The 115,343-nt window shown below is 35.9% G+C and carries 124 protein-coding genes and 5 tRNA genes (2 of these 129 running past the window's edge); 65 read left to right on the forward strand and 64 right to left on the reverse strand.

Going from position 1 to position 115,343, the window contains the following annotated elements:
• From BMY66_RS04915 to BMY66_RS05005, 19 genes are all read right to left on the reverse strand, one after another.
• Positions 1–1,063, reverse strand: the 5' portion of a protein-coding gene (locus tag BMY66_RS04915) for a hypothetical protein (protein WP_090394342.1). 449 nt of this gene lie to the left of the window's left edge; only the first 1,063 of its 1,512 coding nucleotides appear in the window; its start codon is at positions 1,061–1,063; its stop codon lies off the left edge, out of view.
• 8 nt (positions 1,064–1,071) lie between these two features.
• On the reverse strand, positions 1,072–2,583 hold the full coding sequence (locus tag BMY66_RS04920; protein WP_090394343.1) for an AAA family ATPase: 1,512 nt from the start codon (positions 2,581–2,583) through the stop codon (positions 1,072–1,074).
• 3 nt (positions 2,584–2,586) lie between these two features.
• On the reverse strand, positions 2,587–3,537 hold the full coding sequence (locus BMY66_RS04925) for a hypothetical protein (RefSeq protein ID WP_090394344.1): 951 nt from the start codon (positions 3,535–3,537) through the stop codon (positions 2,587–2,589).
• Between the two features lie 25 nt (positions 3,538–3,562).
• Entirely contained in the window at positions 3,563–4,522 is a 960-nt protein-coding gene (locus BMY66_RS04930) for a helix-turn-helix transcriptional regulator (RefSeq protein WP_330387050.1), read from the reverse strand.
• A 521-nt stretch (positions 4,523–5,043) separates the two neighbouring features.
• Positions 5,044–5,340: a hypothetical protein gene (locus BMY66_RS04935; protein WP_090394346.1), complete on the reverse strand. Its 297-nt coding sequence runs from the start codon at positions 5,338–5,340 to the stop codon at positions 5,044–5,046.
• Between the two features lie 378 nt (positions 5,341–5,718).
• On the reverse strand, positions 5,719–6,108 hold the full coding sequence (locus BMY66_RS04940; protein WP_090394347.1) for a hypothetical protein: 390 nt from the start codon (positions 6,106–6,108) through the stop codon (positions 5,719–5,721).
• 103 nt (positions 6,109–6,211) lie between these two features.
• On the reverse strand, positions 6,212–7,522 hold the full coding sequence (locus BMY66_RS04945) for a PcfJ domain-containing protein (RefSeq protein ID WP_090394348.1): 1,311 nt from the start codon (positions 7,520–7,522) through the stop codon (positions 6,212–6,214).
• A gap of 9 nt (positions 7,523–7,531) precedes the next feature.
• Positions 7,532–8,128: a hypothetical protein gene (locus tag BMY66_RS04950; protein WP_090394349.1), complete on the reverse strand. Its 597-nt coding sequence runs from the start codon at positions 8,126–8,128 to the stop codon at positions 7,532–7,534.
• 119 nt (positions 8,129–8,247) lie between these two features.
• On the reverse strand, positions 8,248–9,582 hold the full coding sequence (dnaB, locus tag BMY66_RS04955) for a replicative DNA helicase (RefSeq protein ID WP_090394350.1): 1,335 nt from the start codon (positions 9,580–9,582) through the stop codon (positions 8,248–8,250).
• A gap of 12 nt (positions 9,583–9,594) precedes the next feature.
• Complete coding sequence (locus BMY66_RS04960; RefSeq protein WP_090394351.1) at positions 9,595–11,046, reverse strand: vWA domain-containing protein; 1,452 nt, start codon at positions 11,044–11,046, stop codon at positions 9,595–9,597.
• Complete coding sequence (locus tag BMY66_RS04965; protein WP_090394352.1) at positions 11,033–12,154, reverse strand: ATP-binding protein; 1,122 nt, start codon at positions 12,152–12,154, stop codon at positions 11,033–11,035. The genes BMY66_RS04960 and BMY66_RS04965 overlap by 14 nt, the downstream gene beginning before the upstream one ends.
• Positions 12,155–12,156: 2 nt before the next feature.
• Positions 12,157–15,735 (reverse strand): helicase-related protein, encoded by a 3,579-nt coding sequence (locus BMY66_RS04970; protein ID WP_090394353.1) that lies wholly within the window; start codon positions 15,733–15,735, stop codon positions 12,157–12,159.
• Positions 15,736–15,918: 183 nt separating this feature from the next.
• Positions 15,919–16,878 carry a hypothetical protein gene (locus BMY66_RS04975; protein ID WP_090394354.1) on the reverse strand — a complete coding sequence of 320 codons (960 nt, stop codon included), beginning with the start codon at positions 16,876–16,878 and terminating at the stop codon, positions 15,919–15,921.
• 15 nt (positions 16,879–16,893) lie between these two features.
• Positions 16,894–18,270, reverse strand: a complete 1,377-nt coding sequence (gene dnaA, locus BMY66_RS04980; protein WP_090394355.1) for a chromosomal replication initiator protein DnaA — start codon at positions 18,268–18,270, stop codon at positions 16,894–16,896.
• Between the two features lie 381 nt (positions 18,271–18,651).
• On the reverse strand, positions 18,652–19,506 hold the full coding sequence (locus BMY66_RS04985) for a PGN_0703 family putative restriction endonuclease (protein ID WP_090394356.1): 855 nt from the start codon (positions 19,504–19,506) through the stop codon (positions 18,652–18,654).
• 3 nt (positions 19,507–19,509) lie between these two features.
• Entirely contained in the window at positions 19,510–19,833 is a 324-nt protein-coding gene (locus BMY66_RS04990) for a hypothetical protein (protein ID WP_242942677.1), read from the reverse strand.
• 59 nt (positions 19,834–19,892) lie between these two features.
• Positions 19,893–20,879: a helix-turn-helix transcriptional regulator gene (locus BMY66_RS04995; protein WP_090394357.1), complete on the reverse strand. Its 987-nt coding sequence runs from the start codon at positions 20,877–20,879 to the stop codon at positions 19,893–19,895.
• A 5-nt stretch (positions 20,880–20,884) separates the two neighbouring features.
• Positions 20,885–22,141, reverse strand: coding sequence for a PDDEXK-like family protein (locus BMY66_RS05000; protein WP_090394358.1), 1,257 nt, complete (start codon positions 22,139–22,141; stop codon positions 20,885–20,887).
• Between the two features lie 113 nt (positions 22,142–22,254).
• Positions 22,255–24,306 (reverse strand): AAA family ATPase, encoded by a 2,052-nt coding sequence (locus BMY66_RS05005; protein WP_177175583.1) that lies wholly within the window; start codon positions 24,304–24,306, stop codon positions 22,255–22,257.
• A gap of 914 nt (positions 24,307–25,220) precedes the next feature.
• Here BMY66_RS05005 and BMY66_RS05015 point away from each other — a divergent pair.
• The 5 genes from BMY66_RS05015 to BMY66_RS05035 are packed head-to-tail and all read left to right on the forward strand — an operon-like array spanning position 25,221 to position 28,360.
• Positions 25,221–26,591, forward strand: coding sequence for a Y-family DNA polymerase (locus BMY66_RS05015; RefSeq protein ID WP_242942678.1), 1,371 nt, complete (start codon positions 25,221–25,223; stop codon positions 26,589–26,591).
• A 38-nt stretch (positions 26,592–26,629) separates the two neighbouring features.
• Positions 26,630–26,857, forward strand: a complete 228-nt coding sequence (locus tag BMY66_RS05020; protein WP_090394362.1) for a hypothetical protein — start codon at positions 26,630–26,632, stop codon at positions 26,855–26,857.
• A gap of 10 nt (positions 26,858–26,867) precedes the next feature.
• The gene (locus BMY66_RS05025; protein ID WP_177175584.1) at positions 26,868–27,494 is read left to right on the forward strand and encodes an SOS response-associated peptidase; all 627 of its coding nucleotides are present in this window, start codon (positions 26,868–26,870) and stop codon (positions 27,492–27,494) included.
• A gap of 10 nt (positions 27,495–27,504) precedes the next feature.
• On the forward strand, positions 27,505–27,792 hold the full coding sequence (locus tag BMY66_RS05030) for a hypothetical protein (protein ID WP_143064505.1): 288 nt from the start codon (positions 27,505–27,507) through the stop codon (positions 27,790–27,792).
• Positions 27,793–27,820: 28 nt separating this feature from the next.
• The gene (locus BMY66_RS05035; RefSeq protein ID WP_090394365.1) at positions 27,821–28,360 is read left to right on the forward strand and encodes a 3'-5' exonuclease; all 540 of its coding nucleotides are present in this window, start codon (positions 27,821–27,823) and stop codon (positions 28,358–28,360) included.
• A gap of 16 nt (positions 28,361–28,376) precedes the next feature.
• Here the strand turns inward: BMY66_RS05035 and BMY66_RS05040 are convergent, their stop codons facing one another.
• From BMY66_RS05040 to BMY66_RS05075, 8 genes are all read right to left on the reverse strand, one after another.
• Positions 28,377–28,829, reverse strand: a complete 453-nt coding sequence (locus tag BMY66_RS05040) for an isochorismatase family protein (RefSeq protein ID WP_090394366.1) — start codon at positions 28,827–28,829, stop codon at positions 28,377–28,379.
• A gap of 34 nt (positions 28,830–28,863) precedes the next feature.
• Complete coding sequence (locus BMY66_RS05045) at positions 28,864–29,193, reverse strand: rhodanese-like domain-containing protein (RefSeq protein ID WP_090394367.1); 330 nt, start codon at positions 29,191–29,193, stop codon at positions 28,864–28,866.
• 16 nt (positions 29,194–29,209) lie between these two features.
• Positions 29,210–29,533 (reverse strand): thioredoxin family protein, encoded by a 324-nt coding sequence (locus BMY66_RS05050; protein WP_090394368.1) that lies wholly within the window; start codon positions 29,531–29,533, stop codon positions 29,210–29,212.
• Between the two features lie 2 nt (positions 29,534–29,535).
• Complete coding sequence (locus tag BMY66_RS05055; RefSeq protein ID WP_090394369.1) at positions 29,536–29,745, reverse strand: hypothetical protein; 210 nt, start codon at positions 29,743–29,745, stop codon at positions 29,536–29,538.
• 24 nt (positions 29,746–29,769) lie between these two features.
• Positions 29,770–30,360 carry an HD domain-containing protein gene (locus BMY66_RS05060; RefSeq protein ID WP_090394370.1) on the reverse strand — a complete coding sequence of 197 codons (591 nt, stop codon included), beginning with the start codon at positions 30,358–30,360 and terminating at the stop codon, positions 29,770–29,772.
• A 4-nt stretch (positions 30,361–30,364) separates the two neighbouring features.
• Positions 30,365–31,363, reverse strand: a complete 999-nt coding sequence (locus BMY66_RS05065; RefSeq protein ID WP_090394371.1) for a helix-turn-helix transcriptional regulator — start codon at positions 31,361–31,363, stop codon at positions 30,365–30,367.
• A gap of 80 nt (positions 31,364–31,443) precedes the next feature.
• Positions 31,444–32,292 (reverse strand): hypothetical protein, encoded by an 849-nt coding sequence (locus tag BMY66_RS05070; RefSeq protein ID WP_090394372.1) that lies wholly within the window; start codon positions 32,290–32,292, stop codon positions 31,444–31,446.
• A gap of 225 nt (positions 32,293–32,517) precedes the next feature.
• Positions 32,518–33,351 (reverse strand): DUF5688 family protein, encoded by an 834-nt coding sequence (locus tag BMY66_RS05075; protein ID WP_090394373.1) that lies wholly within the window; start codon positions 33,349–33,351, stop codon positions 32,518–32,520.
• A gap of 709 nt (positions 33,352–34,060) precedes the next feature.
• Between BMY66_RS05075 and BMY66_RS05080 the strand changes: the two genes are divergently transcribed.
• Both BMY66_RS05080 and BMY66_RS05085 read left to right on the forward strand, forming a co-directional pair.
• Complete coding sequence (locus BMY66_RS05080) at positions 34,061–34,714, forward strand: DUF4230 domain-containing protein (RefSeq protein ID WP_090394374.1); 654 nt, start codon at positions 34,061–34,063, stop codon at positions 34,712–34,714.
• A 14-nt stretch (positions 34,715–34,728) separates the two neighbouring features.
• Positions 34,729–35,517, forward strand: a complete 789-nt coding sequence (locus BMY66_RS05085) for a hypothetical protein (RefSeq protein ID WP_090394375.1) — start codon at positions 34,729–34,731, stop codon at positions 35,515–35,517.
• 64 nt (positions 35,518–35,581) lie between these two features.
• Here BMY66_RS05085 and BMY66_RS05090 read toward each other — a convergent pair whose 3' ends face one another.
• From BMY66_RS05090 to BMY66_RS05120, 8 genes are all read right to left on the reverse strand, one after another.
• Positions 35,582–35,788: a hypothetical protein gene (locus BMY66_RS05090; protein ID WP_090394376.1), complete on the reverse strand. Its 207-nt coding sequence runs from the start codon at positions 35,786–35,788 to the stop codon at positions 35,582–35,584.
• Between the two features lie 19 nt (positions 35,789–35,807).
• Entirely contained in the window at positions 35,808–35,975 is a 168-nt protein-coding gene (locus BMY66_RS13720; protein WP_177175585.1) for a hypothetical protein, read from the reverse strand.
• Between the two features lie 11 nt (positions 35,976–35,986).
• Positions 35,987–36,322, reverse strand: coding sequence for a hypothetical protein (locus BMY66_RS05095; protein ID WP_090394377.1), 336 nt, complete (start codon positions 36,320–36,322; stop codon positions 35,987–35,989).
• A 375-nt stretch (positions 36,323–36,697) separates the two neighbouring features.
• Positions 36,698–36,922: a hypothetical protein gene (locus BMY66_RS05100; RefSeq protein WP_090394378.1), complete on the reverse strand. Its 225-nt coding sequence runs from the start codon at positions 36,920–36,922 to the stop codon at positions 36,698–36,700.
• Between the two features lie 31 nt (positions 36,923–36,953).
• The gene (locus tag BMY66_RS05105) at positions 36,954–37,139 is read right to left on the reverse strand and encodes a hypothetical protein (RefSeq protein WP_090394379.1); all 186 of its coding nucleotides are present in this window, start codon (positions 37,137–37,139) and stop codon (positions 36,954–36,956) included.
• Positions 37,140–37,156: 17 nt separating this feature from the next.
• The gene (locus tag BMY66_RS05110; protein WP_090394380.1) at positions 37,157–37,807 is read right to left on the reverse strand and encodes a 3'-5' exonuclease; all 651 of its coding nucleotides are present in this window, start codon (positions 37,805–37,807) and stop codon (positions 37,157–37,159) included.
• Between the two features lie 21 nt (positions 37,808–37,828).
• Positions 37,829–38,047: a hypothetical protein gene (locus BMY66_RS05115; protein ID WP_242942679.1), complete on the reverse strand. Its 219-nt coding sequence runs from the start codon at positions 38,045–38,047 to the stop codon at positions 37,829–37,831.
• Positions 38,048–38,080: 33 nt separating this feature from the next.
• Positions 38,081–38,368 carry a hypothetical protein gene (locus BMY66_RS05120; RefSeq protein WP_090394381.1) on the reverse strand — a complete coding sequence of 96 codons (288 nt, stop codon included), beginning with the start codon at positions 38,366–38,368 and terminating at the stop codon, positions 38,081–38,083.
• A 139-nt stretch (positions 38,369–38,507) separates the two neighbouring features.
• Between BMY66_RS05120 and BMY66_RS05125 the strand changes: the two genes are divergently transcribed.
• Positions 38,508–38,969 (forward strand): helix-turn-helix domain-containing protein, encoded by a 462-nt coding sequence (locus tag BMY66_RS05125; RefSeq protein ID WP_090394382.1) that lies wholly within the window; start codon positions 38,508–38,510, stop codon positions 38,967–38,969.
• Between the two features lie 54 nt (positions 38,970–39,023).
• Here the strand turns inward: BMY66_RS05125 and BMY66_RS13725 are convergent, their stop codons facing one another.
• The 4 genes from BMY66_RS13725 to BMY66_RS05140 form a co-directional block, all read right to left on the reverse strand.
• Complete coding sequence (locus BMY66_RS13725; protein ID WP_177175586.1) at positions 39,024–39,194, reverse strand: hypothetical protein; 171 nt, start codon at positions 39,192–39,194, stop codon at positions 39,024–39,026.
• Entirely contained in the window at positions 39,187–39,570 is a 384-nt protein-coding gene (locus BMY66_RS05130) for a helix-turn-helix domain-containing protein (RefSeq protein ID WP_090394383.1), read from the reverse strand. Before BMY66_RS05130 ends, BMY66_RS13725 begins: the two co-directional genes overlap by 8 nt.
• Before the next feature lie 110 nt (positions 39,571–39,680).
• Positions 39,681–40,133 carry a hypothetical protein gene (locus BMY66_RS05135; RefSeq protein WP_090394384.1) on the reverse strand — a complete coding sequence of 151 codons (453 nt, stop codon included), beginning with the start codon at positions 40,131–40,133 and terminating at the stop codon, positions 39,681–39,683.
• A complete protein-coding gene (locus BMY66_RS05140) occupies positions 40,133–41,251 on the reverse strand; it encodes a serine/threonine protein kinase (RefSeq protein WP_090394385.1) in 1,119 nt (372 codons plus the stop codon). Before BMY66_RS05140 ends, BMY66_RS05135 begins: the two co-directional genes overlap by 1 nt.
• Before the next feature lie 481 nt (positions 41,252–41,732).
• On the opposite strand from BMY66_RS05140, the gene BMY66_RS05145 reads away from it, so the two are divergent.
• Positions 41,733–42,068: a hypothetical protein gene (locus BMY66_RS05145; RefSeq protein ID WP_090394386.1), complete on the forward strand. Its 336-nt coding sequence runs from the start codon at positions 41,733–41,735 to the stop codon at positions 42,066–42,068.
• A gap of 13 nt (positions 42,069–42,081) precedes the next feature.
• On the forward strand, positions 42,082–42,273 hold the full coding sequence (locus tag BMY66_RS05150; RefSeq protein ID WP_090394387.1) for a hypothetical protein: 192 nt from the start codon (positions 42,082–42,084) through the stop codon (positions 42,271–42,273).
• 2,154 nt (positions 42,274–44,427) lie between these two features.
• Here BMY66_RS05150 and BMY66_RS05160 read toward each other — a convergent pair.
• The 10 genes from BMY66_RS05160 to BMY66_RS05205 all read right to left on the reverse strand — a co-directional run bounded on the left by BMY66_RS05160 (position 44,428) and on the right by BMY66_RS05205 (position 50,708).
• On the reverse strand, positions 44,428–45,144 hold the full coding sequence (locus BMY66_RS05160) for a hypothetical protein (RefSeq protein ID WP_090394389.1): 717 nt from the start codon (positions 45,142–45,144) through the stop codon (positions 44,428–44,430).
• Positions 45,145–45,327: 183 nt separating this feature from the next.
• Positions 45,328–45,516 carry a hypothetical protein gene (locus BMY66_RS05165; RefSeq protein ID WP_090394390.1) on the reverse strand — a complete coding sequence of 63 codons (189 nt, stop codon included), beginning with the start codon at positions 45,514–45,516 and terminating at the stop codon, positions 45,328–45,330.
• A 10-nt stretch (positions 45,517–45,526) separates the two neighbouring features.
• The gene (locus BMY66_RS05170) at positions 45,527–45,772 is read right to left on the reverse strand and encodes a hypothetical protein (protein WP_090394391.1); all 246 of its coding nucleotides are present in this window, start codon (positions 45,770–45,772) and stop codon (positions 45,527–45,529) included.
• A 178-nt stretch (positions 45,773–45,950) separates the two neighbouring features.
• The gene (locus BMY66_RS05175) at positions 45,951–46,736 is read right to left on the reverse strand and encodes an ADP-ribosylglycohydrolase family protein (RefSeq protein ID WP_090394392.1); all 786 of its coding nucleotides are present in this window, start codon (positions 46,734–46,736) and stop codon (positions 45,951–45,953) included.
• Between the two features lie 4 nt (positions 46,737–46,740).
• The gene (locus tag BMY66_RS05180; RefSeq protein WP_090394393.1) at positions 46,741–47,427 is read right to left on the reverse strand and encodes a vWA domain-containing protein; all 687 of its coding nucleotides are present in this window, start codon (positions 47,425–47,427) and stop codon (positions 46,741–46,743) included.
• Positions 47,428–47,517: 90 nt separating this feature from the next.
• Positions 47,518–47,940, reverse strand: a complete 423-nt coding sequence (locus BMY66_RS05185; RefSeq protein ID WP_090394394.1) for a hypothetical protein — start codon at positions 47,938–47,940, stop codon at positions 47,518–47,520.
• Positions 47,941–47,946: 6 nt separating this feature from the next.
• The gene (locus BMY66_RS05190) at positions 47,947–48,981 is read right to left on the reverse strand and encodes a macro domain-containing protein (protein WP_090394395.1); all 1,035 of its coding nucleotides are present in this window, start codon (positions 48,979–48,981) and stop codon (positions 47,947–47,949) included.
• Positions 48,982–48,999: 18 nt separating this feature from the next.
• Positions 49,000–50,049 carry a DNA/RNA non-specific endonuclease gene (locus BMY66_RS05195; protein ID WP_090394396.1) on the reverse strand — a complete coding sequence of 350 codons (1,050 nt, stop codon included), beginning with the start codon at positions 50,047–50,049 and terminating at the stop codon, positions 49,000–49,002.
• 66 nt (positions 50,050–50,115) lie between these two features.
• Complete coding sequence (locus BMY66_RS05200) at positions 50,116–50,514, reverse strand: hypothetical protein (protein ID WP_242942680.1); 399 nt, start codon at positions 50,512–50,514, stop codon at positions 50,116–50,118.
• A gap of 8 nt (positions 50,515–50,522) precedes the next feature.
• Entirely contained in the window at positions 50,523–50,708 is a 186-nt protein-coding gene (locus BMY66_RS05205; protein WP_090394397.1) for a hypothetical protein, read from the reverse strand.
• 153 nt (positions 50,709–50,861) lie between these two features.
• On the opposite strand from BMY66_RS05205, the gene BMY66_RS05210 reads away from it, so the two are divergent.
• The 4 genes from BMY66_RS05210 to BMY66_RS05225 all read left to right on the forward strand — a co-directional run bounded on the left by BMY66_RS05210 (position 50,862) and on the right by BMY66_RS05225 (position 54,074).
• Positions 50,862–51,554, forward strand: coding sequence for an alpha/beta hydrolase-fold protein (locus BMY66_RS05210; RefSeq protein WP_090394398.1), 693 nt, complete (start codon positions 50,862–50,864; stop codon positions 51,552–51,554).
• Positions 51,544–52,026 carry a GNAT family N-acetyltransferase gene (locus BMY66_RS05215; protein WP_090394399.1) on the forward strand — a complete coding sequence of 161 codons (483 nt, stop codon included), beginning with the start codon at positions 51,544–51,546 and terminating at the stop codon, positions 52,024–52,026. Before BMY66_RS05210 ends, BMY66_RS05215 begins: the two co-directional genes overlap by 11 nt.
• A complete protein-coding gene (locus BMY66_RS05220; protein WP_090394400.1) occupies positions 52,023–52,601 on the forward strand; it encodes a GDSL-type esterase/lipase family protein in 579 nt (192 codons plus the stop codon). Before BMY66_RS05215 ends, BMY66_RS05220 begins: the two co-directional genes overlap by 4 nt.
• A gap of 630 nt (positions 52,602–53,231) precedes the next feature.
• Complete coding sequence (locus tag BMY66_RS05225; RefSeq protein ID WP_090394401.1) at positions 53,232–54,074, forward strand: DegV family protein; 843 nt, start codon at positions 53,232–53,234, stop codon at positions 54,072–54,074.
• Between the two features lie 37 nt (positions 54,075–54,111).
• Here the strand turns inward: BMY66_RS05225 and BMY66_RS05230 are convergent, their stop codons facing one another.
• Positions 54,112–54,822 (reverse strand): helix-turn-helix domain-containing protein, encoded by a 711-nt coding sequence (locus tag BMY66_RS05230; RefSeq protein ID WP_143064506.1) that lies wholly within the window; start codon positions 54,820–54,822, stop codon positions 54,112–54,114.
• 163 nt (positions 54,823–54,985) lie between these two features.
• Between BMY66_RS05230 and BMY66_RS05235 the strand changes: the two genes are divergently transcribed.
• Positions 54,986–55,405 carry a hypothetical protein gene (locus BMY66_RS05235; protein WP_090394403.1) on the forward strand — a complete coding sequence of 140 codons (420 nt, stop codon included), beginning with the start codon at positions 54,986–54,988 and terminating at the stop codon, positions 55,403–55,405.
• A gap of 33 nt (positions 55,406–55,438) precedes the next feature.
• Here BMY66_RS05235 and BMY66_RS05240 read toward each other — a convergent pair whose 3' ends face one another.
• From BMY66_RS05240 to BMY66_RS05290, 11 genes are all read right to left on the reverse strand, one after another.
• Positions 55,439–56,533, reverse strand: coding sequence for a hypothetical protein (locus BMY66_RS05240; protein WP_090394404.1), 1,095 nt, complete (start codon positions 56,531–56,533; stop codon positions 55,439–55,441).
• Between the two features lie 159 nt (positions 56,534–56,692).
• Entirely contained in the window at positions 56,693–57,076 is a 384-nt protein-coding gene (locus tag BMY66_RS05245; protein ID WP_090394405.1) for a signal peptidase I, read from the reverse strand.
• A gap of 5 nt (positions 57,077–57,081) precedes the next feature.
• The gene (locus BMY66_RS05250) at positions 57,082–59,946 is read right to left on the reverse strand and encodes a C40 family peptidase (RefSeq protein WP_090394406.1); all 2,865 of its coding nucleotides are present in this window, start codon (positions 59,944–59,946) and stop codon (positions 57,082–57,084) included.
• 2 nt (positions 59,947–59,948) lie between these two features.
• Positions 59,949–62,180, reverse strand: a complete 2,232-nt coding sequence (locus BMY66_RS05255; protein WP_090394407.1) for a hypothetical protein — start codon at positions 62,178–62,180, stop codon at positions 59,949–59,951.
• 33 nt (positions 62,181–62,213) lie between these two features.
• Positions 62,214–62,519 carry a single-stranded DNA-binding protein gene (locus tag BMY66_RS05260; RefSeq protein ID WP_090394408.1) on the reverse strand — a complete coding sequence of 102 codons (306 nt, stop codon included), beginning with the start codon at positions 62,517–62,519 and terminating at the stop codon, positions 62,214–62,216.
• Between the two features lie 118 nt (positions 62,520–62,637).
• Positions 62,638–64,089, reverse strand: coding sequence for a replication initiation protein (locus BMY66_RS05265; RefSeq protein ID WP_090394409.1), 1,452 nt, complete (start codon positions 64,087–64,089; stop codon positions 62,638–62,640).
• Between the two features lie 649 nt (positions 64,090–64,738).
• A complete protein-coding gene (locus BMY66_RS05270) occupies positions 64,739–65,326 on the reverse strand; it encodes a hypothetical protein (protein ID WP_090394410.1) in 588 nt (195 codons plus the stop codon).
• 13 nt (positions 65,327–65,339) lie between these two features.
• Complete coding sequence (locus BMY66_RS05275) at positions 65,340–66,134, reverse strand: ParA family protein (RefSeq protein ID WP_090394411.1); 795 nt, start codon at positions 66,132–66,134, stop codon at positions 65,340–65,342.
• A 733-nt stretch (positions 66,135–66,867) separates the two neighbouring features.
• Positions 66,868–69,159, reverse strand: coding sequence for a relaxase/mobilization nuclease domain-containing protein (locus BMY66_RS05280; protein ID WP_090394412.1), 2,292 nt, complete (start codon positions 69,157–69,159; stop codon positions 66,868–66,870).
• The gene (locus tag BMY66_RS05285; protein WP_090394413.1) at positions 69,159–69,758 is read right to left on the reverse strand and encodes a hypothetical protein; all 600 of its coding nucleotides are present in this window, start codon (positions 69,756–69,758) and stop codon (positions 69,159–69,161) included. Before BMY66_RS05285 ends, BMY66_RS05280 begins: the two co-directional genes overlap by 1 nt.
• Positions 69,759–70,129: 371 nt before the next feature.
• Positions 70,130–70,609: a hypothetical protein gene (locus BMY66_RS05290; protein WP_090394414.1), complete on the reverse strand. Its 480-nt coding sequence runs from the start codon at positions 70,607–70,609 to the stop codon at positions 70,130–70,132.
• 153 nt (positions 70,610–70,762) lie between these two features.
• Here BMY66_RS05290 and BMY66_RS05295 point away from each other — a divergent pair, with 153 nt between their 5' ends.
• From BMY66_RS05295 to BMY66_RS05500, 41 genes are all read left to right on the forward strand, one after another.
• Positions 70,763–71,611, forward strand: coding sequence for a toprim domain-containing protein (locus BMY66_RS05295; RefSeq protein WP_177175587.1), 849 nt, complete (start codon positions 70,763–70,765; stop codon positions 71,609–71,611).
• A gap of 4 nt (positions 71,612–71,615) precedes the next feature.
• A complete protein-coding gene (locus BMY66_RS05300) occupies positions 71,616–72,101 on the forward strand; it encodes a hypothetical protein (protein WP_090394416.1) in 486 nt (161 codons plus the stop codon).
• A complete protein-coding gene (locus BMY66_RS05305) occupies positions 72,102–76,319 on the forward strand; it encodes a BspA family leucine-rich repeat surface protein (RefSeq protein WP_090394417.1) in 4,218 nt (1,405 codons plus the stop codon).
• 39 nt (positions 76,320–76,358) lie between these two features.
• Positions 76,359–76,847, forward strand: a complete 489-nt coding sequence (locus BMY66_RS05310; RefSeq protein ID WP_090394418.1) for a TM2 domain-containing protein — start codon at positions 76,359–76,361, stop codon at positions 76,845–76,847.
• Positions 76,848–76,860: 13 nt separating this feature from the next.
• Positions 76,861–78,618: a hypothetical protein gene (locus BMY66_RS05315; protein WP_090394419.1), complete on the forward strand. Its 1,758-nt coding sequence runs from the start codon at positions 76,861–76,863 to the stop codon at positions 78,616–78,618.
• A gap of 16 nt (positions 78,619–78,634) precedes the next feature.
• On the forward strand, positions 78,635–79,861 hold the full coding sequence (locus BMY66_RS05320) for a hypothetical protein (RefSeq protein WP_143064508.1): 1,227 nt from the start codon (positions 78,635–78,637) through the stop codon (positions 79,859–79,861).
• Positions 79,858–82,311, forward strand: coding sequence for a VirD4-like conjugal transfer protein, CD1115 family (locus tag BMY66_RS05325; RefSeq protein ID WP_090394421.1), 2,454 nt, complete (start codon positions 79,858–79,860; stop codon positions 82,309–82,311). Before BMY66_RS05320 ends, BMY66_RS05325 begins: the two co-directional genes overlap by 4 nt.
• 8 nt (positions 82,312–82,319) lie before the next feature.
• Positions 82,320–82,703 carry a hypothetical protein gene (locus BMY66_RS05330; protein ID WP_090394422.1) on the forward strand — a complete coding sequence of 128 codons (384 nt, stop codon included), beginning with the start codon at positions 82,320–82,322 and terminating at the stop codon, positions 82,701–82,703.
• A gap of 133 nt (positions 82,704–82,836) precedes the next feature.
• Positions 82,837–83,178 (forward strand): HTH domain-containing protein, encoded by a 342-nt coding sequence (locus BMY66_RS05335; protein ID WP_090394423.1) that lies wholly within the window; start codon positions 82,837–82,839, stop codon positions 83,176–83,178.
• 47 nt (positions 83,179–83,225) lie between these two features.
• On the forward strand, positions 83,226–83,447 hold the full coding sequence (locus BMY66_RS05340; protein WP_090394424.1) for a hypothetical protein: 222 nt from the start codon (positions 83,226–83,228) through the stop codon (positions 83,445–83,447).
• 132 nt (positions 83,448–83,579) lie between these two features.
• Positions 83,580–84,560 (forward strand): ParM/StbA family protein, encoded by a 981-nt coding sequence (locus tag BMY66_RS05345; protein WP_090394425.1) that lies wholly within the window; start codon positions 83,580–83,582, stop codon positions 84,558–84,560.
• Positions 84,561–84,567: 7 nt separating this feature from the next.
• Positions 84,568–84,861, forward strand: coding sequence for a hypothetical protein (locus BMY66_RS05350; protein ID WP_090394426.1), 294 nt, complete (start codon positions 84,568–84,570; stop codon positions 84,859–84,861).
• Entirely contained in the window at positions 84,862–85,905 is a 1,044-nt protein-coding gene (locus tag BMY66_RS05355) for a hypothetical protein (protein WP_090394427.1), read from the forward strand. It abuts the gene before it with no gap.
• A gap of 23 nt (positions 85,906–85,928) precedes the next feature.
• Positions 85,929–86,345, forward strand: coding sequence for a PrgI family protein (locus BMY66_RS05360; protein ID WP_090394428.1), 417 nt, complete (start codon positions 85,929–85,931; stop codon positions 86,343–86,345).
• Entirely contained in the window at positions 86,342–88,780 is a 2,439-nt protein-coding gene (locus tag BMY66_RS05365; RefSeq protein WP_090394429.1) for a VirB4-like conjugal transfer ATPase, CD1110 family, read from the forward strand. Before BMY66_RS05360 ends, BMY66_RS05365 begins: the two co-directional genes overlap by 4 nt.
• Before the next feature lie 11 nt (positions 88,781–88,791).
• Positions 88,792–89,277 carry a hypothetical protein gene (locus BMY66_RS05370; RefSeq protein WP_090394430.1) on the forward strand — a complete coding sequence of 162 codons (486 nt, stop codon included), beginning with the start codon at positions 88,792–88,794 and terminating at the stop codon, positions 89,275–89,277.
• Complete coding sequence (locus BMY66_RS05375) at positions 89,267–89,680, forward strand: hypothetical protein (protein ID WP_090394431.1); 414 nt, start codon at positions 89,267–89,269, stop codon at positions 89,678–89,680. The genes BMY66_RS05370 and BMY66_RS05375 overlap by 11 nt, the downstream gene beginning before the upstream one ends.
• Entirely contained in the window at positions 89,661–90,593 is a 933-nt protein-coding gene (locus BMY66_RS05380) for a hypothetical protein (RefSeq protein WP_090394432.1), read from the forward strand. Before BMY66_RS05375 ends, BMY66_RS05380 begins: the two co-directional genes overlap by 20 nt.
• A gap of 138 nt (positions 90,594–90,731) precedes the next feature.
• Positions 90,732–91,247 (forward strand): hypothetical protein, encoded by a 516-nt coding sequence (locus tag BMY66_RS05385; RefSeq protein WP_090394433.1) that lies wholly within the window; start codon positions 90,732–90,734, stop codon positions 91,245–91,247.
• Positions 91,248–91,249: 2 nt separating this feature from the next.
• Positions 91,250–91,543 carry a hypothetical protein gene (locus BMY66_RS05390; protein ID WP_090394434.1) on the forward strand — a complete coding sequence of 98 codons (294 nt, stop codon included), beginning with the start codon at positions 91,250–91,252 and terminating at the stop codon, positions 91,541–91,543.
• Between the two features lie 105 nt (positions 91,544–91,648).
• Positions 91,649–92,878: an EAL domain-containing protein gene (locus BMY66_RS05395; protein WP_090394435.1), complete on the forward strand. Its 1,230-nt coding sequence runs from the start codon at positions 91,649–91,651 to the stop codon at positions 92,876–92,878.
• A 465-nt stretch (positions 92,879–93,343) separates the two neighbouring features.
• On the forward strand, positions 93,344–94,042 hold the full coding sequence (locus tag BMY66_RS05400) for a hypothetical protein (protein ID WP_090394436.1): 699 nt from the start codon (positions 93,344–93,346) through the stop codon (positions 94,040–94,042).
• A gap of 46 nt (positions 94,043–94,088) precedes the next feature.
• Positions 94,089–94,161 (forward strand) — tRNA-Pro (locus BMY66_RS05405).
• Between the two features lie 272 nt (positions 94,162–94,433).
• A complete protein-coding gene (locus BMY66_RS05415) occupies positions 94,434–94,907 on the forward strand; it encodes a MazG nucleotide pyrophosphohydrolase domain-containing protein (protein WP_090394438.1) in 474 nt (157 codons plus the stop codon).
• Positions 94,908–94,909: 2 nt separating this feature from the next.
• On the forward strand, positions 94,910–95,353 hold the full coding sequence (locus BMY66_RS05420) for a GNAT family N-acetyltransferase (protein WP_090394439.1): 444 nt from the start codon (positions 94,910–94,912) through the stop codon (positions 95,351–95,353).
• 20 nt (positions 95,354–95,373) lie between these two features.
• On the forward strand, positions 95,374–95,871 hold the full coding sequence (locus tag BMY66_RS05425; protein ID WP_090394440.1) for a GNAT family N-acetyltransferase: 498 nt from the start codon (positions 95,374–95,376) through the stop codon (positions 95,869–95,871).
• Positions 95,872–96,511: 640 nt separating this feature from the next.
• Positions 96,512–96,585, forward strand: a tRNA-Arg gene (locus tag BMY66_RS05430).
• Positions 96,586–96,704: 119 nt separating this feature from the next.
• Positions 96,705–96,778 (forward strand) — tRNA-His (locus BMY66_RS05435).
• 46 nt (positions 96,779–96,824) lie between these two features.
• Positions 96,825–96,896, forward strand: a tRNA-Gln gene (locus BMY66_RS05440).
• Positions 96,897–96,948: 52 nt separating this feature from the next.
• Positions 96,949–97,021, forward strand: a tRNA-Lys gene (locus BMY66_RS05445).
• Positions 97,022–97,209: 188 nt separating this feature from the next.
• Complete coding sequence (locus BMY66_RS05450) at positions 97,210–97,473, forward strand: type II toxin-antitoxin system prevent-host-death family antitoxin (protein ID WP_090394441.1); 264 nt, start codon at positions 97,210–97,212, stop codon at positions 97,471–97,473.
• Complete coding sequence (locus BMY66_RS05455; RefSeq protein ID WP_090394442.1) at positions 97,466–97,768, forward strand: type II toxin-antitoxin system RelE/ParE family toxin; 303 nt, start codon at positions 97,466–97,468, stop codon at positions 97,766–97,768. Before BMY66_RS05450 ends, BMY66_RS05455 begins: the two co-directional genes overlap by 8 nt.
• A gap of 254 nt (positions 97,769–98,022) precedes the next feature.
• On the forward strand, positions 98,023–98,370 hold the full coding sequence (locus BMY66_RS05460; RefSeq protein ID WP_090394443.1) for a type II toxin-antitoxin system RelE/ParE family toxin: 348 nt from the start codon (positions 98,023–98,025) through the stop codon (positions 98,368–98,370).
• Positions 98,367–98,654: a helix-turn-helix domain-containing protein gene (locus BMY66_RS05465; protein ID WP_090394444.1), complete on the forward strand. Its 288-nt coding sequence runs from the start codon at positions 98,367–98,369 to the stop codon at positions 98,652–98,654. Before BMY66_RS05460 ends, BMY66_RS05465 begins: the two co-directional genes overlap by 4 nt.
• 201 nt (positions 98,655–98,855) lie before the next feature.
• A complete protein-coding gene (locus BMY66_RS05470; RefSeq protein WP_090394445.1) occupies positions 98,856–99,998 on the forward strand; it encodes a CdaR family transcriptional regulator in 1,143 nt (380 codons plus the stop codon).
• A gap of 123 nt (positions 99,999–100,121) precedes the next feature.
• Positions 100,122–101,513, forward strand: a complete 1,392-nt coding sequence (locus BMY66_RS05475; RefSeq protein ID WP_090394446.1) for a GntP family permease — start codon at positions 100,122–100,124, stop codon at positions 101,511–101,513.
• Positions 101,514–101,534: 21 nt separating this feature from the next.
• Positions 101,535–102,770, forward strand: coding sequence for a glycerate kinase type-2 family protein (locus BMY66_RS05480; RefSeq protein WP_090394447.1), 1,236 nt, complete (start codon positions 101,535–101,537; stop codon positions 102,768–102,770).
• 283 nt (positions 102,771–103,053) lie between these two features.
• Positions 103,054–103,560, forward strand: coding sequence for a nitroreductase family protein (locus tag BMY66_RS05485; protein WP_044937217.1), 507 nt, complete (start codon positions 103,054–103,056; stop codon positions 103,558–103,560).
• 203 nt (positions 103,561–103,763) lie between these two features.
• On the forward strand, positions 103,764–104,075 hold the full coding sequence (locus tag BMY66_RS05490; protein WP_044937219.1) for a hypothetical protein: 312 nt from the start codon (positions 103,764–103,766) through the stop codon (positions 104,073–104,075).
• A gap of 21 nt (positions 104,076–104,096) precedes the next feature.
• The gene (locus tag BMY66_RS05495; protein ID WP_090394448.1) at positions 104,097–104,306 is read left to right on the forward strand and encodes a hypothetical protein; all 210 of its coding nucleotides are present in this window, start codon (positions 104,097–104,099) and stop codon (positions 104,304–104,306) included.
• Between the two features lie 138 nt (positions 104,307–104,444).
• Positions 104,445–104,777 (forward strand): rhodanese-like domain-containing protein, encoded by a 333-nt coding sequence (locus BMY66_RS05500; protein WP_090394449.1) that lies wholly within the window; start codon positions 104,445–104,447, stop codon positions 104,775–104,777.
• A gap of 14 nt (positions 104,778–104,791) precedes the next feature.
• Here the strand turns inward: BMY66_RS05500 and BMY66_RS05505 are convergent, their stop codons facing one another.
• A complete protein-coding gene (locus BMY66_RS05505) occupies positions 104,792–105,826 on the reverse strand; it encodes a GGDEF domain-containing protein (RefSeq protein WP_090394450.1) in 1,035 nt (344 codons plus the stop codon).
• 635 nt (positions 105,827–106,461) lie between these two features.
• Here BMY66_RS05505 and BMY66_RS05510 point away from each other — a divergent pair.
• Positions 106,462–106,830: a desulfoferrodoxin family protein gene (locus tag BMY66_RS05510; protein WP_090394451.1), complete on the forward strand. Its 369-nt coding sequence runs from the start codon at positions 106,462–106,464 to the stop codon at positions 106,828–106,830.
• Positions 106,831–106,874: 44 nt separating this feature from the next.
• On the opposite strand, the gene BMY66_RS05515 is transcribed toward BMY66_RS05510, so the two are convergent.
• On the reverse strand, positions 106,875–107,432 hold the full coding sequence (locus tag BMY66_RS05515) for an alpha/beta fold hydrolase (protein ID WP_090394452.1): 558 nt from the start codon (positions 107,430–107,432) through the stop codon (positions 106,875–106,877).
• A gap of 182 nt (positions 107,433–107,614) precedes the next feature.
• On the opposite strand from BMY66_RS05515, the gene BMY66_RS05520 reads away from it, so the two are divergent.
• From BMY66_RS05520 to BMY66_RS05535, 4 genes are read left to right on the forward strand one after another with little or no spacing between them, the layout of a single operon-like run.
• The gene (locus tag BMY66_RS05520) at positions 107,615–108,292 is read left to right on the forward strand and encodes a polyphosphate polymerase domain-containing protein (RefSeq protein WP_090394453.1); all 678 of its coding nucleotides are present in this window, start codon (positions 107,615–107,617) and stop codon (positions 108,290–108,292) included.
• Between the two features lie 20 nt (positions 108,293–108,312).
• Complete coding sequence (locus tag BMY66_RS05525; protein WP_044937233.1) at positions 108,313–108,984, forward strand: DUF4956 domain-containing protein; 672 nt, start codon at positions 108,313–108,315, stop codon at positions 108,982–108,984.
• Between the two features lie 12 nt (positions 108,985–108,996).
• Positions 108,997–110,466 (forward strand): carbohydrate-binding domain-containing protein, encoded by a 1,470-nt coding sequence (locus BMY66_RS05530; RefSeq protein WP_090394454.1) that lies wholly within the window; start codon positions 108,997–108,999, stop codon positions 110,464–110,466.
• A gap of 33 nt (positions 110,467–110,499) precedes the next feature.
• Positions 110,500–111,003, forward strand: coding sequence for a shikimate kinase (locus BMY66_RS05535; protein ID WP_090394455.1), 504 nt, complete (start codon positions 110,500–110,502; stop codon positions 111,001–111,003).
• On the opposite strand, the gene BMY66_RS05540 is transcribed toward BMY66_RS05535, so the two are convergent.
• The gene (locus BMY66_RS05540) at positions 111,000–111,704 is read right to left on the reverse strand and encodes a hypothetical protein (protein ID WP_242942681.1); all 705 of its coding nucleotides are present in this window, start codon (positions 111,702–111,704) and stop codon (positions 111,000–111,002) included. The genes BMY66_RS05535 and BMY66_RS05540 overlap by 4 nt on opposite strands.
• 187 nt (positions 111,705–111,891) lie before the next feature.
• On the opposite strand from BMY66_RS05540, the gene BMY66_RS05545 reads away from it, so the two are divergent.
• The 4 genes in view from BMY66_RS05545 to BMY66_RS05560 are tightly spaced (at most 10 nt apart) and all read left to right on the forward strand, a layout consistent with a single transcriptional unit that may run on beyond the window.
• A complete protein-coding gene (locus tag BMY66_RS05545; protein ID WP_090394456.1) occupies positions 111,892–113,145 on the forward strand; it encodes a DUF6273 domain-containing protein in 1,254 nt (417 codons plus the stop codon).
• Positions 113,146–113,155: 10 nt separating this feature from the next.
• Complete coding sequence (locus BMY66_RS05550; protein ID WP_090394457.1) at positions 113,156–113,914, forward strand: GNAT family N-acetyltransferase; 759 nt, start codon at positions 113,156–113,158, stop codon at positions 113,912–113,914.
• 2 nt (positions 113,915–113,916) lie between these two features.
• Positions 113,917–114,747, forward strand: coding sequence for an AraC family transcriptional regulator (locus BMY66_RS05555; RefSeq protein ID WP_033153513.1), 831 nt, complete (start codon positions 113,917–113,919; stop codon positions 114,745–114,747).
• 2 nt (positions 114,748–114,749) lie between these two features.
• Positions 114,750–115,343, forward strand: the 5' portion of a protein-coding gene (locus BMY66_RS05560) for a ribonuclease H family protein (protein ID WP_090394458.1). Its footprint extends 381 nt past the window's final position; 594 of the gene's 975 nt are visible here — the first part of the coding sequence; the start codon lies at positions 114,750–114,752; its stop codon lies beyond the right edge, outside the window.

Below are 115,343 nucleotides of genomic sequence, written 5' to 3' on the forward strand. Positions count from 1 at the left end.
ATGCTGTGTATAGAGAACCTGCTACTGCAACGGTTGAACCTGCTGTAGCCCCTGTTTCGAGAAATACTTTTGCCTCATCTTCAAAACTGATTTCTTCATCACAAATATATTTAACAGCAATATCCATACCAGTTCCAATGGTGGCCGAAATGGCGCCTGCTATTGCAGCTTTTTTTCCGACCTGAATAGCTATATCTCTAACTTTATAATCATTCCAATCTTTTGAAATATCACCATTATTCTGAGCTTGATGCTGTGCATCCTTAGCATCAGCTTTGCTTAAGGGATCACTTTTGGTACCATCTGGTGCACTGATACAGTCTTCTGCATTATTAATCTCACTAGCTTGGTCAGATGGTGCCAATTTATTTTGTCCTTCATAATTTCCTTTGTTAAATGCTTTATCAGTATTTTTTGCAGAATTATAATACTTAGCTTGATATTTTTTTACAACTTCACCTGTACGTAAATCATAGATTTCAATGTCTACACCGTTTTTTTCATAGGCTGAACCATTTGGTTTTACAACCCTAGCCCTATAATTGCTTCCATTTGAAGCAGCATTCATATTAAATGATTGTGCGTGTAAATCTTCTGCTAAAAAACCATCTAGATTAGGATTAAGACTAACCGAACCATCCTTTTTGGTAATCGTGTCTAGTAAAGAATCATTTGCTTGATTAACACTTTCATCTAAAATATTCATATAAGAGGATACTTCCTCAGTTGACATATTTTTAGTAGAAGCGACAATATGATCAGCAAAAACATCCTCCTTGGTGCGTCCTCTGCTACACTCATGCTCCATTTCTTCGCGAACATTTCGGTATGAATCTATCGAAAATATCGTATTCTTAGCAGCAGTAGTTATTTCTTCATCAGACAGAATATTTCCCATATGAGAGTTATATTTCTCGGTTAACCATTCTAAATCTGTTTGTTGTGGCGATTTTTCTTTATAATCTTTTAAAAAATCAACCAAAAGAGAAAGTTGTTCTTTATAATCACTATCGTTCATTAACTGTGTGTGTTCTTCATCAATTAACAGTGTTTTTATTTCCATATACCCTCCTAGTTAGATGCATTTGTAAATTCCATCTTTTCTAAAGCTTTTCTTGTTTCTTCCAGCTTATCACCTAAACTTTCAGTAATACTATGCGTATGTTCTATAACCTCTAAAACACAATCTGTAGTAATTAAAGCTTTCTCAGAGTTTTTTCCATTTTCTAAGACCGCAATAAAACTTTTTTCAATAGATTCCTTAACAACACTTTCGATATCTGCACCATTGAAACCGTTGGTTTGTTTTGCTAATTTTTTTAGATCGATATTTCTAGTAGATTTGTGCCTTATATCAAAATGAATTTTAAAAATATCTTCACGTTCCTTTTCATTAGGCAAATCAACAAAGAACAATTCGTCAAATCTTCCTTTTCTAAGAAATTCCAAAGGCATTCCCGACACATCGTTAGCCGTAGCAACGATAAAAACTGAATTATCCTTTTCCTGCATCCACGTTAAAAATTGCCCAAACAATCTTTTAGTAACATCATTGCTACCTTCATTTCCTGCTCCTGCAAAAGACTTTTCAATTTCATCAATCCAAAGAACGCAAGGACTTATTGCTTCGGAAAGTGATAATGCCTGACGCATGTTTTTTTCAGATTCACCAACATATTTTCCTAACAGTCGTCCAACATCTAGGCGAACAAGTGGAATTTGAAATAGAGATGCAGTAGCTTTTGCAGTTAAACTTTTTCCACATCCAGGCATACCAACAATTAAAATACCTTTTGGTACATCAACGCCATATTTAATTGCTTTATCAAGATTGGCGAAAATTCTATTCTTTCGCTCTAACCATTCCTTTAGGTTGTTTAAACCTCCAATACTAGTCATGTTTTCAGAAGAGCGTATAAGTTCTAGTATTCCAGACTTCTTGATGAATTGCTCTTTTTCTCTCAATACGAGGAGCTTATCCTCTTTATCTAATATTCCCTCATCAAGATATGCTAAATACAGTACTTGTCGAATTTGAAATTCATTTAAGCCCTTAAAGGAACGCGCAAATTCACCTATTAATGATTCTTCTACTCTCTCATTTCCGACAAACTCTCTAATCAATTCTTCAATCTCTTCATATGATGGCAATGGTATATCAAATATCGTGATGTATGATTCAAGCTCTTTAGGTAGATTTAATACACTAGACACGATAAAAATGGTTGCATTGTAACCTTCTGTATAAAGATTTCGCTCAGCTATATCTTTGAGTAGAGCTATTATTTTAGGATTATCTAAATCCCCATGTACATCTTTAAGCACAATAAGAGTATGTTTTTCTTTATACCCATAGTCTTTTACAAATCCCAAAAATTTAGTCAAATCACAATCCAAAAGGCTTGATTTATTGCTAAAATCTACCAAGCCATTTGCATTATTGTATTCGACAATTTTTGCATCTTTATACAATGCACTTATCAACTCATCCACCAAATTAAAATCAAAATGATTTATATATATTATTGGGTGTAATGAATCTACATAACGAGACAGATTGTTAATTATTTTTTTATTAACCATTGTTTAGACCTCAATATAACCAAGTTCCGACTCTACATCATTAGGACAATAACATAGCCCATCATTTGGTATAAAAGACTTTAGATGTTGAGAATCGTATGAATCTTCGGAATCTATACATCCAGCATCACCATATCTATCTCCATACCGTAAATAGATAACTAATACTTTTTGCCCAGCTGGAACAATAGAGTTCATTTTACCTAATTGAAGAGAGGTTGCTTTTACATAAGTCACAGGTAACTGCGATCTGGTAGATAAAGATGCAACAGTTTCAATAAGCCCAGTGGCAGCTTTTCTAGCCTCAGCCTTTCTTTTTTTTACAAGTTTTGTCATTTCAGTTTCATCTTCGTCGATTATGTTTCCATATAAATCCGTATCCCAAAAAAGCTTTCTAATATCTTTATCACATAGCATTAGCGCTATTACTATTGGCGATAATTCTTTAGCGTCCATTATAAAATCACAAACTTCAATAGAGAAAATTGATAGATATTTCTTCTTTATGATTAGGAGTAAATCTTTAATTTCAGGAATATCTGACTTAAAAAAACGAGGTTTCAGTATTTTGCCTCTTACTTCAATATATTCAGAAACATATCCCTCGATAATTTCAGAACATTCCTGTTGTTTCTCAAGAATTTTTTTCGCGTTATTTATTTCTCTTTGAACAAATTCTTCATCCTTGATTACTTGTAAAACTTCCTCAGAATCAGTTCTAAAGATTTCAGCAAGTTTAATTAGCACATTTTCAAAAGTATCCTTTTTATTTATCAATTCAACGTCTTTTAATTCATCTAAGTAACCTCGATTTTTGAGCCATCTTTCTAGTGTTCCGGAGGTAAAATATACATATAACTTTTGGATTTCAAAGTGATCTCTAAGATCGTCTAAGTCACGAATTTGATAGTGATCTAATTCCAAATTGAAAAGTATCGGTTTTTTCTCGCCCATAGTTTCTATTCCTTTCAACGGTTAGCTATATTAAAACAATATCTTTATCTTGTGATTTAATCCATCTATCTATTCCATCTCCATATACCTCGGCAGTAATTGTGTAAATGGTCCTTTCCAAGGATTCATCATATCGTTCACTCTTTATCTCAGCTGTTGGTAATCTATCAAGCACAGCCTCAACAGAATATCCTCTATATTCAAACTTAACTTTCCTTAGCTTGCCAGGAAACATAAATTGAACACGTTTCCGAAATTCACCTTCTTGGAATCGTTCAGAATATGGATTGCTAAATGTTTCATCTAAAATCTTGAAATTCTTCATCCTATCAATTCTGTAGATGGTCGGATTTGCATCACCTAGATTGTAAAAATTCTTTTTTACTTCCTCATCATCAATGAATGCGGCCAAGTAGAAATAGTAATCCGAAAACATTATTGCTACAGGCCTTATCTTTCTAGTATGTCCATGTTTCCCTTTTACACCTTTGTATTGTATTTCTATATAATGACGCTGACTTATCGCTTCTCCTATCTTCCACATCCTGTCCATAAAAACGGTTTTATGATGAGGTTCAATATAGTGAAATTCCTCATTTCTAATTAAGTTTCTAACTACCTCCTGATTCTCTTTAGGAACACAACTGTCCACTAATTTTTCAAGCATTTGCTCCATTTCTTTTTTAGTAAGAGATCTACTAGCAAGCAAGATTTTACAAATTGCTAAAATCTCAGGATTAGTAAATTTCTGTTTGTAGATTTCCTCTAGACGATATCCACCTATTTTTCTATCAAAAACAATCGTGTTAATGTAGCCATCTTCTGGTCCAGAGATATCTAAGTAATCACGAATGTCACTGATATCTCTTGAGATACTTCTCTCATCCACATCATAATTTGCTGCAGCTTCAGCCTTATAGACAGTTCCCCCATTAATTAGCTTTGAATATAATCCAAGTACTCTCTCTATTTTGTCTGCTGCCATTTTCTTCATCCTTTCTATTAAGCAAAAAGCACCATAGTTAACCTATGGCGCTCTCCCAAAACCACATGCGCCATAAGGCTTCTGTAGTCATAACAATATTCCCCCATTTACCACTTATACAATCTCAATTTTACTACCTAAGTGACAGTTTTTGTCCTTTTTCACAGTCTTTTTAGAAAGTGTTTTTACTTAGTTTGTTATATGATTTTTACCCCATCCATAGAACATTCATTGTAATAATTGCAATTCAAACAAAAGCATTTACACTGCTTATATTGCTTGCGCTTAATGAAATGTAACCAATACAGGACTTTACTCACTACTAACCTCATTTTAAAACCCTCTTAAATAAAATGGTCGACAACCAAATCATCTTCAGAAGTCGACCAAAACCAGTGTTAACTATATTATTCTATAGAGGTCTTCGTATCCCTAATAACATCAACTATTGCTAATGCAACTAATTCTGTAGCGACACAAAAGATTACTCTACCTATGAACTTACACATATTCGATTCTCCTTAAACAATGTGAACTATATGGCAAACAACCTTTGCTGCCTTCCACGGTTGACGTACCGCTAAAAAAACTCCTGTACCTGCAACAGCAGCTATGCCAGCTACCGCAGCAACTTTCTTCCAGCCCTCTTTCTTTTCAGCAATATTGATCACTTCATCATCTTCTGTCTTTTCACTCTCTTCCTCATCTTCAAGGTCTAGTTCCTCTTCAAGTTGAGCCTCCTCTAGTTCCTTTATCTTTCTGTCAATCTTCTCCTGTGCAGCCTTAAGCTTTTCAATTCTCAAATTCTTATCTTCCATAAATATGTACCTCCTATGGATTAATGTGATTCAAATACATTGATTCATCTGCCTTTATTTATCTGTAATATAACAAAGAAGAATGACACAACTTGTCATTTAGAATATATTTTACATTTTTAATCTCTTGAATATATCTAGACACTAATCCACTCTATAATCTTATCTACTGTCTTGCTCATAGTGGCAAAAGAATTCCCCATGATAGAGCGCAAAACCATATACTTAAACAATTTTGAAGGTTTAAATCTCACGATATGTTTTTTCTTCTCTGCTTTTTCCATCCTCATGATATCAAACCACGGACATATCAATCTTCTTTTTCTGTCTCACTCTAAACTATACTGCTCTTGTTCATATCTCATATAGCTGGTCTCCTTATAACGAATCATCCGCCATCATTAACCTATCAATGTAATCTTGCATTGTGCTTTGTACAGAACGCTCGTTAACATCAACCACCTCACCGTTCTCAGATTCCTTTGCTTTCTTCTTTCCCTTAGCCTTATCTTTGTCAGACTTATTTCCAATTGCATACTTCTCTGGACGGCTATATTTATCAAGATATTGTTTAATATGCATGCCATTCAAAATATTAATCGCCTCTATCTCAGTGACACCATACTTGTGTTGAAGCTCCATTCGTAACTCTCTCCTGGCTCCAGTATCTTCTGTGCCACTAAGTTGACGTGCTCTTTCTAAATACTCGTTTGCCACCTGAAGCGTTAGAACTGGAGTCTCTTCATTCTTCGGTTTATTTTCTTCCACCAAAAATCTTCCTTCCACTGTTGTTTCTCAAAGGAAGGATATCAAATGGCTATGTCACATCTTGTCAATATAAGGATTATATCGCTAATTTTTTTGACAAATCCTATCTAAAAGGTAAAGCTTCATCAATTTCTTTTAGATTATGGCGTTGGCAATATAATTTGAGCATCTCGCTATCACTCTCGTTTAGATCTCTGTTAAACCGATATCTAGCTTCAACGACAGTATCGTCTTCAATCCTAAAAGCAATATAAGGATATCTGTCACTGTTTCTATAAACAAAGACAATATCACATTCATGATATATATGTGGATATATATATCCAGTAAGGCAATTCTTCATATAGGCTGCAGCCTTACAAAATTCCTCAGCAGAATTAGGATATTTAAATATGAAACATTCATACTGTTCTTCTAATTCAGGGGTACGATTAAGATTCGATTTTCCCAACCTATTATTTATGTTCTCATTCTCAGAAAAGAGATAGTAATTCAGTGAATCATATCTGTATGTGAGAGTCTCAATGTTACTTTCCACTTCTTCCAGATATGGGACAAATATCGGATCAATATTTCCAAATCTTTCGTAGTTAGCTCTTTTTTCAATCAGCTTATTTTCATACTCTATGCGCATCTGATATTGCCCTCGTGTCCATGCATTATTCAGTTTCCTAAGAGTATCTATATATAATTTGTAGTTTTGATGGTAATTCTTCTTTTGTCTTAACCGTAGTAAATATTCGCATTGAAAATTATTCAATCCTGAATCCATAATCCAACTATTATTTTGAATAAAAGACTTGATGAATCTTCTATTCGGTTCACCAGATAATAATTCTGCACCATACTCATTATTCAAAACTCTTAGAATCCTATTATTGATACCGCCAAAAACTTTGCTAGGTGATGTTGCTAACAAATTCAAGTCTTCTATCTCACCTCTATATACTGCAAGCTCATCCATACCCGCCTTGTATAGAAGTTCCTTTACCGAGTTTCGCTTCATACAATGATAAATGTGATCTAACATCTTTACTGGATGCTTATAATATCTCTGAAGATGCCATTCATCGTGAAGCTGTGAATACTTGGCATGTATTTCATCTAAAAATGGACATATAAATATTGATGATTTATCTCTAACAAATTCATCAAATATATTTTCTAGCTTCCAATCCCAGGAATAGCCTTCATGAAACACATATCTTTTCTTATGGGCCATACAGCCATCCCGTTCAAAGATAAACCAATACCCTACAATGTCTGGCTCGTATTTAACCACCACAAAATAGGGTACATCATATATTTTCATCTTATTTAGTGTTGTATGTTTAACTTCTATTAATTTGTAATACTCATCAATCTCTAGTCGCTCAGGCTCCCAGGTATTATTTGTGAAACTAAAATCTAACATCGAATATTATTAATAATATTTTACTTTGATAATACGTCCCATAACTTCATCAAAATCTGCTTGAGGTCCAATTAAAGCCTCCAGGTCTTTGATATTCTGAATAGTACAACCGAAAGATTCTAACCATTCATCCGAGTTATAATCCAAAACCTCCTCACTACAAGTATTAACTTCTTCTAAGGCTTGCTTTTTAGATAATTCGTTTTTCTCCTTAGCCTGACACATAATCTCATCTGCTAATTCTCGTAGTTCCTCACAATTACCAAAGATTTTCACTACTGAAATATGAGCACCTAATAGCTGAAAACAGCGTTTTACTATATCAAGATTAGAATTCACGCTTTCCTTATCAGATGCATTGTCGTCAAATAGAGAATCATTCTCTTCCATAGCAATCTGGATTCGGTTTAAAAGCATCGCACCAAAAGCCATAGACGCACTTTTTATAATCTTGTAAGATGTAGAAACATTTTTTAGCACAGATATATAAGAACCAATAGCGTCAAATAACTGTTGCTTAAAACGCAATTTCTCTTCATCCTCGCAGTTAACTATTTCTTCTGCCAATGCAGTTTCTAAATAATAGATATGTTTTTCCTTAGTCATAGCCACTCCTTTACCAACCCTTGTATTCCCAGGTAATAAAAGCAATATATCAAACAGCAACGACACAATTTGTCATCACAACAAAAAAAGAGACACCGAAGTGTCTCAAAATATTAGATTCACATCCCCTGTGTATAATCCTTATTAGCAAACTTAGTAAATTCTGGAAGCCAAGCAAGCTCAATAGTCGCAAGCTCACCACCTCTATGCTTCCCAATAATAAGCTCTGTCGTATTTTTCTTATCTGTATCATGATTGTAGTACTCATCCCTGTAAAGAAACATAATAATATCAGCGTCCTGTTCAATCGCGCCGGACTCACGAAGATCTGACATCATAGGGCGTTTATCAGTTCTGTCTTCTACATTTCTAGATAGCTGAGATAAAGCGATAATAGGAACATTGAGCTCTTTAGCTATCATCTTGAGACTTCTAGAAATTTGTGAAACCTCGACCTGTCTGTTATCAGCGTGTTTATCTCCATCCATCAACTGCAAATAATCAATAATGATAACTGCTAAATCACCATCCGATGCCAGCTTTCTACATTTACGTCTTAATTTTTGCGGAGTCAAACCGCCAATAGCATCATCAAGAACAATGTTTGAGCAACCTACCTTTGTTGCAGCTTGAATAAGTAACTCCCAATCAGTCTCAGTCAGATTTCCTGATTTCATCTTTTTAGAATCAACATGACCTTCCTGTGCCATCAATCTTCGAACTAATTGACCTTTTGGCATTTCAAGTGAAAATACAGCCACTTTTTTCTTTAATTCAATTCCTATATGAGCTGCTATATTAAGTACAAACGCTGTTTTACCCATGGCAGGTCTTGCAGCAACAATAACTAAATCGCCCTTTTGGAAACCTTGAGTTACGCTATCCAAATCAATAAAGCCAGATGCTACACCTGTAAGCTCGCCTTTATTCTTAGAGGCCATTTCTATAGCAGTTAATTCCTCCAATACTACCTGCTTTATAGAGCTTTCATCAGTATCACCATGCTGTTGGTTCAAAGCAAATATCTCGGCTTCTGAATCAGCAAGAATACTATCGACATTATCCCATTCCTCATAACAGCGCTTTTCAAGTGTTTGCCCAACTCTGATTATGTTTCTTAGTATTGCTTTGTCCTTAACAACTCTCGCATAATCTTTTGCATTAATAGAAGTAGGAACCTCAATTATTAGTTCTTTAATCAGTTCTTCTACATTAATTCCTAAATCTATCTCACCTATAGCAGCCATTATTGTTATCTCATCCACAGCCTGCTGTGAATTATGTAAATCTATTATGATTTGGAATAACATGCCATATAGCTTCTGATAAAAGTCATTCTTTGTTAGTATTTCCGAGCATGCATTTATTGCCTCATCATCTATAATCATCGAACCAATAACAGCTCTTTCTGCCGCCAATGAATGTGGCACACTTCTTTTTAATGAATCATCCATTTTCTATTACCTCTATAAATTCATTGAAAATGAAAATAAACTACTACTATCCATATTGTTAGTACTTGGAATTCTTGCTACTTTTCCCCATGGTGGATCAACTACCTCATTATTAATAATCCATAATGTAGGAATTCCTTTGGTACATTCGACTTCTGGAAATGGTGCACCGCCATCTGTCAAAATGACGATACTCAAAGGGGGCTCATCTTCCATTTCTTTATTAACGTAATCAAAGATGATATCAAACGCTGTTCCTCCACCTCCTTCAGGATGAATTGCTCTAAACTCATCTTCATCAACAAATGGCACAGGTGGAACAATCGCAGCATCAAAAAATCCCAGCCATCCTTCTATTTTTCCGTTAAACTGGTCGATTGCCCCTTTAATTTCTGAATAACATCTTCGAACTTCATCATCAGACATCGAGGCTGACGTATCAATCATAAACAGAATTTTCTCTACCTTATCATCTCTCTCATTAAAGTCTGGTAGGAAGAATGGACTATCGTCAAATCTCCTGTCTGGAGGACAAAAAGAATAATCGTTAATCTCGCTTTGAACAAACTCCTCAAGAACAGTTCGCCAATCTATTGTCGGTTCCTGTAATTCATCAACATGACGTTCTACAAAACCTGGTATACTTCCTGTAAGCTTTACAGTCTCCTCAAATTCCTTAGCTTGTTTTGCAGCCTGATATATTCTAAAATCCCACTCATCAGCTTCAGAGCCACTACCATCGGAACTATCAGTGTCCATATCATGCGAATCCCAGCCTTTTGATTTAGAGCCATTTCCCGAACAACTATCTTCTTGAGAATTTTCTTGTTCATTCCCAAATCCAAATTGCTCGTCTTCGAAGCCACCATTATTTCCACTACCATTAGGCTGCGAATCATCTGAGTCTTCTAAGTCTTCCTGTTCACCATCATCTGATTCACAATCGGTCTCATCTTCACTAGAACCCTCAGAATCTTCATCCCCATCTTGATTATCAGCAGCTTCCTGTTGCGTTAACAACATCAGATATAATTCCTCTAGAGAATGCGTCCATCCCTCTGTTCCATCTGGTGCTTGATGTATCTGCACCCCACCAAATTGTGATAGAGAAATTGATGTATCTCTAAAATTGTTCGCTCTAAGAATATTTGAATTAACAATTATATCTGCTGCCTGATCTACTAGCTCGTTTGATTTATTAAATCTTTCCAAATGCTTCAAAACTATGTGAAGCAATTCATGAGATAAAACATATTCGAGTTCATTGTCAGTAATCGAATTCAAAAAATCAGGATTTAAATATATTCTTTTACCATCGGTACTTGCAGTCTCTATATCCTCACTAAGAGTTATTTTCAAGTACATGAGTAGCAGACCATAAAAAGGATTTTTATGGAGCAATTTCATTCTGGTTTTTAAAATCCTGGCTGTATTTTTCCTAATAAGTTCATTAGAAAGTTCCATTCAATAGTGCTCCCTTTGTCTGCATCCATCTTGAAAACTCAGGTATTCTAAGTAATGTCTGAGTAAAGTTCTTTTCAATCGACATATAATCCTTCATAAGCATTACTGAAAAATCTGGTGGGAAAAGATTTGCATATAAAATAGAATTTCTCAAACCTTCTACATCATCTTTATGCTCGCTGGCATACTTTGTCATAGCTGATGTCAATGCGTAAAGCTCATCTGGTTCTTTAGGAATCTCATAAACTCTACCGCTAAATACGTCTTCCATAGATGGTAACTTTTCGTAGCACTTGCACCAGCTTATGAACTCTATTCCCGCAGACATTCCTATCAATCCATATATAAGAGAACTTATTTTCCATGCATCACTTTCAACGTTATTCAGCAGGTTACTTACCATTTCCCATGATCTAGGAGTTGCAAAAGCAAGTTCTTCCGATGAAGAATCAAAACACATTAATGCGGTTTGTCTAAAACTCAAATAACTAACTACACTTGGATGAACACCTGCACGAATGGCCCAAGATTTCCATGAGTCAAAATTAACTTGAACCTCTAAGTGAAGTAATCTGTTTGCAAGAGCCTTTGGCATTTTAAATGCTACCGACTTATCAGTGGTTCTGTTTCCAGCCGCAATTACAATACAGTTATCTGGCAGCTTATGCTCTCCAACGACTCTGTCCAAAGTAATTTGATAAGCTGCAGCCTGAACAGACTGTGGTGCTGCAGAAATTTCATCTAAGAACAACAGATTAATAACATCATCAGACTCATCCATCTGAAATATCTGAGGTTTGAGCCATACAGCCAAAGTCTTATCTGCGTTTGATGTGGGAATACCTCTTAAGTCTATTGGATTAAAAAGAAGTAATCTAACATCAGTAACTGCTGTCCTTTTGCCGGTGTTTGCTTCTATTTCCTTTGCAATCTGTCTAACGGCCTGAGATTTTCCTACACCAGGAGCGCCCCAAAGCATTACTGAAGGCATTAGCTTCATGGAACACCCATTATTAATCATTGCACAATATGCACTCGAAAGTGATTCAACTAAACTACCAACATCCTTAACCGGAATATTTGATATTTTTACATCTGTATTACTCATAATTACTTTTCCTTATCTACTCCCAATTTAGAGTCAATTTCATCAAGCTTAAGCTCCAATTCGTATATCTTAGAAGAATATGGGTTCTCATTGTCCACCTGACTGCAAGCATACTCATAGAATTCCCTCTTCTCTTTTATTGATTTCTCAAGATCCATACGTCGTTTTGTCAAACCACCTAAACAACGATCAATTGCTAACAAGGCAGATACACGATTGTCTGTAATTTCTACCCTATACTTACCTGCTCTTTGAACGTAAACTACAGGATGAATCTTTGAAACCTTAGCTGGTGCAATAATGTCAAAGCCTTGATACTCCATAATTACAGAGCTTTCTTTCAATGGTTCCTCAACGAGAACATTCTGTTGTATCAAGTCTCTGATATCCTGTCGTTCCTGCTCAGTATACTTTCTTCCAAATCCAGCAAAGTAATACTCATCAGCCATTGCAAGACTTCTGAGTCGATCTAATCTTTCAATCTCTTCTGGATAAGATGTTGCTATGCTAGAAAATCTTTCAGTGTCTTTGACAAACTTGTGGTATAAGAGCTTTTGTTTCATTAACTCGTTGTTTACTTCTATTCTCTTTTTAATCAATGGGTTACCAACAGCCAGGGCTTTTACCTCAGCATAATTTAGAACAGTGTCATCAACATCCTGTCCCTCTCTATCCTCTATCACCCCACCTAGGATATCTGTAATAAATCGTTGTTTAGTCTCAAGTAACTGCCACGAATAGGCATCAAAACTACCTTCTGTGATATATCTATAAATTTCTACAGAATCGTTTTGATTGCCTTGTCTTAAGATACGCCCCTCTCTTTGAACCATATCTGCCGGTCTCCATGGGACATCCAAATGATGTAAAGCTTCCATTCTGTTTTGAACATTGACACCAAGACCAAGCTTAAATGTGGAACCAATGAGGACACGTATTCCTCCGGCTCTTACTTGCGAAAATATGGCTTGTCGCTTAGTCTCCGAAGTAGCATCATGAATAAAAGCTATCTCACTGTCCTGCATTCCCATCCTTACCAACAATGACTTTAATTCATCGTAGATGTTGAACCCTTCCTTAGGTGTCGATGTATCACAGAATACAAGCTGTGTTGTATTCTTCTGGTTTCCTCGCTTATAGATCTGATATACGTTATCAGCACACTTAAATACCTTGGAATCTGTAGTGAAGCTTGCCTGCTCGTCTACTAGTCTCATATCTAAAGCCGCTTTTCGTCCATCAGTTGTTATGAGAAGCATATTATCTTCTGTTCTAGGGACCTGTCCTGTTCTAACTTGCTCCGCTCTTTCAGAAATCTTACTAAGATAAGCTCTAAATGGTGCAGTTTTTGGAATTAGAACATCCTTATATCCATTGAAATCTGGTAAATCGTCATTTCCTGCCATACTATGAAAATCAGCAAAGGCTGCAATCATATTTGTAAGCTCAGGTATGTTATGAAACTTTGCAAATCTGGTAGCCATTCGATAGTTGCTGGTATCCACGTCTACTTCAAATCCAGTATTCTTCTCTGCAAACATACCGACCCAGCTATCAAAGTTTTGTAAACCAAGTAATTCAAGCTGAGACTCTTGTACATACTTTTGCATGATATAAGCATCAGTAATTGAATTTGTAATTGGAGTGCCTGTAGCAAATATTATTCCTCTACCATTGTTCTCTCTTTGGATTACATGGACTTTAGCCATCATGTCTTGGCACTTCTTTGAACCAACTTTATTTATTCCCATTACTCTATCTATCTTTGTATCAATCGGAACATTCTTAAAGTTATGTGCTTCATCTACAAATAGAGAGGTTATTCCTAAATCATTGAAATAGATTTCATCTGGGTCATCTGCAGTGAACAACAACTCAGAACGTAACTCTTTATTCTTGAGAGCTCTTTTTTGGAGCTTAGACGTCGGGCCATGTTCTATTACCTTATCCTGCTTTTTAATTTCATCGTCAAGCATCTCCATATAATAGGCATTTGAAATATTTAATTTTTCAAAGGATGAGTATGTAATAATAATTGCATCATAATCATTATCTCTAATATCTGTAAGAGTCCTTTTTCTATTGGCAGAATTCAAATCCTTAGATTCTACAATTTTTATCAATGCATCTGGATATATTTTCAGAAAAAGCTTTTTCCACTGTCCCAAGATATTATTAGGCACGACATACATATTTTTTTTTGAAACCCCAATACGTTTCAATTCCATTCCTGCAACTACCATTACGAAGGTTTTTCCTGAACCTACATCATGTGCTAACAACGTATTAGGCGAAAACAGTATTCGAGCCACCGCATCTTTTTGATATTGAAATAATTCAATCTTAGGATTTAATCCTGGTAGCTCGAGAAACGAACCATCGAAATGTCTTACCTTAGTACATGCATATCGTTCGTTGTAAATCTTTTCTAATCGTTCCGTACGCGTTGGTTGCGTCCACACCCATTTTTGAAATGCTTTTATCAATAAATTTTGTTTTTCTAATGTGATAGTTGTTTCTGTCTGATTAACTACCCTCTGTTTTCCACTCTTACTATTTGTGGAAGAAACACTATCGTAAACCGCTATAGACTGCATATTTAAAGTCTTAATCAAAACATCATAAGGATTAAGTCTATCTGTTCCAAATCTATTAACAAAATCGTGAGAACACCATTTTTTAGGTCTTCCTCCAGACCATTGCCATGTGCCCGTAATTTCATCATGAATTAATGGATATGATTCAGTTGGGGAATCATAGTTACGCCTTGAATATTTCTTGCAAAATTTACTATATGCATCTTTATCATCGAATCTTCTAGAGAATATTGGTATATATTCCGTATAATCAATACCCTCATTTAAATACATTACAAACTCCGAAATCACATCCGTAGGAACCCAAGGTGAACCTAACGTAATATAAATCTGATCCGAAGAAACAGAATCAGGCAATACCTTTGTTAATGCCTCAACATTAGCATCAAAATAACCGTGATATTCTTCAGTTGCGCGCTTTGCAATCTTTAATTTTTCACCTATATTTCCTGAAAGATATTCATCAGCTGTCATCCAACCCTTAAAGAAACACTCTCCCCATTTATCAGGATCTTGATATATTGACCCTTTCAAATGATTAATAATAGTTTTATATTCTTCGCCTGTAATAGATGCAATATACTCAATATCAACTCTACCAAGGTTATTAAGGCACTTAATATATCCATCGGATATACTTTCTACAAATACCCCCTGTGTAGAAGGCTCAGTATCATAGATATTTGTCCAATCCAAAGGAAGATCCATGGATGTTACTTCCAAAACGTGTGCTTCTTGAGCAGCTTTCCTTGCCTGTTCTTCGGCTATACGCCTCTCTTCTTCTTGTTTTCTCAGAATATTTAATTGCTCAAGTCTCTTTTCAGCTCGCTCTTTTTGCTCGGCTACACGGATTTCTCCTTTTTTGTCTTTGGCTATATCAATAAGATTATCTATAGCTTGAATTGAGCCATTATAATCATTAGATTCTAATTGCCTTAAAACGCTCTCCAAAGCAGCCGAAAGAGATGAAACCGTAGGAATCATTATTACTACCTCTCATTCCTCTAAATACAACAATGACCTAGCAATAATACCAATTAGGTATGACACACATTGTCATTCTTTAAATATTTTTCAAAATCATAGAAATCTAGGCATAAATATAGCACCCTCGATATACAAAAAAACGTACATCAGGGTGCTGAATAAAGCTTCACTATGATTCTACTAGCAATATTTTTCTAGAAAAGACATTCCATGAGCGCGTGGAAACAAATATACAACCTTCGTGCACGATTCAGTAAACCAAACAGGAACATTTGCACTATTCATTGCCTGAATCATTTCAGGTTGCCAACCCCTCTTTCTCACTATTCCTTTTCTTACGTAATCAGCGATTACATAAGCCATTTCTCTGTCCACACCATAATGTAATAACAGTTCAAATACATCTTCTCGATAAGCTATAACATCCTTCAAAGAAACAATTCCCTTTTCAATTAGAATTTCAGCGTTATCTTCCCATACTCCAGTACTGTGAGTTAAACCGTAGCATTTTACATTGTCTTCAAATGTCTCAGGTTTAATCAGTTCAAAGGCAATGCCTTTTTTTAGAGTTACTTGCAACTTTTCTCTATCTACTGGGAAAAAACAAAAGTAAAAAACATCTGTAGGTAGATTCCCAGAACCATTTCCATAATAATCCCTAGTTTGTCCATCACCAATGTATACACCATACTGAAGACCTTCTTCAAAAAATCTTCGCGATACATTCTCTTTGCTTGAATATTCTTCAAAATATGCAACTAGCTTCTTATTTATATCTGAGGTTACATTAGCTTCAAATGACATGAGTCTTTCCTTTTTATCATCAAGCGCAAATTCAGGATAAAGTTTTGGCTGACATGTAAGAGGGTCTATTGCTGTAAAATCAAGTAAAAAAGATACAACAAGTGCTGTTAGTGTTCCCCTAAAACAATAATCTTTCTCTTCAGCTCCAACAGCCTTTAAAGCATCATATACAGTTAACCATGCTGAGGAAGCCTCATACTTTTCAATCAAAGAGAGCTCCCAGTCAAGCCGCTGTCTAGCAGTCTTTAATAGTTCCTCTTCATATTTAACTTCTAATCTATTCTCACATAAATTGCGAAGTTTTGTATCTGCCTCTTTAATATATGGATATTTCATTATTAATTACCTCTTCTAGTTTGGATTTATCTTTTTCTTAATAGCCTCAACCTGACGTTTAAGCTCTTGATCAATTAACATCTCTTCTTCAATTTTCTTGGCGCCATTAGAAATAGTGGCATGATCTTTACCTCCTAGAAGTTTTCCAATAGCTGTCAAAGAGCAACTTGTCATTGTCTTGCATAAATACATAGCAATATGTCTAGGTCTTACTACTGATTGATACCTATTCTTTGAAGTCAACTGGTCCACACTAACATTAAAATGCTCAGATACTACTTCTAAAACTAACTGAGGTGTGATTTCTCTTGGCATATCAGGGGTAATCAGGTTCTGAAGTTCTTCTATCGCTATTTCAATAGTCACAGGCTTACGCTGAAGCTTTGAATATGCAATCAGCTTATTTAATGCACCTTCTATCTTTCTTACATTAGATTTAAAGTTTGCTGCTATGTATTCTTGAATTTCAGGAGCTAATTCATAATCACATTCTTCAAGTTTTCTTGTAATAATAGCCTTACGTGTTTCATAATCTGGAAATCCGATATCTGCCATAAGCCCCATTTCAAATCGTGATATAAAGCGATCATTAAGGTTTTGAAGATCCTTAGGAGGTTTATCCGATGTAATAATAATCTGTTTTCCTGACTGAAATAACTCATTGAAAGTATGAAAGAATTCCTCTTGCGTCGAATGTTTATCAGCAATGAACTGAATGTCATCTATCATAAACACATCAACAGATCTATATTTTTCTCTAAACTTCGCCATAGCCGTTGCATTCTGTGTAGTTCTAAGATTATCAATTAACTCATTTGTGTAGCTTTCTGAGGTAACATACAAAATGTTCAAATCATTTCTAGTTTCATTAATATAATTACCAATAGCCTGCACCAAATGAGTTTTTCCTAATCCAGGCCCACCGTATATATAAAGTGGATTATATGAACTACCTGGCTGTTCTGCTATAGCAAATGCCGCCGTTTGTGCAAAACGATTATTCTTTCCAACTACAAAGTTTTCAAATGTATACTTGGGATTAAGAGATATATTCTTCATAGTAGAACTAGCTAGATTTTTTTGCTGAACAAGCTCTCTTCTCTTACCCGTATACTGTTTTGCCTCGTCTGGAGAAATAATGCTTACCTCATACTCCTTATCCATTGCTTCACTTATAAAAGCAGAAAGAGCTTTTTTGAAACGCTTGCTAATGTATTTAATACCTAAGTCAGCACCTTCATTATCATCATATAGTAACAAGACATTATCCCCGTCAATAGTGAATACTATTAACGGCCTCAACCATTGATTAAAAGATACCTGCGTAATGTTAAATTCGCTTCTGATAGCATCAAGGATTGTATTCCATTTTTCTTTAAGCAATTCTTCCATAAATTAATACCCTTCATAAATCCTTGGCCTAATTATACAAAGTCACTATGTCACGATTTGTCTCTTTGGCTAAAGTTTTTTCTCCCTTTGTTGTGAATGGAATTATAGCAAATCATCCATCCAAATCAAAGGTTTCAAAATCCCCGGAGCACTTGATTTTCTGCGCTTTTTAACCTGTGGATAATGTGAATAAACTTCTATATCTCCTGTAAAATCGATATTATTTATTCACCGTTTTTCGCATTCAATTTTTAATGTCATTTTGTGAATAGTGTGAATAACTAAAAAAGTCCCCTCACAACTCCCGATTATCAATGCTTCGCAATCAAGAGTTATAAAAGGGCCTTGTTGAAAAAGATTTTTTGTATTTTTAGAGAAACACTATCTCAGTACATCAATATATTTCTCCTTAAACTTCGAATAATAATCCATTAATATAGGTTCATCTGCGACTATTTTTAATAGTTCATCTACCAATTCTTCCCAATATATATTTCTAATATTAGGAAACTTTTTAGATATCAAATCAATGTAATCTCTTCCACGCTTTATACCATTTGAATCATTAGCTTTAGGGGTAAGAAACAATACCACATCTCCGTCTCTCGCAAAACATATATTTCTATTAATCTGATAATATTTTTTCATTGGATTGCCATAAAATTCATCTTTACTACAATTAAGAAACGGACACTCATCAACCAAAGAACTATAAATTTCATCCCATTTTCTATCATATTTGGTAGGATCATTTTTATCTGGGTTAAGTCCACCAAAATCGGGCTCTGTAAACTTTATTTCAAATGATATATGTGAACCATCTTCCATTTCCATATAGAAATCAAAATTAGTCCCTTCCTTATGACAAGGTTCAAATTCAAAGGTAGCATTTACTATTTGATCACTCCCCATCTGAACCCCAATCTTTCTAAGTGCTGTAAGTAAATACTCTTCCCATTCAGTCTTTTCAAAAAATTTTTTGAAAAAATTCATACACATTATTTGAGAAGAATTAACATGATTAGCTCCAACATGGTACTTTCCCTTCATATCAGAACCAGAAAGATTTCCTTTTAAATCACACTTAATGGGTCCCTTGCCGTCAATAAAATTATCTTCGATTTTTAGATAAATGTGGGAATATGCTATTCCTTTCCACTTTCCACCTGTTAAATAATTAGGGATTTGATTTCCCATTGCTTCACGGACTCGTTTATCAAATGCTTTCTTTCCCATAATTTAAGCCTCCAACAATTTATAGACACAACTTGATACCGCCCTATCGTCTATATAAAAATCGCAACTTACTTTCCTACTATTACCACCGTATTTTTCAATAACATCCGGCAAATTATCATTCACGGCATCAAACTCCAGTCCTTTATTTTGACACCATTCAACAGCTAAATCTAAATTTTCACCCTCTCGACAAGTCCAAAGAATAATCCTATCGCCAAGTTGTCGTCTTTTATTAAGAAAGTCTATTAATCCTTCATTAGCTGGACCACACTCTGGCCATTTGCCAAAGCTTAATGTTCCATCAAAATCTACTGCAAAAACCATGTACTTTACCTCCACTATCCTAATAGTATCAAAGATCATGTACATTATTTTGCACATTACTAATCCATATACTTATTTACCATTATCTTAACGTCATCCTTCAGTTGCTTTCTTAGTGATTGAGGCTCCAACACCTCTACGTAAGGTCCATATTGCAATGCCCAAAATCTTATTGCCTTTTCATTTGTATAAACTCTTATTTCAAGGGTAGTTTCTTCCTCTTTTAGTATCTGAAAATCTTTACCAAACCAGTCCACTAAATCCGACATCAAAAACTTCTCAACGGACATCTTCACATAAGCTGAATCACCGCTAAACATATATGTATGTTCAGCCATGTGCTTAGGAAGATTAAATCCATTCTCAAGTCCATGTACCATTTTCATAGGCTTCGCTTTAGAATCAAGCATCTTCACGTCTGTAATCATGTCTACTCTAAAGTGAATCACGTTATCATGCTTATCCACGTTGGCAACTAGATAAAACTTTCCATTATTAGCAATCATTTGATAAGGATTTACAATATAGGGCTCTTTTCGTTTAGGATGAAGCTTAAAATCTGTTCCATAAACATTATAAATAAAAGATATTTGACGCTTGGCAGATATAGCATCGTTGATTACATCGAGAGCATACACTGCCTGTTTATTGTCTGTATGCTGCAATTCAGGTAAATTACTTACATGTGTCACCTTAGCATTAAAGTATTTGCTGGACATCCCTCTAAGTTTACCTATCAGATTTTTTGCTTGCTTAGTAGAAATCGACTTAGAAAACAGAACACTATCTATAAGAATCCTTAGTTCAGCATCATCAAATTCTCTTGATACAAGCCTATATCCGTTTTCCATGGATATGTCATATCCCATTTCTTTAAGGGACAAGACATTTGCTTTTACAGAACGACGGTCACACTGAACATCATAGTTTTGCGCAAGCAGTTTTAAGATTTCTTGCTGAGTAAGACCATGGTTCTCATCCGTATACTGCTTTAGGATTTCTAATATAAGCATATTGAGCATTTTCTTGTTTGCTGTAGTGTACATAACCTCTACCTCTCCAATATATGTTTTAGTTTTCCGAAATAACTATCTATATCAGAACATATACCCTCAATATACTTTGCGAAATCTTCTTCATCATACAAAGAATAATATTCATCATTATTGGTGTATCTAAAATTAACAGCGGTTTCTACGTTTAAGTATTTCCACCAATACCAGTTACCATTTTCTTTTTCGTGAGCTCCTGCCAAACTTAAATCGTTGTCGTCAATTATTCTTTGAATAATATCTTCTTTATGAACATCCCAATTATTGCATCCAGACCAAGGCGTAAGTCCCATATATATCTTCCATTCAATTTCAATTCTGAATGAAATGTTTTTATCTATCCCCCACTTAGATAATGGAATAATGTAGTTAAGACTTGGCCAAGACCTCCGGTTATTCTCATAGAATTCATTTGTTTGGTCCTCATATAATGCCACAAGCGTAAGTCCCATATCATTATATCGTTCCATATGTTTTTCTATAGCCCGAAAAACTTCTTTCATCTTCTCTATTTTTACGTATTTTATAGCTTGTTCTATTGTCGATGCAGCATTAAATAAATCTGAAGATTTTGAAATTTCTTTAACTAAATCCTTTTGTTCTTTCTCACTCATTTTATTCCAAGTACCTTCTCGCTTAGACCAACCTTGAATCACATCCAAATACTGTCTTATTATACTTTTAACATCAGAGTTTTCTGTTAAATCAATGCATGATTTTAACCAATTAGAAATATCACTTTTAAAGGATATACAACATAATTGTTCATTAGGCCTCAGTTCGCCCTTACTACTTTCACTCGGCTCATGACCATCGATTGTTAAGTAAAATATTCTAGTGTCTTCATCCTTATCTTTGGCATACACATAATAATCCCAACATTGATTATCTTGATCATCTGCATATATCTTTACCTCAATTGGAATAAATTTTCTTCCTACTATTATGCATAGGTCAATTCTTCTTAATGCATCGATAGGATATTCTGCAACAACACTTGCATTACTATAATCAGAATCACCAATCCCCGAATAGTTAAGTACATTTTCAACAAACAGCTTTAAAAAAGTATCCCCATGCCCATGACTTCCTTTTGGATCTAACAACTCTCGAAGAAAGCGGCACATTAGGACTTCTTTATTATCTATACGTTCGATTCTAAAGATATTAAAATCATTTTTCCCTAGCTCGTTAACAGAATGGTACTCTGTAACATATTTACTAGCCTTTTTAAGCAAATTAGTAAATGTATCCATAGCTGCTCTCCTACCTATACCTAATTATGAATAATTTGTACATGCATCAATTCCCCATATAGTACGTATTATGAACTCTAGCTGTGACTATTCTATGTACATAATTTTGCACATTACACCGCAAATCCAATAATCCCAACTTGCTTCTTATCTAAGCTCTCTATTATGGTTTCGTCAAAATCCTCTGCCAATAGCTTTACTAGTTGCCCCCTAGTCGGAGTCGCATTCTTACGTTTCATCAAGCGTTGAGCCTGTTTCAGAATTGCTCGTTCCACAAGATTTCTTACAAATCTTCCGTTGCCATACTCTTCTATTTGATATGCCTGTTCAAAGATTCTTAGACATTTCTGTTCAGCCTCTTTATCAGCCTTTAGACCTCTTTCCTTCAACATGAGCCTCATTATATCTAGGAGTTCCTGTGGTTTATAATCAGGGAAGTCCAAATGAAATGCTATTCTGCTTCTCAAACCCTCATTTTTATCAAGAAATTGTTTCATCTTATCTGGATAGCCAGCAAATATAACAATCACGCTATTTCTATGGTTCTCCATCTCCTGGACAATTGTATTAATAGCTTCATCACCGTATAATCCATCTTTTTCTACTAACGAATAAGCTTCATCAATAAATAAAACACCACCAGATGCTTCCTTAAATTTATCTACGACAGCAGGCGCAGTCCAGCCAACATACTGTCCAACCAAATCACTTCGTCCACATTCGACGTATGCACCAGACTTAAGGACCCCTTCTTCTGTCAAAACATCAGTCAGCAACCTTGCAACCGTAGTCTTTGCACATCCAGGATTCCCCGTAAATACCATATGTCTAGCCATATTAGTCTTTCCAAGTCCATATTTTTCTCGGTACGTCTGTACCTTATAAGCAGCTATAATACTGTCAATCAAGCTCTTCACTTCGGGTAAACCTATCATATTCTGTAGTTCTTCATAGGCAGTTCCCTTCTTCTTTTCAACTACCTTAGTCATTTTACAAGTGCTGTAAGAACTATAAACTTTAGACTTCAATATCTCCTTAGCCCATTTGTTGTATGATTTTTGCACGTCAAAACACTTAAAAACCTTCTTACTACTAGAAAGATATTCTTCTATCGAATCATCAACTAATTCTGCAAACTCAGTTTTCTGTGATAGTAATTTAAAATACGAAATTGCTTCTTCGCGGGAGCCTGAGCCCTCAGCAATGCTTATAATATCTATATCCTCTGACACCCTAGCTAATAATTCCCTTGAAAAACCTGGATTTTCAATGTCCTCTAAAAAGAAAAACAACGTATTCTTATGGTACTGTGCAGTCAATTCTCCTAGGAACTTCACAAGCCTCTTATAACTATTTGCAAAATTACCAACAAAAGAACCTTCTCCACGAGCATCAATTACTAGAATACCCCCACCAGATTGCCTAAACACCTTCTTCAGGTCCGTTTCGTCAAAGGCTCTATCACTTAAGTCACTAATAACATTCATTCTAACGCCTAAAGTTCTATGTCTTGTATGAAGCATTCTGACCATTAAATCGATGATAACAAGCGCCGTCTCCTGATCTCCAGCCTGAATTTTATAATGAACTGGATGACCATAGAACTTAAGCGCATTTTCATTAGAATAAATGCGTTCTATCTCATCTAATAAGGTCTTATCAGCCATTATACTTTTGGCTTCTTCTATAGCCTTCTTCTTTAAAACTTTATCTGACTTTGCAATGTATTCATTTATCTTAAAGTAGGAATTATCGAAATAATCAAGCTGCAAATCATATTCAGAACGTCTTATTCCATGATCAAAATAGCCTCTATTATCAGCCTCTTCTTGTATATGAACGAAATATTTTGCCGTAATTTCCTGCTCAGACTCTACATTGCCAATTACATATCCCCTAGTTTTATTTGGAGCGTTTTGAATCCTTTTATTAACATCAGCAAGAGCAACTTTGTCTGGCCATAAGGATATTGCTATATCAACAAATTCATCATTACTTCGATATGCGAAACAATAATATTCTCCGTTCAACGCAAGCCCATTTATGCATTGATTAATTTTCTTTATGATTCTATCCGACGTATTTCTACTAGACTTTCGATCATCCTCCTTTTCTAACTCTTCTGGAATTGGTGTTAATCCAAATTTTACAGTGTAACAAAGCATAAAACTCATACCTCCGATTAAGAAAAACTAACTACTTAACCTACTTTGTATGAAAATTTTAGCAAAGAGCATGTGCATTATTTTGTACATAGACTATAGTACTCTCTAACCTAAAGAAACCAACAACACCAATAGATACAAGCTTATTGTTTTGAGGAAGAGATGAGTAAATGCGATTTTTGTAAAAAAGACTTTTCTATTAATACAGCACGAAATGATTTTGAATTAGAATTTATTTCAGAGTCCCTTATATATAGTAATCTATCAAAATGTCTATGTGGTAGATGTGCCATAGAGGGAATAAACAGATATGAACAAGATATTTATTATGAGAAATGCGAGTCTTGCGGTAAAAAATTTGATTTAATGTTAGATACTACGAAATTTAGTAAACTACCTACTTTGCCGACCGGCTATGAGCTCAGAGATTTTTGGGATGCATCTATTCTATGTTGCGATTGCACTATTGAAATGCTACAGGATGTTTTTGAGTTTATGGTTTTCTAAGCCCCAAAATCCCTGCAAAACCACAGGTACAACATATAATTCTGACTCTCTATAAATGGCACTTAATCGGATACTATTACTATTCCAGCTTCCTGCATCTCAGGAAGCTCTTTTATATAGAAATTGTCATTAGTGGCAGCAACAGCATCTACCATCAACACCAACCATATTGATAGCATCTACCTGCATCCGTTCTATAAACTGCACAAACTCTTCCGAGGAAAAAGCTTGACACTAAATAAATTTTATAATTTGTTCGGGTTTACAAAAAATCGTGTTCGGGTGTATTATCTACTTACAAAAAGCAAACATATATTCGGAAAGTATGTTCGTGATTTATCAAGGAGGTAAGACAACTGGATATGTCTAAGCATTTACTAACCCCCCAATGCTACATAGCTATAGATATGAAGTCATTCTATGCATCTGTAGAATGCGTCGCCAGAGGTCTTGATCCACTTAAAGCTAACCTTCTAGTCGCTGATGGAAGTAGAACCGACCAAACCATCTGCTTGGCAGTCTCTCCTGCCCTTAAAGCTATAGGCGTTCCAAGTAGACCTAGACTATTTGAGGCAAAACAAGCCATAGAGAAGTACGAGCGACTCCACCATACTAAGGTTCTTTATATTACTGCAGTCCCACGTATGCTTGAATATGAGAAAGTATCAGCCAAGATTTACGGTATTTTTCTAAAATATGTAGCCCCCGAGGACATTCATGTTTACAGTATCGATGAAAGTTTCATCGACTGCACACCCTACTTACATCTTTATGAAAATGCAGCTATAAAAACTGGCCAAAGTCCCGCTCATATCATGGCTATGACAATGATTAGAGATGTACTCAAGCAAACTGGCATTACTGCCACCGTTGGCATTGGAACTAATCTATATCTTGCAAAAGTTGCAATGGATATCGTAGCTAAAAAAGCTCCTGCCGATAAAGATGGCGTACGTATTGCTGCTCTAACAGAAGACTCATATAAGACTTTACTATGGCCACATAAACCCCTCACAGACTTCTGGCAAATAGGTAATGGTAAAGCCCGTCGCTTGGAACGAAATATGATGTTCACCATGGGAGATGTTGCAGAACGATCTCAACTAGATGAGGAGTGGTTTTATAAAACCTTTGGCATTGATGCAGAGATACTAATAGATCATGCCTGGGGAATCGAGCCCGTTACAATGCATGATATTAAAAACTACAAATCCGATAACCACTCTCTTTCCAACGGACAAGTATTGCCTAGACCATATAAGTACGAAGAAGCATGTATTGTCCTAAAAGAGATGATTGATATCCTATGTTGTGACATGTACAAGAAAAATCTGGTATCGTCAAAGTTCACCTGGTGGGTAAGCTACGACTACAAAAGTCTTGAATATTGCCCTCACTACGATGGGCCACTAGCTATAGATTGGTATGGTAGACTACATCCAGCACATTCTAATGGCACAGTAAATCTCCGTAATGCTACAAACACTTCTAAACTAGTAATTGAAGCTATCATGAATGATGTGATAAATAAAACTGACCATAGAATACTTTTCCGCCGACTTGGCATATGTGCTTGTAATGTCCAAAATGACGGTGGCTATTTTCAAATGGATCTATTCACCGACTATGAAGCGCTTAACAAAGAGCAGCTCATTCATTCTGCACTGTTAGAGGTAAGGACTAGGTATGGAGCAAATGCAATATTAAAAGGCATTAACCTTCTAGAAGGTGCTACCACAAGAGAACGAAATGTTCAAATCGGCGGACATAAAGCTTAATTTAATAACCTATATTTTATGAAATTGGATGAAATGATATGATTACTGATAGATACAGAAAAGTGTATGAAAGAGGCAAACCAAAGCACTCTCCTTTTGATGATTTTTCAATCAAACATCCGGCCATGGATTTATCTAGACGTGCCAAAATATTCAGCCCATTCGATGCACTAAAAGGATTTAATGAAGAAATCGCAAGTACAGAACTCTCTTTTGAAGCAAATTACTCTGACTTAGAACATGTACCTGCAGAGGAATATCCATAGGAGATTCGCTATGTGTACCAGATATGCACTTGATATAACTCAACCTGAATTGAAAGAAATCATAGATATTGCAAGAAGCTCACGTCTCACAACTAAGTTTGTGGCCACTCACGCAAGACCACTAATCACTGATGGCGAAGTCCGCCCTACTGATATTGTTCCAGTAATAGCTCCTAATTCTAAAGGAGAAAAATGTGTATTCCCAATGCAATGGGGATTCACGGCCAGAGATAATAAAAGATCTTTGTTCAATGCCAGACTTGAAACTGCTGGTGAAAAGCCTACATTTAAGGATGCATTTCAATCTCATAGATGTATTATTCCAGCTGCTTATTACTATGAATGGGAGCACTTTAAAAGTCCTGATGGAAAAGTAAAAACAGGAGATAAATATGCCATCCAGCCAACTGGTTGCACTGTAACCTGGCTCTGTGGCCTATATCGCATCGAAGAAGGATATCCTGTATTTGTAATACTTACAAAAGAACCTACCATAGAACTTGGTAAGATTCATGACAGGATGCCTATGATACTACCGAAAGATAAAATTGAAGACTGGATTAATCCTTCCAAAAATCCAGAAGAAATAATACCATATGCCTTACTTGATATGGTTACAGAAAAAGCAGAAAGATAAAAACATATTTATGGGAAAAGTAATACAAGAAGTAGATGTTATAGCTCAATTCAAGTACGATGGTGAAATCATACCCCTGCGATTTCAGCTAATAAATGAAGATGGAAAACCTGAAGCCTACACTATAAAAGGCTACAAACGAATAAGACATAAAAGCCCATATAAAAGTGTAGATGACATCTTAGTCATAAGCACAACCATTGTTTTTGAATGCCAAGTCAATGTACAAGATAAACTCAGTATTGTGAGGCTCTACTTTCAACCAGAAGGCCATATTTGGCTACTTGGAATAGATTAATAGTTTAAGGTACAGAAAGGTTTTATCGATGTCTAGATTTATTGTTTTTGATGTGGAAACTCCAAATAGATATAACAATCGTATGAGTGCTATCGGAATCAGCGTTATCGAGGATGACAAAATCATCGACGAGTTCTACTCATTAGTAAATCCAGAGACTTATTTTGACTATTTTAATGTTAAGCTTACAGGAATTAACGAAGAAAAAGTTGCTAATGCTCCAACCTTTCCAGAACTATGGGAACAAATTGAACCTATTATGAGCAGTGGAATGCTTGTGGCTCACAATGCATCTTTTGATATGAATGTTTTAAAGAAATGCCTAAATGATTACTGTATTGAATGGAAGCCATATGCTAGGTATGTCTGTACTGTCCTAATGGGAAGACAATTACTTCCTAACATCAGCCATAAACTTAATGATTTATGCTGCTATTATGGAATAGCCCTAGACCACCATCAGGCAGATAGTGATAGTCACGCCTGCGCCGAAATTCTTCTAAGATACTTTCAAGATGGTGGCGATATAAAAGGAGCAATCAGAACCTGCTCCTTTAAGAAAAATTAACCTCTACAGTGAACTACTAGTCCGCTATAATCTCAACTCCAGCATCTCTCATTTCAGGCAGTTCTTTAAGATAAAAATTGTCATTCCTGGCTGCTACAGAATCAAGATATATTCTGACTTTATACCCTCTCTTAATTGCTTCAAGCGCAGTACGTGCCACGCAACATCTTCCATCCACACCAACCATGTTGATTGTATCAACCTTCAAATTCTGGATAAATTGAACAAAATCATACGAAGAAAACGCACTTGGCCAGCTTTTGGTAAAACTACACTCTGATACTATTTTGAGTTCATCCGCAAGATTATAATGCTCTATATTTTCAATCTTCCCAACATTTCTTATGTATACAACAGGTACATCTGATTCAACAGCTTCTTTAATCCTCGTATTAACTCGCGTCATTAGATCAGGCTCATAGCTATTCATATATTTTTGCTGCATATCTATTACAAGAAGAATTTCCATATATTCCGCATATCACCTCAATTAATGTACCCCATTAGTTGCTTCCTATTACTGTATTTCCTTTGTAAGATGCTATTCCACCTATACTTTTAGCATTTGTATATCCCATCTTTTTCATGGCGCTTACTGCAGATGCACTTCTTGATCCGCGAAGACAATATACAAAAACTGGAGTATTTTTATCTGCAATGACATCCACTACCTTTTCTATATTTTCAACTGGCACATTTTTACTTCCTGGAATGTGTCCACCTGAATATTCTTCCTTAGAACGCACATCAAGAAGCACTGCGTTTTCTAAAGACTTCATGGCCTCTACTTCGGCATTAATACCTACATGTTTGAAAAGATTAAATAATCCCATATTCTACCTCTCAATCCTACGACATTAGTTCAATCAACCGCTCTAACTTTGCAAAGATTTCATCTAAACTAAAATATCCAGATTCACGGATAGCCACTTGCCCATCAATATACACAACAACTGTTGGAAATGACAAGACATCATTCTGTGCTGCAAGTTCAGGATACTCATCAATGGATATATGCCTTGCTTCTACTTGTTCATGACTAGATAACCATGCCTCTATTCGTTGCCTTATAGCTACACATGGAGTACAAGCCTTAGAACTGAATTGAAGCAAAACTATTGAGTGTTTAGAGACTAATTCTTGAATAGTCTCTCCTTCTTTAATATCAATCATACTTACTTTTCTCTACTTTTAATTCCATCATAGATTTTTTGCTCTATCTCATCATTAGACATAGCGTAGTACTCATATTCACTAAAAGCTATGACAACATCCCCAAGCTCTGTTTCAGCAATGACACAGTCTTTTCCTTCAAAGAAAATCTTATATATCTTTCCAGCTAAGAGCTTTGTGAATTGTCTTTCCTCTAGAAATTCTCTTTCCATAGCAAAATCCCCCTACTATTCACTTTATTTACTAGGATTGTAGTTATCTTTATCAACCACAAGATAGATATCTTCACCCATCTTCTGCTCAAAATAATCTTTTAGCGCCAAATTAGTATCCCATTTTTCAGGATCATAGTAACCGTATCTTCTTTTAACATCAGACATTCTATCTATGATATCCATAACACCTTCAGCTCCACCGATGGAATCACAAAGTTGAATTAACTTATCATATTCATCAAGTTCTATCTTTGCCAATTCTGTTTTTATTAATTCCGTCTCTTCGTCCGTTGTATCAAAGTTGCCAACATAACCATCAATGCTTTTGCCATTGAATGAATGTGTAAGACATACTCTGGCTGGTTCGTCATAGCCTAATGACATCATATAAGAATATCCATCAGAAACATGCCCAAGATGACGTTTTCCAAATCTCCTCCCAATGTCATGTAACAAACCTACTACATATGCTTTTTCCGCATCAAGCCCACTTTTAGCAGCAATACATTCAGCACAATGAGCAACAGTTCTGCTGTGATCACCCCATGGCCCTGGGTTCAGCTTTTCTGCTTCTTCAAGAAGTCTCATTGCCTCATTTCTAGTTGGATACATATATCTATTCTCCGCAATAACTCTTTAACTGTTCTTCAATCTGTTTCTTATAATCAGCAACTACATTCTCTGGACTGGTAATCTTTACGTCAGCACCAAGTCCAAAGACCCATCCAAAAAACTGCTGAGAAACAGCTACATCAACCACAACAAAGCTTCTACCATTTTCTGCAGGTCTTATAGTAACGTCTTTTCCAAATCTATCAATAAAGATACTTACTTTGTCATCTGGAAATTCGATATGTACTCTTCTCTTTTCTCCATGAAACATTGAGAAGTTTTCTACCACGTACTCGCCCATATCAAAGTGATTAAATAAATCCTTACCTTCTCTAGCCTCATCTGTGATAGCAACCTTTAGCATCTTATCAACTCTGTAATGCTTAATCTTACCTGCATCTGAATCATAGGCTACAAGGTAATAGTTCTCATCTTCCATAGCAAGGAACCAAGGACTAACCATGTAAAGCTCGCCATCTTTCTTTGGAACTAGCTTCTTTTCAGTATTCCAAATGCAGTACTGGAACTTTATCTGTTTATTCTGCTCTATTGCTGAGTGTAAAGTATCTACTGTGTAATAGATAGATTCATTCATATTTTTGATACGGTCATTTACAAAGACCTGTCTTTGGATTTGCTTAGCCTGATATTCGCTAACAAACGACTTCATCTTATTAATAAGCTGTGCAGACTTATTTTTAGTGATGAACTTAGATGACTGAATAGCCTGTATAAGAAGCTTAACCTCCGCAAGTTCAAAAGGACGAGATCCTACGTGATAATATGTCTCTCTACCTTTCTGCTCTTTGATAACCTCGATACCAAGATGCTCTTCCATACATTTAAAATCGTCGTAAAGACTCTTTCGTTCTGCAGTAATTCCCTCTTCTTCAAGCTCATGCATTATCTGCTGAAGAGTAAGACTGTGCTCATCATCAGTCTTTTCCTGCATAATTTTACAGAGATAGCTTAGTTTTAATTTTTGATTAGACCCCTTTGGCATAAAAATACCCTCCTGTACATACTAGATTAAGTATATCACAGAAGGGTAACTTATTGGACATTATGTTATTCGTAATTAGGTTATTTTGAAAGTGATTTTTTGTATTTAGCCTGGTAGTTCTTTTCGCTAACAAGAACATATTCTTCGACATACTTGGCTTTTAAAGGTTTATCATCGGCCATATAGTAAATTTTCTTTGATATATCCTTGCCAGTATAATCTTTTAAAGCTATTTCAACGCGTATATCACCTTCTGAAAAGAACTTCCTATATATGGATTCTTCGGTATCTCCATAGTCTTTTATATCGTGAGGAGCAACCCATTTATTTATAGGAGGGTAATCTTTTACCTTGTAGTCAAGCTTAGGAACCACCCCACGCTCTGTAACACTTATGTTTTCAGCTTCCATTATTTCCAGGCCTAACTCATTTAGCATATCAACATGGAGATTTCCACGCTTTTTCATAAGCTGGCTCATTTTTATATAATTAGCTACACTCCTATCGCTAGCAATTGTTAACTTCATAGCTTCAAGTTCTTCTGTTAACTCTTCGTACATACGCTTGTATAACAAGGGTTCTTCTACTAAAAGCTCGCAGGGGATCTTTTTCGTTTGCTTTGTGCAGCTAATGATGTTTGAAGTAATGAGATCTCGATATTCTTGCTCATTACACCAAATAGAATCAGTGAGATAATCTTCACCTAAAGCAATAGAAGCAAGAAGTACCCAGTTAGCACCGCCTTTAGAGGACGATTTGCCGCCTCGTATATTGGAATTAAGATAGATAGAATCAATATTAGGCATTATAAACTTGTTAACCCAGGTGCGGGATGCTTTTAATTCCTTACAAATCTGTCGTATTGAAATAGTATGAGTAGTCTTTAGGCAATTTATAGTTTCTTCCCAGTTTTTTTCATCTACATTCATAAATAACCTCTATATATCTTTGGTATGTTATATTATACCATACGTAATAGCTTACTAAAAACATTTGGGTCGTTCTCCTGCTTCACTCATTCTCAAACAATCTACTATATACAAATAAAAAAGCTGAGCAACAATAAACAAGAAGATAGCCATTTCAAAACCTATTTAATGCAAAAAGACCAGCAAAAAAAAAGCCAGTCTAATTGCTTTATCTATTTTAAAGGACTATGCCACTTTGGAAAGTCCTGTGGCATCATACTTGTAAACTGAATCAGTAAGCTTGTCGCAAGGTGCAACTTCTGTAGCATTCACAGTCTTAACAAGCTCTAAAAGCTCAATAGCCGATGGGCCAAATTCGTCCTTCAATACGAGAATTTCATGCGTGCTCGAAGGAAGAATAAAGAAATCACCCTCAAGCTTTTCTCTAAGCTCGCCTAAAAACTCAGAGCAAAGAACTCCTGCACCATGAATCATACTCTCAGAAGTAACCACATAAATCTCAGGTAATCCTAAATCAAAAGGTACTTCCTGCCCCATCATCTTTGCTAATGTCTCAGCTAGAGTCTTTGTATCAAAATCCATGTCGTGACTTACTACATTGAATAAATCTTCCTCTGTAAGGCCAACCTTTTCAAGCACTCCATCCTTAATAAGGAAAGAACCCTGCCCACCATCAATCTCACCAACTTCAACTCTGTATACAACAGCCATATCTAAATAATCTCTGTAAACAACACCTGGCTCTAAAATCACATTTCCTGCAGAAACCATCTGAGCCTTAACATGACCTAAAATATAGTCTTTATCTAAAATGTGCTCCATATCTATAGAAGGAACTTCTCTTGAAATAACCTCTAGAGCATACTTCATAATCTCATCGAAGCAGGTCATCTCTCCAATGTATATTGTAGGACAAACCATCCTCTCTTCATCTATCTTCTTAATAACAAGACCTGTCTTAACCTCATTGTTCTTGTTAACCTTAGTCTTTTCCACAAAATAACCCTTATCCTTAAGCTCTCCATTGACCTTCTCAATTAATCCCTTTGTAACTCTCATTTCTAAAAAATCTCCTTTAAAATAAATATCTTTCCTTGGACAAACCAAACTCCTTAAGGAATTGGCATAAAAGCCAAACACATAAAGAAAAACAATGAACAAAATGAAATCCATAAATGGTCGCTAAACTTCATAATCACACCTACCTTTCCAACCAACCTCAAATCTTCGAAAATCCAATTTTTCTTCCGGCACCGAAGCCGGGAATTTGGAGCCCGATTAAGATTTAGCTTTTAATTTTCCTATGAATCCTTTCTTAAATATTTTTCTTCCGTATACCTTGCGGTTTATTCGTTTGCCCGGAGACAAAAAAGGCCTTAGAACATCCACTAGCAAGGGTTCGAAGAACTTGTCTTGCCCTTGATAGGGGATGGTCTAAGACCTAACTTTTGTTGGAGCGGCAAATGAAGAAACCGCAGGGGAAGGGAAAATGTAGAAAGGTTTATGAAAACTGAAAGATAAATCCCCCATCGGCGTAGCCGATTATAATCCTTCCTTGTAGCGAAGCGCTTGGTCTGTGGAGATGGGCAGACCTGGGTCTGGAAGACCCTGCTAGGAATGGTACAAGTAATATATCCGTTCTATCTATTACGTAACTATTTCTTAAGACACTTTATACAACATACACGTGCAACCAACTACAATTTAACCTATAATAAATAAAGCATTGAATTTGATTTAGATTCTACAATGCTATAAGGGGGTATATATGAATAACAAAAACAAAAAACTATTAAATCTATTTGGAATCATTCTAATTATTATCCTTAGTATTGGTTCTTTCTATTTGATTAAATCTAGCCATTTAAAATCGGCTGACTCAAATTCATCTTTTAAAAACCTTGTTCCAAAATCATACGATGATTCAAATACAAGCTATACTACCGATTTTTCTATAATTGAAGACGGCCTAAATGATATGGGCTTTCTTATTACCCAAGAATACTACTTCACTCAGATTGAAGAATATACAAAGAATAAGAAAATTGCCTTTTGGACCTCAAAGACCTCTTTTACATATAGCTATGATGGAGTTGTTGAAGCAGGTGTAGACTTCTCAAATGTTAAAGTATCTGTAGATGAAAAAGAAAAGATAATAAATATTTCAATTCCTGACGCAGAGATTCACGCAGTAACTGTGGATGAGGACAGCTTTAAAGAGTACGACTCTGATAATAAGTTCTGGAATCCAATTAGGCCAAAGGATTTCAATAACGCTCAGAAAGAATTTAAAGAAAACGCCAAAAATAATGCTATAAATAAAGGTTTACTAGAAAAGGCGGATACCCAAGCTGAAACTATAATAAAAAACTTTGTTTTTCAGCTTGTTGATATAAACGAATATTCAATAGAATTCAACTAATAAGGGGGCAAATAATGAACGCAACTATAAAAAAAGTATGTCTTATCATGCTATGCATTTTCATAGGACTATTCTCTTTTACAAAGCTTAGCAAAATAACAACTGACCCAGAGTTTTCTTTCAATAAAACAAACATAGAATCATTCGATGAAAAAATAAACACTGTTATGGGCTTATCTGCTGGTTCTGCCATAGCATCTACTGCTATTTCCCTTATACCAGGCGATGCAGGTACTCCAATAGCAGATCAGCTAGCCAATTTTTCAAAATACTTTTTGATTGTATTAAGTGCTCTATTTTTTGAGCAGTACTTTGCTTTGATATCTGGCTTTATTGTGTCGTACATTGTAATCCCGGCTATATGCATATTGCTGATTCTCTATTTAGTTTTTAATAACGTGAAATTTAAAGAGATTGCTGTTAAGCTTTTGCTTGCTGGAATTATCATTTATTTAATCGTTCCTTGCACAGTGCAAATCACAAATTTAGTTTCAAAGACATATGAGGAAACTATAACGGAAGCGCAGAATAACGAATTATCTTCTACTGATGTAGAGGATACAGGAGTTCTTTCTCAGCTTGCAAATTCAGCAGAAGCAACGATATCAAACGCAGGAAATTATTTATCACAACTCATTCGTGCCTTGGCCGTAATGGTAGTGGTAACTTGTCTTATTCCTATATTGATTTTAATTCTAGCTTTTTGGCTACTTAAGATTATTATTACTCAAAACTATTCGGTTCCATCTATCGGAGATATTAAATATCTCATAGAAAAACACAATGAAGAAAAAGAAGCATAAAAGCAGAATTGGCGGAGCTTATGCTCCGCCAAATACATAATAAAAACTACGTAGATTTCACATATTAGTCTTCATCATCATATTCAATTATTGAGTAGTCAGGTTCCTCAAAGCTATCCTCGTCATAAGGATAATCTCCTGGATTTGACATAGATAATATCTCTGCGCCTTCTCTAGCGCAGCCTTTTAAATACAAAGCATATTCTTCGGCCGCTTCATATGTATCAAATACTTCGTCCTGCTCTTCACCGCAAATTTCAATTTTAAACATGTTTTTACTATCTCCTTTTCTATGATTTTTTTATAAGTTGGATATCAGCTCCTGTCGTACGCTTCAAATCTAAAAGCAAATTCAAAAGCTTTTTAAAATCGTCTTTATGTTTTTCTTTATAGTATTTTTCATCATACGTAACTACAGTGTTGGACTGCAGGTTGACATCATATAATAGTTTTCCCATGGCTGGTCTCCCTACATATTATCGAGTTGATCATTTTCAAAAGTTAAAGCACAGTCTGCACACATTATCTTACCCGCCTGAGACCATAAGTCTGTCAAATCACCATCTATGACTCTAGTTGAATTCATGTAGTTACTAATTTCTGTGGCCAAATCAAACCTGCAACCACATTCCTCACAATCTTCGTGGTAATCACCTACATCAATGTCCTCTACAGCCTCTAACGCACAGTCTGCGCAATAATCCTTATCAAAATTGTCGTATGAGAACGTCACACTCTCACATGTGAAATTGTCCTTTTCAGTCTCATAATCATATGTTTTTCCACAATTAATACATGTCTTCATTCCTTATATCCTCTATCTTTCTATATTCTCATAATAATAAACAGCATCTTCTTCCAATGGATGATCTCCTGAAATTGACATTAAATACTTCATCACCGTGCCTATAAACAGCTACAATAGTACATCGCCGTATCAGTTACCTCATCATAAACCCCATCCAATCCATCAGAATAATCCATTAAAAAATTTAATTCACTTTTCCATATACTGCGCCAGGTCAATTAAAAACACGGTATCTAGGGTTCACTCTACACTTTTTAAGGAACTATTAATCAATTTAGAAAGGAGGTCTAAAGAGTTTAGTGTAGAGTCGTCCCACAGACATCTAGAAAACTGTTCACATAGAGTAAACCCTAGATACCGTGTTCTTAATTGTTATGATAGTTTTCCTCTTAACCAATCTGGCATCGAACTGTCATTTTTATCCCATGCTTCTACAGCGTTTCTCTCTTTATGCCACGAGTTTTCTTTCCCATCAAACGATTTGAATTCATGACATTTGTATTTAACAACCTTATCCCCTTCATCCATGTACTCATTATGGTAATAATTCTGCTTTCCATACCCTTTGTAATCGTTTGTCCTATGTAATAAGCTCATTTTAAATACCTCACTTTCTTTGTTAGATTATTTATCTTCTGTATGTTCTTGTTTCATGAATAGTTCCATTTGGATATTCAGTCCTACTAGCCTTCATCGAACCATCACCAGATGCAAATTTTAATACCTTATTCCCTGAATCTGTTATTCTTGCCTCAAGTTTATCTCCGGGACTAGAAAGTATATTTAGTGCACTCTTAGCTAGATTAAATGCCATTACTATTCACCTCCTCTTTATGCCGTTTTACATTCAAAACCATCAAACAGACTTCCCATTGAATACGATAAATCCTCTTTTGGCATGAATAGTTCTACCAACGATCCCAAAACTCTCTTTGTTTCTTCTTTATTTGTAGTTAAGACATAGACTCTTGCAGTATTCTCTGCATCATCAATTGCTCTATGTGCAGTTCCCTTGAACTCCATGTTTGTCGCTTTTAACACTTTTTCAAGTGATAAATGCTGTGAGACACCTAGTATATTACCTACAGCAGCCTGCAAATCTTCCCAATTGAGAAGCATTGACTCCATACGATAATCAAAGAATCCATTTAAATTACACTCACCAATAATGACTCTTAAATCTTCTTCACTCCATGAAATGATTGTATAGTCATCATCGCCAATCCAATCTAGAAAACCTGTAAATACCTCATCAAATACAGCAGCTCTTTCAACCATAGAATCTGTAATCCCTGTTAATCTGTACACTTTTTTATTAATCTTTGAATACAAAGGACGTACAAAACTATCAAATCTATCGATGATATTGTTGTCTGAATCGAGTTTGACTGCACCTATTTGAATGATTTCATTGCTGCAAATCTTTCTTACTGATGGATCATATATCTGTGTAAATTCTAAATCTAAGACTATCGTATTCATCTGTTTCCCTCCCAAAGACTCCTATGTCGTTGATGAAGCTATTAGCGATATAATTCCAATAACTATAAGAACTGGTATTGCAATATAGAACATTCCTGCTATGCACATCCCAATGAGTATTAATGGTAAAAATACCAGGGTAAATACTACCTTTAGAACTGTCCATGAAGCTCTAATTGCTAATCCTAATAGCTTTCCAAACACAATTAACATCATTACTGAAAATATTAAACTTAACATCTTTATTTCCTCCTCTTGGAGACAAGTACTAAATTAATCATCAAATAGCGGACATGAATCCATACAATCTGGATATGTAGGATTGCCACATGCTCTACAACCAGCACCTTTGCAAATTGTAATTTGTACGATGTTTAAATCCTTTTTCTTGTCCTCAAGATTTTCTGTTTGCTTTTTGTTTTCCTTTGTTATCATATCTGTTCTCCTTTCATTAATTGCTACCTTTGTCTTATCAACTAAACCAATTTTCTTTGCAAAATCTTTATGCTTGTCCATTAACTCTAGCGTTTCTATGATGCTGATTCTTTCCGTTGGTGTCATCTTGTTTCCACCTCCTTGTTTATGACTTAATTGTATTATCAGCTTAGCCGGCTCAACACCCTCAATATTGGTAATACAATTACAATATTTCCCAAGTTTTGGTAAAATATAACCATCAAGTATTTGGGAGGTATAAATAATGGATCATTCAATGCTTCTATCTATAAGAAAAGAAAAGCATTTATCACGTGATGATGTCGCTGACCTTACCAACGATGTCGTTTCTACTAAAAGACTAGAGCATATTGAAAAAGGTGACACAGAGCCTACGCCATCTGATATAGTTTCTCTTTCAAGTGTCTATAACATGCCAGAGCTTTGTTTAGATTACTGTGCACATCACTGCGCTATCGGAAAAAATACTGTTCCTATGTATGAATTAGCACTAAACAGTCCCAAAGACTTACCAATCATCACGTTAGAATTACTTGATACCCTCAATTCTCTTACAGCTCAGAAAGATCGAATGATAAGCATCGCTGCTGATGGAAAAATTACAGAAGACGAAAAAAACGACTTCAAAACTTTTAATGATGGATTAGAAAAAATGGAACTCGCCATTAAATCTTTAAAACTATGGGCTCAAAAAAACTGCTCTTAAGCAATACTAAAAACATATTATGAAGCGCTGGCTTTAAGAAGCTTGCGCTTATTTTTATATTTCTTTTTCATACTCCTCCTTAATTGCTTTGACCTTTTCAATTCCAGCCTTGACTACAAATCCACCAATAAATCCTGTGGCAAATACTAAACCAACAAACATTTCTGGCCCTCCTACCATCTTACAAGCCTTTGTTATAGTTATATAATTCCCTAAATTACTCATGGTGTTTTTTCTCCTTTACATCCAACTTATTTGGTTTAATTATTTTGTATCCATGTGACTCAAATACTGATATCACATCTAATGTTATATTCGCATCAAGATTAACCTCAGATGCTCCGTCATCATCTATTGCCTTGTACAGATCCGTTATCGATATACCCATAGCTTCTGATAAACTCTTTAGATTATCTCTATCTGGAAGTCCTCCATCTGTTTCCCATTTTGCTATTGCAGATTTTGAAACACCAATTTGTTCTGCTAACTCCTTCTGCGTTAATAGCATCTGCTTTCTCCTGTCAGAAATTACAGATCCTAAGCTCATCTTATCTTTCATTGCAAAGCTCCTTTCAACATTAATATCCATCATATATTTCATTTTTCATATTTCATGCCGAACCCTTGTCTTCTTATATGCTATCAATCTTCAAACAAAAAAATCCCCACCAAAATGGTGGGGAAAATTACTCTGCGTAATCTTTTATATTGTTATTCTTCATTAGATAATCTATCAAATCCTTTACTAATCAGCATTTCGTCAATTTTATAAAAATCATAAATTCGATTGTTAATAGCCACTATAAAAACTGCATCACGCGGATTTTTAGCATACAACTCATTCATCCCATATAGCTTCAATGCCCTTTTTGTTTCATCCCAGGTAAAATGACCAGCTATGCATAATTTGATAATTAGATCCCTATTTTTAGTATGTCTTTCCATTCGAAGAATACTTCCGCCATAGGATTCAGAAACTCCAGCTGAAATATATAAATCCTTTAACTTCATCTGCTTTTCATCTAACACATCTTTCATATAATAATAAAAGGCTTTCTTATCATCAACCATATATTTTTTATTATTACTTAAGTACTCTTCTAGCTGATTAGGATTTGTATTTTTTAAGATATTATCTAATTCACCTGTCGACTTGATTTCCATTAATTATTCCTCGAGATTTTATTGAGTTCTTCCCTAAGTTCAACTGCACTGTATCTATCTTTAGCTTCTAGACTTATACATTTTTTTATAATATCCCAAATTGGGCCCTTCGCGTGTTCTTCTTTAGGAAATTTACCTGTGATTAAAACATTAAGTAAAACACCTACAGCGTATATATCTGTTTTATTTGATGAAGCCGAAAATCCATATCCAACCTGCTCAGGTGCAGCATATCCCATTGTTCCCATATATTTAGTATCTTCTGTTTTATTTTGTTCATACCATTTAGCAACATTCATATCTAATAGATATACTTTATCTTCTGAATCTACAAGTATATTCGATGGCTTTATATCTCTGTGTATAATCGGCTTGGGTTGATTATGAAGCTCATCTAAGATGGTACATAGCTTCTCTACAATCTCAATAGCTTTCCGCTCAGGTAACGGCTCTTTATTTATTATTTCTTCAATAGTATTCCCTTGCAGATATTCTTCAATAAGAATTAAAGCGTTATCGCTTTCATATAATTCATATATTCTAGGCATACTATCGATTGGATGTTCTACTAAATAATCATATACACTCTTTTCATATGTTTTTAAAAGTTTTTTAATATAGTATTTTCCGTCTTCTATATTTTTTACAAGAATGATATCATTTCTACCATTCACAAGCTCTTCATCAGTATACATAGAAAGCTTTAAAACTTCTTCGTCCCCTAATCCCTTGTATGGATTAATTGCTGAACTCTGATACTCATCCTCTGATGCATAAATCTCGCTTTCATTGATTCTATTTTCAAATCCACATTCACAACAACACCATGTACCACAATCTTCTCTGAAACCTGGTTGTGTATTTAATAGAGTCCCGCATGAATCACAAATCCATGCTATTTCTGACTCCCAATCATTATTGGGATTTGTAAGTAATTGTCCACATCCCTTACAAATCCAATACGGCAACTCATTTCTATACCCCTTCTGTAAAGTAATATTAGCCTCACAACGTGGGCAAAACTCATACTGATTTAATTCTTCATTTGTAATTTGTGCTCTCTGTTTTTTAGCTTTTATTACATTTTTTAGTCTAGATTGTATACTTTCTATATTCATAATATTGCTCCCAATATGGTCCTTTTATTATTATAAAGCACTCGAATTTACATCTCCACACCTATAAACGTAAATTGCTTTTTCCTCGATTAGAGAATATAATTCATATGTAAATATTATTATATTCTCCAGTATTACATTTCTTGTAGCCTCTCCTAAAACGAATACTAGGTGACTTGATGGGGACGAGACATTAATGGTATTGGGTATCATAGATATAATGGTATCGTGTTTAAAGTGAACCTCGCGAACTATTAATGAGCATTCATTCTAGTTGACTCATTAAGAAAAGTACTGATAAACCTTAGGTGCGTAAGGTACCTGTTTTCCAGCTTCACACCATATTTAATAGCAGTGATTACTATATTATTAATCACTCTATTAGCTATGCGTGTGGAGTCTATAATCTGACCTTCTAGTCTGTGCATGCATAGTATGTACAGACTTTTTTATTTTGGTCAGGTTAGGAGGTGAACTCAGGATGTTAATCAACAAAACTTACGCTCTAAAAATATGGGAAATGGATTATGGCAATGCCGAATTTGCTGAAGATTTTCATGGAAATCTCATGTGCCGCCAGGCATATGGTAACCGTAATTTCCATATTAGAAGAAACGGACAAACAATCTACTGTGGTTGGAACTTGCATCACATTCTTCCAAAAGCTGCAGGTGGCACTAATCATATGAACAATCTCTTATGCACAAACATAGCTACCAATGAAGAGGCTGCCGACAAAAATACCTTTTGGATAGATGACTGCTTATACCAGATAAAACACACAGAAGACGGATATGATATTTTTCAGTTGAATTGAAAGGAGATTTTCTATGGGAATATTTGATTTTACTGATGGTGACTTTCTAATGGATATGGGCTCTGGTATGGCCATGGATACAGAAGGCCATCTAATGCAGAGCATGGGTTCCGGCATGGCTATGGACCTTGAAACCGGAGACCTGCATCTCACTGATAGCAGTTTTTCTAGCTGGTCCAATTCAGAAGATAACGACAATTGGTAATAGTAAATGGGCGGAGCCTTTGCTCCGCCCTTATGTACAATTTAGGCTCCTACGATCAAAGGGCGCCAATTGCCCAAGATGGTTCAGGGAAATGAGTCTTGTGGAAAGCTAAAACTCCATACATCCAATAAAGGAATCCACACCTAACATTTCATTTGAATAATCTATGTACCGGGCAGCGATTGCCTTTCAATAGATTATACTTTAGCCTTGTCTATTTATATCACATATTATCTTTTAAATGGTCGTCTCAGAAGCGACATAGATTGAAAAAATAATTATATATGTATTTTCCTACATAAAGCTTTATTAATCTTTATCTGTTCCATATAACCCTCAAATAAAAAAGCATACTCAACTGTTCACAAAAAGAGCAATCGTCTCAATCCTTCCAGCCGAGTATGCCTATAATGAAACCTACTCTACCTCCAAGGGGTGTCACAATTCTAAAATCGTCGCCCGAGGTCTAACCTCACAGATAGCACGAGTAATAGATTTGCTCGCTTGCCTTGGACATCAGTTTCATTATTTAAAACAATGTACGGCTGCTAGCGTAAATTACCGGCAGCCATACATAAAGCACCAGCTAACACCAGCCCTTCACTAAAAGTCTGATTGTGGAGCCCAGTGCGTTATATTAGCACTAGTGACAAGCCAATCTCCTCAAAAAGTGCTAATACATATTATACAATCACCAAGGGCGGGGCAAATCCCACCTACGTGAATGAATATATAGAATAATGGCAGCAAGTACGAACCGAAGTTTTGATTAGTGTTATGAGCATTCTAATTCTAGTAGTTCTTACCATATCAAATATAGAAATAGTCATATGCCTAAAATCTAGGAGGGCTAATCATGGGCACTTGTCGCTCCTACCTGACTAGAATTAAAACTAGTTACCCTAGCTAATCACCCTTCAACGTAGTCAAACAGCAACAACATCAACGATTAACTCACTTGCTCATATATACTATAACTTTCATAGACTAACACCAGTATCAGTCTTGACCTCATAAATCGCACCGAAAGGCCAGATAGTCCATGCGGTAATCTTCACGTGCCTAGGATTAAATCCCCTTGTCAGATGAATATTTACCTAAAAAGATTAGTCGTCTTAGGGTCTAATTCCCTTTGAGCTTCTCTTTCGTGCTTTTATAATATGATTTTCCAAATAATATTTGGTCGTTTATCAAACGACATTTACAAAAAAAAGAGCTGACCGGGACTCGTTTGCCTCTGTTACCAAAATGATAATGGGCAGGTCACCACTGTCAACTCTTAAAATGATGGTGGAGGAAATCCTCCCGCAGTTATTTGACTGCTTCCATCAATTAATATATGTATACAAGGAGTCAATCTCCTCAGAATACATATATTCTTGCTACGAGATCCCCTCGTCCTCAAAATTAGGATCCAAATAGGTTCATCTCTAATATTAGTTCTTGTTGAAATAATTTATTCCAACAAAAATCCTTTATTACCTGACCTTGCCAGCGAACTTACGCTAGCTTAAAAAGGTCAGGCTCCCATCATATTTTTATAATTAAGATGTAGCGGTGGGTGAATCCCTTCGCGAACCATCTTAATGAGACGAGCCTTCTTCCCCATTACCGGAAGATGACCATGGCTCGTCCCTATGCATGGACCTAACTTCCCGTCGTTATCCAACAAATAAAAAGTTAAGTATACGCTAAAGCCTACACTCCCCCATGGGGTGTCACTTTTTTCCATGCCAAAAAGCTCGCTTACCATGGGCATCAGATTTAGCTTGAGGCATGAAATAGCAAAGCATTCACTCCACAAAACATGCCTATAATCATATGATGAGTGAATACATCTGAATATGCCTACGGGATGCAAGAAATATCCGGACATACTAGAGCACAATGCACTAGGAATGTCGATGAATTAATCAGACCGGTTGATCTTGAAAAACCATATTGGGACAGGGTCGTTTACTACGTAGACTCCAGATGTAAACCAAGTTAACCGCGGTGTCGCATAGCATCCTTAAAGTATCGCGCTCTACAGACGTTAACTTGGACTAAAAAGATACGTACTAGGCTCCAATTGCCGGTCGGTATCCACTAGCCATCTTCAATATATCCCATCATTCCTATAAAAAGGTCGTTTCTAAAAAGACATTTTTAAAACTAACAGCCTATGCATTTCTCATCCATTTCATCCAAGATTTGGTTTACCTGCTCTATCCTATTTATGTCATGCTGTAAACAATATTTAATTATTCTGTCCCATAGAATAGAGTCTGATAGCGCATATCCCGCTGCTTTGAGAAGCTTTTCAGCCTCCCATAAGGAAAGCTTCAATCCAAAACAACAAGCTACTGCAGTCTCCTTCTTAGGCTTATAGTATTTGTTACCATTTATAGCGGAAAAAAGTTTTCTATCAATCCAAGCTGCATTATAGAATTCAACATTTGTTAGGCCTTTATCGCCAATCAATTTGAGCAACTGCTCTTGAAACGTAGGATCTATGTCTCCCAGATTGCTATAATCTGAGTCGAAAACTTTAATACTTTTTCTCGAATTGGAATCCTCCACATTCTCATTTGATGCGATAAGACTTTCAATCTCTGCTACATAGACAGCAAGTTTTTCTTTTGAACATAACTGAGTGTCATTGCTAGGTGTAAGCTTTTCATTTGCATCAGTTAAAGGCATATTCTTGATGTCTCGATTCTGTTGCTCCTGAAACTTACGATAATCCTCTTCCATTTCACTAGTCCACCAATTGTCATCTGCATCAGTATTTGTACTACCTGTTTTTTGTTCATTATTAGCATTCTTAAAGCTATAAACGAATACCACGATTAATAACAAAATAACTACAATAATAATCCCTGCTAACATATCCCCTCCATCACAAACATTGCTATGTATTTATGATTTAACTATACCACTTCACTTTTAACAACTATAGTCTAGCATTCTACTACTGATATTTATGGGACATGTAATCTTAAAGAAATCATGCTTAAGATTCTACTGGATTTGCAGTTTCAAATGATGTTTACTAATAAAGAGTCACTACAATCAACTTATAAAATTACATAGTGCAGCAATCAGCGCTACTGGTGGAATAATAAATAATAACAAGCTAGATAGACAACTTCCATTAGGCTTATTATCTCCACCACCCTTTTGTTCTTCATCGTCATTAAGAATAATATCCGTCAGTATCAAATCATCCATTCCTATTTGACCATCGTTATTCCAATCCATAATCGAATCCTCACTTTACTATATATTCATAGGCATAGGTGCTACTCTGATTATGATCATTTAGAGCTGTTCCAACGTAATACTCTTTTGCAACTTTATCCATGGCTATACAAACATTCGGATAACAACTGTTTGATGCATAATCATCCATGCCTGAAAGTTTTCTCGCGTCAAGAGCTGTCAATGTATGTGTTCCTTTTCCTAGTGAACTCAAATAATCCCTAATAATAATGGCCATATACTCGTTCTTCTTCATTACCTATACCTCCTCGTAGCTAATTGATAATTCATATATAGCACGTCAATATTCTTTTGTATAGATAAGTGTGTATTGGGGGTCTGTATTGGGAGTTAGGATATAAAATGCCTATAAACACTGATTTTAAAGCATTTATTATGCTTTGTATTTTCTTGTATTTTTTATAAATAGGCTACTACCTTCTCAATATAGCTAAAAGATAATCATCTAAATATGACTCCAGCAAGCTATCTGCCTCTACGTCTCCAAAGCCATGATAGAACTCCTCTGCAACTCCTCCAGCTATAGCTCCAAAGGTATCGCTGTCACATTTGAGACTGTAAATATTTCTAATGAAAGATTCATAATCAGTGCTTTCGTAGAAGCATCTCATGGCCGCAGGAACAGAACCCTGGCAACTTTCATTCCATTTATATCGAGGTCTGATTTCATCGAGACTATATCCTATACTATATTCATATTCGTCCCTAGGATACTGTTCTAGCACATAATCAAAGATTTCCTGCTTAGTCTTACCATGCTTTGCCATCCAAATACATGTGGCTGTTACAACAGCACCTTTTATTCCTTCAGGATGATTATGTGAAACCATAGCAGTCTTTTTTGCCATCTCTTGCATTTCATCGTAGTCATCAAAGTATTCACCTACAAACGCAACTCTCATAGCCGAACCATTGCCCCAGCTATTATATGGTTCATGATTATTTTCATTTATCCATCTATAGAAATTTCCGCCATACCCGCAATATGGATACTTCCTACCAACTTCAACCATGGTATCAACTAAGTCAGCATTCTCTGCAATAGCTTTTTTAATAGCTAACGTCATTACTGTATCATCAGTAAATCCCATAGTAGTTGTATTTATAAGTGGAACATTCTTCCAATCCAATTTCTTTGGTCTGTGAAACTCATATTGTGATCCCAAAATATCGCCTAATACTGCACCTTTAACTGCCATGATATTACCTCCTGTTCTTCTTCCCACTACGTCTATTGTAATCTGCTTCTATATTGTCCGACCAGCCACTCTTAGAAAGGTTCTCTGATACCGACATGAAATCAGGACATGCTAAAACCGTATTAATAGCTAAAGAAACACCATCATATACATTAGCTGTTCCCATATCATCAGCAATATAATTAACTGTCCTGTCTTTTCTGAAGCCAAACTTTTGGCCAACAGCATAAGCATCAATATTGGCACCGATGAAGATGAACTCCCAACCATATTTCTTTTGCTGACGCTTAACCATCTTCTGTACTTTCTCATAAGAGTAGTTGCTGCTAGAGTTTTCCAAACCATCGGTAGTAATAACAAATATAGTCTTTTCAGGTCTGTCCTCTTCCCTGGCATACTTGTGAATGTTTCCAATATGATGAATAGCACCACCTACTGCATCAAGAAGAGCTGTACAACCACGAACGTAGTATTGCTTGTCAGTCATCTTCTCAACTTTAGCAATAGGAACTCTGTCATGAATCACCTCGCACTCATCATCAAAAAGAACTGTAGATACTACAGCCTTCTCCCCTGTCTCTTTCTGCTTTGCCATCATGGAATTAAAACCACCAATAGTATCTTCCTCTAAACCAGCCATTGATCCACTTCTATCAAGTATATAAACGATTTCTGTTAATCCTTTACTCATATCTTTTTCCTCCTGTACATTTAACCCTCTCTGCAGCGAGGCTTGTTTGTTTTGATGGTTAAATGATACATCCCTGAAAAAGAAAAATGGTCAACCCACGGTTGACCATACTACAATTTTTCTATTTTTGATATAAACTCTTGCTCTGTTCTGCTTTCTTTGAGTATAGTAAGCATCTGACGTGCTCTTTCCTCTTTTTGTTGGTCTGTCATACCTCGAAGTTTTTCCGAAGTCTGCATTCGTGTACTCTTTGTAAGATTCCTGTCCATAATAGCCTGTAATAAATTCCCTCTGTTCGTCTCCATCATAGATATCTCCTATCTCAGAATCTGTAATAGTATCTAAAATCTTATTTACATCAAAATCGTTATCTACATTAGCTTCAATAATTCGTGAAATGCCAAAGTTTTCTTTACCTCTAGTATACACTAATATATTGTCTAATCTATAAACTTTGTCTCCATTCGATGCATAAAATGAAATATCACTCTCATAATCTATCTCATTTTGCATACTTATTCACTCCTTAGACAATGTATCTAACCCATAATCAAATAAAACAATATCTATCATAGCAACACTGAACTCTTGCTTCTTAAGGAAATATGCTACCACTGTATCTGTTTGTGATATAGGTGAAAAAGCATATCCAGCCAGCCTAAGGAAATCTTCAGCTTCATCCATATTTAGTCGTAACCCAACTGCTAACGCTAACACCTTTTCCTTTGAAGGCTTTACCTGGCCCTTTAGTAGTTTTGAAAAATACTGCTTTGATATATTTGCGGCAACATAAACTTGCGAGTTCTTAAGTCCCTTTTTGTTAATCAGTTTCTGTAGATGCTTTCCAAATGTATCCGTATAAATATCGCCAAGAATGTCTTCTAGCTCTTCTGATTCTTCTATTTCACATGCATCTGCATCTTCTAACGCCCCTTTTATAGGAGTAAGAAAATCTGGCATCTTAAGATTTATTTCTGGTGTATGCAAATAATTGTCTCGTCCATATTCTTTTTGGATGGCACCTTCTACATATAAATCATCTATGTAGCTTCTAACTTCCTCGCCTAGCTCACCTGATATATACACGGTAGACTTTTCAAATACAACAAGAGTTATTTCCATCTCATTTTCTTCAAGGAAATCAGTAAATGCATTAACTGCAATCTCTAATCCTAGCTTTTTAGGAAAATCATAAGAGCCCGTTGCTAAAAGTGGAAAAGCAATAGACTTACAATTATTATCTTTGGCTAGCTTAAGAGTCTTATCATAGCAACTTCTTAAGAGCTCAGCCTCTCCTTTATTGCCACCTTCCCACCATGGACTGCTCACATGAATAATATATTTTGCATCCAAATTAAAAGCCGAAGTAATTGCTGCCTCACCTGGATTTAATATGCCAATCTTATCTCTTGCAGCAAGTAGCTGTTCTCTTCCTGCAGCCTCATATATTGCAGAATCTACACCTGATCCAATATTTACATATGGATTAGCCGTATTTACTATGGCATCTGCTTTTACTTTTGTAATATCGTTTCTAATAATTTGAAATGGCATAAAACTCCCCCATTATTTTTAAGGATTACATCTACCGCATGGATCATATCCTTGATTTATCAATTCTTCTCTAGTTCCATGGAAGTACTGCTTGTTTTTATCTTTCATATCACTGACAGAGCCACAAGTAGGTGTATGGAACTTCTTTGTATTTGTATTTAAAACAAAGTCAACGACTTGGCTTTGCTCAGTAGCATCTGTACTAACCTGCTGTTCTTGTACTGAAGTAGCACCTGCAGCCAATTCACTTTCTCCAGTTGCATAATCTATTACAATGTTGGGCTGTACATTGTAGCAATAGACATTAAACATCACGCCCTTGCCCTGGTCTTCTACAGAATAAGCTTCCATAAGAACACCTGAAGCTACAAGGTTGTTACCCTCAAATATTGGAGTAACTCTATATAAAACATGATTTCCAGTACTATCTACATAGTCATCTACTTCATTCTCAAAAGGAAGCATCCCTACAACATTCAAATATCTTGTACCAGTAATGAGATTTTTCTCATTGGCATTTTCGCCACTGAGCTGATAACCAATCAGATGGCATCTGTTGTAAAGGTAGTTTCCGTCTACATACTCATGATAATTTGCTGTATGCCATCCACTTGGTCTTACACTACCAATCTCACCACGTTCTTCTGTAGGCATAAGTTCCTTACAGATGTTTGCATAAGCAACTCCACATCTTCCTAGTGAATCAAGATTACTAAATATCTCAAAAGCATCAGTACGAACCTTGTCTTCATCAGAGAAATAGGGAATATTATTATTTACAGTAATATATGGGCTTCCTGAATAAGCCGCTATTTGATCTAAAGAAAAATTAGAAGAAGGTATCTCTTCATCAATTGCTGTAGCCGGTGCAACTTCTTCAACCTCTATTTCTTCTACTTCTTCTTTGTCTACCTTATCTTCAATAGCTTTTGCTTCTACTGGCTGTTCAACCTTTATTTGAGGTTCTACATTGCTAGCCTCATTATTGGCACTCCCTGTACTGTAAAAGCCATAGCCTGCTACTGAAATAATACAGGCAAGTATGCCTATTAGTAATCTCTTCTTCATTTATGTCCTCCTTAGTGCCGTCTACAATAATTATATTGTTAATGAGAATGTATCTACAAGTACCCTCTATGATTTATTAAAAACCATGCTCTTTCCTTGGATTACATAGTTATCTTTATCACATCTATTAAGAATTATGGTCTCCTCAATTGGTTCACCCATAGTCCAATAATAGTGGCCATCTAACTCAAAGTAAGTATGCTCTTTGCCTGCAAACTTACAATCAAAGCCATTATCTCTAATATATTCTACAAACCAGACAAACTCAGCTTGACCATGTTCATCCAGCTCATCTTTTACATAGTATTCATGAGGTGCAAACTCTGCATAAGTCTTAGCAAATGTCCAAGGATACTTGGATACAAACTCACGAATTCTCTTATAATCTTCCTCAAATAGAATTTCCTTCATCTCTTCAGATATGTATGATGCTGGCTCAACATATGTAAAACCCATCTTATTCATAGCGCCTCCTATTCCCAGTTACCTGTTACTGAATATTTTTTAGGATACTTTCCATTAAATTCAATCATCTTACAAAAGGCAGCAAACTCTTGGTTTGTCATATGGGCAATGTCCTCATACAAGAGTTTCATATTCAATCTGTCATCAAAAAAATACTTACCGGTTGGTTTGTGAACCCATGTCTTATCTCCCATAACTTAAGACCTCCTTTTTCATGCTTCTCTTCTAATTCTCTTCTAATTCTAAGTGTACTCGCTACTAGGGTTATAAATCGGACAGCTACATTGCCTTGAAAAATAAGCCAACAAAAGCTATCCTCAATCTATAGTTAACATAGAGGATTGAAGATGAAAAAAGAAACCTTTCAGATTGGAAGTACAAACTGCATATTATATTCTGATGAGATGCCACAAATACTACTCATTCAGCCGATAGATTCGCATGATTATGACATCTTAGATAATGAAATAGCTTATATTTCCGCCCATTCAAACTATCCATTTATCCTCGTGGCTTTTAGTGTCAGTGATTGGAACGATGATTTATCCCCTTGGCTTGCGCCACCTGTGTTTGGAAAAGTTGGCTTTGGCAAAGGTGCAAATGATACTCTTTCATTTATTTTAGAACAGCTTCTTCCAAGCATAAGAGATGCATATGAACTAACAATTATTCCTACCGTCCTTGGTGGATATTCCCTTGCAGGTCTTTTTGCTTTATGGAGTGCATATCAAACAGATGCTTTTTTAACTATAAACGCAGCATCTCCATCAGCATGGTTCCCAGGATTTATTGATTATGTTGAAAATAACACTACGACCGTACGTCATATCTACTTAAGCCTTGGTGATAAAGAAGAAAAAGCCAAAAATCCCATAATGGCTACAGTAGGGGATTGTATCAGAGAGCTATCTGAACTCTTCAATTCAAGAAATATTGATTCCGCACTTGAATGGAACGAAGGCAATCACTTCAAAGAGGCTGATATCAGAACTGCCAAAGGTTTTGTATGGTGTATTGAGAGGACTTTAAATGACAATTAGAACCGCAACTATAGATGATTTAACTGCTATTACTAGTGTAGAAGCCAAATGCTTCCCACCTGCGGAAGCAGCCACATTAGATGAATTTAGGGATAGACTAACGCACTATGCCAATCACTTTTGGCTTATGTTTGATGGAGATAAGCTTATAGCTTTTGTAGATGGCTTTTGCACTAATGAGCCTGACCTTACCGATGAAATGTATTCTAAAGCTGATATGCATAGTGAAGAAGGTGCATGGCAAATGATTTTTGGCGTAAATACTCTCCCAGAATATAGAAAACAAGGCTTTGCTGGAGAACTTATTAAACAAGCCATTTCGGATGCTAAATTCCAAGGTCGTAAAGGCCTTGTCCTTACTTGTAAAGATAAGCTCATACATTACTATTCTAAGTTTGGATTTGTGAATGAAGGTATAAGTGAATCAGTTCACGGCAATGTTACCTGGTATCAAATGAGGTTAACTCTATGAAAGAACTAATTCTATTTGGAGATTCAAATACATATGGCTATGATCCAAGAGACTTCTTTGGTGGTAGATATCCTACAGAAGTTCGCTGGACTACTCATATAAAAGAAGCCCTAAAAGATAACTATGAAGTCATTGAGGAAGGAATGAATGGCCGAATGTTGCCTGAGTTAGGCTATGGCTATTTCACAACAACCATTCAAAATCTAACTAAAGAAGATGTCTTTGTTATGATTCTTGGTACCAATGATATTCTACTTACAAATCATCCCGATGTTGAAGCTACGCTTCAAAAGCTTGATAGCATTCTTGATTATGTTAATCAAAACTGCCTTGCTAGATTTATCTTGATTGCACCACCATACATAAGCGCATCAGATTCTGAAATGGAACTATACCATGACTGCAGCTTACAACTTAATGCAGGCTATATGAAACTAGCAAAAGAGCATAACATAAATGTTATCGATGCTGGAAAATGGAATATAGAGATGGGTTACGACGGAGTTCATTTTTCAATTGATGGGCATAAAAAGTTTGCCGAATCTCTATTGGAAGTTATATCTGGAATATTATGATGTTCGATTGTAAATAAATATATGATTTGCTAGACTATACATCGGTGCTACCCATTACGGTTGGCGGTTAGTCTTCAACTAGAGGACTGAGACCTCTATTTAGAATAATCTGTCTTTGAGCAGAAATATCTATGGAGGGAGACTTTTATGTTAACATTGACTCAATTTGTAGCTATTACTGGATTATTATTTACTGCTTTTGGACTCGGCTACAAAATTGGCCGAGACAGTGCAACAAAAAAGTGACCGCTTATCAGTCTGGCAGGACTAAGCGATCACTAAAGCTTTTTTCTGAATAGACTAACCGTCAATCGGTTAGCACCTTTTCTTGTCTACATTATATAGACAATCAAATTATTTGTAAATATATATTGTTCTTTTCTATAGTCTTGGTGGCATTTCTTATGGGTTTGAATAGACCACAATTTCACAACTGTAACATCCCTTTTTCACAGATATTTCGCCACTTTGGCATGACTCAAAGGCTATTAGCGTGGCAAATATTAACATCTTAATCGTTATATTATTTCCCACTTCTGAATTTTCCTAATAAAATGGTAAACCACAAGGCTAAAGTGGTAAAATGAGCGAAACACCTATTAACGTGAGCACAAGTATTGGAGGATAGTTATGATTAAGGTTCTTGCTGATAGCACATGTGATTTATCACCAGAATTGGTCAAAAAATATAATATTGGTATCATCCCTTTATATGTCCGCCTGGGAGATGAAGAATACAAGGATGGTATAAACATTACCCCATCAGAGCTTTATGCTTGGTCTGATAAACATGGAGAGACTCCTAAAACTGCCGCACCTAGTGTAGAAGATATAGAGAAATTCCTAGATAAGGATTCGACTGATGAATATATAATCTTCACTATCTCATCCTCTATGTCTGCAAGCTTCAATAATGCTAGACTTGCCACAGAAGATCTTGGAATTGAAGATAGAGTGCATGTAATTGATTCCGCTAATCTTTCTACAGGTATTGGATTACAAGTCCTATATGCAGCTGAGCTTGCAGCCAGCGGTATGAATGCTGATGATATCGTAAAAGAACTTGATGACATTAGAGATAAGGTTAGAGCTAGCTTCGTGATAGATACTCTTGTATACCTTCATAGAGGTGGCAGATGCTCAGGCCTTGCAGCACTTGTTGGAGGAGCCTTGAAGCTTCATCCACGTATTGCAGTATCAGAGGGCGCTATGCATCCTGAAAAGAAATACCGTGGCAAGGATATTAGATATGTCATGGATTATGTAAAAGATATGGAATCAGACCTATTATCTGCTAATAAGAAGAGAGTTTTCATTACTCATTCAGGCTGTGATAGGGATATTGTTGAATCGGTTCGTGACTATCTCACTAACCTGAATCATTTTGATGAAATCCTAGAGACTAATGCCGGTGCTGTTGTATCATCCCACTGTGGACCTGGAACACTTGGCGTATTATTTATAGCTGAATAACAGAACATTTAAAGGGTGCCCATACGGACACCCTAATTTAAACCTCTGTAGATATTAATCCTAATGTAAGAGATATAAGATTAGCGATATTGTTGTTAATATTATCAATCAAATGAAGGAACTTCTCATGACTAATAATTCCAGTCCTTTCACCATTGTGCATGACCTCATGGAAGCAATAGATATTCCCCTTTCCCATATGATTTCTCTCATAGTCAAAGAATAATGCTATTGGCTCATTCTCTCTACAGGTATATAACTGGCATTCCTTCATACATACTAAATCATTAAGATTAGTCGTACTTGATATCTCCTTGCACTTGGAAGGATCATCTGCAGCCTCAAGGATATAATTGATTTTATCCATTTCAGATGAATCATTCCTTGTCCATATAAAGTATGGTGCAAAACCGAGATTCAAATGTTTAATGCTATTTACTATATCAATAACAAGTTTATATTTCTGAGCAAGGATATGATACTCCTGCTCTTCTCTTGTCCTAAATTCACTATGACCTTTTAAATATTCTGGAGATACTTCCAGATACTCACTCAAAGTTACAATGACATCTTCTGGAATCTTTGCCTTCTTATTGAGCATCCTGTTCACAACCTTAGGGTGATATTGAATCACTTCACCAATCATCCCGTCTGTAATATTTTTCTCTTTCTTCAGTTCCTTAATTCTCTCGTTAGCAGCATTCAACTTTTTTCCCTCCAAAAATGTTACCAACTGTAGTTGTTTCATCAATCAACTCTTGATTTTTCAACGTAAAAACCAAAATCTCGTTGTTCAGTTTCCAAAAACAGGCAGTATAATAAACCCTATTGGTGAATAAAGTGTGATAAATGTTTAAACTTTTTGTAATTTGCGGTTTTATGTAACGTTTTGTTTATCAATGGAGGAGTATATGAACAAGTTATCCGCTGTGCATGCCTATAAAAGGCAATTTAATCAGCTCTTGGTGCAGGAGCTTAAATTGCACCTTCCAAACCAATTAATATCACTTAGAGTTGAGGAAACTGAGGATGAAACTTTAATCTTTGCTCAGTTTGGAGACAATGATAATCTGTCTCTTTTCCCTATTGGGGATGATATGACAGTATTTATTGAACTGGCAACTAACGCTCCAGTAGAAGTTGTGACAGACTGGTTCAAGCATTGTACTAAGAACTTAGCTGATGCAATTACCATTGCTTATGATGAATTCATCACTAATTTAACTCTATCTACATCAATGAGTACACTCATTGAGATGGTCACTGAAATCAAAAACAATATTCCTAATAAGAATGTGACATTTGTACGTTTAGAAAAAGAACTTCTGTAAATAGAAGTTCTTTTATATCGTACGGAATGTATATTAAGCAAAAAAAATTTTTCGCCCTGTTTTAGCAAAAGCATATTCTTCGAGTATGCGCTTTACGTCACGAGTATTTACTGTTTTACCTTGTTTCTGGCAGAAGGTTCTAAGGCTGCGTCTTGAAATCTTTCTTACCTTACCTGTGACAGTAACATGGCATTCATCAACATGTTTAATAAGAGCTTTTATTAGTTCATCGATTTCTTCCTCGGTGAATCTTAGATTTTTAGCTACTGTTTGGCATATGTTTTCTTCTTCTGGACAAACTGTTTCAATGGATATATTAGCTGTTTTATCCTGAACAGTTCTGTTAAGAAAACCATCGTTGCTATCGAAACTAAGAGGACTTGAAATCATGTGGTATATATCGAATTCACCTTTTCTAGCAGAGGTAAGGTTTCTAATCTCTTCTGTAGATAATGATGTCTTCCCATCCATATCACAGATATCATCAAGAGTCTTCTTAATTGTATTCAAACGCTTTTTAGTACCTGCATTGTAGCTAAGAATATCATTCTTACTAAATATATCTTCATAGAGAAAATGCATCAGGTTATTTTGAACGTAAGTATAAGTAAGTCCACCAAAGGCATATTTATCTAATGGATAAGTGCAACATATTCTAAAAAGCTCTATTAGAAGGTCGTTATATAAATCGCCAGGTTCAACATAACGATAACCCTCAAACTTAATATCGTAAACAAAGGAAGTTACCTTGTGCCCCATAAGAAGATACATATAAGTGAAAGCATTTTCAGCACCAGCTTGGCAGGCTTCTATTATAACTCTCTCCTCATCAGAGTTTGCATGGATCATATTATAGTAATTCTCATCAAGCCACTTTGAGCCAGAACTAAGAGATTTGAGATTTTCAATTAATGTACCTTGTCTTTGACTGGCAACATTCATGATTCTATATCTTAGTAAACACTTGGTCTTCTCTTCCATATCTTTAATTTCACAGAAGGGTAAAAGATAGGTTTCTCCGTAGTTTATAACTAAAGAATCTACAAGTTCATTTTCCTGCTCAGTTAATTTAAACTCTGGAGCTGTTAACTTCAATGTTTCTTCAAGTGACTTTTCCTTTGCATTCATATATCCATCCTTTCAGAACAATTACACCGTACGATATATGCGCGTTATAAAAAAAAATTATATCGTACGGAATTGGAACGAGTTTATAATATCATCCCATTCCGCACAATAATAGTGGCATATTTCATTATATTTTCTCATTTATATCGTACGATATTGTCAATATATAACAATTATGTACTTAATTCTGTCTTTTTGGATTGGATTTACATCTATGTTTTGATTGTTATCACCCTTAAATAAATATGTTCCATCTTCATTAATAGCATAGACTCTATGTATAACTGTTTCTTTTATAATCTCCGTATTTTCTGCATAGAGTTCATAAGCTGCAATGTCTCCTACCTGTATTTCATTCGCATCCACCTGTTTTGCCAGGACAAACTGGTAAGTACTTATACAAGGCTCCATACTGTCAGACATTATAAGAAAAGGTTTATATCCTAGTAATAAAAACTCACCATATGTAACCTTGTAATAAATAACACTTACAAATAGTCCAATGGCAATGAACATCAATAGCTTTTCGATTTTCTTCTTCATATCTGTTATGGAATCGTATAATAATGATCAAAACCACAGGTACTTAAAACAACATTGTTTCTTGGCATTCCTGTACAATGAACCCATAACGCAGATCCATTATCATCATATCCATAGAAGATTCCTATATGTCCTCCTGAACCATTTTTATAAAACACACCAATATCTCCTGCCTGAAGTTCTTTGGCTGATATCGCCTTTAATCCATATCCATTCTGGTCTATGATTCCTTTTGTTGTGCTAGTAGGAAGTAATCCTGATATTGTAGAGTTGTAACAATATTGAACAAAGCCATAACAGTCCACACCTGCTAAAGCCCTTCCTTTTTCATCAGGTGAAACAGTATCTCCAACCTTACCACCTGCAGATGTACTAAAAGGATAAACTCCAAATTCAGTAGCCTTACCTCCCCAGTAATAAGGAACTTTACCTACAAGCGAAATAGCATTGCTAACAATAGCTCTTCTTGTTTCATCCACATCAATATTGGCCAGCATGGCTACTAATTCTTCCGGAGTATAAGTAGCTTCTACAATAAAGCCAAATCCACCCATAGGATCTATTCCATAGGCGTCATACCAATCTGAATCATAAAGACTATTGCACCAGTCTATTTCATCCTGTCCCCAGGAGCTTAGCTTCTCAAAAATAGCTCCTGCCATATAATCGTGGTCAAAAGCATCCTGCATAAAATAAGTATCAAGATGTATTTCAACATCTCTATGACCATAGCAAACATTCACAGTATGACCATCACAGTAATGCTCAACCTCATCATACGTGTACAGCTCTGGCAAATGAGTTTTTGAATTAAGTCTAATACCAGTTCTTTGAACTACTCTACTTTTACATCCTTCTGATGAAGCTGGAGCAACATTGCTATATATATGGCCTCCTTCAGAGGAGATACGATTCATAAAGTCATATGCACTGCTATCGTTACAGCTGTAGCTATATTCTTCACATCCATCTGCGCAGCAATATATATCTGTCTCAACCAAGTTGTCGTCTGTAAGAGTTGGATTTAAGTATTCCCAGTAGTTATCAATTATGTCATCCAGGCTATCGCTTTTCTCCCATTCACCATCTTCACCAACATAAGCAAGGATAATAGCATCCTTTATATTGTTGGTTCCATCTGCCATGAGATTTCCAGCACTGTCTTTATAATAGATTTTATATCCTTTAGTCCATGTAGTATTTCCATCAACATCTGTCTCAGGATGACCATATCTATCAATACTCTGCCCAGCTGCTACTAGAGTAGTTTTAGGTGTTCCCTCCCCTCGCTTTCTAGCTTCAGCTTTTCTCTCATCCAATAATCCCTGTAAATAAACAACCTTGTCATATACTGAGTTATCTTCTGGCCCCAATATAGTTGATGAGGTTAGGTGACTATAGTTCTGCATAGATTGAGTAATAGAAAACATTAATGAGATAAGCATATATGCCGCTATGATTATCATGGATATGGCCAGTAGTATGTATTTCATTTTATGGATTATAGAAAAGAACTTTCCCACTCCATCTCTAAACATTCTTATTGGAGTCATTCCATAATTAGCAACTGTCAAACTTGTTTTTCCTACGATTTTGGCTCCTATTCCTACCTTTTTGGCAGCAATTGAAGCACTTTTAGCTGCTTTGGATTGAGCAAGTTTTTTGGCAGTTACTGCAGCTTTCTTTTGTGCTTCTTTGATAGCTTTAACACTTTGCTTATGCTGGAATTTAGCCTTAACTATCTTCTTGGCTGACTTCACCGTATACTTTGCTTTCTCCTTAGCTACCTTTTTTGCAGTTGTGCTAACTGATAATGCTTTATTTACAAGTGCTGTCTTTCCTTTACTAAGTGCAATGCAAAAGCTTCTTCTATAGAGAAGATTATATTTAACACATAATCGATCTAAAGCATTTCCCATTTTTAAGGTAACCTTCATTCCTACTCTCACAGGTAATGCCACAATTCCACACCTATGCTGGCCAATTAAAACTCTATAACCTATATATGTTATCTGACCTGTTTTAATAAGCTTTTCTGCGCCAAGCTTTGCATTATCATCAGCTTCTCTAGTTCTCCTGTTGAACTTGTATAGGGCAAATCTCAAATCTCTATTAACTAGATGTGATGCTAATTTATTTCTTCTTCTAAAGTTATTGAGCCTATCTTGCATCCTGATAGCATGCTTACCTATTTCAGTCACGCCATTCTTTTCAGCTTTCTTCAAGAACTTCTTTATAGTTCTCGAAGATTTCTTGTTCCAGTCAGATACATTTCTAATAGCATCATCCTTTGAATGCATGGTATAAAGCTTTAGAAGTTTCACAGATTCCTTCTTGTTAATAAAGAAGAAATCTGCGGAGTTGATATGCTTCTCGTGCTTTGTTCCTTTTACATAGGTCTTTAACTCATCCCTATATAGAAACATTCCCTGATAGAATTCATTATTTTTAGAAATGATATTCCTGTCCTTACGAGAAAAGCCCAAATCCTTTAACTTCCCTTTTAATTCCTTATTGCTCATTGAAGTCAAGCTTTCTATTGTCAGGCTTCTCTCTTTTATAGCTTTATCAAGTTTTACTGCAGCCTTGCCCTGGTCATTCAAATGGTGCCGATAGTCACTAGCTGCAGCTTTTGATGCGCATACTGTAACAGCTTCTTTTAAAGGAATTGCTAATTTCCTTATTTCTGCAGAACCTCTTGAAAAGTTCGAATCTGATTGTTGTACAGATGCATCATATGCCTGCTTTAAGGTGTGCTCATATCTATCTAGATGGATACCATTGAAAGCATCTACGAATTTATGAATGCTCTGGCTTTCAGAAGCTACATTATCGTTTTGCAATTGAGCGTTAATTTGCATATCTTCCATGGCTAACTAAATATGCTAAAGAAAGGATCATCATTATTTTCAAAATGATCATTGAAGGCTATATTTAATGATGGACTTACTATAATGCCTTCCTTTGGCTCCCTATCTGTTATGTATGGAACAAGAATTTTTGGTATGTTTAATTTTTCAATAAAGTACTTTCTTTCTATTGGTCCCAATGATAAAATTTTGTGCAGTTGGATTCTCTTAAGGAAATATTCCAATTCAATTACCGCATCATCATCGGTAACAATCTTCACAGGATCCTCTAAGACCATTGTTACAGGTACTTTCAGGCGTCTACAACGATCTAATATAGATATCAAATAATCTGATGTAGTTTCTGATTTCAAGAATTCATCCACGCCATCGAGATAAACGCATACATTCTTGCAGTTTTTCTTCAATTTTATTGATTGACTCCACAAATAATCGATTGTTGTCAAATATTCAGCAAAGTCAGCCGTTTCAATGATGTTGACTCGCGAGTCATCCAAATTTGGAATAGTTGAATCTACAATATATCCACCTATTGCTCGCCTAAATAGCTCACATCTCTTTGGATTTAGGTCTAAATAATCTAAAGCCATATTGAAGTCATGTAATTCATTAATCAGGCCAACATCTGTTTCTACTTTCTCGTAATACTCCTTAAGTTCTTCTTTCATGAGTCTGCGATTATAGAAACCATCCTTTGCAGTAACAAAAGCTTCTAAGAATATAGCCCTCGCTTTCTTAACATCAGTATCCAATCCATAGTCTTCATCTTTAGAAAACAAATCTGGCGAAACACCTCTAAACAATTTGCAGTCGAATATTTCAGTGAATCGTTTATATTTTTCAGCCTTTGTTGTCACAATTACTACAGATGCATCCGACGACATCAAAGAATTTACCACGTCTCTTTTTAATGCATATGTCTTAACCTGCTCAGAGCCACCTGTAATTAAGCCTATCTGATACTTATTTCTATCAATGAATATCATATTATCGTTGATTGCATTTAATCCTTCTAACATTGGCTTGTTAGTCCTAGTACTGTTTATGTTAACAGGAAGAATCTTGCTCATTCGAGATATATTAAAGACTCTGGATACATCAATTTTCGTTTCCGCTAATGGCAGAACTGACTGGAAAGCCTTATCTTGCATATAATCACAGGTTTTAATCTGACATGAATACTTTGAGGCAGATAACTTTAACATTTTTGTATCTCTTTCAAGTTCCTCAATCGACTCTGCATATAAACCTAGGATGAATGAAGCCTGAATAACCGGCTCTTCCTTTGATGCACTGTCCCTTAATATCTCTATAGCGCTTCTGGTAAAACTATCATTTTCACATTCATCCCTGATAGTTTCTACCTTTGATACTCTCTTAAGCTTTCTATCTTCAATAGTTCTTCTAACTGGAATTTCTAATACATCAGTATTATTTTTGATAGCTCTTTTGGCTCCACTATATCCAATCATTGAATCTAAAGGCTGGTAGCCAACCGATAATATGCTGTTATTGCTTACAGACAATAAGTCATGCAGGATAGTATCCGTATTTTCACCTGGTATATTGTTAATGAAAAACATCCTTACGTAGTATTTCTCTAATCCAAGTAAATCACGTCTTTTCTTTTCATACTTTGATGATGCAATCATTTCTTTCGTAGAGCTTTTCTTAATCAGTGATTTATCAAAACTTCTCTCTATTCCTGGATTATAGATTTCATACATAAGCTCTAATCGCTCAAGCAAATTCATCTCATAGACTTTAAACCCAGGTAAACACTCTACTTTTGACAATAATTTTGGAAATAATTCTTCAAATACTTGATTTGCAGTATCACTATTATCCGCATAAACCTTTACTGTCAGAATTACATCAGTCTTATAATTGTTATGTCCAACGTCTATATTTTTTGCCAATACGTTGTTATACTTTGAAATCACTTCATTTATTATTTGATCTTGATTCTTTTCAAGCTGAATCCTTTTTAGATATTCATTTTTTTCTATTGCTGCATTTCTAATAACGAATTGAGATGTTGTATTTTTTAATTCCACAAATAACTGAGAAAACGCTAAATATATAAGCTCCAGATCAACATTAGAATCTGTCTTCTTTTCATTCTCTATTCTGTAAGACTTGCTATATGTTCCTTCTGAGCTACTAATTATTCCACTGTCCTCGTAGCATTTTTCATATGGAATCATGCTTATATCTACTTTTTTTTGTTTCATCTTTTCACCTAATAAATTGGAGGCGCCAATAAATTAAGCTTTTTCGCAAAAATCTATTCTATCTACAATAAATGAAATCTCGTATTTCTTTTCTCCGTCCTTTTCATAGGTGTTATTTCTAACTCCGCCTGATACTAGGACAAGCTTTCCCTTACCTTCTGAAAGGTACTCATCAACAACCTTCTTTGTATTTCCAAAGCATGTCATATTAAAAAAATCTGTTTCTACTTCAACATCACCTCTTTTATCCTGCTTTACAGCCAGAGGAAATCTTGTATACTTTTCTGCTATCACTGGATCACCAGCAAGGCGACCTAAAAATCTAAACTCGTTTAACATTTGTTACCTCACTTTCTCTCTGCGCCTCCACATATAAAAGGGACCAAAATTGGAGAAATGGTACACTTGCATAAAAAAAAGCTCCAGCAAAATGCTGAAGCCTTGTAAAATCATTGTTTTAATGACCTATTAATTTTTTTTCTAACTCATCCATGTCATAATCACGTTGAGAGAAGTTATTGAAATTATTCTTTTTCTTTTTATCGTTTGATGAAATCTTAGCGGTTGCACCCTTCTCTATCATTCTGCATATGTAACCAATCTTGTCATCTACAGGGTCAAGCGATTTGTTTTCTATGCGCTGCTTAAAAACTGAGACAACCTGCATCATATAAGCTGAATCCTTATTAAATTTCTTAGCACATGCTGCTATTCGCTGAATTTCTTCTTCACTAAATTCAAGTTTTGATATTGCAAGAAGCATTCGAAGCTCTATGACACTACTATCTTCTCCCCGTGCCTGGTTATCGTCAAGCATCTCAACTGCAGTGCTTTCGATGTAAGACTTATTTGTTATTCTAAATATAAATCCTACGTATTTTCCAGATTCTTTTTTTGCCTCATAATCAAAAGTAAAATCGCATAGTTCAATAGAGTTAATACTTGCTTTTGCTGGAATTAAAGCGCGTCTCTCAATGTCTGTCTTAGTATAAGACTGTGGCATCGAGAATTGATGCTTTAGTTCTTCAATTGATATCTCAAACACGCCAGGTGTCGCTGTTGGATACTCCTTGTAATTTTTCATATTTTCAAGATACCAATAAAGAGCTATTGTATATTTACCCTGAAGCTGTGTAGTTACTTCCATTGAGCCAAATGCTCCATGTATTATTCCAGAGCAAAGAGCTAAATCCTTGAAAAAGTCAGAAGGTTTAAACTCAATATATGCTACATCATTATTTTTACCCTTCTTATGGTAGCGAAGAATGTCAAACCATGGAACAACAATATCATCCTGACCATCTGGTCCTAGTTCATCAAACACTAAATGTCTCTCAGTCAGCTTTGCTGTTCCTTTTCTAAAAACGTCATATAGTGTGTTTTCTACTTTATATTTTGAAAACTTTATGAAACTACTTGGTTCAATTCTATATGTCTTATTCTCTGGGAATGTACTAATAGTACCCAATATTGCATCAAATACTACATTTTCTTCAGCCGAAAACTCCATTTTACAATGCATAATAAGCGCGTCGGTTCTGTAAGCAATACCAACTCCACCTTTTTTTAACGGATGCTTATTATCCTGTAATGCAAGAAGTTTTAATAATGTTTCATGCGAATTTTCATCAAAAGTTTCTACAAGATTATCTATAGAAATTGCTTCTTTAATAAAAGTCTTTATCTTATTCTCATCTTCAGATGTTACAGCTAATCCAGTTTCACTATCGATTACATCAGGGCTAACATCATCTCTATCGATTAATCGTCCCTTGTTTGTATGAGTATATTGATGATCTACCTGTCCTAATTTTGAGCCGATTGGATATTCATCTTCATCGTAAAACCTATTAGTTTTAGGGTTCACATCTCGATATATTCCGTTTTCATCTTGTCTTACATATGCCATTAGTATTATCGCTCCCTCCAATTTTAGACACGACAAATAAATGTCTTGTCTAAATGATTATACATAAACGATATATATCTTGCAAGATGCTATATATTCATTTATTAAACTCGTCAATTTGTCAAAAATAGACAATTAATATTTTTGTCTTAACAAGCGGTTGTTTAACTAGGAACCCTGATTTTTCGTCCATTAAACATTTAGAAAAGCCTTTATTTTTAATGATTTTATTATACTCGTCAATTTGTCGGTTTTTATACGCCTTTTATGATAATCTAGACAAATCAACGTCTTGTCTTTCGACTCGTTAATCTGTCGTTTTTAAATATCATACCCTCAAAAACGTTGATTTTACGTTGTTTTATGTATTTAAATTAGACAAAACGTTTTTCTGTCGTATTCACTCGTCAATCTGTCGCACCATCTCGTTTATCTGTCTTTTCTTTACGTAGGGTTGTCTTAAGAAAACGTCAATTTGTCGTACTACACTCGTTATTTTGTCTTTCAAAAATCCTCGCAATCCTTATAAAATTAGGCTTTCTTCATGTCTTGCTATACAATCTATACAGTATTTTATACTGTTATATACTCTTTCCGACAGAGCACAAAAAAAAGGACCTAGTCTAAATTTAAACTAGATCCCTTGATTTTAATTCCATCCTGGAGTTGTTAATCGTTCTTTTCTAACTAGGTAAGCAACATAAGGAGCTACTCCACTAAATGAATGCATTGCAGCTTGTCTGATAAGATTTTGCTTAGTTTCTTCTGTTACTGGAAGATTACCAGGTTTTGATGATTCCATGAACTTTATTTCTTTGTGAAGGTCATCTGTTCTGTCTATCTTTTCTTTCTGATCTTTCTCTACCAGCATATCCAAATACTGCCATTTAGCTTTTCCTTTAAGTGTAGCCTGTGCATTAAAGAATTCTTGATCAAGTGCTTCAAAGTACTTTACAGTTATATTTATTGTGCCTTCGTTTTTACTAACTTTCTTTTCTGTTTTTGTATCGCTTGATGTTTTCTTCTTTGTTGCCTCTTTTTTTGTGGATTCTGATTTTGTTGAAGTTTCCTTTTTTTCTGTTTTAACTACTGGAGCTGGCTTTTCCGCTTTAGTTTCAGGCTTTTCTAACATAGTTGATTCATCACTCAACACTGTTTTAGTAGGAGGCAAGGCTTCTCTTTTTGGTAAAGTTCTTGTTGAATTTTGTGCTCTTTTTAATAAATCTGCTTTACTCACGTATTATTCCTCCTTAGTTAATCTCTAATATATAATCAGCCAGATCATAATATGCTCTGGATACATTTGAGCTCTTGTGTGCCATTGTATTTGGAACTTTAAAAGTTTGAGCTTCTGCGATTGCTATTGCATCAGGTATTGTGAAGACTCGTGGTTCAACTGACCTGTTTTCCTTGTAAATAGCGGCCTCATCTTCCATATCGCTGATGGCTAAATCAGAAAGTGAAACTTTCTTTACACGGCTTACGATGAATCCATAAACGTCACCAGTAACTAACTTATTTCTAGATTTTTGTAATTGAGAAATTTCTGCTACAGCGTTTTTTGCTTGCTGTCTGTCATTTTCTGCCATTAATGTTGTGATAAAGAAATAGTCTGATGCTATATATGACATTTTCTGAAGGAGGTCCTTTTGAGGGCCATGGTCGATGAAAATGTAGTCATATCCGTTTTCTTCAAGCATTTCACAGATGTCTTTTAATAAATATTGGTCATCTTCTTTGTTGAATGTTATTTGAGGATTAGCAAGTCTTTCATCGCCTGAAATTAAATCAAAGCATTCTACGTCTAAAATAGCTTCATCAACTGAACAATCACCTGTTAAAACATCGTAGATTGTCTTTATTCCAAGGCTTTCACGTTCTTCTGGTTCGTAGTAAGCTCCAACGTATTTTGTTAATCCAGTTGTTTGGTCGATATCAATTACTAATACTTTCTTTCCAAGTATCTTTAGAGCAGCAGCTGTCTCAACAGTGTTTGTTGTTTTTGCAGCTCCACCTTTTGAGGTTGTCATACAAATTACTTTCATTTTTATTCTCCGTTTCTACAATTATTATAAACTATCCTATTTATATAAGAAAGAATTATTTTATAAATTATCATTATTATATAGATATTCTTTTTTATATTACCTTTCCTACTTATGTAATTAATATAAATAATCATTTATATATAGAAATGATAAAACATATTTTATATGTAAATAATCATAATTACGTAAAACATCATAAAAATATTTACTATAATAATAATATAAATAAGAAGAATAATCAATAATATATATTTAATAAAGTAAATACATACTATATAAACAATAAATAAAATAATATAAATATAAATATTAAATATATGATAGATAATATAAACATAAAAATAAATACAACTAATATAATCAATGCAAATAATATAATACATATAAATAACAAAATAAAGAGGAATTGTAAAAGAAATATAATAAAGACAAGTTATAAAATATTCATAAATTATATAAAAAACATAAATATTTTATGAAAAACGCGTTTTAAGCCATTTAAGCTCAAAACCCTATAGATGTTCAAATAAACATATAGAAAGCTTTATAGGGGCAATTATGAAGCTTACAGGCCGTTAAAATAACTTTACGCAACCTGTTTATAGAATTCTAATGTTTCAAAAGCAATTTAGAATAGTTTTGAAAGAAATATTTTAAATTTATGATAATATTTTACTAGTTTTGGCATAAAAAATAAAGGCCAGGAGATATAGAGTCTGGCCTCAAAAATTTAAATGTCGATATCCAATTCTTTATCTTTTTTCTTTGAAAGATTAGATTGATTATTTTGCATCTGATTATTTTCAAAAGATATATCTTTCTTTTTCAGCTCAAAATATTCATCCCTAAGTTTAGGAGAACCATAAACATAATTTAAATCATGAGAGAAATATAAAACCTGTTTCAGATGAATTAGATCTTTATATTGTTTATTTAGAGTTGTTTGATTAAGCTTTAAAGAATTTAAATGTTCATCAATATTTTCAAATTGATTGATATAGACATCAACATCATCTGCCGATAGACCAATTTTATGAAGTTTAATAACAGCATTCCTATATGATCTGATAGCAGTTTGTAATTCAGGGTTTAGATTCAAAATGGAATTTGAAAAAGCTTTATCATCATTAATATGTTTAGATTGCAACTCAATAATTCTAGGATCCTTACCTTGTGAGCATGTCCAACTATAAAAGATATTACATTGTTTAGAGGACATATCTTTTGGATGCATAGGTGGGACAATACCTTTTTGTTTGCAGATATCAACACATCTATTTATATCATTGACACTAGGGAAAGTAATGTCTTTAGTATCTTCCAATGTTGGAGCTGGACCTAAGCAGTTTTGAATATTGATTACATCTGCTAATGTAAGTGATTTAAGATTAATCTTTGTAATATCATACCCTGCATCAACAAGTAGCTTCTTACAATCACCTATTTGTCTAGGGTTAGCTGCAAAAGGAAATTTCTTAGATAAAAAATCATATTGATTTTTATAAGCCATTTCATGGTTAAATGAATTTCTGTTGCACAGGATGCCTGGTAGCTCACCACCATATTTGAAATATTTTACAATATTAAAGTAGTCTACAGTAGAAAGGTTCTTATAGCCTATCTGAGCATTAACAATCCTATAATCAGGATGTGCCGCTATTAGAATATGTAGGTCGCGTTTTTGAGTTGAGGTTAATGGAGCTATAGTTGCATTATTTTCAGAAGCCTCTAAAGCACTTATATACGGTAAGTACAATTCATTGAGTAAATTCGATTGACCACCTTGATTTATGAAAGACTGTTTTAATAGTTTAGCAGAAGAAGAGTATTCTGCGATTGTGTGGTAATAGTCTTTGATGGATTCTAAATCCTTAATTTGTTTCTTTATAATGGATATTGAAGTTCCAACAGAATTAAGTTTTTCATCTAATTCTTTAATCGTATCTACAGAATATAAGCCTTTAATGTTTGAGGCCCATGTTAGTTCGGACTTCTTATATTCCAAATTATAAGATTTAAGTTGTGCTATTGAATGAGAATTAGATATATAGTTTGCAACTGCGCAGATAATGTTATAGGTCTCTCTAAGAGTATTCTCTATATTACTAAATTCTCGTCCATCCCAGGAATATCGTGTCTCAAGATAATCAAAATGAATAGAAGAATGATTAAACTGCCTTAAAGTTGAATCAGTAAATTCTCTATACAAGGTTGATTCCTTTATTTTTTTGGTTTTATCCAAGTTAAACCATACTAAATCACCATTGCGTTGTTGTTTAGCTAAGGTATATCCAAATCGCTTTAAGAGCTTTATGTATTCCTCTTTGCTAGAGGAAGAAGCAGAGCATATAAGCATGGATTCATACAAATCAGCTTTCCATGATTTGTTTTTACGTTGTGCTGCCCATTCTCCATATTGGAGGGAATCTTTTGATTTTTCTAATTGCTTTGTTGGAGACTCAAAATCAATCGGGATACCATACTCTTTTTGTAAGTCATCAGAGAACTTTCTAATGTTCATCAAGAATTTCTTCTCAAGGATGATTTTTTTGTCTCCTCCAGGAATATAGGAGTTAATAATTATATGATTATGTATATGAGTTTTATTCATATGGGTATCCACAACACCCATGTAGCCATTTCTTTCAAGTAGTTCTATTCCAATCTTATGTGCAATAATTGGAGATATATTGGTTTCTTTAAAAGATTGGATTAGATGAATAGCAATAACACGAGATTGTTTATTTCCAAGTCCGCGTTTTGAATCGGGATAAAGATCACGGGTATCTTTAAACTCTTTATTTGCTGTTTCAGGAGAACATTTTACTCCAGTTACTAATATAGACTTTTCATCATTAAGCGAATCAACAAAAGAAGTTTTACTTTCATTTTTTGCATAATCAAAAAGATTGGAAAGCGCATCATTACCAAGGAGAGAAGTCTTTTCAATATCTGCTCCATAATCTAAAAGACTTGATAAATGCTCGCCATGAACAGCAATTGTTTTACAAATTGCTGTCATTACTGGTCCTCCACAGTATAAAGTTCATAATCCTTGATTAGAAAATTTGATAGCTTGCGTAATTCCCTAAGTCTTGTTTTTCTAAGACTACGTCTATTATTTTTGAAATACTCAGTTAGATTAACAAGAAACGTATTTGACTTCTCAAGTTCACATATAAAGTTTTCTATGGTAACTGGGTCAATTTCCTTTATACCCTTTAGATTATGTAAATACATATAAATAGAGGTATAAATAGGTTCTATCACCGAGTAAACGAAGTAGTAATCGTCGTCCTCTATTTTTATATCCAATACATTCTCCCCTTGTAGAGCTCTCCTTGCAACGAATCGCGATAATGGTTCTTTGCCAGCCATGTATTCAATTGCTTTCATCTCAGTATCAGTAAAATACGCTTTTACACATTTCTTTCTAGATCCGATTTTATAATCAATTTTATCAGCTGGAATATAAAGAGCAGGAGTGGCAACATCTGATTCTTTCAAAGGCAATAATGATTTTACAAAACCAGTTAAACTCATATCCCTTTTCTTAGCTTCAGATTGTAGAAGTAGTTTTTCTTTTTGAGATAGTGTTATGTATAAATTGTAATTACTCATGTTTTAGTTTACCTTTCTACAATAATTAGTAGTGCGTAGCCTTTGATATCTACAATATCAAGGGTTTGGGCTTGCCCAACATGTTATTAAAACGAAGTTTTAATGGAAAAATGGGACATTTTCCTATGCTTGCAAAAAACAAACGGACCTCATTTTTAGTCGGGATAGCCATATATAAAAGGGACCAAAATCTGAGAAATGGTACACCAAGGCGCAAAATTTTCCATTAGTTGTGATTAATGGAGCGTTAATGGGATTAATGGAAAAAATAAAGATCAAATAAAAATAGGAATTTTCCAATAAAGTGGAATAACGTAACGTTAATTAGAATAATGGAAAAAAGCTCCTGGTTCCCAAAGTGAACCAAGAGCCTATTTAAGACAATCAGAACATAATAGAGCAGTGCCATCCTTGTTTAAGGAGAGCTTGTCTATACTTTCGACTTCTTTATTACATTTAGAACAAACAAGACCATTAGCTTTAATCAGAGCTTTCTTTATATGGTATTCTTCAAAACGCTTATCGCTTAGCTCATTAGCAACATAGAATTCTACAGCATTCTTAATAAAACCATTTACTGAGCTTTTCTCATCTAATGAATCAATAACATCTGTAAGAGTGTTATACCAGTCTCTAGGAACATCAAAAGGAACTCGCTTATATGTTTCTTTATAATAGCGCTCATGCATAGAAGAGAAATATTCCTTGTGGCGCTGGTAGTATTCTGGATCATAAGTACCTTTACCCTGAGTGTATTCTCTTCGATTTACATTTTCTGAATCATATTTTTTTCTAACGACTTCTGTATTTGGATCATAAGTTCCAGTAGAAGTTTCTTTTTTTGCAGCCATAAAAATCGCCTTTCTAAATTTAATTTGATTATTGCAAAAGCCCGAAAAATAAGCAATTCGCAAATTGCACAAATATCGTACGGAAAAAATTTTTTATTTAAGTGTACCATTTCTCAGATTTTGGTCCCTTTTATGGGTAGAGCGGAGGTGAAGATGTACACACAAGAACAAATTCAGGAAGTCGTAAATATCGACTTGTACGACTTCGCATTGAAAAATCTAGATGCTGTTAAAGAAGGTAACTGGGCAAGACTAAGAAGTAATAAATCAGTTTGTTTTAAGCGCGGTTCCAGCAGATATATAGATTTTGCGATGCAAGGAAAAGGTAGTTCAGGTAATCTGATTGATCTTTTGACTACATATTATGGAGAAACATTTAAAAGCGTAATGGAATCACAAATAGGCGCAGATGCCTCCAGTTATAAAAGAAGTGAAATCGACTATGTATCACATTACGAACTACCAATTAAGGCTAAATCATTCAAAGAGACAATGGCATACCTTTGTATCACACGCAGGATACCAGGAGACGTAATAGCTAGGTTAATGAAGAAGGAGCTAATTTACCAATCCTGTATTACCCAAGGAGATAAAAGATTTTGCAATTGTGTTTTTGTTAATGATACGCAGTCTTATTACGAAATTCATGGAACTTTGTCTTTTGGAAAGAGCTTTCACGGTAATGGAAGAAAAGAGTTAGACGAATACTGGAGTTTTATGACAGGTAATGAGATTGCAACAGTATATATATGTGAATCTGCAATCGATGCAATTAGTTTGGCGGTTATTAGGAATATGGATGCAGAGAATGCTCTCTATGTATCAATCGGCGGTGTCGCAAATTATAAAACCATAGAAAGACTAATAGATAAGTATGGAAATAAGTGCGTAATCGCAGTTGATAACGATAAAGCAGGGCAAAGCTGCAGAGATAGATATAACACGTTAAGAAGTATTGTAGCGAAGCACAAGGATTGGAATGAAGACTTGATGAAAGGATAGGTATATGAAAAAGAGTTTTGGAAAGATTTCCTTTGTTGTTATTCTGGTAAACCTTTTGATTTTTAGTGTGTATATCACAAATCAAAACAAGAAAGATGAAAAACAGGTTGTTGATGAAACAGTAGTATATGCAACTGAAACAACTACGGAAGATGAGCCAGAGGTTTCATATTCATTAGTAAGCGATGCTTTAGAGTATGACAATGAGGATGGCTACAAGATTTATCGAGATGAAGATGTTTCAGATGAAGATGTTGAAAAGCTTATCAGTAGACTTATGCGTATTAAAAATGTTGAAGGCGCAGAAAAGTTCAGCAAAGCGGTGAACTGGTACATAACTACAGACGAGACTGTCACATCAATGTTCGCAGTAGATACACCGACAAAGACTTTTATGATCTATGACGGTCCAGAGTATGAAATCTATCTTGAGCAAATATTAATGATAGTTCAGTCAGCAGCTCAAGAGGATTCAGGAGAGGAGAGATAAATGAGACAGAAGTTAATATCGTTGATTTCTTGCGCACTTATAGCTTGTAACATTTTAACGACTATTAGTTATGCAGAAGAAGCAGTAGAACCTCCAGTGGAAATAGTTGAACCAGCAGCTGAAGAATCTGAAGAAATTGAAGAGATAGAGATTTTAAATCCTGAATCTAATGAGACTGTAATTGAGAAAGAAACTGAATCACAGGAAGTCGAAGTAGAGGACGCAGATGTTGCAGTAGGCGAAGAGGAGCAAACTTTAAGCGAAGAAGCTAATACAGATCCGTTAGAAGCAGAGTCTGAAAATGATAACGAAACATTCAAGGTATCATTTATTGATTCTATAGATAATTCTGAATTTGCCTCATACAAAGTTAACGAAGGAGATTCAGTTGAGGAATTGCCTGAGGCACCAATTCATGATGGATACAAGTTCACTGAATACAGTGGAAATTATAGAAATGTAGTTTCTGATGAGGAAGTAATAGCACAGTATGAAAAGATTGAAGTAAGTAATGAGCTTGTCTACAAAGAATTATCTTCAGAGGTAGCAGGCTATACAATTACTATCACTGGAAATATGCCAGAGGATACAGAACTTTTAGTAGAAAAGATTGGTAATTCCAAAGCTGAAAAGACTGTAGAAGATAAATTGGATATTACATTTGCTGCACAAGTATCGTTTGATATCAAGCTAATGTCAGGTGAGGAGCAATATCAGCCTACAGATTTTGATGAGGAAGTATCAGTTTCGATCAAGGGATTAGATGTAGAAGAAGAGCTGGAGGTATATAGAATTACTGACGATGGTACAGTTTCAGATATGTCAGCGAACCAAAATGGAGAAACCGTAATATTTGATACTGATCATTTTACAACATACACAGTAGGTACTACAGAATATAAATCATTATCTAAGGGAACATATCTAGGATTAAGTTATGAGTATTTTGATGAGGATAATGATAATCAACCAGATTTGGTTGTCGTTACTGGAGAACAAACAATCCCTTCGTTTGTAAGATTTGATAGTCCTGAAGAAGAAAAGGCATATAGAGACAAGTATGTAAAAAATGCTGTTTATATTAGTACCGAGGGAGGGAACAATTTAGGCTTTACTGATCAAAATGATACTACAGCAATGCCTCCATGGTTTAGTCATATAACACCAGTTAAGAAAGTGCATTTTAAGGATGTAAAGCTATTAAACGCGTATGATTTATTTGGAAATTGTTTTTCACTAGAGGAAATAATTTTTGAGAATGTTGATACATCTCAATGTATTGATATGGGCCGTATGTTTTGGCAATGTGAAAATTTAACAAAGTTAGAAATAACTAAACCATTGGATACAGCCAAAGTTGTGAGAATGGATGAAATGTTTGCTGGGTGCAAGAAATTAAAAACATTAGATAGAGAAAATAATTTCAATGGACAACGCGGACTTTTTACAGACACTTCGAAAGTAAAAGCATTTGATTGGATGTTTTATCAATGCTATGAGCTCGAATCGATAGATTTGAGTTGTATTGATAGTTCATCAGCAGAGACTATGATGGCAATGTTTTTAGTAAGTCCATATCATCAGTCAAAAATCAAAACAATAAAATTGCCAGCTGATTTAAAACTTGCAAAAGACGTAAGTAAGATGTTTACAAATAGCGTTTTGCTAGAAGGTGGATTTTCAACTACTAATTGGGATACGTCTAGAGTAACTACAATGGATCAAATGTTTTTAAATTGTTTCAAACTTAGCGAATTGGATGTATCAAATTGGGATACTTCTTCTGTTACAAATATCGATCATGCTTTTGATAGATGTGAGAGCTTGCAAGTTTTAGATGTATCAAAATGGGATGTTTCTAAAGTTACAACCATGAAAGATTCCCTTTCATTCTTACTAGGCGTTGAAGAATTAGACGTTTCTAATTGGGATACATCAAGCTGTACAGACATGACTGAACTTTTTTACGGAAATGTAAAAGTAAAGAACCTTGATGTATCAAACTGGGACGTATCAAAGGTTCAAAACATGTATAAGATGTTTTTGGGTTGTAAAAATCTTGGATATCTAGATTTAAGCAAGTGGGATGTATCTAAGGTCGAAGATTTTGGTAGTGGAGCAACATATAGAATATTTCAGGATTGTGACAATCTTACGGTAATCGACATGTTCAGAACGGACGTCATTAAAGAAGAAGTTGGAATACCGGAAATTCCATCCGCACAAACAACATCGAATTTGATGTTGGGTAATTCATTTATGTATATAGATGATAACAAAGATGGAAAAGCCGATAGCGCTTATAAGAAATATAAAGTTTTCAAAAAGGATAGTGTGTCACATAGATATATCTTCGATGACAATCCTGTAGCTGAGAAGAACACGTTAGAGAATTTCAAAAAGAATTATACAATCATAAATCTTGTGGAGCCTTCCGATGATGCAGACGCATTTGAATATTTTGACTCGGAATATGGAAACGTAATATTTCATAATAGATATCTTGTAAAAGATTTTGAAATTATAAAAGAAGAGTGTCTGGATGAAAGTGATTCTTTAAATAAAACAGGGCGTGCATTTGTTTACACCATAAAGATGGATGGTGATGAATTAAAAGTAATAGCTGGTGAATGCTCAAAAAGACCAGGTCCTGATGGAACCTATGGAACTGATGATGACTATAGTTACTGGGGCATAGGCCCTTCAAATAATATAATGTATCAACCATTAAATCCAATTTCACAGCTAAAAAAGGATGAATACTATGAGGACTTTAAAGATTTTGTTATCTATTCTACTGGTGAAAAGATAACTTTATCAAGAAATGAATGGGATTTTAATGTTGATGAAGGCAATGAAATGGCGTATGAAGCGTACACCTTTAGACTTGCTACATTCAAATTGGTGCTCAAGGATGAGGATGGAAAAGTTCTTTATTCCGACCATGTAACTTATGGAGAGCCACTTGCGGATATTCTTAAAGTCTATGGCAAGAAGTGGATTGATGCAGATGGTGATGAGTACACTCCTGGAACAATGCCTATAAGAGGAATGACTCTAACGAGAGTTCATACACACACACCAGCAGCAAGTAAAACTGAAAACAATGTAAAGCCAACACATACAAAGGACGGCCATTATGACTCAGTTGTTTATTGTGAAGAATGTGGCGCTGAGCTAAGCCGAGAAACAATTACGGTAGCTGCCACAAGTCATGTACCAGGTACACCTGTTGAAGAAAACAGAGTGGATGCCACATGTACAGAACCAGGCCATTATGAGTCGGTTGTTTATTGTGTTGATGATGGCGACGAGTTATCAAGAGAAACAATTACTCTTGAACCATTAGGACATATCGCTGATGCCGAAGTAAGAGAAAATATAGTTAATGCGACAGAAGAAGAGGAAGGTTCATATGAAAGCGTCGTATATTGCAAGCATTGCCATGTAGAACTTTCCAGAGAGACTAAGAGCATACCAAAGATAGAGAAAAATAAACCTCAAGACATCGTTAATCCTTCAGGCAATGAGAATCCAGACCCTGGTCAGGAACCAACAAAGCCAGGAATAAGCGAAGACAATAAACCAAGTGACTTAATTATTGATATTGTCATTGACGAAGAAGAGGAGACTCCAATTAATCCTGGTCATGAATTAATTGTTTCATTACCAAATTCAAAGCCTGATGACAATCTAATTGATGATGACTTAGAGCTTAAGACTGTAGATATTGTGGCTATGAGCGATAACAGTCAGCTTAAAAAAGTAGATCTTACGGATGATAAGGCTGACGATACTGCCAAAGAATCATCCTTCGTCGAAAAGGTCATTAAGGCTGTAGTCGTAACTGTATCAGCTGCAGGAACTACCGGTGGTATCTTCTTTGTAATCATATGGTTTAGACGAAGAAAAGTAAGAGGAAAGCTTATTTCAAAGGATGGCATTAACTATTCTAACTGTGTCGTAACTTTAGTGGGAAAGGACAAGCTTCGAACAAGAACAAATAAAAATGGTGAGTTCATTTTTAGAAATCTCAAGAAGGATACATATATCCTGACTGTATTTAACGAAAGTGATGAAATCCTATTTTCTTGTGAGTTACTTACATCTTCAAAGGACATGAAAGATGAAGAGAACATTACTGTTTTAGAGAACAATGTTTTGGCATATCAGTATGGTGTGGCAGGGCAAACCTATATCTTGGATATTTTTGCATAAGTAATGGGCAAGCTTGGCTTGCCCTTATTGGAGATATAAATGATAGAAAAATATAGATACAACGAAGATGGCTCTATTGATATTCGTAGAAGGATTACTACAAAGGTAGGACCATTTCAGACATTTTATGAAATTGGAGAGGCTTACTTTCCATGCATGAGTGCAGATGGAGATAGCTTTTTTACAATAGCTTTATCTACTGGCTTGCTTGGAGGCCATAAGTTTTATACAGGAAATTATCTACAGGGAATCCTGTATGCACTAACTTTTGGCCTACTGGGATTTGGATACATTCTTGATTTAGTAATGATTCTTACTGGTGGGTATAGCTACATGTCAAACAGCATTACCAGAGATGGAGCCACAAAGGTAAGGACATTTTCACAGCCTCTTGAAAATAAAAAGAAGGCACTAATTAGTACCTTAGTGGCAGCTGTCGGCTGCTTTGTAGTAGTTAAGTTTATGTATTGGCCATTGGTTGTGGTAGTAAGTGAACTCCTTTCTAACATAGAGCTTTCGTTGTACTAGAAAGGAATTACTTATGAATACAGTTCAAGATGAATACAACCTTGAGAGGTTTATTGAAATCCTATCAAGAATATTCGCTGTACCTTACCAGGTCATTGAAGCCAATGTAGGCAGATATTATAAGGCCTATAAAGAAGAACGAGGTATCGATGCTTTAAATGACTGGGTTGATAAAGGTGGCGACTTATCACATGTAGAAATCTTTTCTGAGCATATCGATGATTTGGAAGCAGTCTTTAAGATGAACCATGTCCCTTATGTGACTATGAATACCATATTAGGGAATGAATCTCCTATAGCGACACTTGTATTCAGGAATAAAGACAAAGACATAGTTGAAGATATTGTAAAGGGCTATAGATCTTTTCTATCTGAGAATACAAGGGAGCTGGATATTTATAGTTTTAAGGCACTTATGGAAAACTCTGAGATTGCTGCAGCATCAAATCTTACTATTGGTGAAATATATGCCTTTAGAAGAGCTATGCGAGAAGAAGAGTTTATGTTTTGCGTTGGTAAGGATACAAAGAATGAAGGCAGATACCAGATTTTTGCTGACAATAAAGAAGGTTTATCCAGGGTGCTTGCAGGCATTTCCTTTGATTTCAATCTGAATGGTGGAGCATATAGAAACGAGATTGATAAGTACTCTGCTCAGTATAACAAGATTAACTCACTAATGAAGACAAAGAGTTTTTATATTGTTGATGGAGCAGATCCTTGCAATTTCACCCACGTGACAAAAGATAGTTTCTCAACTCATAACCTTGTGATTAACAAAGAAAGGCAGCCTGACGGTGAGATGATTGATGTAGTATCTGACCCAGCTGCCAGAGTCGTGAAACATGCAAAGCCAAAAGATGTTCTAAAAATAGCAATGACCTACAAGAAACCAATGCTTATGGCAGAGGAAGATTTTGACTTGGTAAAAGGCTATTCAAGAAATGGTATGGCAAAGGAAGCTGACTATTTTGCAGTCAACCTTCAAAACTTGATTTACCGCTTTGAAAATCAAAAGCCAAATATCATGAAGTTCCCGCAGAAGAAGTCTCTTATAGAACGAGAGGAGATAGTGGGATTTGTAAACATCCCTCAAAACTATCTTAAGGAGCTTACAGAAAAGTATCCGCAGATATACATGCATTACGATGGTTCCATTGCTCTCAAAAAAGAGGATAAGAAACTTGTAGATGACTTCTTTAGAGAAAAACTAAAGGGCCTTGATAAATTAAAAAGATTATCTTTTGGAATGTACATAAATGGCAGAAGTGGAAAGCATCTCATGGACCTTTCTGGAAAATCAGACAATGTTTACTACATTGTTAAGCCAGATAAGCCAAACATTGTCCTGAGAATCGACAATAAAGCTGCAATGCTTCTTGAAGATGGGGTGGAAATTGCAAAAGTTCGTAATACATCAGATGGCTATGAGAGATTTGTCTCAGATTACATGTGGGAATTAAGTAATCCTATAGGGCTTACTGAACAGGAAATGCTTTCACCTGGAAGAGATCAGATGATTGAGTCCATAGCCATAGGAGATGTAGGAAACCTTGCAGTAGAACACCTCATAGAAAAAGAGGAAAAAGAGCGAGCTGAATTCGTCGACATGATGGCAAGAGGCGAAAAGGGCGTGTCTAAAGAACATGAAAAAGCAAGGGATGATTATTTAAAGATGTCCCTTGTAGCAAAGGTTCTTGATAATCAGATATTTAAGGAGATGCAAAAGAAACATGTTTCAAAAGAGATTGATAACGACATTGATATATAAAGCCACGGGATTTTGGGTGGCAGTACTAGTGTCTTTGCTTTATTTTACGCCATTAACTGCCACAGCAGTGGAATTAGATGAGGGTGATGAGGTGGAGGCTGTAATGAGCTATGACACCTCTAAAACAGATGAGACACCTAACCAGATAGAGGGTGTTTGTCAGATTCCTGAGGGATTCGGTTTAAATGCCTATATTGAGATTGCTGATGCAGAGGGTACTCATTATTACATCTCTGTATCCCAGGAGAATGGATACTCAGATAGAGCCTATGTGAAAAATGGGACCTATTCCTTTGTTTCAGCTGGAGTTTATGGTGATAACACTGGTAAATATGCCTTTGATTTAGTGCAGGGTGAGGATGATTTTACCTTGGATGGAGAGAATAATTCATTTTTTTGCATCAAGGTAAAGATCACAAACTATGACGAGATTAAAGCCCAGATAGAAGAAAACAAAGGTGAAGAGAAGCCAAAGGTTTTGGAGTACGCACCTACAGGCCTAAAAGGGGTAACCATTGATTCTACAGGTGTTCTTTATTATGAAACAAAGGCTACATCTTCGAAGGGCACTATTGAAATATATGGTAACGCTACTAACGACTATAAGGTTTATGTTGAAATCATAGAAAAGGGTGTAGTAGGAGAGGCTAAGTTTAAGCTTTCCTTAGATGGAGGAAAAACTTTTATAGGAGATGACACTACCTCAGAGGAGTTTGATCTAGGGTCTTATGGAATAACAATTGGATTTAAGACTGAAGTAGATACAGATGAGCTGCAGGTAGGAGATACTTTTACAGCAGATGTTCCTGCAACAAATTATGTATCTCAGCTTAATCCTCTTGAAAGTAACGTAGTTGTGGCTGGAGCTTCAAAAGAAGACTATCAGCTAATGATAGATATCTTATCCTCGGAAACTCTTGGAAAGGCGAAGTTTTCAATTTCCACTGACAGTGGAAAAATTATAGATGTGACAGACACCATTCCAGAAGATGGAATATATAAGTATAAGGATTTAATCATATATTTTTATACGTCAGATGTTTTCTCCAAAGGAGATCAATATATGTCCTCTGTGGAAACACATATAGAAAAGTCTTCATATCTAGGAATTATAATCATTATCGCAGTACTTGTAGCTGGTTTTATAGCATTTTTGGTTTTCCTTCTGATGCATGCTGAAAAGAAAACAGACTATGTAATTCAGGTCTGGAATGAAAAGCAGATGAGTGAGGTATATCGATGAAAACCGTAAAACCTCACATATCAGAAAAACAAAGACTATCTAATTTCCTGACAAACTGTGTGGTTGTAACCATATCAAGCATATATTTTGGCTTGCGTCTTGGAAACGTAGCCTATCACATGCCTTTAGAAGAAAGAGACCTATTTAATGTAGTTATCACTTTCTCTGGAGGGGGCTATGCCAAGTGGTATGCCTTGTTTCCATCAAATCTTACTTACTTAGGAATAGGACTTCTTGCAGCCTTTGTTATGTGTGCAATTCTCTTTAATGAATACATGAGAGTAAAAGGTACAGTTGAAGATGCTCACGGAGATTCATACTTTGAAGAGGATTATCATCAGTACAATAAAGAGTTTGTATGTGATCCAGCCTTAATAAAGGCTAAAGGTTTAAAAGATGACATAAGGCCAGTAAAGAAAAGTAATGTCAAATGGCTGCAGCATATATATGTGAGGTTCGCACTACTCAGACGTAAATTTAGAAAATCTGAACCTAAAAAGGCAAACTTTACCAGAAATGATGAAGGTAAGCTTGTGTGTGAGTCTATAAAAGAAGACAAGCATAAGAAGCTAATAGAGTATTGTAAGGACCATGCACAGATTTATACCAATGATATTTATCTGTCACTGAATGGTAACTGGAGTCAGAGAAATACAAATGCAATAGTCTTTGGTGCTTCAGGAACGGGTAAGAGCCGTTATTTCCTAAAGCCAAACATACTCCAGGCTAATACATCCATAGTTATTACGGATCCTTCCTCAGATGTTATGCAGTCTACAGGATATTTCTTGGAAAAGAAGGCAGGATATAAGGTTAAGTGCTTCAACATTGATGACATGACCAAGTCCTTAAGGTTTAATCCCTTGTATTACATAAGAGATACCAAGGATATAGCTATCATTGTTAACTGCTTTCTTGAAAATGTTGATGGAGAAAAGAAAAAGAGTTCATCAGGAGACGGTGATTTCTGGCTAAAGGCTTCTACAGCACTTCTTTGTGCCTGTATTGGTTATACGGTGGAAGTGTGCCCTATAGAAAGCCGAAACTTCTCTAACGTTCTGGATATTATTAGGCTTGATGGACGTTCAGAAAATGATGATAACACCAGTGAAACAGCCTTTGATGAGCTGTTTATAAGACTTGGAGAGGCAAACCCCGCTTCCTATGCATACCAGCAGTATAAGATTTTCAGACAGGCCCCAGCGAAGACAAGATTAAATATCCTGATTTCAACCTCAGTTAACCTGTCCCAGATGGATATTCCAGAGGTAAGAAACCTGACTTATAAGGATGAGATGGAATTAGACCGTCTATCGGAAGAAAAAATGGCCATATTCCTTTGTATTCCGCAGGCGGATACCACATATTCCTGGCTGACTGCCATGTTTTATAGCATTCTCTTCAAGAGGCTTTATGCAAAAGGTGAACAGCGAATGAGGGATGAGGGACTAAATGATCCTCAGCTTAAGGTACCTGTGAGATTCTTTATTGATGAGTGTAGAAATATTGGAAAGATACCAAATCTATCCATATATCTAGCTACTTGTAGAAAGTACAGGATATCCATAGTACCTATATTCCAAAACTACTCTCAGGTAGAAGAGGTTTATGGCGAAAAGGGTGCAAACTCAATCATTTCAAACTGTGATGCCTTCCTGTTTTTAGGTGGATCAGATGAGGCAACCCTAAAGATCATAACAAGCCACCTTGGAAAAGAGACTGTAAAAACACTTTCTATGAATTCAGCTCTTCTTTTCACAAGAGGACAGAATTCTACAAGTAAGCAGCTTTCTGCAAAGGAGTTAATGACCAGAGTTCAGGTAGAGACTATGTCTAATAATGAATGTCTTTTGTTTATCAGGGCTCTTCGTCCTTTCAGGACTAAGAAGTTTGTACTTGAGAACCATAAGAACTATAAGTTTCTAGCTGAAGGAAGCCAAGGTGAGATATACATAAACCAGATTGAATCAAATTATGAGGATGAGGAAATAGAAGGTCTTCGAATCAAGGCAGTAGGAGAGGATGGCTACATTAAACCTGCTGTAGTAGATAGTGCAAGACGAAGAAACCTTATTATTGAAAACCGTAAGAAAGCCAGGATTATCAAAGAAAACATAGATAAGTTAAACATGATTATAGCTACTTCTGACAGTGAAAAAGAGAAGAAGGCAGCAAGAATAACCATATCTATGGAATTAAATAAACTTAAGGCTTTTGCAAGAATAGATAACGAAATAGCATATACCCCTCAGGACTTAGGATTTGCAGACACAATAGAGTTTTCCGATGAGACCAAAACAGAAAGTACTGATATAGGGGATAACTATAAGGTTAAAACATCAGATGAAACCATTGAAAACGTAGTAACAGCAACACCTATAGACTCATTTGCTGATCCAGATGTTTTCTATGATGTGGATTTAATTGAAGATGATTTAGAAGAAAGGTAATTAAAGAAATGTTTCAAAATGTAATTAGTAATGTAAAGAACTTAGTTTTAGAGCAGAAGATTAAGCCTGCAGTAGCAGCTGCTATTTGCTTAACATCAACAATCATGACAACTCTTTCACCAGCAATGTGTGAGATTAACGGAAATTCATCAATGCAGAACTTCTTAAAGCTTCTGTTTTCCCTCTTAATCTTTGTAGGAATTATTTTGATTATTGCTGGTGCAGTATCACTTATCAGAGTAGTTATGTCAGTAGCCTCAGGTGAAACAGCACAGCCAGGTACAATTGGTAGAGGCGCGGGACTTCTAGTAGGTGGAATTGTTCTTTGTGCTTCAAAGGCATTGGTTAAGGCCATTATTGGTCAGGACCCAACAACGATGACATTCATGTAGAATACACAATTTTATACCACGATTTAAAGGCATTCACTGCAGGTGAGTGCCTTTTTTTTACACAATAAACGACCATGTACAACTATGCCGTTTAAATGTGATATTTTACGTAGAAATCGAAAGGAAAGAAGCCATGAAAAAGGGAGAAAGACTTCTAAAAGAGATTGACTATTTCAAATCCTTAAACGTGTCAATCAGCGCTACAGATGTCGGTGAGTTTTTTGGTGTAACCAAGAATACTATTCAGGACGATATAGACAGGCTTAAGTATCATGGCTGTGTTTTCGAAGCCACTGATGGTCGTAGTGGTGGTTATATATTAAAGTCAGCGCCAACAAAGGAGAGGTTGGCTGTTGGAGAAGAAAAAGAACAACTTCTAAAACAAATGATAGAAGAAGCAAAAGGGGAGAAAAAAGAATTACTTCGTCAAATGACGGAAGATTTAGCAATTAAAACATTGGAAAAAGATAAGTAATCTGCCCCGAAGCTAGGGCAGATTTTTTTATGGGGAGGTAAAGGCATATGATCAAATTCGAAAAGGCCAGAGAACTGGCCCAATCCAGAAAGGTATTGCTTGATACCGTAAGTGAGTATGACAATGCTTATGTATTCTCATATTCAAAAGGGTTGAAACTGACAATGAGTGATGAAGTAGTGGTGTTGAAGGATTCAGGTGCAGTTTATTTAAGAAATCAGATTAAAGAGGAACAGCTAGGAAAGCTGATAAATACTGTATCTATATAGGACACATGGTTCATTTAAAGAGGCTCAAAACGAGCCTCTTTTTTTAGACTAAAAAAATATATTGTCCAACTTTCATATTAGGTATACCAAAACTCAAATTTTGGTCCCTTTTATATGCAGGAGGAAAGAAGAATGGAAAATATCATTTTTGGAATTGACCATGGAAATGGAAACATGAAGACGGTCAGAGAAAGCTTCCCTTGTGGATTCAAGATGCAGGAGACAGAACCTTCTCACTTGTTCTCTAAGGACATCATTGAATACCAGGGCAAGTTCTATAGCCTGACTACAAATAAGTTTGCATACCAGACAGATAAGACTGCTGATGATAAAGCACTAATTCTTACCATGTTTGCCATGGCAAAGGAATGGGAAGCCCGCTTGAAGGAAAAAACGCAAGATTATGACTTCAAGAAAAACTTCTCAGGTCTAAATGGAAAAGAAATAGTTTTGGCGCTAGGACTTCCACCAGCTCATTTTGAAAAGCAGCATGTGGCATTTAAGAAGTACTTTGAGGATCACATGAAAAATGGAATTAATTTTAAGTACAACGGTAAGTCAATCATGGCATATCTGAAGGATGTAATTGTGCTTCCTCAGGACTATGCTGGAGCAACCATCATGATGGGAGATGTGATCAAAGAGAACAGCACTGTTTATTGCATCGATATCGGCGATGGAACAGTGGACATGGTAGGTCTTACAGATGGAATGCCAGATAAGGACACAATGCTTAGTAGAGAAATGGGTATGTCAAAGCTTAGAGGTCAGATTATTGATGATGTAATCAATGATTACGGAGTAACACTTGATACAAAAACAGTTGATGGATATCTGAAAGATAAGAGACTGCCACTTCCGGATGATATTAAAGAGCAGGTTGAGAATCGAATAGAGCAGACTACAGCTGAGTTTACTACAGAGCTTATCAATCAGTTGCATACCAAGGTTGCTGACTTTAGAGTCTACCCATCAATCTTCTTAGGTGGTGGCTCAATGGTTCTTAAGGAATACATTGAAAAATCAAAGATGTTTGGAATTACTCATTACATCGACAGCATTTCAGCTAATGCCATTGGTTATGAAAAAATCGCTGAGGCGTTGGTTAAGTAGGTGGCACATGGCAAGGTTTTATTTTGAGGTTGAAGATGAGGAAATAATCAAGTTTGTTAAGGCACTAAAAAGAAAGAGAAGTGCAGTTATAACACAACTTATCTATCAGCTTATGGAAGAAAGTGATGAGTACCTGCCTTCCTGGCTAATAGTGGAAACCGGTTGCACCAGCAAAGTTGGCCAGAAGAAGGATATAAAGCCAATAACTCAAAGAGTAGTGCCTCAGGAAAAGAAGGAGGAAGAGCCGAAGACAGACAATGCATCCTTAGCGCTTGCAGGTCTATCGGGCTTTGGATTTTAAATGATAAGAATTAGTAAATATAAAATACTGGCATTTACATTTTTTGCCATGACTGCCTTCTTAGTGGTTTCTATTGCTTTTGCTATTCCTGATCCATTTACAGAAAAGCACATCATGAGTGGTCTTATCAGTGACTGGATTGATGACATGTTTAAAGGTCAGACAGTAGGAGATATTAAAAATCTTCTCTACATAGACTTTGACACTATTAAAAATGGGTCAGTCACCATAGCAGCTAATGTTGGAAAGACTGGAAACGCCAGTGGAGGGATGACAATAAACATGGCAGTTATCCCAAAGCTTTATAAGATATTTCAAAACTTAGGGATCATGGTAATGATTATGTACTTTGGGGCCGGCCTACTTGAGGAGCTTTCCTTTAATCAGATGTACATAGAAAAGATGATAAAGAAGTTTGTATTTCTTGTTATAGGAGTAGTTCTTATAAGCCAGGCAATGGAGCTTGTGTATGGAATAGCTAACATTGGCTCAGCCATAGTCCTTAAAGCTTATAACGTGGCTACATCCACAGGCTACAACACTCCAGCTTTAGATGATGTAAAAGCAGAGATATGGTCAGACATCTATACAGTAAATCCTGATGCCAGTGCCATAAAGCGCTTACTTCAAAATATGGCAGACCTTGGAGTACAGGTAGGGTATGTAACCCAGATGTTTATTCCATGGGTTATCAATAAGCTTTGCTGGGTGCTTTTGCAGGTAGTGTGTTGGTCAAGATTTATAGAGCTAACCCTTATGGCAGTGGTAAGTCCTATAGCTTTGTCTGATATAGCAAAGGGTGATGCCAATACATCAAATACAGCTCGTGCCATAAAAAATGTCATAGCACTTTCCATGTCAGGCTCAATTATCTTACTTGCAGTAATCATTGGTTCAAGCATTCAGGCGTCAATCTTTGCAGAGGCTGTAACAGCAAACAACTTTGGTTCCCTTTGTTGGGAGCAGGTAATTGTAGGAATAGTTCAGGTAGGTGTCTGCTTTAGAGCTAATGACATAACTAAGACTGCATTAGGTATAGCCTAAGAAACTAAGTTAAGGAGGATCAGATGTTAAGTGTAGATATTGAAAAGGAAATAAAGCAGGAAAACAAGATTCTTTTAGGCTTAAGCATGAGAAAGTTCATATGTGTTCTAATAAGTCTTCTTATGGCTATATTGTTTGCACTGCTGTTTTCAATGAACTTTTATGTAAGCATTATTCCTTCAATGGTGGTTGGCGCCATAGCTTTTGCCTTTGGCTGGATCAAGTTTGATGGAGTACCAATGGAAGAGTTTTTGTTTAAAAAGATAAACGAGGCCTTTTATGGAACCAAGAAAAGAACCTATAGGACAAAGAATGCTTATGTAACACTTCTAAATAAGGAGTATGCAAGAAGAAAGCAGATTGATTTAGCAAATAAGCAGGTAAGAAAAAGCCTTAAGAAGCAGAAGAAATCAAAGGTTAAAGAGAATTACATAAGATGAATATAAATATATCAACAACACAAAAGACAATCAGAATAAGTGGTGTCTATGAAAAATACGGTCTTATTGAAACCTCAAAGGGCCGCTTTGTAAAGATATACAGGCTTGGAGATAATAACTATCTTACAGCCATGGAAGAAGAGCAGGCCCAAATTTACGAGGGATACAGAAAGGTTCTTAATTCCTTCGGTTCTAATGTAGATTTTGCCATCACAATATTTAACAGAGCTATCAATGAAAACGAAGTATCTGAGGATGTGCTAATAAAAGAGGCTGGAGATGAATGGGACTATCTGAGAAAGCAGATGAATACCATTATCCTAGACCGAATCAAAGAAGGTAAAAACGGCATTGTAAAAGCTAAGTACCTATCTGTTTCAGTAGAATCAAAGACTCCAAAGAAGGCTTTTGATGAGTTTTCAAGAATAAGCAACGATTTAAATAAGTCATTTGAAAAGATCGGCTCATTTGCAATCCCCCTGACACTTCCTGAGGAAATAGAAATTCTCTATGACATCTTTAATGATGATGACACATTTTTGGTTCAAACCCATAGAACAGTAGATGATAAGGGCCAGCTTAAGGAAGAAAAGAGCTTCGACTTTGAAAACATGCGCTCCCAGGGTCTTACCATAAATGACCTTCTTGCGCCATCATCTTTTACCTTTGAGCCAAGGTATATGACCATGGGCAATAAGTTTGCAAGAACATTAAGGGTGACACAGCTTCCAAGCAGGCTTTCAGATGAATTCCTTACAAACGTTACAGATATGAATTTCAGTCTGCTTACAACAATAAACATTCATCCAATCTCTGCAAAGCAGGCAGACGCTCTGGTAGCAAAGAACCTATCTTTCATCAGAGATGAAAAGAAAAGAGCTCTTCAGGCAGGACAAAAGGCTGGTATCTATGATGATTCCTATGTGGATCCAAAGATTTTAGATAGAGAAGCGGAGGCTCTTGCACTAAGGGATGCCATGCATACAAGGGATGAGCACCTGTTTGAAACCAGTATTACAGTAACAATCTTTGCTGAAAATAAAGAACAGCTTGATGAATACACAGAGACAATTATTACTGAATATAAAAAGGCTGCAGCAACAATCAACGTAATGATTAATCAGCAGGAAGAGGGCTTTAATTCAACGCTTCCTCTTTGCAACAGCCAGATTAGAGACAGAAGAACACTAACTACAAGTTCTGCGGCTATATTTATTCCGTTTTCAACATTGGAATTAAACGATAAGTCGGGAATTAACTACAGTTGCAACCTGATTTCAAAGAATTTAATTGTCTATGACCGCATGAGTTCAAACAACTTTAACGGGTTTGTACTTGGTAGCCCAGGTTCTGGTAAGTCATTTATCAGTAAGGTGGAGATGCTTTCAGTATTTCTTAAGACCAATGCTGACATCATAGTTATAGATCCTGAGGATGAGTATACGGCCCTTGCAACCATGTTAGGTGGAGAAGTAATCAAAATCATGCCTGATGGAAAGAGTCACATAAATCCTCTTGAGATTGTAAATAGCTATGAGCTTGAGGATGAAACAAATCCAGTTAACGCAAAGGCCGACTTCGTTCTTAAGGTAATGGAGTGTATCTTATCATCTCCATTTGGTATTGATTCAATTCAGCAGACAATCATTGATGAGTGTGTTCAGGAGTTGTTTGAGCCATTTGTAGTAAACGGAAGACTAATGGACATTCCTGAAGATGAGATGCCAACCCTTACAGACCTGCAGTTTTTATTGGCTAAAAGAAGAGAGCCAGAGGCAAGAAGCCTTGCCATGGCACTAAAGCTTTATACAGGAAAGGGATCGCTTAACACCTTTGGTTTTAAGACCAACGTAAAAACAAGAAGTCGTTTTGTTGTATATCAAATCAGGGATATAGGTGACAGACTTAAGTCTCTTGCTATGCTTACAATCTTAGATCACATCTGGAACAGAATTGTAACCAACAGAAAGGTAGGAAAGAATACCTGGTTCTTTGTAGATGAAATATATCTGCTGTTTCAGAATGAGTATTCAGCTACATTTCTAAATACTCTTTTCAGACGAGCCAGAAAGTACGGAGGAGTTCCAACAGGTATTACTCAAAACGTATCCAGTCTGCTTGAAAGCCCAACAGCAAGAGATATGCTTCAAAACTGTTGTTACCTGGCTATACTTAGCCAGTCAGGACCTGATAGAGAAAGACTCAGGGAGATTTTAAATCTATCTGACACTCAAGTTTCGTATATAACAAATGCTCCAAGAGGACAGGGTCTCTTGTATACAGGATCTAACCTTGTGCCATTTTATTCAAGGTTCCCTAAGGGTAATGATATTTATAAGGCTCTTACATCAGACCTTAAGGAAATCAAGGACTTTGAGGAAATGGAAAAAAGAGAAGAAGTCAGAGCAAAGAAAGAATTAAAAAGACTTATTTAAAGAGGTAGCAAATGGATAAATTTATAGATTATGTAGAGGGGACCAGGCTTTTTACAGAGTTTTTTGCGAACCTGCCAACCCCGCTTAATAACGTATATTTTCTTATCTTAGTTGCAGGAATTGTTGTAGTAATGCTGTTTTCAAATTTTATAGACATGATCTTTGTAAATCTAAGACATAGGAAGATTGTAAAGAAGGCCGCTGAAAAGCCTGTAGAAAACAACCCTGTTAATGAGAATGTTTTGGGCTTTATGGCTGCCATGCAGTATGCCTTCATGTCAAAGCAGAAGCAAAGAGAAGATGTGGTAACTATTGAAGAGCAGCCTACAAACTTTATTGAGCAGAAAGAGTCCTATTTTGAAGCAACTATGAGAGAGCAAAGACAAAAGGATCTAAGAAAGAAACAGCTCTTTGAGCAAAAAGAGGCAGCCCGTATAAAAGCTGAAAAAGCAAAGTATGAGCTTACAAAGGAAGAGGAATTATTGAATGAAAGATAAATCACTGGAAGTGAAAACCAGACAGGTAAAGGAATTGATTGCAGAGCGTATGGTTGGCTCCGTGAGATTTCTGTTTGAATGCTTCCTTGATACTACTGAGGTAGAAGTGTCTGTATCAAGAGAGGGCACTGAGGTAGTAACAGAGGTAGATAAGCAGAAGTATGCCATGGAACCAGCCAATGACCTAAAGGAACTTCTAAAGAAGCATACAACACTTTCTAACATTGAAAAGAAGGAGTATGGAGACAGAGAGGCAATGAAGCTTGTATTTACAGTGCTTTTAAATCTCTACGCAGGTGGCTACATAAAAGATGAGGTATTCCGCCAGCAGGAAATGCTAAATGTAATCAAGAAGAAATTAAAGAATTATCAGGTGGTGGGTAATGCTTACGCAGTTGTCTAAAGCTTTAGAAACCATTGATGAGGCAAACCTTGATAGATATATAAAAATCGTAGTAAATAATCCAAATCTTGGGGCCTTCAATCACGCTTATCTATTTAATCAGGGAAATATCGAAAAGTACGTGCTCTCTGAAAATAGCATTATGGAACTGGGTAAGCGTTCTACTGGAGTAGAAGGGCAAATTTTCCTTCCTGTCTTTAAGGATGAAATGACTTTTGCTAGAGCTAAGGTAAAGGAAGTCAAACCGCCAAAGAAATCGGATGTGGGCATTAATCATCTTACAAGATTTTTTCAGGTGTTTGGTATTACCCCACGACCTACAGAGATTTTGTGGGATGGTAGATTTGGCCACTTTGATAAGGGAAATGGTGAGGCCTATATTGCAAAGAACGTCTATACAAGCCAGTTTAGTGATAAAGGCATGATAAATAGGGCAGTGCTGGAGATACTGGCAGAACTATTTGCTACAGAAGAAGAGGTAGAAAATAGGGATTATAACAGGCTTCTTGTATATATGGTTCTTCTTAATGAGGGATACTATCCATCAAAGCCTGAAATAGATATGGAAAATCTTAAGGTCTTCTTAAATGAAGAGAGATTGATGGACCTTTCTTTGATATTAAAGCGTTGCCACTATCTAGTAGAGGGGGTAGTCCTTGATTTTGAGGAGATAATGCTTCTTAGAGCATTAATGAAGGAAGATAAGAATGAAACCTTAGGTCTTTTGGAAAGAATAGAAGCCACCACTAAGGCCAAAACTATGATTAAAGGCCTAAAATATAAGCTTTTGTCTTCTGATGATGCAGCATATATGGAGCTTTACATGGTAAAGGAAGCTAAGAAACTAAGACTTCATCAGGACTATAAAGGATTATTCGATACAAAGAAATACTTTAAAAACCTGGATAGATAGGCCTTTAAATACACAATAGCAATTCTGTGCGCATAAAAAATATAAATTATATAAAAAACATAAATAAAATATGTATTCATACAAGTGCGACGCTTTTAAATTATAAAGCCAGATATCAGAAAGAAAGGAGCCAAAAGTTTGGATCAAAATGAATTCTTAAATGAAGTCAAAGGCTTAGATGAAGATGGCAAGTCAAAAGCTCAGGTAGTAGTGGGCATCATGGATGTAGTTAAAAATGAAATGATAGATACTGTCACATCCTTCTACGGCATCTTGGATGTTGCCATTGTACCAGACTATAACTCAGCCTTTGAACTGACCTTTAACGATAGTGGAGATTATGAGTTTGTTCAGCTGACAGGACTTTTGGATGAGTATTTTAGTCTTGTATCAAAAGCAAACTCAAAGGCAGAAATTCCACCACTACTTACACTTACAATCATGCCTGCAGGAGATATAGAAAACTATCTTACTGCAGTAGGAGCCATGTATTCCTACAAGGCAAACAGACCTTATGAAATACCAAATGGCATTCACTTTGTGGCACCTACAGAAAATATTGAGTTCTTAGGGCTGGATGAAGATACAGTTAACACTCTTCTTGATGAAATAGACGAGGAAGAGTTTTTTGAAGAAATGGAAAGAGGTAATTAATAATGGAAAACAAATCAACAAATCAGACAATGTCAAAGAAGATGACAGGTATCGTAGCATACTTTTCTTATATAGGATTCATCCTTGCATACTTATGTGGCGATAGAGAAGGAGCAAAGTTTCATTTAAACCAGGCATTAATTATTCATTTGATCTCTTTGGTAGGATTCCTTCCTTATATAAGAATGGTAGCAATGCCACTTGCAACTATCCTTTGGTTTATAGGTTTCATCTACGCAACCCGTGAAGAAGAAACAGAAGTACCAGTAGTAGGCAGTATCAGACTACTCAAATAAGTGACATTAAAAAGACAAGAAATTTATTGACAATTTGTTTGCGTGATAATAAAATTTGAAATTGTCGCGCTATATAGTTTTGTAACGTTTGAAGGAAGATAATTAATGAAAGGAACATTACTCGATAACATAGTAGCAGCCATGGAAAATAATGAGCTGCAGGCATATTATCAGCCACAGTATAACCCAAGAAAAGGTGTAATCGGCGGAGCCGAAGCACTTGTTCGCTGGGTAAAGCCAGATGGCACCATAGTACCACCAGCAGAGTTCATCCCAGAACTTGAAGAAAAAGGCCAGGTAAGTATAGTAGATTGGTATATTACAGAAGAAGCTTGTAAAACAATCAAAGAGCTTGGTGATAAAGCTATAAAGATAAGCGTAAACTTCGGAAGAGAGCACGCTAAGGATGAACACTTTGTAGATAAACTTGATAAGCTGGTAGAAGCATATCATATTGATAAGAGCTTGCTTGGGGTAGAAATTACAGAATCTGATGTAGTAGCTGAAAAAGAAGATGTTATCGCCTGGGTTCAAAGAGTAGAAGCAGCTGGATATACAGTATCCATTGATGACTTCGGCTCAGGTATGTCGTCCCTTTCATTTGTAAAAGATGTTCCTGCAAAAGTATTAAAAATAGATAAGTCCTTCTTGGAGGATAACTGCCAGTCAGAAAAAGGAAGAATCACTCTAGAATCCGTTTTCTATATGGCTCACCGCCTTCGCCTTACAACAGTAGTAGAAGGTGTAGAAACAAAAGAGCAACTTGATTTCATAAACACCTGCGATTGTGATTATATCCAGGGATACCTGTTTTCAAAGCCTGTAACACATGATGAGTTTTTCAACATGTGTACTAATGAAGCTCCAGTTGATGTAGACTTCTTTGATCCATTTGCATCTCAGACAGCGTTCGGTCAGGTAAGAGCACTTATAGATGCAGTCTATAGTAAGTTCCATATGGTAGTCTTTACAAACCTGACAAGAGATAGCTACCATGTGATGAAAAGAGAAACCTTTATGAATACACTTCTTCCTGAAACAGGAAGCTATACAGAAGGCTATAACTATGCAAGAAGTATGTGTAAAGAAGAGGATGTTGATACTTTAGATAAAGCATTTACAAGAGAAAACCTTCTTGAAGCATATGAAAGAGGCGAAAAGTCAGTTGTAAGAATAGTGGGTCAACGTACTGAAGAAGGAGAATATCATAAGGTAGCCTTTGAAGATTACTTCATGAATCATCCAGATAGTAATGATGTGTTTATGGTTTCCTTTATTCACTATGTAGACTATAGTGATGATACTTATGTAGGCGATGTAAGATTTGGATATTGATTAAACCCAAAGGCTAGCCAATAATCAAATCCAACAGTTCCTGGAGGAGGTAAAACAAGAGAAGACCTCCTGCTAGAATGAATTAAGCGATAACTGATATATATAAATATAAGAACAACAGCCCCTGTTATCGGCATCCGATAATAAGCAGGAGGTCTAGGCCTGTCAAGAGACCGTGGAATAAACCAAAGGTTTTATGCCGCGAAAGCTCTTGATGGGCCGTTTTTATATAAAAAAGCTATGACGTGTTTATTTTTAGTGTGTATTGTATCTGAAAGAGGGTTTAAATAAAATATCATATAAGAGTGTTTGAGGTAGTTTACAGATTGAATAGGAGATACTCATATGAGATTGGACGAATTAATAGTAATTCTCAGAAATGCAGATACTTATAGCGATATAGATAATTATGGCAAAGGTCGACATGATTTTAGAACATAGATAGTTTATTTAAGGTGGATAGAAATGAATGATATTTATGAACCAATTAAAACAAAGATAGCTTTTTGGTGTGATTATGATAAGAATGCTCCTAAATCAAAATATGAGGATGATCCGCAAGAACATGATAAGTATAGAAGTGAACATGACTTAGATTGTATTTTAAATGATGGTAACTTATTTGCAGATACAATATTTTCATTATGGCTACCTTTGAGAACAATTCTTGTAAGGATAAATTCTTATACTAAGTTAAATAGAGTGGGCAATATTAATAATAAGATTAGTTTTTTAAATAAATTGATGGAAGTTGATAATTTGAATCAGTATTTACCTCGCGATGATAAGAGAGCAATTCTTTTATCTGAATTATTTGAAATAGGTCAAACTAAAGCAAATACAATGATTCTTCCAAACAGAAAACTACAGGAAAAAGGTGATGAACCAGTATATGACTATATGCCTCATTTTTTGGCTGAATGTTTTCAAAAAGGAAGGTTTAGTTATGCGTTTAAGGATGATGAAGCCTTTAAAAGATGGATAAATGATCAAAAACTTACGATGTTTTTTAAAGACGAAATTATTGATATAAATCATATTAAAGATTTATCTGGGAGTAAGAATGTTAGATGTAACATTCCGCCAGAAGGAAAAGAAACTTTAATGTTAGAAAATTATATACAGATTTTGAAGGAACGGGAAAGGCAAATTGACGTTGGATAAAAGGAGAATTATCCACTCGTAGTAATCTTTGCAGCCATTTACTTTACGGGGTGTGGCTCAGATGGTAGAGCGCTACATTCGGGATGTAGAAGTCGCGCGTTCAAATCGCGTCACTCCGATTATTACAAATCATGAGGGGATACTTATGGATATATCTAATGAAGACTTAGAACGTTGTAAAAAAGTTGTAGGGAATCTCTTTCTTAAAAGAAAAGGGATTGAGTTAACCGACGCACAGTTAACAAGCATTACAAAGGACATCATGATAATATCCGACTCCCATGGGGGAGGTTTGTCGAGCGATATTGTTTTAGGCTTTGCAAAGGGATATATCGACTCAAATCTATACTCCAAACACATTTGAACTCAAATATTGACAATGAGGTAAATCATGGCAGAAATCGATAGATTAAAAGAAATAGTAGAAACACTAAGAGGTGAAAACGGTTGCTCCTGGGATAGGGTACAAACCCATGAAAGCCTAAAGCCAGAATGTATAGAAGAGGCTGCTGAAGTAATTAATGGAATTAATAATTACACCAAGACAGGCGATGCAGAAAATCTAAAAGAGGAACTTGGTGATCTCCTGCTTCAAGTAATGTTCCATTCAGTGATAGCAGAAGAGGAAGGCCTGTTTACATTTGAAGATGTAGCAAAGACTGTATCTGAAAAGATGGTAAGACGACACCCTCATGTTTTTGCTGGAGTAACCTATAACTCAAAGGAAGAACAGCATGCAGCCTGGGAAGAAATAAAGAAGCAAGAAAAGGCAGGCAAGGAATGGTTTGCCGACACACTTCCAGAGGCTTTTGAGGAAGCTAAAGAACTTATCGAAAAAGCCAAAGAGCGAAAGGGATATAAGTAGTAATGGATATTATATTAGTAAATGAAAATGAGCCATATTGGGATAAGCTGATAGCCTTTTCAAGTAAGTGCTCATGGAACCCAGGCAAGAATTTAGCGACAAGAATGGAAAACGGTGACTTTAAAGGTGACGAGCAGATATTTGCAGCGATTGAAAACGATGAGATTGTAGGATTTTGCGTTTTTGAAGAAGATGGATATATCCCACCTGAATACGACTATCATCCATTCATAAATCTAGTATTTGTAGATGAATCCTATAGAGGCAAAAGAGTTTCTGAAAAGCTAATTGAAAAAGCACTAAGTTATGGCAAAGAATTAGGCTTAACTAGGGTTTATCTAAAGAGTGAGCATCGTGGCCTATATGAAAAATATGGATTCAAAAAGATTGCAGATTTTAAACCTATTGTAGGACTTGCAGATCAGATATTTGAAAAGACTTTATAATATATAGAAAGAACTTAGTAATGGAAATAAGAAAAACAGTAGAAGCTGATGTACCTCAGCTCATGAAAATATATGCATATGCCAGAGAGTTTATGGCAAAGACAGGAAATCCTAATCAGTGGGGGCCTAACAACTGGCCACCAGAGGAATTGATTCATAATGACATAAATGAAGACAATAGTTATGTATGTGTTAATGATGCAGGTGATGTAATAGGTACCTTCTATTATATAGAAGGAAAAGATATTGAACCTACATATATAAATATAGAAGATGGATCATGGATTGATGATAGTGTTTATGGAGTTATCCATAGACTTGCATCAGATGGTTCTGAAAAAGGTATTGGAAAGTTTTGTATAGATTGGGCATTTAGCCAGTGCAATCATTTAAGAGTAGACACTCATACTGATAATAAAGTAATGCAGAATCTTCTCGCAAAACTTGGCTTTAAGAAATGCGGAATAATACATGTAATACAGGATAACTATCCAAGATATGCTTATGAAAAACTATAAAAGGCATTTACTATGAATATTAAAAACCGATATATATTATGTACACCATATTAATCAAGAGATAATTGGTTAATTAGAACATACCTAGTCTGCGCTAGGTCAAGAAGGGCAACCATTCAGTAGAGTGGTTGCCTTTTCTTATTTATATATGAAAGTATTCAAAATATAAAGCCTTATAAAAAGACAACATTTCCTTAATTCTAGTGCAAAAAGAAAGTTGAACATACAGTTTGTACAATTCAAACAATTGAGCTCAAAATGGTGAATAGATGTACTTTAAAAAATGGGAGAAAATCCGTTGACTTTAGTAATTCTGGGTGATATTATAATCGAGCGCTGAGGGACAGCAAGTCACACAGCACAAACGAAGATTGATAACTGAACAGTGAAACAAACCTTGAATTAATACATTTTCAAAATGAAACATGTATCCTTGAAATTCATTTAAGTTTCTTAATGAAACGAAACCTTTAATAGTAAACAAGTCAGTTTTGTGCTGACCTGGAATTGAACTCAAGCAACTTGGAGTTGCTTACATATTTAACATGAGAGTTTGATCCTGGCTCAGGATGAACGCTGGCGGCGTGCTTAACACATGCAAGTCGAACGAAAAAAACAAAATTTCTAATATGTTGCATATGTGTCAGTAGCTCAGCTGGATAGAGCAACGGCCTTCTAAGCCGTGGGTCGGGGGTTCGAATCCCTTCTGGCACATTTGAGGTAATTTTTTATGAAAGCGTAGCTTTTATAAAAATTTACTGTGAGCCTGTATCAGCGAAGCTGATCGTTAAATCAGGCGAACTTCCTTGTTTTATTAAACAAGTTTGAATATGGTGGGTGTGGCACAGCTGGTTAGCGCGTCGGATTGTGGTTCCGAAGGTCGAGGGTTCGAACCCCTCTACCCACCCTGTTGCGATAGCAACAAATTGAATAAGGGCAATTAAGTCCTTTGTTGGGCTATCGCCAAGCGGTAAGGCACCAGATTTTGATTCTGGCATTCGCTGGTTCGAATCCAGCTAGCCCAGTTTCTAGTCTATGCCTTTTTCTTTTGGAAATAGTCGCATACCAATTTAATATGGGGTTGTAGCTCAGTTGGTAGAGCACCTGACTTTTAATCAGGTTGTCGGGAGTTCGAGCCTCCTCAGCCTCAGCAAAGGAAAGCACGTAAGCATTGGCTTACGTGCTTTTTATTTTATGAACTATCCGCAAAATCCGGATAGTTCAAAACGTGACAATTTGTCACGAGTTGGTTACAGGTTGTAACCAACTAAGAAATTAAAAACATATACAGCGTAGCATAATTATGCTACAATAAAGACAAATAAGGAGGTGTTTATTATGCCAACAATTATGCCTATTAGAGATTTAAGAAATACAAGTGAAATATCAGAAATTGCACATAGAAAAAAGGAACCTATTTTTATTACTAAAAATGGATATAGTGATCTTGTAGTTATGAGTGCAGAATTATACGAGAAGTTTGCAAGGGAAAATCGTATTGATCAGGCTATTTTTGAGGCAGAGCAGGAGTTTGCTGAAACTGGTAAGACAATAGATGCAAAGGATGCTTTTGCAGAATTGGAGAAAAAGTATTTTGAATAAGTATACTGTAGAATTAATGCCAAGAGCGTATAGGGATATAGAAGAAATATATGCTTATATTGCTTATGAAAAGTTGTCTCCAGAAAATGCAAAAGGACAGATTGATAGAATAAAAGAAGCTATACTAGGGCTCGATACATTGCCTGAATCTCATCAAGATAGAATAACTGGTAGATATGCAGGTAAAGGATATAAACAATTAATTATTGATAACTATATTGCTATATTTAGAATTGATGAAGGTAATGGTAGAGTTTTGGTTGTTACTGTGCAGTATCAGGGAAGAGATATATAGTGATAGTAGGTTTAACTTATAAATGCAGAGGCAACAAATGCCTTTCTTTCAATATTTTTTGAGACCGAGATGAGTTCGAGCCTCCTCAGCCTCAGCAAATGAAAAGCCTTCAGACTTTTGTCTGGAGGCTTTTCGTGTACATATATAGGGGCATGCTTGTGAGTACAATTATATATGTATGAACAGTTGTGAAGGGAATACCTTGACAATATGTTCTATACGACATATCATATTTTTAGGAAGGATCTATATTAATGTACGAGATTGAGCTGTACGATATGGAGGATGGTCGATGCCCTGTCCAAGAATTCTTGGATTCATTGGAACCCAAAATGCATGCAAAAGCACTTAGAACTATTGATTTATTAGAGGCAAATGGTCCACAGCTTAGGGAACCACATTCTGGACCGATAGGAGATGGAATATTTGAGCTTAGGACAAAGCAAGGTTCAAATATTACTAGAGTGTTCTATTTTTTCTTTGTTGGTCAGAAAGCTGTTCTTACAAATGGATTTGTAAAGAAGACTCAAAAGACACCAAAAGCAGAGATTGAACTGGCTAAGAAGTATAAAACTGATTATGAGCGGAGGTATTGTAAATGAGCAGTTATAGAGAATATAAAGAAAAAGCATTAAAAGACCCGGAGATTAAAGCTGAGTATGACTCTCTTGAGGCAGAGTACGATATTATCCAAGCAATGATTGATGCCAGAATTAACCAGCATATGACTCAGAAGGATCTTTCTGCCAAAACAGGTATTACTCAAGCAGATATTAGCAGAATAGAGAATGGGACGCGTAATCCTAGCCTTGCTATGGTAAAAAGGCTTGCAGAAGGGCTTGGGATGCAGCTAAAGCTAGAACTTGTACCACGAACAGCAAAATAATGACTTTTGTTTTGTAAATTGTATTCATCATGTTTTCGTTACTAGTCATTCTTTTTTTCAGCATCTTCTAAAGTAAAGTCTGCAAAGTTACTAGTATCTATAGGTGCAGATAAGTTTAATGATATGTTTTACATGGTTCTTTGCTTTTGTATAGCCTAAGATTTAAAATAATGGATAGGATGATGGAAAGGGAGAAGGGGCATGATTAGTAAGCTTTTAGCGGAAAAGTTTATTGAACAAGTAACAGAATACACTTCATATAATGTAAACATTATGGATGAAGACGGTGTAATAATAGCAAGCAGAAACAGTGAGCGAGTGGGGCAGTATCACGAGATTGCTTACAGAATTGTTCATGGGGAAGAGGACATAGTTGATACTACAACCATTGAGCAGTTTCCAAACGTTCTTCCAGGCATAAACATGGTAATAGAGATGGATGGAAGGCGAGAGGGAGTAGTTGGTCTTACTGGAGAGCCAGAGGAAGCCAGACCTGTAGCAATGATTGTAAAGATGGCAATTCAGTCTATGCTTCGCTATGAAAAGCAGCAAGAAAAAGCCAGACTACGTGAAAATCGAAAAGAACGTTTTATCCATATGTTAACTGAGGTTGAGTATGCCGATTCGCAGGAAATACGTGAGTTGGCTGAGGAACTTGGCTATCCTGAAGAAAGAATTAGAATTCCTATCTTAGCCATTATGGATGGGGTCAATGCATCTGACTTTTTAGTGCATCTTAAAAAGAGTCCTTATCATACTCTAAAAGATGTTTCTTTAGCCCTTGATGAAAAGAGAGTCATCATATTTAAAACTATGCCTGACACAGTTAGCGAATTATTCTCTGATTACAAATACATAGTTGGAGAGTATTTAAGCCCAGTTCTTAGGTGGATGAAAGAAAACGATACTCAGGCGAAGTTCTATATTGGTAGTTTCCAAGATTCTTATGCACGCTATTACTATGCATACAGACATTGTAGATGGTTACAGGAATATATAAAAACAGAGGGAAGCTCCGTTTTCTTTTATGATCATGTGGGGGAATATTTGCATTTTATTACTCCAATGAGAGATATGGCTAACATGTTTTATATATTTGAAAGCAAATTTCCAGAGGGAAAGATTGATGATTTCATAGAGACAGTTGGAGCTTTAATTAGAAACAACTTTAACTTTAATAAAGCAGCCCAGGAATTATTCATACATAAAAATACATTGGTTTATCGATACAATAAGTACAAGGAATTGATGGATATTGATCCGGTGGCTAAAGCTTCAGATAGAAGCTTTTTGGAGAGTTTCTACACCTATTTGTATAGGAAGAGGAACAAATACAATATATAATGTGTTGTGTTCTCAACACAAAAAATTGATATTCTTTTTGTAATGATAGTACATTAAATTCTATATTGCCCTCCCTTATCATAAAAGTATCTTATAAACGCTTTAAGAAGGGAGGGCGGTTCCATGACTGGATTTCCGTTAATTATCATCTTTATTTTGGCAATCGTATTAATGATTGTCATGATCTCAAGATTCAAGATTCACCCATTTATTTCAATTATGTGCATCTCTTTGGTATTAGGTCTATTAGCGGGCATTCCTATTGTTGATGTCACATTAGAGGACGGAACAACAAAGGCTGGTATAGCTACTGTAATTGGTCAGGGCTTCTCTGGCACATTCACATCTATTGGTATTGTTATTATCCTTGGTGCTTTAATTGGTAGCATCTTGGAGAAAACAGGTGCAGCTTTAAAACTTGCTGACATAGTAATTAAGATTGTAGGCAAGAATCATCCTGTACTTGCTATGGAGCTTATGGGTTGGGTTGTTTCAATCCCAGTATTCTGTGATTCAGGATTTGTAATCTTAAACCCTATCCGTAAAGCATTAGTAAAGAGAACAGCTTCATCTTCTGTTGCAATGACAGTTGGTCTTGCAGCTGGTCTATTTACATCTCACGTATTTATACCTCCTACACCAGGTCCAATTGCTGCGGCAAATACTCTTGGAATTGGTGACAATTTACTTCTTGTAATTGGACTTGGTTTAGTATGTTCAATTTGCCCACTTATTGCAGCATATTTCTATGCTACATTTATTGGCAAGAAGGTTAAGGCTGATGATGAATTTGATACAAACGCAGTTAGCAAAACATACGAAGAATTAGTTGCTGAGTATGGTAAGCTTCCAAATGGATTCTCTGCTCTTGCACCTATTATCGTTCCAATTATTCTTATGGCATTATCTTCAATTGTTACAATGGCTAAGGTAACAGGAGCTGGTGCTAGTATCTGCAAGTTTTTAGGAACTCCTATTATCGCTCTTGCAGTAGGTACAATCTTTGCTGTTATTCAGCTTTGCGGAGCTAAAAAGATTGATGAGTTCTATGACATCGTAAACGATACTTTAAAGACAGTTGGTCCTATTCTTTTCATTACAGCTGCAGGTGGTGTACTTGGTAAAGTTATCGCTTCTTCTGATATGGTTAACTACATTTCAGAGCATGCTACAGTACTTTCAGCAATGGGCATATTCTTCCCATTCTTACTTTCAGCTATCTTAAAGAGTGCCCAGGGATCTTCTACAGTAGCACTTACAACAACAGCTGGTATCGTAGCTCCACTTCTTCCAGTGCTTGGCTTTACTACACCAGCACAGATAACACTTGTATGTATGGCAATCGGAGCAGGTGCTATGACAGTATCACATGCAAACGATTCTTATTACTGGGTTGTTACAAACTTTGGTGAGATGACTCCTGAAAGAGGTTACAAGACCTGGACAGTAGCATCACTCGTTATGGGTGTTGCAGCTATAATTGAAATAGCTATACTTAGCCTATTCATACATTAAAAATGTAATCGAGGAAGTTTTATGAATCAGAAATTAAGGAATGATATTGATTATATTGTTGAAAACACAATAAAAGAAGTTCTGCCTGATGAGGCGGTTACTAGAGCCCTTAACAATTTCTCTTATGGAAAAGGCAAAGTGATTCTAGTAGCCGCTGGAAAGGCGGCTTGGCAAATGGCCGCAGCAGCAAAAAAGGTTCTTAAAAGATTAGATGGCGGCATTGTAATAACAAAATATGATCATGTTAAAAGCAATATTGAGGGGATACAATGCTTTGAAGCAGGACATCCAGTACCTGATCAAAATAGCTTTGATGCGACAAAAAAAGCTATTGAATTAGTGGAAGGCCTATCAGAAGATGACACAGTTATTTTTTTACTTTCCGGTGGTGGAAGTGCCCTGTTTGAATTGCCATTAATTTCTGGTGAAGAACTACAAGACATTACAAAACAGTTACTTGCTAGTGGTGCTGATATAGTAGAGATAAATACTATTCGCAAGCGTCTTAGTAAAGTAAAAGGCGGTAGATTTGCTCTAGCTTGTGCTCCAGCCAAAGTATTTAGTATTGTGCTTAGCGACATAGTTGGTGATCCACTTGATATGATAGCAAGTGGTCCAGCATATCCTGATTTTTCTACATGTGATGAAGCAAAAGAAATAGTTCGTAAATACAATATTAAGCTTTCTAAGGAAGCTGAAGAGCTATTGAATAAAGAAACTCCTAAAGAATTAAATAATGTAGAAACTCACATAACGGGATCAGTTAGAGAACTTTGCAGAGCTGCTGCTAGTAACAGTGGAAAGTTAGGTTATAAGCCTATTATTTTGACCGATGAGCTTTGCTGCGAGGCGAGAGATGCAGGAAGTTTTCTTGCTAGCATCGCAAAGACAAAAGCAAAAGACAATGAAAGACTTGCCATTATTGCTGGTGGAGAGACAGTGGTTCATCTTACTGGTACAGGTATAGGTGGAAGAAATCAGGAACTTGCACTCAGCGCGGCTATAGGAATAGCTGGAAATAGGGGCATTGCAGTAGCATCAGTTGGTAGTGATGGAACAGATGGCCCAACAGATGCCGCTGGAGGATATGTTGATAACGAGACTTATCAAGAATTACTATCTAAAGGAATCAACATACATGATGTTCTTAAAGATAACGATGCATACAATGCATTAAAAGCAGTTGATGGTCTGATAATAACTGGTGCAACAGGAACGAACGTGAATGATGTTGCTATAGCATTGATTGATATTTAATGAATAGTATATGACATAGTGCATTATTTAGGTCTTACAAACAATTAAATATTGTCCAATAAAATAGATATAACAATTAGACTGGCTTCGGCTGGTCTTTTTGTGTTATGAAAAAGTTTTACTGACATTTAAAAAAAATAGCCCGTATAATGAATTATGATTCAAATGAAGGAGGAAACCATTTATGAAATTTGCTATGTTGTGTTGGACCTTTGGGTTCTTTGGGGAATTTCTATATCTGTTATAGGAGTTGTATTAACAAAGCAAAAAAGGAGATTTATAGATGGAATTTAAGACAGTTATAGAATCAAGAGAGTCTGTTCGTAAGTACAGTAATCAGAAACCAAATGAAGAACAGGTTAAGTATATTTTAGAAGCGGGACGTATGGCGCCAACTGCTTTCAATAAACAGCCACAACGCATATATATATTAAAAAGTGAAGAAGCACTTCAAAAAATGGATAGTGTTCATCCTTGCCGTTATGGAGCACCTATGGTTATATTGGTATGTGCTGACAAGGATGCTGCTAGTAATTTTCAGGGTGGAAATAGTTATTTAATGGATGGAACAATTGTTGCAACACATATGATGCTTGCTGCTACTGATATTGGATTAGATACTTGTTGGGCTGGAGTCAATGATGTTGAGCAAACACAAAAAGTCTTTAATTTGCAGGAAAATATCTATCCTATCTGTTTTTTGGATTTAGGATATCGCTCTGATGATTTTAAAAGTCTTTTAGGCAATAAGAAAAGAAATTCCTTAGATTCAATGATTAATTTTTTATAGGTACGGAATAATATGTAATCAATTCAATCATATAACTTAAGTATATAACTTTGTCCAATAACTTACCCTTCTGCGATATACTAAGCTTAGTTTAGTTCGTATATACGGAGGGGTTATCTTATGCCAAAGGGGTCTAATCAAAAACTAAAGTTAAGTTATCAAAGAACAGCTTAAGGGCTATAAGTAAGACGGGAGAAATGGCTATGCAACAATTGCGCTGTAAAAAATGTGGGTGTGAGTTTTCTGGTCCTCTTGCCAGCAATGCTATGTATCTATGTCCTAAGTGCAAAGAATATGTTAATTGCTTGTGTGAATATGGATTTGGTCCGATTGTTCCATGCAGTATTTTTCTAGGTGAGGAAGAAATAGCAAGAATCGAAGAAAGAGAACGTATTAAATATCAGTTAAAGTCAGCTACATTAGGGTTAGATGCTGCTCTTAGTAAGGGGTACAAGAATTTAGAGGTGTACTATGAAGCTTTGGATATTGTGACTGAAGCTTTAAGAGAAGGATGATTATTTTTAGAGGGGTTTATTATGGATAGGGAATTTCTTGAGGAAAGACAATTTACAAAATTATTAGCTGGAAAGACATATAAGATTTTCTTTGAAGGAAAAGACTGTGTCATTGCTGAAACAGAGCTTGGGGATGTTGTCATAGCTTTTAGTGAATATGAGTACTACGCTATGTCTAATGATGAGATAGAGCAGAAAATCTATGATGGTATTAAAAGTAGAGAAAAGTAAGTATGATTGATCCAACAGTTGTTGTGTATATTGATGGGCAAGTGTCTATCCGTGAATCTGGGTATTTTAGTTTAGATGAAATCTTTGCAAAGTTAGAACGGTTGATTGAGCTAATGTCGTAGGATTGAGAGGTGGAATATGGGATTATTTAATCTTTTCAAGCATGTAGATATTAATGCTGAAGTAGAAGCTATGAAGTCTGTAGAAAACGCAGTGCTCCTTGATGTGCGCACAGAAGAAGAGTATTCGGGTGGACACATTCCAGGAAGTAAAAATGTGCCAGTTGAGAATATAGAAAAGGTAGTGGATGTCATTAATGACAAAGACACGCCTGTTTATGTATATTGTCTTCGTGGATCTAGAAGTGCTTCTGCGGTGAAAGCTATGGAAAAGATGGGATATACAAATGCTAAAAGTATAGGTGGAATAGCCGCATATAAAGGAAATACTGCAATAGGAACGACTAAGTAGAGGTCTTTTTCTTTTTATCTCACTACTTGATTTTTTCCATGGTTCTTTCCGTAGTATAGCTTTTCATCTGCTTCGCTAATCCAGGTCTCATTTCCCTGGGCGTCGTTAGTTGTACAAGCAGCCATACCTATGGTTATTGTTACCTTTAAAGGAAATCCGTTGAATTTAAAGTCATAGGCTTCAACCTCTTTTCGCCTCTCATCAAAATAGGCATATGCATCATCTTCACTATCAAATTTTGCAAGTACCACAAACTCTTCGCCACCCCAGCGGCAGCAATTATCAATTTCGCTTTTTAAGACCATGTCACCTAGCGTAGATAATACGTAGTCACCACAATTGTGACCATAGGTATCGTTTATGCTTTTAAAATTATCAATATCAAATATAGCACACCAATATCCTTCTAATCCTTCTTCTTCCTTTATTTCTTTAACTTTGTCAGCAAAGTAATATCTGTTTGGAAGGCCTGTCAAGTGGTCATGAGATAATTGAAACTCTAGTTTTTTTTCTGAAGAATTAACAATCAGGATAAATATCTGCACTACAATCAGGGTTATAGAAACAACCACTATACCTAGAATAATATTTAGGAAAAAGTTTATATTTTTTGGCAGAGAATATGGTGCGCCATTAAAATAAACAATAATATATGAACTAAGATAAAGAGCCAGTCCTAAAAATCCAAATGGCATCATTGGAATAACGTTCTTTATCTTTAAGTTTCGTCCAACATACTCAGAATAAAGAACAACTACATTCATTCCAAGCATAGTGTATTGGAAGCCGCTATCCCATCCAGTATAAATTACAGCAAAAAACATATGGATAATAACTTCAAGATATATCCCCACTGTAAATAATCTAAGCCATCCAAAGTGACAGCCAAATATTAAAAAGAAATAAAACAATACGCTGATAACATTTATTTTTGCCATTGGTGGAATGGAATACTTAATAAAAATAAATAGGAAAATAGTATGGATAACCATGAAATTGAAAGAAAAAATGCTTCCCATGATTTTAGCGTTTCTTAAATTCATTACCATTGCGGTACTCCTCCATATGTCATATATATGAGAATATTGTATTTACAATACTTTTTACTTACATCATGCAACAATCCAAAATAAAAGTATCATACAATTGTTAAAAAACAGCGTAGGGAATATGTATTTATTGCCCTCTGTGGCATATCTTTTTTGACCCTACGGGCGAAAGCTTTATTTTGATTTTCCAACCGTAGTGAAATGCCCACTACTGCATTAGTGTATACCTATCTGGAATATAAATCGCTAGAGCATCTCGCTATCTATCTAGATAATATACATTGCTACACTCATGAGGCCTAGTTTATACACACAGGGGTCAAAAACTACGGGTGAAATCAGGATTTTGCAAATCTGGCGGTAGGATTTCAAAAATAGTCCCAGTGTAGGAACAAAAAAATATAAAGATACAACTCAATCTGAACTAATTGAGTCGAGAATTCTGCAATTAAAACTCAATTCAAAAATATTGGATATAAGAATTCAATTATCACAGCATACGACTAGCCAATCCGCTAACACAACTATATTTTACACAATAATCTGTGTGTTTTTTGTGTAGTTAAAGACTATTGATTTTACATATGTTACAATGAAGCTACAGTTGGGGAGTATCTTGTAAAAGGAGGCTAGGTATGAAATTTTATGTATGTGAGGTTTGCGGCAATTTTGTTGGTATGATTAAGGAGTCCGGTGCTCCAATGTCATGTTGTGGTCAGAAGATGAAGGAACTTGTTCCTGGTACTTCTGATGGTGCAGTTGAAAAGCATGTTCCTGTATGTAAGGTAGAGGGAAATGTGGTGACTGTAGAGGTTGGTTCTGTAGAGCATCCAATGGCTCCAGAGCACTACATTGGATGGATTGCCATCGAAACAAAGAAGGGGGCACAGAGAAAGGTTCTTGAGCCAGGTGAGAAGCCATGTGCTCAGTTCGTCCTTACAGATGATGATTCGTTAGTTGCAGCATATGCATATTGCAACTTACATGGTTTATGGAAATCATAATATAAAGCAAAGAGCTTTGGAGAAAATCCAAAGCTCTTTTTTTATTAAAACAATCCATCAACTATTTTCATTATTCTGTGAAGGTTTTGAATATCTGTATCCACATTGCCTGTTTCAAGGGAATGGTTTGCATCTGGGATGACGGCATATGTGATGGAAAGCTCATCACAAAGCTGAACACACATATCAGTATCGCAAAGAGGATCCTCACTTCCGTGGAAGACAAAGCCTTCACAGGCATTGATGTAAGCAAAAGTCATTTCGATTGGTGTGAAGACTATGCTTTCTGCGTCGATGCCGTAGTCAAAGGCGTATTTGGCAGCGATAGCTGTACCGATGCTTTTTCCAATAAAGACAACATTATCATAGGAAGAAAAGTCTACATCCTTTAATTGCTCCACAACCTGCATCATAGCTTCATTGATTGCAGCTTCAGCCTGTGCAGCATGTGTCTTGATAGAATCTATATCCTTTGAAAAAGTGTATTTAACTTCTTTTATTTCATAGCCATGATTCTTGGCAAGCTTCTTTGAGTAGTATAAAAGTGGTTTATCTGAGTGGTAACCAACTCCTGGAAATATAACAGCTAATTTCTTTTCCATAGCGTTCCTTTCATTAATAAGAAAAATTCTACGAATCTATTATAGCAATCAAAAGTCCTTAGAAAAACCTAAAAAACACAAAACTTGTACCGATTTGTTCACATTACAATCATGTTGCACACACTTGACGGGATTAATATACCGCTAAATGATACAGAAGTAGCAACAGATAGGAGTGAATTATGGAAAAGAGGTATAGGCATGAATGGAAACACGCTATAACCTACGCCGACTTGCTAACAATAAGGCAAAGGATGTCAGCTATAGCGATACCTGATCCACATACAATCGACGGAAAATATCTTATAAGAAGTCTTTATTTCGACAATCTGAATGACAAAGCACTTCGTGAAAAAGTGGATGGGGTAAACATGCGAGAGAAATTTCGCATAAGATATTACAACTTCGATACTAGAATTATCCACCTTGAAAAGAAAAGTAAATTCAATGGTCTTGGAACAAAATACCATGCTCCATTAACAGCGGAAGAGGCACAGAAGATAGTGGATGGAGACATTGATTGGATGATTGATTCCCCACATTCCCTTATTCAGGAACTGTATTGCAAGATGCGATATCAGGGAATGAGACCAATGACCATAGTTGATTACACCAGAGAGCCATTTATATATGGGCCTGGAAATGTAAGAGTTACGTTGGATTACGACATCAGAACAGGGATGAATAGAACGGATTTCTTAAATCCGGAATGTGTAACAATTCCAGCGGGTGACGCTCCAATCATATTGGAGGTTAAATGGGATGCATATCTGCCAGAAATAATAAGAGATGCTGTACAAATCCCAGGAACAAGAGTGCAGGCGTTTTCAAAGTATGCACAGTGTAGGATTTATGGTTAAGGATAGAAGGAGTGAAGATTATGACATTTAGCGATATTTTTAAATCAAGCTTTTTAAGCAATGTAACAAGCGTAACAGTTTTAGATATGGTAATTGCCATGGCATTATCATTTGCTATTGGTTTATTTATTTTCTTTATTTACAAGAAGACATATGCAGGAGTAATGTATTCAGCAAATTTTGGTGTGACATTAGTGGCTCTTACAATGATTGCAACCTTCGTTATTTTGGCGGTAACCAGTAACGTAGTTCTTTCATTAGGTATGGTCGGTGCCTTATCAATTGTTCGTTTTAGAACAGCCATCAAGGAGCCTCTTGATATTGCTTTTCTATTCTGGGCAATTGCAGCAGGTATTGTGCTTGCGGCAGGAATGATTCCACTTGCAGTATTTGGTAGTGTGATTATCGGTGTAATGATTACCGTATTTGCGAATCGTAAATCAAATGTTAATCCATATATCGTAGTTCTTCGTTGTGAGGATTCTCTTACAGAGAAGGAAGCAATGCAGTATTTAAATGAGAAGACAACTAAGTGTGCAGTTAAGAGCAAGACTGCTAGAAAGGGCGAGATTGAATTAAATCTTGAAATCAGACTTAAGGAAGATAACACAGATTTCATTAACGAGTTATCAGATATGGAAGGTGTAGAAAGTGCAGTACTTGTAAGCTATAACGGTGATTACATGGGATAAGGAGGACAGATTATGTCAACTAATAAAAAAATTGACATCATCTGCGTAGTGGTCTTGATACTGGCTATCATCCTTACAGTGTTGTTTATGAATGGCGAGAAGCTTGGACTTACAGTGGTGGTTGATGAGGATGCTGAAACAACCACCACATCGTCATATTTTACAACCAATGACATGGATGGGGACTGGGACACCTCCGAGGCGACAATTATTACATTAGAAGGAGATGACATAACTGTTTCGGGGTCAGGAGCTTATGTAAATGATGGTAGTGTGTATATTACACAGTCGGGTTATTACTTAGTAAGCGGAGAGCTTACAGATGGAAGTATTGTTGTAGCTGCTGAAGATTACTCAAAGGTATGGATCATGCTTGATGGGGTAGATATTTACTGCGAAGATGATGCAGGAATTATCGTAGAGCAGGCAGATAAGGTATTTTTAACTTTGGCAGAAGGCTCTGAAAACAAAATTGAGACAGGCGACGAGTATTCCGAAGAAGCAGTTGAAGATGATAGAGATGGAGCGATTTTCTCCCACGATGATTTGACTATAAATGGAAGTGGCAGCTTGACTGTTACAACCGGCTATTCACATGGCATTGTTTCAAAGGATGATTTGATTATCACTGGTGGAACAATCACCGTGACAGCTCCAGGCGATGGCTTGAAAGCAAATGATGCTCTGAATATAACAGATGCAGATATTACTATTGATGTTGAAGATGACGGCATCACTTGCGATACCAGTGTATACATTGGCGGTGGCACGATTCTTATAAGCAATTCTTACGAAGGAATTGAAGCAGTCATTATTGAAATAGAAGATGGAGATATCACAATCTATTCAACAGATGATGGCATAAATGCTAATGGAGGATCGGCAGAAGATGAAGAAACATACATTAGCATAAGTGGCGGCACTCTTAGAATTTTTAATGAAGGTGGTAACGACGCAGATGGCATTGATTCTAACGGTGATATTCGTATATCAGGTGGTACGATCTTTATAAGTTTAACTGATGGCGGATCTAACAACGCAATTGATTATGCAAGTGAAAATGGTGGTGTTGCAGTAATCACAGGAGGAACAATTATTGCTGCTGGAAGTAGTGGTATGGCAGAATCCTTTGATAGTACATCCACACAGGCATCTATACTTTACACAACTAGCGCTTCCATGGAAGCAGGAACTACAGTTTCGGTTGTAGATGAAGATGGAAACGAAATCCTTTCATGGGAGGTACCATACAGCTTTTCTTCAATTAATATAAGTAGCCCTGATTTAGTAATTGGTGAAACATATACAATTACTGCTGGCGATGAATCCGAGACAGTTACACTCGAAGACGTGGTAACTACTGTAGGAGAGACCACAGCAGGTGGCATGGGCCAGATGGGCGGCATGGGCCAGATGGATGGTGAGAACCAAATGGGCCCAATGGGTGGCGCTGGAAAAGGAAATCGTGTACAATACCCCTAACATTTAAGTGAATGATTAGGAGACATAATTAAAATGAAAGAAAACATAGTTCTAATTGGTATGCCAGGTGTTGGCAAAAGTACTTTAGGTGTTGTATTGGCAAAGGAACTGGGATTTGAATTCGTAGATGCGGATTTACTTATCCAGAAGCGTGAAAAGCGTTTGCTTAAGGAGATTATTGCTGAGGAAGGCGTGGATGGTTTCCTTAAAATAGAAAACGATGTGAATGCCAGCATTTCATCCACAAAAACAGTTATTGCAACTGGTGGTAGTGTTATCTATGGTGCGGAGGCTATGGAGCACCTAAAGGAAATTGGAACTATTGTTTATCTTAAGCTTGATTATGAAACACTTGATAGCAGACTTGGCAGCCTAAAGGGCCGCGGGGTTGTGCTAAAAGATGGTCAGAATCTTAAGTCTCTTTACGACGAAAGAATTCCCCTTTATGAAAAATATGCAGATGTTACCGTAGATGAGGCTGGCCTCGGCCTCGAGGAAACGCTAGATGCGGTTATGAAAAAAGTTTCGGAAACCTAGGTTTCCGAAACTTTTTTGTAGCCAGTTTTTACAAGCCACTTCTGGTCGATGATTTTGACTTCGTCTCCGAATGCGATGTGGAGACGTACAGATGATGGCTGCTTTTCAATTTCTTTGACTGTTCCCTCTCCAAATTTTGGATGAGTAACAACATCGCCTACTTCATATCGTATTTTCGAATTTTCCATATTTTTGTAAGCGCGCTGTGTGCGATAAGTATCAAGCATCTGAACCTGCTTGTGATCTACTGTAGGGCGCTGTAAAACTGAATCATAGTCTACCTTTTTAAGGCTCTGGCCTTCTACGTAGTAGTCTGCAGGGATGGCGCCGATAAGGCTGCAGCAGTATTTCCATGCACTGCCGTGAACTCCTGGCTGCCATGTGTATTCGCTTGGGATGCTGATGTGACGTGTCATGTAGTGTGCATATTCATGCTTATATAAATTGATTCGATCGGACTTTGAAAGCTGCTCATTTAAGCAAAAGCCGATGAAAAATAGTGAAAACTGGAATTGTTCTTCATCATCATATGAAGGTGGAAGATAAGAACCAAGGGCCTTTTCATCCATTCCAAATGTGATTGGAACTTCTGCACCGTGAAGCCCCAGCTTGTGATCTAAAACTGAGTACAATGCAGTGATTTCTGCACGAAGAACAGGTTCTTCATCGTGCAACATTTTAAACATTTCTTTCTTTGTCATTATGTCTCCTTAAAACTCGATATAACTTATACAGAAGGATAGTATAGCAACTGAAATTGAAATTTACAATTATCAAAAATGATAAATTTGTTAATTATCCAATATTAATTTGACTTTAAAAATGCACGATATTACTATAAGGATATAAAGGGAATTATGCACATATTTTTGTGTTAGGAGATTATATATGAGAAGAGCAATCAAGGTATCAAAGAAAATATTGGCATTTTCACTGGCCGTATTTATGGGGGTGGCAGTACTTGGACTGTCACTACAGGCAGATGCTGCTAAAAAGAAATCCTCAGGAACTTATGCAGAAGGTGATGATATTGCTTTTGGAACATTGGATGGAAATATTATCAACTGGACGATTCTTACCTATGATGATACTACAAAGGTTGCCCTTCTTGTTTCAAGAAAAACCTTACATTCATATTCAGTACTTGCATACAGAGATTCAATCAATCAGATGTATTTAAATAGTAATTCGTCTGCTGGCTATGTTAAATGGGAGGACAACTATTGGAGAGGCTGGCTCAATCAGATTTTCTATAATCAGTGCTTTACAGATGCGGAAAGAGCCACAATCCAGAAGACATCTCTTACTGAGGAAGCAGCCCAGACAAGTCTTATGAATTTCTATCATGACACTACTTTGGATGCTTATTACCTTGCAGGAAATGTAAAGAACTCTCTTAATATGAATATTTACAACAATCAGAGTACAACTTCTGATTATATTTTCTTCCTTTCAACTGATGAGTACACAGAGTACAAGGATACTATGAAATATGAGACCAGCAATACATGGCCTCTTAGAACAAACGCTTATGATGATCCGGCTCAGGGATTGTTTGTAAATGATACAAAGAAGCTCATCGAAAGAAAGTACTATTATCTTGGCGATGGAATTAGACCAGCTATGTATGTAAAGCTGGGCAAGACTGATGAGGAGAAGGCTGCTGAATCAGGTACAGATACATCTTCAACAGACACCATCACTACATCAGATACTACAAGTAGCTCTTCAAGCAGTTCAACTAGCAGTTCTACAAGTACAGCAAGCACTGCAAGTACAGCTAGCACCACAACAACAGCTGCTACAACTACATCAACAAGCAGCACATCTACAGCAAAGGCTACTTCTTCAAAGAAATATGCTAATAATGGTACTAATATAGGAAATATTACACTTCCAGATGATGCTTCCTATTCTATGACCAATGGCAGTACTGCACAGGTAGCAATTAATCTTGATTACTTAAACAGTACTGATAAGCAATACAATGTGACATACAAATCCTCAGATGCCAGTGTGTTCACTGTTGATTCCAATGGGTTGATTACATCAGTTGGCAAAGGAACAGGCACATTGACTGTAAGAATGAAGAAATCAAATGGCAAGACTTATACTATGACATGCCGTATTGATGTGACCTAGGAGTAGAGGCGTGACTCAGGAAAGATTCCTTAAAAGAAAAATAATAATAAACGATGTAACAGAATTACAGCCTGACTATGAGCCTGGCACTTTGGTGCTGACTGATAGCCAGGCTGTTGTTGATGAGTGCACAAGCAAGCATATACCGGTGGCGGCCTACGAAAAGGAAGGCGCTCAGCCTATTAACTGCTCCCAGGTACTTATTGATGTAGATGAAATAGAAGATGATGATTTTGAAAACATCTACAGAAGATGCGCTGGTATACCATGGGATATCGCATATACGGAGCGGTGTTTTATAAGAGAATTTGGGATGGCTGATTTGGATGCACTATTTGAATTGTATTCCGAACCACATATGACAGATTATATGGAACCGCTTTTTGAGTATGAGGAAGAAAAGCAGTATGAGGAAAACTATATAGAATATATTTACAAGCTGTATGGTTTTGGAATGTGGTTGATTTTCGATAGATTCACGGGTAAATTAATAGGTAGAGCAGGTTTAGAAGTGCGGGAAACCTGCGATAGAGAAAACCAGGCGGAAATGGGCTTTGCTATTGCATCCAGCAGATGGAAGCAGGGACTGGCCTATGAGGTTTGCTCAAAGATAATGGAACTGGCGAAGGATGAGTATGGGCTCACAAGCTTGATTGCTAGATGTGATCCGGAAAATTTAGCCAGCAGACATTTATTAGAAAAACTCGGTTTTGTTATTGCGGGATACGAAACTGATGGAGATTGTAGGTATTTTAGGGAGATGATTTAGTAATGGATTTAAAGAACTATCAGCATGAAGTAGTAGTGACTGATGAGGGGCTTCCATTCAAGCTTTTTGCTTTTGAAGGCCAGAATGGAAATTATGTAAGGGAAAAACACTGGCACCGTTCAATCGAGATTTTCGCTGTTTGGGAGGGCAGATTGGAATTTACTCTCCAGGAAAAGCGCTTTCCTCTTAACGGTGGCGAGTTTGTTATAGTTAATAGCAACGAGGTTCATAGTATAGCAGCTCCAGATGTTAATAAAACTGTGGTATTACAGATTCCACAGGATACATTTGCGGAGTATTTTACAGATGAGCAGTTTATCTGGTTTTCACATGGAGACAGAGAAACAGATCATCGTGTGTTTACACTTTTGCAGGAGATGTATCTTATTTATACAAATGGAGAGGAAGCAAACAAGCTTCAGGTTCTTAGCTTATATTATGAGCTTCTTTATATTTTGGTTACAAAATATCGAAAGTTTAATGTTAACGAAGAGATACTTAAGAACAGTAAGCAATTGAAAAAGCTTTCTAATATCACGAGATACATGAAGGACCATTATGCTGAAAGCATTTCTTTGGAATCCATGGCGGAGCAGTTTAATTATTCTCCATCATATCTTTCCAGAATGTTCCAGAAGCATGCAGGCATCAATTTTAAGGATTATCTGCTTGGCATTCGTTTGGAGCATGCAGTCCGGGAATTGGAAGAGACAAATGGCCAGATTGTAGATATTGCTCTGGGAAATGGATTCCCAAATTCAAAGGCATTTTCAAATGCATTCAGAGATAAATACGGTGTACTCCCAAGCGAGTACAGAAGGAGTAATGAATAATAATGGCAAAGAAAGTATATGCAGTCAGAGTAGGTAGAAAACCTGGAATTTATCACACATGGGATGAGGCTAAGGCGCAAGTTGATGGCTTCAAGGGACCTGTGTTTAAGGGCTTTACATCTATGGCAGAGGCAGAGGCTTTTATGAAAGGAGGCTCTGTAAGTAGCGGAGCTGCTAAATCTGCAACTGTTAAAAATGATATTGTGACTGCAGCTGATGCTTTCCAGAATCTTCAAAAGGTAACTGTAGAGGATGGAGGCAAATACAACATTCTTGATTCCCAAATTAAGGAGCAGTGCATTGACAAGGTGGCACTAATTACAAAAGCCTTCAAGAATGCATTTGCATCGCCAGTTTTTATTGATGACATTAGCGCAAACGAGGATGTAAAGACTTTGATGTCCCGCTATGGCTGTGATTTTAACAGTGTTTCATCGGATGTAAATATTGCCTTCGTTGATGGTGGTGGCGATAAAGTGGGCGCCAATTTCGAAAGCACTAGAATTCTCTTTGGCGTAGTTTTCTATAATGCTGAGGAATCTAAATTCAGCTTATACAGATATGCTCTTGAAAGAGGTACAGATTTTGATTGGCTG

This window comes from Pseudobutyrivibrio sp. C4 (assembly GCF_900111635.1).
GTDB lineage: Bacteria > Bacillota > Clostridia > Lachnospirales > Lachnospiraceae > Pseudobutyrivibrio > Pseudobutyrivibrio ruminis.

Bases quoted from the DNA above. Each gene is read 5' to 3' on its own strand.
- dnaA (WP_090394355.1), bottom strand. From the start codon at position 18,270: ATGGAAGAATTGCTTAAAGAAAAATGGAATACAATCCTTGATGCTATC.
- BMY66_RS05235 (WP_090394403.1), top strand. From the start codon at position 54,986: ATGAACAAGTTATCCGCTGTGCATGCCTATAAAAGGCAATTTAATCAG.
- BMY66_RS05210 (WP_090394398.1), top strand. From the start codon at position 50,862: ATGAAAAAAGAAACCTTTCAGATTGGAAGTACAAACTGCATATTATAT.
- BMY66_RS05485 (WP_044937217.1), top strand. From the start codon at position 103,054: ATGGAATTTAAGACAGTTATAGAATCAAGAGAGTCTGTTCGTAAGTAC.
- BMY66_RS04975 (WP_090394354.1), bottom strand. From the start codon at position 16,878: ATGAAATATCCATATATTAAAGAGGCAGATACAAAACTTCGCAATTTA.
- BMY66_RS05525 (WP_044937233.1), top strand. From the start codon at position 108,313: ATGACATTTAGCGATATTTTTAAATCAAGCTTTTTAAGCAATGTAACA.
- BMY66_RS05475 (WP_090394446.1), top strand. From the start codon at position 100,122: ATGACTGGATTTCCGTTAATTATCATCTTTATTTTGGCAATCGTATTA.
- BMY66_RS05350 (WP_090394426.1), top strand. From the start codon at position 84,568: ATGGCAAGGTTTTATTTTGAGGTTGAAGATGAGGAAATAATCAAGTTT.
- BMY66_RS05400 (WP_090394436.1), top strand. From the start codon at position 93,344: ATGAATGATATTTATGAACCAATTAAAACAAAGATAGCTTTTTGGTGT.
- BMY66_RS05115 (WP_242942679.1), bottom strand. From the start codon at position 38,047: ATGTTAAGTTTAATATTTTCAGTAATGATGTTAATTGTGTTTGGAAAG.
- BMY66_RS05105 (WP_090394379.1), bottom strand. From the start codon at position 37,139: ATGGCATTTAATCTAGCTAAGAGTGCACTAAATATACTTTCTAGTCCC.
- BMY66_RS05470 (WP_090394445.1), top strand. From the start codon at position 98,856: ATGATTAGTAAGCTTTTAGCGGAAAAGTTTATTGAACAAGTAACAGAA.
- BMY66_RS05205 (WP_090394397.1), bottom strand. From the start codon at position 50,708: ATGGGAGATAAGACATGGGTTCACAAACCAACCGGTAAGTATTTTTTT.
- BMY66_RS05495 (WP_090394448.1), top strand. From the start codon at position 104,097: ATGGATAGGGAATTTCTTGAGGAAAGACAATTTACAAAATTATTAGCT.
- BMY66_RS05165 (WP_090394390.1), bottom strand. From the start codon at position 45,516: ATGGATTGGAATAACGATGGTCAAATAGGAATGGATGATTTGATACTG.
- BMY66_RS05510 (WP_090394451.1), top strand. From the start codon at position 106,462: ATGAAATTTTATGTATGTGAGGTTTGCGGCAATTTTGTTGGTATGATT.
- BMY66_RS05450 (WP_090394441.1), top strand. From the start codon at position 97,210: ATGCCAACAATTATGCCTATTAGAGATTTAAGAAATACAAGTGAAATA.
- BMY66_RS05265 (WP_090394409.1), bottom strand. From the start codon at position 64,089: ATGGCATATGTAAGACAAGATGAAAACGGAATATATCGAGATGTGAAC.
- BMY66_RS05150 (WP_090394387.1), top strand. From the start codon at position 42,082: ATGGGAATATTTGATTTTACTGATGGTGACTTTCTAATGGATATGGGC.
- BMY66_RS04990 (WP_242942677.1), bottom strand. From the start codon at position 19,833: ATGGTTTTTGCAGTAGATTTTGATGGAACATTAAGCTTTGGCAAATGG.
- BMY66_RS05540 (WP_242942681.1), bottom strand. From the start codon at position 111,704: ATGACAAAGAAAGAAATGTTTAAAATGTTGCACGATGAAGAACCTGTT.
- BMY66_RS05070 (WP_090394372.1), bottom strand. From the start codon at position 32,292: ATGAATGTAGATGAAAAAAACTGGGAAGAAACTATAAATTGCCTAAAG.
- BMY66_RS05245 (WP_090394405.1), bottom strand. From the start codon at position 57,076: ATGAAGAAGAAAATCGAAAAGCTATTGATGTTCATTGCCATTGGACTA.
- BMY66_RS05310 (WP_090394418.1), top strand. From the start codon at position 76,359: ATGATAGAAAAATATAGATACAACGAAGATGGCTCTATTGATATTCGT.
- BMY66_RS05280 (WP_090394412.1), bottom strand. From the start codon at position 69,159: ATGACAGCAATTTGTAAAACAATTGCTGTTCATGGCGAGCATTTATCA.
- BMY66_RS04945 (WP_090394348.1), bottom strand. From the start codon at position 7,522: ATGTTAGATTTTAGTTTCACAAATAATACCTGGGAGCCTGAGCGACTA.
- BMY66_RS05300 (WP_090394416.1), top strand. From the start codon at position 71,616: ATGAAAAAGAGTTTTGGAAAGATTTCCTTTGTTGTTATTCTGGTAAAC.
- BMY66_RS05480 (WP_090394447.1), top strand. From the start codon at position 101,535: ATGAATCAGAAATTAAGGAATGATATTGATTATATTGTTGAAAACACA.
- BMY66_RS05090 (WP_090394376.1), bottom strand. From the start codon at position 35,788: ATGTTTAAAATTGAAATTTGCGGTGAAGAGCAGGACGAAGTATTTGAT.
- BMY66_RS05465 (WP_090394444.1), top strand. From the start codon at position 98,367: ATGAGCAGTTATAGAGAATATAAAGAAAAAGCATTAAAAGACCCGGAG.
- BMY66_RS05305 (WP_090394417.1), top strand. From the start codon at position 72,102: ATGAGACAGAAGTTAATATCGTTGATTTCTTGCGCACTTATAGCTTGT.
- BMY66_RS05215 (WP_090394399.1), top strand. From the start codon at position 51,544: ATGACAATTAGAACCGCAACTATAGATGATTTAACTGCTATTACTAGT.
- BMY66_RS04995 (WP_090394357.1), bottom strand. From the start codon at position 20,879: ATGTACACTACAGCAAACAAGAAAATGCTCAATATGCTTATATTAGAA.
- BMY66_RS05005 (WP_177175583.1), bottom strand. From the start codon at position 24,306: ATGCTTTGTTACACTGTAAAATTTGGATTAACACCAATTCCAGAAGAG.
- BMY66_RS05330 (WP_090394422.1), top strand. From the start codon at position 82,320: ATGTTTCAAAATGTAATTAGTAATGTAAAGAACTTAGTTTTAGAGCAG.
- BMY66_RS05025 (WP_177175584.1), top strand. From the start codon at position 26,868: ATGTGTACCAGATATGCACTTGATATAACTCAACCTGAATTGAAAGAA.
- BMY66_RS05095 (WP_090394377.1), bottom strand. From the start codon at position 36,322: ATGAAGACATGTATTAATTGTGGAAAAACATATGATTATGAGACTGAA.
- BMY66_RS05255 (WP_090394407.1), bottom strand. From the start codon at position 62,180: ATGAAACAAAAAAAAGTAGATATAAGCATGATTCCATATGAAAAATGC.
- BMY66_RS05085 (WP_090394375.1), top strand. From the start codon at position 34,729: ATGAACGCAACTATAAAAAAAGTATGTCTTATCATGCTATGCATTTTC.
- BMY66_RS05390 (WP_090394434.1), top strand. From the start codon at position 91,250: ATGGAAAACAAATCAACAAATCAGACAATGTCAAAGAAGATGACAGGT.
- BMY66_RS05145 (WP_090394386.1), top strand. From the start codon at position 41,733: ATGTTAATCAACAAAACTTACGCTCTAAAAATATGGGAAATGGATTAT.
- BMY66_RS05535 (WP_090394455.1), top strand. From the start codon at position 110,500: ATGAAAGAAAACATAGTTCTAATTGGTATGCCAGGTGTTGGCAAAAGT.
- BMY66_RS04935 (WP_090394346.1), bottom strand. From the start codon at position 5,340: ATGGAAGATAAGAATTTGAGAATTGAAAAGCTTAAGGCTGCACAGGAG.
- BMY66_RS05175 (WP_090394392.1), bottom strand. From the start codon at position 46,736: ATGGCAGTTAAAGGTGCAGTATTAGGCGATATTTTGGGATCACAATAT.
- BMY66_RS05325 (WP_090394421.1), top strand. From the start codon at position 79,858: ATGAAAACCGTAAAACCTCACATATCAGAAAAACAAAGACTATCTAAT.
- BMY66_RS05100 (WP_090394378.1), bottom strand. From the start codon at position 36,922: ATGAGCTTATTACATAGGACAAACGATTACAAAGGGTATGGAAAGCAG.
- BMY66_RS05425 (WP_090394440.1), top strand. From the start codon at position 95,374: ATGGAAATAAGAAAAACAGTAGAAGCTGATGTACCTCAGCTCATGAAA.
- BMY66_RS05340 (WP_090394424.1), top strand. From the start codon at position 83,226: ATGATCAAATTCGAAAAGGCCAGAGAACTGGCCCAATCCAGAAAGGTA.
- BMY66_RS04960 (WP_090394351.1), bottom strand. From the start codon at position 11,046: ATGGAACTTTCTAATGAACTTATTAGGAAAAATACAGCCAGGATTTTA.
- BMY66_RS05180 (WP_090394393.1), bottom strand. From the start codon at position 47,427: ATGAGTAAAGGATTAACAGAAATCGTTTATATACTTGATAGAAGTGGA.
- BMY66_RS05420 (WP_090394439.1), top strand. From the start codon at position 94,910: ATGGATATTATATTAGTAAATGAAAATGAGCCATATTGGGATAAGCTG.
- BMY66_RS05275 (WP_090394411.1), bottom strand. From the start codon at position 66,134: ATGAAAGTAATTTGTATGACAACCTCAAAAGGTGGAGCTGCAAAAACA.
- BMY66_RS05515 (WP_090394452.1), bottom strand. From the start codon at position 107,432: ATGGAAAAGAAATTAGCTGTTATATTTCCAGGAGTTGGTTACCACTCA.
- BMY66_RS05365 (WP_090394429.1), top strand. From the start codon at position 86,342: ATGAATATAAATATATCAACAACACAAAAGACAATCAGAATAAGTGGT.
- BMY66_RS05055 (WP_090394369.1), bottom strand. From the start codon at position 29,745: ATGGAAAGAGAATTTCTAGAGGAAAGACAATTCACAAAGCTCTTAGCT.
- BMY66_RS05250 (WP_090394406.1), bottom strand. From the start codon at position 59,946: ATGGAAGATATGCAAATTAACGCTCAATTGCAAAACGATAATGTAGCT.
- BMY66_RS05200 (WP_242942680.1), bottom strand. From the start codon at position 50,514: ATGAATAAGATGGGTTTTACATATGTTGAGCCAGCATCATACATATCT.
- BMY66_RS05555 (WP_033153513.1), top strand. From the start codon at position 113,917: ATGGATTTAAAGAACTATCAGCATGAAGTAGTAGTGACTGATGAGGGG.
- BMY66_RS05260 (WP_090394408.1), bottom strand. From the start codon at position 62,519: ATGTTAAACGAGTTTAGATTTTTAGGTCGCCTTGCTGGTGATCCAGTG.
- BMY66_RS05110 (WP_090394380.1), bottom strand. From the start codon at position 37,807: ATGAATACGATAGTCTTAGATTTAGAATTTACACAGATATATGATCCA.
- BMY66_RS05290 (WP_090394414.1), bottom strand. From the start codon at position 70,609: ATGGCTGCAAAAAAAGAAACTTCTACTGGAACTTATGATCCAAATACA.
- BMY66_RS05520 (WP_090394453.1), top strand. From the start codon at position 107,615: ATGGAAAAGAGGTATAGGCATGAATGGAAACACGCTATAACCTACGCC.
- BMY66_RS05080 (WP_090394374.1), top strand. From the start codon at position 34,061: ATGAATAACAAAAACAAAAAACTATTAAATCTATTTGGAATCATTCTA.
- BMY66_RS04930 (WP_330387050.1), bottom strand. From the start codon at position 4,522: ATGGCAGCAGACAAAATAGAGAGAGTACTTGGATTATATTCAAAGCTA.
- BMY66_RS05160 (WP_090394389.1), bottom strand. From the start codon at position 45,144: ATGTTAGCAGGGATTATTATTGTAGTTATTTTGTTATTAATCGTGGTA.
- BMY66_RS05075 (WP_090394373.1), bottom strand. From the start codon at position 33,351: ATGAGAGTTACAAAGGGATTAATTGAGAAGGTCAATGGAGAGCTTAAG.
- BMY66_RS04970 (WP_090394353.1), bottom strand. From the start codon at position 15,735: ATGATTCCTACGGTTTCATCTCTTTCGGCTGCTTTGGAGAGCGTTTTA.
- BMY66_RS05395 (WP_090394435.1), top strand. From the start codon at position 91,649: ATGAAAGGAACATTACTCGATAACATAGTAGCAGCCATGGAAAATAAT.
- BMY66_RS05020 (WP_090394362.1), top strand. From the start codon at position 26,630: ATGATTACTGATAGATACAGAAAAGTGTATGAAAGAGGCAAACCAAAG.
- BMY66_RS05050 (WP_090394368.1), bottom strand. From the start codon at position 29,533: ATGATTGATATTAAAGAAGGAGAGACTATTCAAGAATTAGTCTCTAAA.
- BMY66_RS05490 (WP_044937219.1), top strand. From the start codon at position 103,764: ATGCAACAATTGCGCTGTAAAAAATGTGGGTGTGAGTTTTCTGGTCCT.
- BMY66_RS04950 (WP_090394349.1), bottom strand. From the start codon at position 8,128: ATGACTAAGGAAAAACATATCTATTATTTAGAAACTGCATTGGCAGAA.
- BMY66_RS05170 (WP_090394391.1), bottom strand. From the start codon at position 45,772: ATGAAGAAGAACGAGTATATGGCCATTATTATTAGGGATTATTTGAGT.
- BMY66_RS05065 (WP_090394371.1), bottom strand. From the start codon at position 31,363: ATGCCAAAGGGGTCTAATCAAAAATTAAAACTAAGCTATCTCTGTAAA.
- BMY66_RS05415 (WP_090394438.1), top strand. From the start codon at position 94,434: ATGGCAGAAATCGATAGATTAAAAGAAATAGTAGAAACACTAAGAGGT.
- BMY66_RS05030 (WP_143064505.1), top strand. From the start codon at position 27,505: ATGGGAAAAGTAATACAAGAAGTAGATGTTATAGCTCAATTCAAGTAC.
- BMY66_RS05225 (WP_090394401.1), top strand. From the start codon at position 53,232: ATGATTAAGGTTCTTGCTGATAGCACATGTGATTTATCACCAGAATTG.
- BMY66_RS04965 (WP_090394352.1), bottom strand. From the start codon at position 12,154: ATGAGTAATACAGATGTAAAAATATCAAATATTCCGGTTAAGGATGTT.
- BMY66_RS05135 (WP_090394384.1), bottom strand. From the start codon at position 40,133: ATGGAAATCAAGTCGACAGGTGAATTAGATAATATCTTAAAAAATACA.
- BMY66_RS05040 (WP_090394366.1), bottom strand. From the start codon at position 28,829: ATGGAAATTCTTCTTGTAATAGATATGCAGCAAAAATATATGAATAGC.
- BMY66_RS05240 (WP_090394404.1), bottom strand. From the start codon at position 56,533: ATGAATGCAAAGGAAAAGTCACTTGAAGAAACATTGAAGTTAACAGCT.
- BMY66_RS13720 (WP_177175585.1), bottom strand. From the start codon at position 35,975: ATGGGAAAACTATTATATGATGTCAACCTGCAGTCCAACACTGTAGTT.
- BMY66_RS05120 (WP_090394381.1), bottom strand. From the start codon at position 38,368: ATGACACCAACGGAAAGAATCAGCATCATAGAAACGCTAGAGTTAATG.
- BMY66_RS04920 (WP_090394343.1), bottom strand. From the start codon at position 2,583: ATGGTTAATAAAAAAATAATTAACAATCTGTCTCGTTATGTAGATTCA.
- BMY66_RS05505 (WP_090394450.1), bottom strand. From the start codon at position 105,826: ATGGTAATGAATTTAAGAAACGCTAAAATCATGGGAAGCATTTTTTCT.
- BMY66_RS05220 (WP_090394400.1), top strand. From the start codon at position 52,023: ATGAAAGAACTAATTCTATTTGGAGATTCAAATACATATGGCTATGAT.
- BMY66_RS05185 (WP_090394394.1), bottom strand. From the start codon at position 47,940: ATGCAAAATGAGATAGATTATGAGAGTGATATTTCATTTTATGCATCG.
- BMY66_RS05315 (WP_090394419.1), top strand. From the start codon at position 76,861: ATGAATACAGTTCAAGATGAATACAACCTTGAGAGGTTTATTGAAATC.
- BMY66_RS05190 (WP_090394395.1), bottom strand. From the start codon at position 48,981: ATGCCATTTCAAATTATTAGAAACGATATTACAAAAGTAAAAGCAGAT.
- BMY66_RS04985 (WP_090394356.1), bottom strand. From the start codon at position 19,506: ATGGGAAAGAAAGCATTTGATAAACGAGTCCGTGAAGCAATGGGAAAT.
- BMY66_RS05140 (WP_090394385.1), bottom strand. From the start codon at position 41,251: ATGAATATAGAAAGTATACAATCTAGACTAAAAAATGTAATAAAAGCT.
- BMY66_RS05285 (WP_090394413.1), bottom strand. From the start codon at position 69,758: ATGAGTAATTACAATTTATACATAACACTATCTCAAAAAGAAAAACTA.
- BMY66_RS05045 (WP_090394367.1), bottom strand. From the start codon at position 29,193: ATGGGATTATTTAATCTTTTCAAACATGTAGGTATTAATGCCGAAGTA.
- dnaB (WP_090394350.1), bottom strand. From the start codon at position 9,582: ATGGATGATTCATTAAAAAGAAGTGTGCCACATTCATTGGCGGCAGAA.
- BMY66_RS05380 (WP_090394432.1), top strand. From the start codon at position 89,661: ATGCTTACGCAGTTGTCTAAAGCTTTAGAAACCATTGATGAGGCAAAC.
- BMY66_RS05545 (WP_090394456.1), top strand. From the start codon at position 111,892: ATGAGAAGAGCAATCAAGGTATCAAAGAAAATATTGGCATTTTCACTG.
- BMY66_RS05460 (WP_090394443.1), top strand. From the start codon at position 98,023: ATGTACGAGATTGAGCTGTACGATATGGAGGATGGTCGATGCCCTGTC.
- BMY66_RS05355 (WP_090394427.1), top strand. From the start codon at position 84,862: ATGATAAGAATTAGTAAATATAAAATACTGGCATTTACATTTTTTGCC.
- BMY66_RS05500 (WP_090394449.1), top strand. From the start codon at position 104,445: ATGGGATTATTTAATCTTTTCAAGCATGTAGATATTAATGCTGAAGTA.
- BMY66_RS05035 (WP_090394365.1), top strand. From the start codon at position 27,821: ATGTCTAGATTTATTGTTTTTGATGTGGAAACTCCAAATAGATATAAC.
- BMY66_RS05125 (WP_090394382.1), top strand. From the start codon at position 38,508: ATGGATCATTCAATGCTTCTATCTATAAGAAAAGAAAAGCATTTATCA.
- BMY66_RS05000 (WP_090394358.1), bottom strand. From the start codon at position 22,141: ATGGATACATTTACTAATTTGCTTAAAAAGGCTAGTAAATATGTTACA.
- BMY66_RS13725 (WP_177175586.1), bottom strand. From the start codon at position 39,194: ATGAGTAATTTAGGGAATTATATAACTATAACAAAGGCTTGTAAGATG.
- BMY66_RS05345 (WP_090394425.1), top strand. From the start codon at position 83,580: ATGGAAAATATCATTTTTGGAATTGACCATGGAAATGGAAACATGAAG.
- BMY66_RS04925 (WP_090394344.1), bottom strand. From the start codon at position 3,537: ATGGGCGAGAAAAAACCGATACTTTTCAATTTGGAATTAGATCACTAT.
- BMY66_RS05015 (WP_242942678.1), top strand. From the start codon at position 25,221: ATGAAGTCATTCTATGCATCTGTAGAATGCGTCGCCAGAGGTCTTGAT.
- BMY66_RS05335 (WP_090394423.1), top strand. From the start codon at position 82,837: ATGAAAAAGGGAGAAAGACTTCTAAAAGAGATTGACTATTTCAAATCC.
- BMY66_RS05060 (WP_090394370.1), bottom strand. From the start codon at position 30,360: ATGTATCCAACTAGAAATGAGGCAATGAGACTTCTTGAAGAAGCAGAA.
- BMY66_RS05195 (WP_090394396.1), bottom strand. From the start codon at position 50,049: ATGAAGAAGAGATTACTAATAGGCATACTTGCCTGTATTATTTCAGTA.
- BMY66_RS05230 (WP_143064506.1), bottom strand. From the start codon at position 54,822: ATGAAACAACTACAGTTGGTAACATTTTTGGAGGGAAAAAAGTTGAAT.
- BMY66_RS05295 (WP_177175587.1), top strand. From the start codon at position 70,763: ATGTACACACAAGAACAAATTCAGGAAGTCGTAAATATCGACTTGTAC.
- BMY66_RS05360 (WP_090394428.1), top strand. From the start codon at position 85,929: ATGTTAAGTGTAGATATTGAAAAGGAAATAAAGCAGGAAAACAAGATT.
- BMY66_RS05375 (WP_090394431.1), top strand. From the start codon at position 89,267: ATGAAAGATAAATCACTGGAAGTGAAAACCAGACAGGTAAAGGAATTG.
- BMY66_RS05530 (WP_090394454.1), top strand. From the start codon at position 108,997: ATGTCAACTAATAAAAAAATTGACATCATCTGCGTAGTGGTCTTGATA.
- BMY66_RS05130 (WP_090394383.1), bottom strand. From the start codon at position 39,570: ATGAAATATATGATGGATATTAATGTTGAAAGGAGCTTTGCAATGAAA.
- BMY66_RS05370 (WP_090394430.1), top strand. From the start codon at position 88,792: ATGGATAAATTTATAGATTATGTAGAGGGGACCAGGCTTTTTACAGAG.